General features: G+C 60.7%; 119 protein-coding genes and 2 tRNA genes (2 of these 121 only partly in view). 62 read left to right on the top strand and 59 right to left on the bottom strand.

All coding sequences use genetic code 11. The annotated features are described in order from the left end of the window. The 8 genes from EFD55_RS08005 to EFD55_RS07975 all read left to right on the top strand — a co-directional run. Window positions 1-150: the 3' end of a hypothetical protein gene (locus tag EFD55_RS08005; RefSeq protein ID WP_125844077.1), read on the top strand. Its footprint begins 153 nt before the window's first position; the window shows 150 of its 303 coding nt (coding positions 154-303); the start codon falls outside the window, past its left edge; its stop codon occupies window positions 148-150. Window positions 151-295: 145 nt separating this feature from the next. Further along, complete coding sequence (locus tag EFD55_RS08000) at window positions 296-559, top strand: DUF1488 family protein (protein ID WP_125844075.1); 264 nt, start codon at window positions 296-298, stop codon at window positions 557-559. Window positions 560-640: 81 nt separating this feature from the next. Beyond that, window positions 641-865 (top strand): hypothetical protein, encoded by a 225-nt coding sequence (locus EFD55_RS07995; protein ID WP_245438246.1) that lies wholly within the window; start codon window positions 641-643, stop codon window positions 863-865. Window positions 866-1,022: 157 nt separating this feature from the next. Then, entirely contained in the window at window positions 1,023-1,169 is a 147-nt protein-coding gene (locus EFD55_RS33080) for a hypothetical protein (RefSeq protein ID WP_164737530.1), read from the top strand. A 93-nt stretch (window positions 1,170-1,262) separates the two neighbouring features. Beyond that, window positions 1,263-1,706 (top strand): pyridoxamine 5'-phosphate oxidase family protein, encoded by a 444-nt coding sequence (locus tag EFD55_RS07990; RefSeq protein WP_125844073.1) that lies wholly within the window; start codon window positions 1,263-1,265, stop codon window positions 1,704-1,706. Between the two features lie 217 nt (window positions 1,707-1,923). Next, a complete protein-coding gene (locus EFD55_RS07985; protein WP_125844071.1) occupies window positions 1,924-2,160 on the top strand; it encodes a hypothetical protein in 237 nt (78 codons plus the stop codon). 139 nt (window positions 2,161-2,299) lie between these two features. Continuing rightward, window positions 2,300-2,482: a DUF3606 domain-containing protein gene (locus EFD55_RS07980; RefSeq protein WP_125844069.1), complete on the top strand. Its 183-nt coding sequence runs from the start codon at window positions 2,300-2,302 to the stop codon at window positions 2,480-2,482. 270 nt (window positions 2,483-2,752) lie between these two features. Beyond that, window positions 2,753-2,953, top strand: coding sequence for a hypothetical protein (locus EFD55_RS07975; RefSeq protein ID WP_125844067.1), 201 nt, complete (start codon window positions 2,753-2,755; stop codon window positions 2,951-2,953). 139 nt (window positions 2,954-3,092) lie between these two features. On the opposite strand, the gene EFD55_RS07970 is transcribed toward EFD55_RS07975, so the two are convergent. From EFD55_RS07970 to EFD55_RS07960, 3 genes are all read right to left on the bottom strand, one after another. Next, a complete protein-coding gene (locus tag EFD55_RS07970) occupies window positions 3,093-3,278 on the bottom strand; it encodes a hypothetical protein (protein WP_075225273.1) in 186 nt (61 codons plus the stop codon). 149 nt (window positions 3,279-3,427) lie between these two features. Beyond that, window positions 3,428-4,459 (bottom strand): agmatinase, encoded by a 1,032-nt coding sequence (gene speB, locus EFD55_RS07965; protein WP_125844065.1) that lies wholly within the window; start codon window positions 4,457-4,459, stop codon window positions 3,428-3,430. Window positions 4,460-4,514: 55 nt separating this feature from the next. Next, window positions 4,515-4,847, bottom strand: coding sequence for an MBL fold metallo-hydrolase (locus tag EFD55_RS07960; RefSeq protein ID WP_245438417.1), 333 nt, complete (start codon window positions 4,845-4,847; stop codon window positions 4,515-4,517). Window positions 4,848-4,948: 101 nt separating this feature from the next. Here EFD55_RS07960 and EFD55_RS34270 point away from each other — a divergent pair, with 101 nt between their 5' ends. Continuing rightward, window positions 4,949-5,131 carry a LamG-like jellyroll fold domain-containing protein gene (locus tag EFD55_RS34270; protein WP_125844063.1) on the top strand — a complete coding sequence of 61 codons (183 nt, stop codon included), beginning with the start codon at window positions 4,949-4,951 and terminating at the stop codon, window positions 5,129-5,131. Between the two features lie 112 nt (window positions 5,132-5,243). On the opposite strand, the gene EFD55_RS07950 is transcribed toward EFD55_RS34270, so the two are convergent. From EFD55_RS07950 to EFD55_RS07935, 3 genes are all read right to left on the bottom strand, one after another. Next, the gene (locus EFD55_RS07950; protein ID WP_183736680.1) at window positions 5,244-5,921 is read right to left on the bottom strand and encodes a methyltransferase family protein; all 678 of its coding nucleotides are present in this window, start codon (window positions 5,919-5,921) and stop codon (window positions 5,244-5,246) included. A 127-nt stretch (window positions 5,922-6,048) separates the two neighbouring features. Beyond that, window positions 6,049-6,582: a hypothetical protein gene (locus EFD55_RS07945; protein WP_125844061.1), complete on the bottom strand. Its 534-nt coding sequence runs from the start codon at window positions 6,580-6,582 to the stop codon at window positions 6,049-6,051. 1,395 nt (window positions 6,583-7,977) lie between these two features. Next, the gene (locus EFD55_RS07935; RefSeq protein ID WP_125844060.1) at window positions 7,978-8,202 is read right to left on the bottom strand and encodes a hypothetical protein; all 225 of its coding nucleotides are present in this window, start codon (window positions 8,200-8,202) and stop codon (window positions 7,978-7,980) included. Between the two features lie 74 nt (window positions 8,203-8,276). On the opposite strand from EFD55_RS07935, the gene EFD55_RS34090 reads away from it, so the two are divergent. From EFD55_RS34090 to EFD55_RS07915, 4 genes are all read left to right on the top strand, one after another. Next, window positions 8,277-8,837: an AAA family ATPase gene (locus EFD55_RS34090; protein ID WP_125844058.1), complete on the top strand. Its 561-nt coding sequence runs from the start codon at window positions 8,277-8,279 to the stop codon at window positions 8,835-8,837. 22 nt (window positions 8,838-8,859) lie between these two features. Then, a complete protein-coding gene (locus EFD55_RS34085) occupies window positions 8,860-9,303 on the top strand; it encodes an AAA family ATPase (protein WP_281039981.1) in 444 nt (147 codons plus the stop codon). After that, entirely contained in the window at window positions 9,279-9,563 is a 285-nt protein-coding gene (locus tag EFD55_RS07920; protein WP_125844054.1) for a hypothetical protein, read from the top strand. The genes EFD55_RS34085 and EFD55_RS07920 overlap by 25 nt, the downstream gene beginning before the upstream one ends. Before the next feature lie 1,236 nt (window positions 9,564-10,799). Beyond that, window positions 10,800-10,949 (top strand): hypothetical protein, encoded by a 150-nt coding sequence (locus tag EFD55_RS07915; protein WP_376774090.1) that lies wholly within the window; start codon window positions 10,800-10,802, stop codon window positions 10,947-10,949. Between the two features lie 84 nt (window positions 10,950-11,033). Here the strand turns inward: EFD55_RS07915 and EFD55_RS07910 are convergent. Further along, window positions 11,034-11,110 (bottom strand) — tRNA-Pro (locus tag EFD55_RS07910). 263 nt (window positions 11,111-11,373) lie between these two features. On the opposite strand from EFD55_RS07910, the gene EFD55_RS07905 reads away from it, so the two are divergent. Further along, entirely contained in the window at window positions 11,374-11,781 is a 408-nt protein-coding gene (locus tag EFD55_RS07905) for a hypothetical protein (protein ID WP_125844114.1), read from the top strand. Window positions 11,782-12,180: 399 nt separating this feature from the next. Here EFD55_RS07905 and EFD55_RS07900 read toward each other — a convergent pair whose 3' ends face one another. The 3 genes from EFD55_RS07900 to EFD55_RS07890 form a co-directional block, all read right to left on the bottom strand. Then, entirely contained in the window at window positions 12,181-15,576 is a 3,396-nt protein-coding gene (locus tag EFD55_RS07900; protein ID WP_125844052.1) for an acyl-[ACP]--phospholipid O-acyltransferase, read from the bottom strand. 93 nt (window positions 15,577-15,669) lie between these two features. Beyond that, complete coding sequence (locus EFD55_RS07895) at window positions 15,670-15,951, bottom strand: YiaA/YiaB family inner membrane protein (protein WP_125844050.1); 282 nt, start codon at window positions 15,949-15,951, stop codon at window positions 15,670-15,672. Between the two features lie 48 nt (window positions 15,952-15,999). Beyond that, the gene (locus EFD55_RS07890) at window positions 16,000-16,686 is read right to left on the bottom strand and encodes a PspA/IM30 family protein (RefSeq protein WP_125844048.1); all 687 of its coding nucleotides are present in this window, start codon (window positions 16,684-16,686) and stop codon (window positions 16,000-16,002) included. A gap of 111 nt (window positions 16,687-16,797) precedes the next feature. On the opposite strand from EFD55_RS07890, the gene EFD55_RS07885 reads away from it, so the two are divergent. From EFD55_RS07885 to EFD55_RS07865, 5 genes are all read left to right on the top strand, one after another. Beyond that, window positions 16,798-17,403: a TetR/AcrR family transcriptional regulator gene (locus EFD55_RS07885; protein ID WP_125844112.1), complete on the top strand. Its 606-nt coding sequence runs from the start codon at window positions 16,798-16,800 to the stop codon at window positions 17,401-17,403. Between the two features lie 130 nt (window positions 17,404-17,533). Continuing rightward, the gene (locus EFD55_RS07880; RefSeq protein WP_125844046.1) at window positions 17,534-18,331 is read left to right on the top strand and encodes an SDR family NAD(P)-dependent oxidoreductase; all 798 of its coding nucleotides are present in this window, start codon (window positions 17,534-17,536) and stop codon (window positions 18,329-18,331) included. A 309-nt stretch (window positions 18,332-18,640) separates the two neighbouring features. Further along, window positions 18,641-20,200, top strand: coding sequence for a site-specific integrase (locus EFD55_RS07875; protein WP_167493243.1), 1,560 nt, complete (start codon window positions 18,641-18,643; stop codon window positions 20,198-20,200). A gap of 1,382 nt (window positions 20,201-21,582) precedes the next feature. Beyond that, window positions 21,583-22,227 carry a MarR family transcriptional regulator gene (locus EFD55_RS07870; protein ID WP_125844043.1) on the top strand — a complete coding sequence of 215 codons (645 nt, stop codon included), beginning with the start codon at window positions 21,583-21,585 and terminating at the stop codon, window positions 22,225-22,227. 738 nt (window positions 22,228-22,965) lie between these two features. Further along, window positions 22,966-23,592 (top strand): recombinase family protein, encoded by a 627-nt coding sequence (locus tag EFD55_RS07865; protein ID WP_125844042.1) that lies wholly within the window; start codon window positions 22,966-22,968, stop codon window positions 23,590-23,592. A gap of 132 nt (window positions 23,593-23,724) precedes the next feature. Here EFD55_RS07865 and EFD55_RS07860 read toward each other — a convergent pair whose 3' ends face one another. From EFD55_RS07860 to EFD55_RS07830, 7 genes are all read right to left on the bottom strand, one after another. Continuing rightward, entirely contained in the window at window positions 23,725-24,309 is a 585-nt protein-coding gene (locus tag EFD55_RS07860; protein WP_125844041.1) for a DUF6650 family protein, read from the bottom strand. Between the two features lie 276 nt (window positions 24,310-24,585). Beyond that, window positions 24,586-27,777 carry a type I restriction endonuclease subunit R gene (locus EFD55_RS07855; protein ID WP_125844040.1) on the bottom strand — a complete coding sequence of 1,064 codons (3,192 nt, stop codon included), beginning with the start codon at window positions 27,775-27,777 and terminating at the stop codon, window positions 24,586-24,588. Further along, window positions 27,777-28,208: a hypothetical protein gene (locus EFD55_RS07850; RefSeq protein WP_125844039.1), complete on the bottom strand. Its 432-nt coding sequence runs from the start codon at window positions 28,206-28,208 to the stop codon at window positions 27,777-27,779. The genes EFD55_RS07855 and EFD55_RS07850 overlap by 1 nt, the downstream gene beginning before the upstream one ends. Continuing rightward, window positions 28,205-28,594: a hypothetical protein gene (locus EFD55_RS07845; protein WP_125844038.1), complete on the bottom strand. Its 390-nt coding sequence runs from the start codon at window positions 28,592-28,594 to the stop codon at window positions 28,205-28,207. Before EFD55_RS07845 ends, EFD55_RS07850 begins: the two co-directional genes overlap by 4 nt. Further along, window positions 28,591-29,901: a restriction endonuclease subunit S gene (locus tag EFD55_RS07840; RefSeq protein ID WP_125844037.1), complete on the bottom strand. Its 1,311-nt coding sequence runs from the start codon at window positions 29,899-29,901 to the stop codon at window positions 28,591-28,593. The genes EFD55_RS07845 and EFD55_RS07840 overlap by 4 nt, the downstream gene beginning before the upstream one ends. Continuing rightward, window positions 29,898-31,454, bottom strand: a complete 1,557-nt coding sequence (locus tag EFD55_RS07835) for a class I SAM-dependent DNA methyltransferase (RefSeq protein ID WP_125844036.1) — start codon at window positions 31,452-31,454, stop codon at window positions 29,898-29,900. Before EFD55_RS07835 ends, EFD55_RS07840 begins: the two co-directional genes overlap by 4 nt. A 163-nt stretch (window positions 31,455-31,617) precedes the next feature. Then, window positions 31,618-31,692 (bottom strand) — tRNA-Gln (locus EFD55_RS07830). Window positions 31,693-31,854: 162 nt separating this feature from the next. Between EFD55_RS07830 and EFD55_RS07825 the strand changes: the two genes are divergently transcribed. From EFD55_RS07825 to EFD55_RS07815, 3 genes are read left to right on the top strand one after another with little or no spacing between them, the layout of a single operon-like run. Beyond that, window positions 31,855-32,772, top strand: coding sequence for an MBL fold metallo-hydrolase (locus EFD55_RS07825; protein ID WP_125844035.1), 918 nt, complete (start codon window positions 31,855-31,857; stop codon window positions 32,770-32,772). A gap of 2 nt (window positions 32,773-32,774) precedes the next feature. Continuing rightward, a complete protein-coding gene (locus tag EFD55_RS07820) occupies window positions 32,775-33,227 on the top strand; it encodes a thiol-disulfide oxidoreductase DCC family protein (RefSeq protein WP_125844034.1) in 453 nt (150 codons plus the stop codon). Beyond that, the gene (locus EFD55_RS07815; RefSeq protein WP_125844033.1) at window positions 33,224-34,948 is read left to right on the top strand and encodes a saccharopine dehydrogenase family protein; all 1,725 of its coding nucleotides are present in this window, start codon (window positions 33,224-33,226) and stop codon (window positions 34,946-34,948) included. The genes EFD55_RS07820 and EFD55_RS07815 overlap by 4 nt, the downstream gene beginning before the upstream one ends. Window positions 34,949-35,308: 360 nt before the next feature. Here the strand turns inward: EFD55_RS07815 and EFD55_RS07805 are convergent, their stop codons facing one another. Next, entirely contained in the window at window positions 35,309-36,220 is a 912-nt protein-coding gene (locus tag EFD55_RS07805; RefSeq protein WP_125844031.1) for a DUF1499 domain-containing protein, read from the bottom strand. A 218-nt stretch (window positions 36,221-36,438) separates the two neighbouring features. Between EFD55_RS07805 and EFD55_RS07800 the strand changes: the two genes are divergently transcribed. Beyond that, window positions 36,439-36,828 carry a hypothetical protein gene (locus tag EFD55_RS07800; protein WP_125844030.1) on the top strand — a complete coding sequence of 130 codons (390 nt, stop codon included), beginning with the start codon at window positions 36,439-36,441 and terminating at the stop codon, window positions 36,826-36,828. Window positions 36,829-36,950: 122 nt separating this feature from the next. Here EFD55_RS07800 and EFD55_RS07795 read toward each other — a convergent pair whose 3' ends face one another. Continuing rightward, window positions 36,951-37,334 carry a phosphotransferase gene (locus tag EFD55_RS07795; RefSeq protein ID WP_167493242.1) on the bottom strand — a complete coding sequence of 128 codons (384 nt, stop codon included), beginning with the start codon at window positions 37,332-37,334 and terminating at the stop codon, window positions 36,951-36,953. A 22-nt stretch (window positions 37,335-37,356) separates the two neighbouring features. Between EFD55_RS07795 and EFD55_RS33075 the strand changes: the two genes are divergently transcribed. After that, window positions 37,357-37,497 carry a hypothetical protein gene (locus tag EFD55_RS33075; protein WP_164737532.1) on the top strand — a complete coding sequence of 47 codons (141 nt, stop codon included), beginning with the start codon at window positions 37,357-37,359 and terminating at the stop codon, window positions 37,495-37,497. Window positions 37,498-37,682: 185 nt separating this feature from the next. Here EFD55_RS33075 and EFD55_RS07790 read toward each other — a convergent pair whose 3' ends face one another. Then, window positions 37,683-37,928 (bottom strand): hypothetical protein, encoded by a 246-nt coding sequence (locus EFD55_RS07790; RefSeq protein ID WP_125844028.1) that lies wholly within the window; start codon window positions 37,926-37,928, stop codon window positions 37,683-37,685. 104 nt (window positions 37,929-38,032) lie between these two features. On the opposite strand from EFD55_RS07790, the gene EFD55_RS07785 reads away from it, so the two are divergent. Together EFD55_RS07785 and EFD55_RS07780 are read left to right on the top strand one after the other, a co-directional pair. Continuing rightward, window positions 38,033-38,230, top strand: a complete 198-nt coding sequence (locus tag EFD55_RS07785) for a hypothetical protein (protein WP_125844027.1) — start codon at window positions 38,033-38,035, stop codon at window positions 38,228-38,230. A gap of 257 nt (window positions 38,231-38,487) precedes the next feature. Further along, on the top strand, window positions 38,488-38,769 hold the full coding sequence (locus tag EFD55_RS07780; protein WP_125844026.1) for a hypothetical protein: 282 nt from the start codon (window positions 38,488-38,490) through the stop codon (window positions 38,767-38,769). Between the two features lie 49 nt (window positions 38,770-38,818). On the opposite strand, the gene ppdK is transcribed toward EFD55_RS07780, so the two are convergent. The 7 genes from ppdK to EFD55_RS07745 all read right to left on the bottom strand — a co-directional run bounded on the left by ppdK (window position 38,819) and on the right by EFD55_RS07745 (window position 51,197). Continuing rightward, entirely contained in the window at window positions 38,819-41,485 is a 2,667-nt protein-coding gene (ppdK, locus tag EFD55_RS07775; protein WP_125844025.1) for a pyruvate, phosphate dikinase, read from the bottom strand. Between the two features lie 587 nt (window positions 41,486-42,072). Beyond that, the gene (locus tag EFD55_RS07770; protein ID WP_125844024.1) at window positions 42,073-45,534 is read right to left on the bottom strand and encodes a chromosome segregation SMC family protein; all 3,462 of its coding nucleotides are present in this window, start codon (window positions 45,532-45,534) and stop codon (window positions 42,073-42,075) included. Window positions 45,535-45,630: 96 nt separating this feature from the next. Further along, a complete protein-coding gene (locus tag EFD55_RS07765) occupies window positions 45,631-46,401 on the bottom strand; it encodes a DsbA family protein (RefSeq protein ID WP_376774089.1) in 771 nt (256 codons plus the stop codon). A 328-nt stretch (window positions 46,402-46,729) separates the two neighbouring features. Then, window positions 46,730-47,731: a substrate-binding domain-containing protein gene (locus EFD55_RS07760; protein ID WP_125844022.1), complete on the bottom strand. Its 1,002-nt coding sequence runs from the start codon at window positions 47,729-47,731 to the stop codon at window positions 46,730-46,732. Window positions 47,732-47,757: 26 nt separating this feature from the next. Further along, window positions 47,758-48,690, bottom strand: a complete 933-nt coding sequence (locus EFD55_RS07755) for an ABC transporter permease (RefSeq protein WP_125844021.1) — start codon at window positions 48,688-48,690, stop codon at window positions 47,758-47,760. Between the two features lie 13 nt (window positions 48,691-48,703). After that, window positions 48,704-50,191, bottom strand: a complete 1,488-nt coding sequence (locus EFD55_RS07750; protein ID WP_125844020.1) for a sugar ABC transporter ATP-binding protein — start codon at window positions 50,189-50,191, stop codon at window positions 48,704-48,706. Window position 50,192: 1 nt separating this feature from the next. Further along, the gene (locus tag EFD55_RS07745) at window positions 50,193-51,197 is read right to left on the bottom strand and encodes a LacI family DNA-binding transcriptional regulator (protein WP_125844019.1); all 1,005 of its coding nucleotides are present in this window, start codon (window positions 51,195-51,197) and stop codon (window positions 50,193-50,195) included. 240 nt (window positions 51,198-51,437) lie between these two features. Here EFD55_RS07745 and EFD55_RS07740 point away from each other — a divergent pair, with 240 nt between their 5' ends. Continuing rightward, complete coding sequence (locus tag EFD55_RS07740; protein WP_125844018.1) at window positions 51,438-51,881, top strand: RbsD/FucU family protein; 444 nt, start codon at window positions 51,438-51,440, stop codon at window positions 51,879-51,881. A gap of 15 nt (window positions 51,882-51,896) precedes the next feature. Here the strand turns inward: EFD55_RS07740 and EFD55_RS07735 are convergent, their stop codons facing one another. Continuing rightward, window positions 51,897-52,391, bottom strand: coding sequence for a DUF721 domain-containing protein (locus EFD55_RS07735; RefSeq protein WP_125844017.1), 495 nt, complete (start codon window positions 52,389-52,391; stop codon window positions 51,897-51,899). A gap of 96 nt (window positions 52,392-52,487) precedes the next feature. Here EFD55_RS07735 and mutY point away from each other — a divergent pair, with 96 nt between their 5' ends. Genes mutY through EFD55_RS07720 form a run of 3 tightly spaced genes read left to right on the top strand, consistent with a single transcriptional unit; the run spans window position 52,488 to window position 54,567 of the window. Beyond that, window positions 52,488-53,579, top strand: a complete 1,092-nt coding sequence (gene mutY, locus EFD55_RS07730) for an A/G-specific adenine glycosylase (RefSeq protein WP_125844016.1) — start codon at window positions 52,488-52,490, stop codon at window positions 53,577-53,579. A gap of 2 nt (window positions 53,580-53,581) precedes the next feature. Continuing rightward, window positions 53,582-54,196, top strand: a complete 615-nt coding sequence (locus EFD55_RS07725; protein ID WP_125844015.1) for an HAD family hydrolase — start codon at window positions 53,582-53,584, stop codon at window positions 54,194-54,196. 5 nt (window positions 54,197-54,201) lie between these two features. Next, the gene (locus EFD55_RS07720; protein ID WP_125844014.1) at window positions 54,202-54,567 is read left to right on the top strand and encodes a nuclear transport factor 2 family protein; all 366 of its coding nucleotides are present in this window, start codon (window positions 54,202-54,204) and stop codon (window positions 54,565-54,567) included. A gap of 112 nt (window positions 54,568-54,679) precedes the next feature. Here the strand turns inward: EFD55_RS07720 and EFD55_RS07715 are convergent, their stop codons facing one another. From EFD55_RS07715 to EFD55_RS07705, 3 genes are all read right to left on the bottom strand, one after another. Next, window positions 54,680-55,822, bottom strand: a complete 1,143-nt coding sequence (locus EFD55_RS07715; RefSeq protein WP_125844013.1) for a site-specific DNA-methyltransferase — start codon at window positions 55,820-55,822, stop codon at window positions 54,680-54,682. A 120-nt stretch (window positions 55,823-55,942) separates the two neighbouring features. Further along, a complete protein-coding gene (locus EFD55_RS07710) occupies window positions 55,943-56,293 on the bottom strand; it encodes an antibiotic biosynthesis monooxygenase family protein (RefSeq protein WP_125844012.1) in 351 nt (116 codons plus the stop codon). Beyond that, window positions 56,290-56,619 (bottom strand): NIPSNAP family protein, encoded by a 330-nt coding sequence (locus EFD55_RS07705; protein ID WP_125844011.1) that lies wholly within the window; start codon window positions 56,617-56,619, stop codon window positions 56,290-56,292. Before EFD55_RS07705 ends, EFD55_RS07710 begins: the two co-directional genes overlap by 4 nt. 70 nt (window positions 56,620-56,689) lie before the next feature. On the opposite strand from EFD55_RS07705, the gene EFD55_RS07700 reads away from it, so the two are divergent. Beyond that, entirely contained in the window at window positions 56,690-57,376 is a 687-nt protein-coding gene (locus EFD55_RS07700; protein WP_125844010.1) for an ArsR/SmtB family transcription factor, read from the top strand. A 118-nt stretch (window positions 57,377-57,494) separates the two neighbouring features. On the opposite strand, the gene EFD55_RS07695 is transcribed toward EFD55_RS07700, so the two are convergent. Then, a complete protein-coding gene (locus EFD55_RS07695) occupies window positions 57,495-57,707 on the bottom strand; it encodes a hypothetical protein (RefSeq protein ID WP_125844009.1) in 213 nt (70 codons plus the stop codon). Window positions 57,708-57,994: 287 nt separating this feature from the next. Between EFD55_RS07695 and EFD55_RS07690 the strand changes: the two genes are divergently transcribed. Together EFD55_RS07690 and EFD55_RS07685 are read left to right on the top strand one after the other, a co-directional pair. Continuing rightward, window positions 57,995-59,827: a methyl-accepting chemotaxis protein gene (locus EFD55_RS07690; protein ID WP_125844008.1), complete on the top strand. Its 1,833-nt coding sequence runs from the start codon at window positions 57,995-57,997 to the stop codon at window positions 59,825-59,827. A gap of 154 nt (window positions 59,828-59,981) precedes the next feature. Further along, on the top strand, window positions 59,982-60,671 hold the full coding sequence (locus tag EFD55_RS07685; protein ID WP_125844007.1) for an HAD family hydrolase: 690 nt from the start codon (window positions 59,982-59,984) through the stop codon (window positions 60,669-60,671). A 105-nt stretch (window positions 60,672-60,776) separates the two neighbouring features. Here EFD55_RS07685 and EFD55_RS07680 read toward each other — a convergent pair whose 3' ends face one another. Beyond that, on the bottom strand, window positions 60,777-61,526 hold the full coding sequence (locus tag EFD55_RS07680; protein ID WP_125844006.1) for an MBL fold metallo-hydrolase: 750 nt from the start codon (window positions 61,524-61,526) through the stop codon (window positions 60,777-60,779). A gap of 167 nt (window positions 61,527-61,693) precedes the next feature. After that, entirely contained in the window at window positions 61,694-62,338 is a 645-nt protein-coding gene (locus EFD55_RS07675) for a hypothetical protein (RefSeq protein ID WP_125844111.1), read from the bottom strand. Between the two features lie 71 nt (window positions 62,339-62,409). Between EFD55_RS07675 and EFD55_RS33070 the strand changes: the two genes are divergently transcribed. The 7 genes from EFD55_RS33070 (at window position 62,410) to EFD55_RS07645 (ending at window position 69,847) form a co-directional block, all read left to right on the top strand. Further along, window positions 62,410-62,604 (top strand): hypothetical protein, encoded by a 195-nt coding sequence (locus tag EFD55_RS33070; protein ID WP_164737534.1) that lies wholly within the window; start codon window positions 62,410-62,412, stop codon window positions 62,602-62,604. Then, window positions 62,601-64,025, top strand: coding sequence for a threonine synthase (gene thrC, locus EFD55_RS07670; RefSeq protein WP_125844005.1), 1,425 nt, complete (start codon window positions 62,601-62,603; stop codon window positions 64,023-64,025). The genes EFD55_RS33070 and thrC overlap by 4 nt, the downstream gene beginning before the upstream one ends. A 3-nt stretch (window positions 64,026-64,028) precedes the next feature. Further along, on the top strand, window positions 64,029-65,324 hold the full coding sequence (locus tag EFD55_RS07665; protein ID WP_125844004.1) for a M16 family metallopeptidase: 1,296 nt from the start codon (window positions 64,029-64,031) through the stop codon (window positions 65,322-65,324). Window positions 65,325-65,353: 29 nt separating this feature from the next. Continuing rightward, window positions 65,354-65,968: a GNAT family N-acetyltransferase gene (locus EFD55_RS07660; protein WP_125844003.1), complete on the top strand. Its 615-nt coding sequence runs from the start codon at window positions 65,354-65,356 to the stop codon at window positions 65,966-65,968. Continuing rightward, on the top strand, window positions 65,965-68,877 hold the full coding sequence (locus EFD55_RS07655; RefSeq protein ID WP_125844002.1) for a sensor domain-containing phosphodiesterase: 2,913 nt from the start codon (window positions 65,965-65,967) through the stop codon (window positions 68,875-68,877). Before EFD55_RS07660 ends, EFD55_RS07655 begins: the two co-directional genes overlap by 4 nt. Window positions 68,878-69,000: 123 nt before the next feature. Further along, the gene (locus EFD55_RS07650) at window positions 69,001-69,426 is read left to right on the top strand and encodes a hypothetical protein (protein ID WP_125844001.1); all 426 of its coding nucleotides are present in this window, start codon (window positions 69,001-69,003) and stop codon (window positions 69,424-69,426) included. A 112-nt stretch (window positions 69,427-69,538) separates the two neighbouring features. Beyond that, window positions 69,539-69,847 (top strand): Dabb family protein, encoded by a 309-nt coding sequence (locus tag EFD55_RS07645; protein WP_125844109.1) that lies wholly within the window; start codon window positions 69,539-69,541, stop codon window positions 69,845-69,847. A 37-nt stretch (window positions 69,848-69,884) separates the two neighbouring features. On the opposite strand, the gene EFD55_RS07640 is transcribed toward EFD55_RS07645, so the two are convergent. The 6 genes from EFD55_RS07640 to EFD55_RS07620 all read right to left on the bottom strand — a co-directional run bounded on the left by EFD55_RS07640 (window position 69,885) and on the right by EFD55_RS07620 (window position 74,233). Next, window positions 69,885-70,784 carry a metal ABC transporter substrate-binding protein gene (locus EFD55_RS07640; protein WP_125844000.1) on the bottom strand — a complete coding sequence of 300 codons (900 nt, stop codon included), beginning with the start codon at window positions 70,782-70,784 and terminating at the stop codon, window positions 69,885-69,887. Between the two features lie 16 nt (window positions 70,785-70,800). Further along, window positions 70,801-71,673 carry a metal ABC transporter permease gene (locus EFD55_RS07635; RefSeq protein WP_125843999.1) on the bottom strand — a complete coding sequence of 291 codons (873 nt, stop codon included), beginning with the start codon at window positions 71,671-71,673 and terminating at the stop codon, window positions 70,801-70,803. Then, on the bottom strand, window positions 71,670-72,419 hold the full coding sequence (locus EFD55_RS07630; protein ID WP_125843998.1) for a metal ABC transporter ATP-binding protein: 750 nt from the start codon (window positions 72,417-72,419) through the stop codon (window positions 71,670-71,672). Before EFD55_RS07630 ends, EFD55_RS07635 begins: the two co-directional genes overlap by 4 nt. Further along, on the bottom strand, window positions 72,416-72,544 hold the full coding sequence (locus tag EFD55_RS34080) for a hypothetical protein (protein ID WP_281039980.1): 129 nt from the start codon (window positions 72,542-72,544) through the stop codon (window positions 72,416-72,418). Before EFD55_RS34080 ends, EFD55_RS07630 begins: the two co-directional genes overlap by 4 nt. A gap of 270 nt (window positions 72,545-72,814) precedes the next feature. After that, entirely contained in the window at window positions 72,815-73,300 is a 486-nt protein-coding gene (locus EFD55_RS07625; protein WP_125843997.1) for a peroxiredoxin, read from the bottom strand. 93 nt (window positions 73,301-73,393) lie between these two features. Then, window positions 73,394-74,233, bottom strand: a complete 840-nt coding sequence (locus EFD55_RS07620) for a protein-disulfide reductase DsbD domain-containing protein (protein WP_125843996.1) — start codon at window positions 74,231-74,233, stop codon at window positions 73,394-73,396. A gap of 141 nt (window positions 74,234-74,374) precedes the next feature. Here EFD55_RS07620 and EFD55_RS07615 point away from each other — a divergent pair, with 141 nt between their 5' ends. The 4 genes from EFD55_RS07615 to EFD55_RS07600 all read left to right on the top strand — a co-directional run bounded on the left by EFD55_RS07615 (window position 74,375) and on the right by EFD55_RS07600 (window position 77,140). Next, entirely contained in the window at window positions 74,375-74,980 is a 606-nt protein-coding gene (locus EFD55_RS07615; RefSeq protein ID WP_125843995.1) for a YqgE/AlgH family protein, read from the top strand. An 86-nt stretch (window positions 74,981-75,066) separates the two neighbouring features. Continuing rightward, a complete protein-coding gene (locus tag EFD55_RS07610; RefSeq protein ID WP_125843994.1) occupies window positions 75,067-75,258 on the top strand; it encodes a CsbD family protein in 192 nt (63 codons plus the stop codon). A gap of 95 nt (window positions 75,259-75,353) precedes the next feature. Further along, the gene (locus EFD55_RS07605) at window positions 75,354-76,433 is read left to right on the top strand and encodes a zinc-binding metallopeptidase family protein (protein ID WP_125843993.1); all 1,080 of its coding nucleotides are present in this window, start codon (window positions 75,354-75,356) and stop codon (window positions 76,431-76,433) included. Between the two features lie 188 nt (window positions 76,434-76,621). After that, window positions 76,622-77,140, top strand: coding sequence for an NUDIX hydrolase (locus EFD55_RS07600; protein WP_125843992.1), 519 nt, complete (start codon window positions 76,622-76,624; stop codon window positions 77,138-77,140). Here EFD55_RS07600 and EFD55_RS07595 read toward each other — a convergent pair. The 6 genes from EFD55_RS07595 to EFD55_RS07570 form a co-directional block, all read right to left on the bottom strand. Then, window positions 77,129-77,473, bottom strand: coding sequence for a hypothetical protein (locus EFD55_RS07595; RefSeq protein ID WP_125843991.1), 345 nt, complete (start codon window positions 77,471-77,473; stop codon window positions 77,129-77,131). The genes EFD55_RS07600 and EFD55_RS07595 overlap by 12 nt on opposite strands. A gap of 31 nt (window positions 77,474-77,504) precedes the next feature. Continuing rightward, window positions 77,505-77,960 (bottom strand): ribonuclease HI, encoded by a 456-nt coding sequence (rnhA, locus tag EFD55_RS07590; protein ID WP_017959271.1) that lies wholly within the window; start codon window positions 77,958-77,960, stop codon window positions 77,505-77,507. Beyond that, entirely contained in the window at window positions 77,957-78,922 is a 966-nt protein-coding gene (locus tag EFD55_RS07585) for a homoserine kinase (RefSeq protein WP_125843990.1), read from the bottom strand. Before EFD55_RS07585 ends, rnhA begins: the two co-directional genes overlap by 4 nt. Before the next feature lie 75 nt (window positions 78,923-78,997). After that, window positions 78,998-79,999 carry a 4-hydroxy-3-methylbut-2-enyl diphosphate reductase gene (gene ispH, locus EFD55_RS07580; RefSeq protein WP_125843989.1) on the bottom strand — a complete coding sequence of 334 codons (1,002 nt, stop codon included), beginning with the start codon at window positions 79,997-79,999 and terminating at the stop codon, window positions 78,998-79,000. A 63-nt stretch (window positions 80,000-80,062) separates the two neighbouring features. Then, window positions 80,063-80,818: an SURF1 family protein gene (locus tag EFD55_RS07575; protein ID WP_125843988.1), complete on the bottom strand. Its 756-nt coding sequence runs from the start codon at window positions 80,816-80,818 to the stop codon at window positions 80,063-80,065. Then, complete coding sequence (locus EFD55_RS07570) at window positions 80,811-81,191, bottom strand: DUF983 domain-containing protein (RefSeq protein WP_125843987.1); 381 nt, start codon at window positions 81,189-81,191, stop codon at window positions 80,811-80,813. Before EFD55_RS07570 ends, EFD55_RS07575 begins: the two co-directional genes overlap by 8 nt. Before the next feature lie 246 nt (window positions 81,192-81,437). Here EFD55_RS07570 and EFD55_RS07565 point away from each other — a divergent pair, with 246 nt between their 5' ends. Then, window positions 81,438-82,079, top strand: a complete 642-nt coding sequence (locus EFD55_RS07565; RefSeq protein ID WP_125843986.1) for a chloramphenicol phosphotransferase CPT family protein — start codon at window positions 81,438-81,440, stop codon at window positions 82,077-82,079. Window positions 82,080-82,176: 97 nt separating this feature from the next. On the opposite strand, the gene EFD55_RS07560 is transcribed toward EFD55_RS07565, so the two are convergent. The 6 genes from EFD55_RS07560 to coxB all read right to left on the bottom strand — a co-directional run bounded on the left by EFD55_RS07560 (window position 82,177) and on the right by coxB (window position 87,483). Then, window positions 82,177-83,055, bottom strand: a complete 879-nt coding sequence (locus tag EFD55_RS07560) for a cytochrome c oxidase subunit 3 (protein ID WP_125843985.1) — start codon at window positions 83,053-83,055, stop codon at window positions 82,177-82,179. A gap of 61 nt (window positions 83,056-83,116) precedes the next feature. Beyond that, entirely contained in the window at window positions 83,117-83,725 is a 609-nt protein-coding gene (locus EFD55_RS07555; RefSeq protein WP_125843984.1) for a cytochrome c oxidase assembly protein, read from the bottom strand. Beyond that, window positions 83,722-83,862 carry a cytochrome c oxidase system small membrane protein gene (locus tag EFD55_RS33065; protein ID WP_165504857.1) on the bottom strand — a complete coding sequence of 47 codons (141 nt, stop codon included), beginning with the start codon at window positions 83,860-83,862 and terminating at the stop codon, window positions 83,722-83,724. Before EFD55_RS33065 ends, EFD55_RS07555 begins: the two co-directional genes overlap by 4 nt. Beyond that, the gene (locus tag EFD55_RS07550) at window positions 83,862-84,812 is read right to left on the bottom strand and encodes a heme o synthase (protein WP_125843983.1); all 951 of its coding nucleotides are present in this window, start codon (window positions 84,810-84,812) and stop codon (window positions 83,862-83,864) included. Before EFD55_RS07550 ends, EFD55_RS33065 begins: the two co-directional genes overlap by 1 nt. Window positions 84,813-84,879: 67 nt before the next feature. Beyond that, the gene (ctaD, locus tag EFD55_RS07545) at window positions 84,880-86,580 is read right to left on the bottom strand and encodes a cytochrome c oxidase subunit I (RefSeq protein WP_125843982.1); all 1,701 of its coding nucleotides are present in this window, start codon (window positions 86,578-86,580) and stop codon (window positions 84,880-84,882) included. 18 nt (window positions 86,581-86,598) lie between these two features. Next, window positions 86,599-87,483, bottom strand: coding sequence for a cytochrome c oxidase subunit II (gene coxB, locus EFD55_RS07540; protein WP_125843981.1), 885 nt, complete (start codon window positions 87,481-87,483; stop codon window positions 86,599-86,601). Window positions 87,484-87,799: 316 nt separating this feature from the next. On the opposite strand from coxB, the gene EFD55_RS07535 reads away from it, so the two are divergent. After that, complete coding sequence (locus EFD55_RS07535) at window positions 87,800-88,474, top strand: invasion associated locus B family protein (RefSeq protein ID WP_183736678.1); 675 nt, start codon at window positions 87,800-87,802, stop codon at window positions 88,472-88,474. Between the two features lie 7 nt (window positions 88,475-88,481). On the opposite strand, the gene EFD55_RS07530 is transcribed toward EFD55_RS07535, so the two are convergent. Beyond that, on the bottom strand, window positions 88,482-89,033 hold the full coding sequence (locus EFD55_RS07530; RefSeq protein WP_125843979.1) for a hypothetical protein: 552 nt from the start codon (window positions 89,031-89,033) through the stop codon (window positions 88,482-88,484). 218 nt (window positions 89,034-89,251) lie between these two features. On the opposite strand from EFD55_RS07530, the gene tldD reads away from it, so the two are divergent. Both tldD and EFD55_RS07520 read left to right on the top strand, forming a co-directional pair. After that, a complete protein-coding gene (gene tldD, locus EFD55_RS07525) occupies window positions 89,252-90,667 on the top strand; it encodes a metalloprotease TldD (protein ID WP_125843978.1) in 1,416 nt (471 codons plus the stop codon). 15 nt (window positions 90,668-90,682) lie between these two features. Continuing rightward, the gene (locus EFD55_RS07520; RefSeq protein ID WP_125843977.1) at window positions 90,683-91,174 is read left to right on the top strand and encodes a GNAT family N-acetyltransferase; all 492 of its coding nucleotides are present in this window, start codon (window positions 90,683-90,685) and stop codon (window positions 91,172-91,174) included. A 111-nt stretch (window positions 91,175-91,285) separates the two neighbouring features. Here EFD55_RS07520 and EFD55_RS07515 read toward each other — a convergent pair whose 3' ends face one another. Together EFD55_RS07515 and EFD55_RS07510 are read right to left on the bottom strand one after the other, a co-directional pair. Continuing rightward, window positions 91,286-91,603 (bottom strand): nucleoside triphosphate pyrophosphohydrolase family protein, encoded by a 318-nt coding sequence (locus EFD55_RS07515; RefSeq protein ID WP_125843976.1) that lies wholly within the window; start codon window positions 91,601-91,603, stop codon window positions 91,286-91,288. 67 nt (window positions 91,604-91,670) lie between these two features. Next, on the bottom strand, window positions 91,671-92,975 hold the full coding sequence (locus EFD55_RS07510; protein WP_125843975.1) for a D-alanyl-D-alanine carboxypeptidase family protein: 1,305 nt from the start codon (window positions 92,973-92,975) through the stop codon (window positions 91,671-91,673). A gap of 221 nt (window positions 92,976-93,196) precedes the next feature. Between EFD55_RS07510 and EFD55_RS07505 the strand changes: the two genes are divergently transcribed. Continuing rightward, window positions 93,197-94,234 carry a polysaccharide deacetylase family protein gene (locus EFD55_RS07505; protein ID WP_125843974.1) on the top strand — a complete coding sequence of 346 codons (1,038 nt, stop codon included), beginning with the start codon at window positions 93,197-93,199 and terminating at the stop codon, window positions 94,232-94,234. 3 nt (window positions 94,235-94,237) lie between these two features. Here the strand turns inward: EFD55_RS07505 and pdxH are convergent, their stop codons facing one another. Next, window positions 94,238-94,858 (bottom strand): pyridoxamine 5'-phosphate oxidase, encoded by a 621-nt coding sequence (gene pdxH / locus EFD55_RS07500; RefSeq protein ID WP_125843973.1) that lies wholly within the window; start codon window positions 94,856-94,858, stop codon window positions 94,238-94,240. A gap of 65 nt (window positions 94,859-94,923) precedes the next feature. Between pdxH and EFD55_RS07495 the strand changes: the two genes are divergently transcribed. The 4 genes from EFD55_RS07495 (at window position 94,924) to EFD55_RS07480 (ending at window position 98,403) form a co-directional block, all read left to right on the top strand. Beyond that, window positions 94,924-95,382: an RT0821/Lpp0805 family surface protein gene (locus EFD55_RS07495; protein WP_125843972.1), complete on the top strand. Its 459-nt coding sequence runs from the start codon at window positions 94,924-94,926 to the stop codon at window positions 95,380-95,382. Between the two features lie 286 nt (window positions 95,383-95,668). After that, the gene (locus tag EFD55_RS07490) at window positions 95,669-96,847 is read left to right on the top strand and encodes a DnaJ C-terminal domain-containing protein (protein ID WP_125843971.1); all 1,179 of its coding nucleotides are present in this window, start codon (window positions 95,669-95,671) and stop codon (window positions 96,845-96,847) included. Between the two features lie 121 nt (window positions 96,848-96,968). Beyond that, window positions 96,969-97,787 carry an enoyl-ACP reductase FabI gene (gene fabI, locus EFD55_RS07485; RefSeq protein WP_125843970.1) on the top strand — a complete coding sequence of 273 codons (819 nt, stop codon included), beginning with the start codon at window positions 96,969-96,971 and terminating at the stop codon, window positions 97,785-97,787. A gap of 25 nt (window positions 97,788-97,812) precedes the next feature. Then, window positions 97,813-98,403: a histidine phosphatase family protein gene (locus EFD55_RS07480; protein WP_125843969.1), complete on the top strand. Its 591-nt coding sequence runs from the start codon at window positions 97,813-97,815 to the stop codon at window positions 98,401-98,403. 74 nt (window positions 98,404-98,477) lie between these two features. On the opposite strand, the gene EFD55_RS07475 is transcribed toward EFD55_RS07480, so the two are convergent. Next, window positions 98,478-98,738, bottom strand: coding sequence for a DUF1344 domain-containing protein (locus tag EFD55_RS07475; RefSeq protein ID WP_018449305.1), 261 nt, complete (start codon window positions 98,736-98,738; stop codon window positions 98,478-98,480). Window positions 98,739-98,986: 248 nt separating this feature from the next. Between EFD55_RS07475 and EFD55_RS07470 the strand changes: the two genes are divergently transcribed. The 3 genes from EFD55_RS07470 to ribB all read left to right on the top strand — a co-directional run bounded on the left by EFD55_RS07470 (window position 98,987) and on the right by ribB (window position 104,573). Next, window positions 98,987-102,154, top strand: coding sequence for a bifunctional diguanylate cyclase/phosphodiesterase (locus EFD55_RS07470; RefSeq protein WP_125843968.1), 3,168 nt, complete (start codon window positions 98,987-98,989; stop codon window positions 102,152-102,154). 208 nt (window positions 102,155-102,362) lie between these two features. Beyond that, complete coding sequence (aroC, locus tag EFD55_RS07465; protein WP_125843967.1) at window positions 102,363-103,460, top strand: chorismate synthase; 1,098 nt, start codon at window positions 102,363-102,365, stop codon at window positions 103,458-103,460. A gap of 9 nt (window positions 103,461-103,469) precedes the next feature. Further along, the gene (gene ribB, locus EFD55_RS07460) at window positions 103,470-104,573 is read left to right on the top strand and encodes a 3,4-dihydroxy-2-butanone-4-phosphate synthase (protein WP_125843966.1); all 1,104 of its coding nucleotides are present in this window, start codon (window positions 103,470-103,472) and stop codon (window positions 104,571-104,573) included. A gap of 151 nt (window positions 104,574-104,724) precedes the next feature. Here the strand turns inward: ribB and EFD55_RS07455 are convergent, their stop codons facing one another. Continuing rightward, complete coding sequence (locus EFD55_RS07455; RefSeq protein WP_125843965.1) at window positions 104,725-105,915, bottom strand: winged helix-turn-helix domain-containing protein; 1,191 nt, start codon at window positions 105,913-105,915, stop codon at window positions 104,725-104,727. Between the two features lie 117 nt (window positions 105,916-106,032). Between EFD55_RS07455 and EFD55_RS07450 the strand changes: the two genes are divergently transcribed. From EFD55_RS07450 to EFD55_RS07440, 3 genes are read left to right on the top strand one after another with little or no spacing between them, the layout of a single operon-like run. Next, on the top strand, window positions 106,033-106,707 hold the full coding sequence (locus tag EFD55_RS07450) for an energy-coupling factor ABC transporter ATP-binding protein (RefSeq protein ID WP_125843964.1): 675 nt from the start codon (window positions 106,033-106,035) through the stop codon (window positions 106,705-106,707). Further along, the gene (locus EFD55_RS07445; protein WP_125843963.1) at window positions 106,707-107,315 is read left to right on the top strand and encodes an energy-coupling factor transporter transmembrane component T family protein; all 609 of its coding nucleotides are present in this window, start codon (window positions 106,707-106,709) and stop codon (window positions 107,313-107,315) included. The genes EFD55_RS07450 and EFD55_RS07445 overlap by 1 nt, the downstream gene beginning before the upstream one ends. A 24-nt stretch (window positions 107,316-107,339) precedes the next feature. Further along, on the top strand, window positions 107,340-107,903 hold the full coding sequence (locus EFD55_RS07440; protein ID WP_125843962.1) for a biotin transporter BioY: 564 nt from the start codon (window positions 107,340-107,342) through the stop codon (window positions 107,901-107,903). On the opposite strand, the gene EFD55_RS07435 is transcribed toward EFD55_RS07440, so the two are convergent. Further along, entirely contained in the window at window positions 107,900-108,301 is a 402-nt protein-coding gene (locus EFD55_RS07435) for an acyl-CoA thioesterase (RefSeq protein WP_125844107.1), read from the bottom strand. The genes EFD55_RS07440 and EFD55_RS07435 overlap by 4 nt on opposite strands. A gap of 288 nt (window positions 108,302-108,589) precedes the next feature. Between EFD55_RS07435 and EFD55_RS07430 the strand changes: the two genes are divergently transcribed. The 3 genes from EFD55_RS07430 to EFD55_RS07420 form a co-directional block, all read left to right on the top strand. Further along, a complete protein-coding gene (locus EFD55_RS07430; RefSeq protein ID WP_125843961.1) occupies window positions 108,590-109,525 on the top strand; it encodes a histone deacetylase family protein in 936 nt (311 codons plus the stop codon). A gap of 2 nt (window positions 109,526-109,527) precedes the next feature. After that, window positions 109,528-109,779 carry an exodeoxyribonuclease VII small subunit gene (locus tag EFD55_RS07425; RefSeq protein ID WP_003545921.1) on the top strand — a complete coding sequence of 84 codons (252 nt, stop codon included), beginning with the start codon at window positions 109,528-109,530 and terminating at the stop codon, window positions 109,777-109,779. Between the two features lie 89 nt (window positions 109,780-109,868). Continuing rightward, window positions 109,869-110,450, top strand: partial view of an SDR family NAD(P)-dependent oxidoreductase gene (locus EFD55_RS07420; RefSeq protein WP_125843960.1) — the 5' portion only. 186 nt of this gene lie beyond the right edge of the window; only the first 582 of its 768 coding nucleotides appear in the window; it begins with the start codon at window positions 109,869-109,871; its stop codon lies beyond the right edge, outside the window.

The following is a 110,450-nucleotide window of genomic DNA, read 5'->3' as shown; positions in this document are numbered from 1 at the left end:
GAGATAAACAAAGTTCTCCGTGATATGACGGACGAAATTTCTCGTGCAGACCCTCTCTATTCCGATGAGATTATCACAGGCACGGTGCGCTTGATCAAGACATCTCAAGCTTTGCTTCATGACCGGGTCATCGTGCAGACTATCCATTGAGCCCCCTGCGGCGGTCGTCGGGACGAGCCGGCAGGCTGATCGCCGCATATCTGGCATCAAGCTGCTCATTCCCTCGTGCATGCAAATTCGTCGCCGGGTGCGAAGTTCCGCGCATCGGCTGGCGCCAGTTCCAAGGACAACCGCAATGGCACTTATTTTTCCCAACAGAAGCCGCAGTTTCGACGAAGCGAGAAAAGGTGTCCGCTTCACCGGATATGACGGCATGTTCGAAGTCAGGTTTCTGGTCGAAGAAGCCGCTCTCGGGGGCGCGCTCACTCGGAATTCTTCCGAAGCCGCCTATCTCAATGCTTTTGATGCCGCGCGCGCTTCCATTCTGGAGACTGCATCGAGAGTCTATCAACATCGACGCGGAAACAACTTCACGCTCAAAGCTGAAGATTTTCGCTGATCGCCGGACAGCGCATCGAGCAGGCAGGCTGGTAATCGCCGTCGTCCCGATGGCGCCGGCATGACAAGAGGACCAAAGCATATGGTTTTAACGCGATATCGTCCGAAAGACCTGAAGCTCGCACGTCGCCATATCGTGAAGGCTGCTCGCCGCATCGCCAAGCAGGAAACCATTGTCAAGAAACTATCTCTCAAAGGCAGTTCCGCGGGGTTGGCCTACGAGCTATTGGGCAGGCTTTACGACAATCAACGACAGCAACTCGACCGCCTGAAACTGATCGAAGCGATGGTTGAGGTGAAAGCATAACCCTGTGTGCACTTTGCCGGGCTTGCAATCGTGTCGCGTTTCGGCACGGCTTGTACCCGAGATGGCGAGAGCCCATATTTGCTATGGTGGCAGTTTGCGAACGGGCGCTGCTTCCAGGGGTGGTCAGAGTTCCCCAGCCCTAACAAAGGAGGGCATCATGTCTTCCACGACAAGCATCCATTCCTGGAAAGACCTGGCTCGGCATATCAGCCGGTTCAAGTATATTGAATTTCTGGTGAAATCGACGCCGGCAATCTGCCTGGGCTTTATCGTCTATATCGTCTTCAAGGACGTCTTTTGGTAGGCGCGGCAAGGCTGTTGCGGCGGGCGAAGAAGCGTCTTTGCTGCCGGCGAATGAAGGGTCCGTAACCCCGCCTACCGGAATTGGACAACGCAAATGCAACTGCGAGAAATGGGTGAACAAGACTGCCTTGCCTTTCTGGCAGGCCATACCCGTGGCCACCTGGCATGCCTGGGCGAAAAATATCCCTATATCGTTCCTATCCACTATGCCTATGAAAAAGCTCGTCTTTTGATGTTTTCTATGCCGGGTCTGAAGATTGACCGGCTCCGGGCCAATTCACCGGCATGTGTCCAGGTTGAAGAATTCGGCGAAAACCGAACGTGGAAGAGCGTGCTTGTTCAGGGCACTTATGATGAGCTGACCGATACGCCGGCCCGGCATGACGAACGCATCCACGCCTGGTCTCTTCTGCAAAAGCAACCGTTCTGGTGGGAACCCGGATCGCTTGTCTTGAACTCGGAGAGCGAAGACAGCCCTGCCCCGCCCATATTCTTCGCTATTTCGATTAACGTGGTATCGGGACGGCAAGTGGTTTAAGGTGCGAACCTTCAGACTTGCCGCACCTTCATGACAGACCCGTCAGTGCGGCGTTTGCTGCACGATGTATGGAACTCCAGACAAACACCTCCAGCTAAGCGCTGTCCGATACCAGCCTTCCCATAGGGGCGCGGATTGCTTGATGCACCTCACCGCGACGCGACCCGCTGAACCAGCATCGCGTTCAATGGCACGCGACCACCCACAGGGAAGAACGATGACAAACGCACCTGAGAATGAAGCCCTTTTCAACATCACCGGGCACTTCGTGCAAGAATTGAAGACCGTCCTCGAAAGCGAGAGGATTCTCGAAGGCACCGACTACGAAAACAGCGCCTTCGATGAAAAACGAAGAGTGGAAGGACTTCACCTGTTGCGCTTCCACAAGACCGCCACGGCGGCCCAGGCGACGCAGATCTGGGAAAAACATACGACAGGCAGATCCCATCGCTGATACGGAACGACGTCAATTCTTCGGCTGATATCGACCTAAGATTGCCGGTTCTCCGATCCTCGGTCGCCACGCAAATGGGTGTTGACCCGTGCTGAAATTGCGCGGCGTCCCGCTCAGCATTTCCATGAAAGGAAAAATCATGACCAGTGAGAAAACCAACAAGGTCCAGCCCCCCAAAGCTGCCGTGATTGAAGCACCCTACGAGGTCATCTACTTCGCGAAAAAACACCGGATTTCCCAAGAGGATGCCAGAGGCATCATCGAAAAATACGGCGCCAATCGCAAAGAGGCAGACAAGGCCGGCCGCCGCATCAGCGTCTAAAGGCGGAATGGCGACTGCGGAGTGGAACCGCAGCCGCCATCCGGTTGCGTCGATATCAGACGCTTGGAAACACAATCATCGGGCGAATTAACCCTACTGGCTTACCTTAACATCAGCATCCGCTTGAATACAGACTGTCCTGTGCCATCGTGTCTTTACGACAACGCGTCCGATCCCGCAGGCAGCGCTTACCGGGACCATAGCCTACCTTCCCCCGAAAGGCCGGCTTCACGCATAGGGGCTCAAACACCATCAAACGGAGGGTATGCCATGAACAACGTATTGGAATTTCGGGCAAAATGCCCGCATGTCGAAACCCTCTCGGATTGCCGGGAAGCGCTTGAATCGGCCGTGATGAAGGTCGTCGCCGACGCCGTCAGCAAGGGATATTCGCCTGCGGAAGCGGCGATGGTCGTTGCCGATATCGCCGACGATTACATTCTGATGCTGTCGCGGAAACTCCAGCATTGATACACTTTCGGGCTCGCGCCCATGGGCGGCGCGGGCCGTTGCGTGTGTAGGTCGGCGCGGAGCGCTGCGCCCGCCCCCCGGCAATAGAACACGCACTGTTTCGCTCAATGCGTCATATCGAATCGAGACGCTTCCTGGCCTAACGCCATTTTGGCTGCCCCGGCGGAGCATTGGCCTGGATTTCATGGAGCGGCGCCCGGGACCCGAGGAGTTTCTTCAGCTTCTTTTCCTCTGCCGGGCCGATCCCGAACTTGCGGCAATGTTCCGCAACATCGTGCTCTCGCGGGCCGGGAATGCGAACTTGGCGGTTGTTCATGGTCTTCATGTCTGCTTCCTCCTGAAGGAAGAACCAGCAAGCTGCCGATTTGTTCGTTAGATGCACCTAAAATTCAATGCATGCTCATTCCAGTTCGGCTAGCGAGAAAACCGCCAGCCTGCCCGTAGCGCCGCCGCAGGTGGCTCCAGATTGTCTGTTCAACCCGTCATCAGGCAGAGTATGGTGAACAGGACCTGAGCCGCGATGTGAGCAGTGTTCGTTGTCGAGTCGTATTGTGGCGCTACCTCGACCACATCACCGCCTACGATGTTCAACCCACGCATCCCCCTGAGAAACTCCAAGACCTCGCGTGGCGTAAGTCCTCCGACCTCGGGCGTACCGGTCCCAGGGGCAAAACCCGGATCAACACTGTCGATATCGAATGACACGTAGGTAGGGCCGCTTCCAACGACGGCTCGCGCTTTTTCAATCAGCGCTGCGATGCCGATGTGGGGAACCTCCTCGGCATGGATAACCGTCATGCCGCTCTCGTATGAAAACTCCCAAAGATATTCGGCACCGCCGCGAATGCCGATCTGGATCGTGCGTTCGGGATCAAGCACGCCGTCCAAGACGGCCAGCCTGAATGGTCCGCCATGTTGAAACTTGGCCCCCTCATATGGTCCTGCCGTATCACAATGGGCATCGATGTGGATCATCCCAACCGGTTCTTGCGCTCCAACTGCTTTTAGAATCGAAGAGGTTATCGAATGATCGCCGCCCACCGACAGCGGGCGAACGCCTGCGTTCACAAGCTTCTTATAGAAGCTAAAAATATCCGCGTGGCAGAGGTCGAGGTCGTAACGGCTCTGCATCGGCACATCACCGATATCCGCGACCTTTGCAGTCGATAGCGGAGACGATTTCAGCACATGGTCGTAAGGTCCTATCCGCTCGATATTTCGGACAGCCCGAGGGCCGAACCTGCTGCCATTTCTGTTGGTGACGCCAAGGTCCATCGGGACGCCGAGCAGGGCAATATCCAAACCGCCAAAATCGGCAGTGTCCTGCAGATCGGGACGGCACGGTGCGCCGACAAGCGTTGGTATTCCGGCGAAAGGCCACTTCCGTCTATCACCACTGGTGAACTGCGCCTTCGCGACACGAGCGAAGTTTTCGTCAAAAATGTCGCCACCGGAAGCATTCGCGTACTTTTCGCGGAGGGCGTTCAGTTTAGCCAAATCTGTCATTGCAACGTCCTTTGGTAAAATTCTTTGTTGGTTCACGATAAGCTGCGATGGAAAGCTAGACCGGTCGGTCGAGATAGGTCGTGGCGACGTCGTGCATTCGCTCCTGCGACATAGGGTTCCCGTGGCCGCCGTAAACGATTGACACTTCAGTGTCCTTCAATCGCGACATTGTATTGCGATAAACTTCCTTGTCGCAACCGGAGAGATCGTCCACCAGACCACCGTCGTAAATGGCGTCCCCGGAGAAAAGACCGACAGTCCGTGTGTCGAAGAGGGCGATCGATCCGGGCGAGTGACCGGGAAGATGCAGCACTGTGAAGCCGACCCCTCCGATGTCGATAGTTGATCCCTCGCGAACCACTTCAGTCAGAGGTGCGGGCGCTTGCATAGTCGGCTTGGTTCCAGCCCGCGGAGGACCTTTACCCGATGAACTTTCGCCGGCTGGCCTTCGGACGACCTGAATTCTGAGACTCTCGGGAGACATGGCCAATGACAACAGGTCAGTGGTATCACGTCGCTGTTGATCACGACGCGACCGGAAAGGTCCGCGTGTACATCGACGGTGTGATGAGGGCGAGCTCCACGCCAGCAAACTCCGCGATCGGCGACTATGCCGGCGCTCTAGGCATCGGAGCTCAGAACTCAGGTGGTACGGTCGACATGAACGGTTAGCTTGATGAACTCCGCATTACCAAGGGTGCAGCCCGCTACGCCACGGACACCAGCTTCAGCGTGCCAACCGCTGCTTTTCCGCGCTCCTGACCGACGGTTATGTCATGATCCATCATCCAGTGGCCGTGGCGCGTTTGCCGCGCCTGGGGAAAAACGGAATCACCCTGGGGACGCGCTCGGCATAGGACCGGTAGTCTGGAAATGCCGCCCGGAGCACCGTCTCTTCGTTACTCATCCGGCGAAGTTGCAGGCACCAGTGCACGAGTCCGAGAAACACCGTCCACGGAGAAAAGCTGAATAGAATCATTCCGACAACGAATATCTCCTCGGTCAGATAGAGCGGGTGCCGGACGATCGAATATGGCCCCGTTGTGACCAGAGCTCTTGCACCCGGTGCTATGCTGAAACTGCGGCCGAGGATCGCAAGCATATATGCCGATGAAATGCAGCCAATGATCATCAAAACCATTGCGGCAACGCGCACAGTATCTGGCAACACCATTGGCGGAGGAAGGAAGGCGATCAGTAGGAAGAGGAAGCTGCCTGCCATCGCCGTCAGGTATGGTTCAACGCCGCGCGCAGACCGCACTTGGGGCATTCTTGTTAGGGTTACGACACACATCATGCCGACAAATAAGATCGCAGCGATCTCAGCTATTAGGAATACGACGCCCGGATAGTCGTCGGCCGTCATCGTCCGTCCGATCTTAGTCCACACAACTAGTATTGAGTAGGAGCAGATGCCAATCCGGCCGATGACATCTGCAATAATCAAGTGTCGATTGCTCATTGGTACCCCCGCGTTGCTTGAAGGCATCTTCGCACGGTTGCGGAAAATGGCAATCGCAACCGGTTAAATTGGTGAATACCAACTATTGGGGATGTGACTTACACCGATGCGCCGCCATCGGCGTCTGTCAATGCAACGAAACGCGATGCGCCAGCAGCTGATCAATGCTGGCCCGGATGCGGATGCGGCGGATGATCTCGGCGTGAGTGAAAAGGCAGGCGAGGGCAGCCACGATGATCAACACGGTTCCGAGCAGCGCTGTAGGCAACGGCAGTGACCAGTCGACATAGCCGGGGAGTGACGCCCCGCTGCGACCTGCTGCGGCTGTGCTTGCAGCAGCATTGGCAAGCACCAGCCCGAGCAGCGCAACATGAGCATGAACGAAGCGTGCCCTAAGAAACCGTTTCGGATGAAAAGTAAGATAGACGCCGAAAATCGCCATCAATGCAAACGCAGCGAGAAGTTCCCACGCCCCCATCCCCGCCACGCTAAGTAACATGAGGGGTAGGCGCAACACAGGCAGCAACGTCAGGTACAGCGCCCAAGCAAACGGGCGTGATGGATACACTGCAAGGAGTAGCATGCTGGCGGCAAATACCGCACCAATCGCATAGACCAAAGCAGGTCCGAGACGAACAAAAGTCAGAACCAAGACACGCATTCGCTTTCCTCCTTCGGCAGGCCTCGTGGTTCAGGGCAGAATATTCGCAAATGCGTGGGCAGGGCTTACCGCTCGACCGGGGCCGCATGAATGACTCCGGCTGCGGAGATTTGCAACCTTTCACATCACTTATCTATCCTTGAACGAGGCGATTTCATGAATATCGACGACCTGAAGCGGTTTGCCCCGGCGCTCGTGTGCAGGGACATGTCCGTTCGCTCGGGGCGGCCGCATGGGCAGCCAATGGCGGAACGCCACTGAAAGCCAAGATCAAACGCACGGCGCTGTAGATTTTGGCGATCCAAAGCCGGCATGGGGCCAATGATGCCCGGTCGCCCACTTTCAACTCATGGGCCTTGTGGCGACGATGTTACGCCGTACGTTCTGCGCCACGCGCGCGACCTGGCTTGCTCAAGCCGGCGTCGAAGCCGAGCAGGCAGCGGCATCATTGGGCATGACGGCCGAGGAGTTCGAACGGACCACGCACACGCCAGCCCAGGCTTTCAGCAGCAGGCAGCGAACGCATTTTAACCGGTCCACAGGGCAATCGGTCCGCTGCATGAAATGGCAAGTATCTGAGAATTCGAGGTTTCGGGGAAATGATGAACCTTTTCAAGGGTTCAGACCGGTCGGAGTGGAGTGATTCGAACACTCGACCCCCACGTCCCGAACAACAACGTTTGCGCCAAAAATCCCAGAAATGCTGGCTTTCGCGCTGACTTTTGTGCCGTCGAAACGCACTCTTTTACGCTCTATCATTGCCAATCATTGCCGTAAGTTGGCGCGCCACGATCATACTGCAGCCCAGCAGTCAATCCGGATTCGACAAAAACTTGCCGGATCGCGAGACACTGAAGACAAATGAACATTCACCACCTGCCGGTCTACCGGCGGGCGTTTTGCCATGGAAGGAGAACAAACTGCAGATCCTAGATTTTGAAACGTCCGGAGGCTTCGCCGGAGACAGTGCTCGCGTGCTCGCCAGATTTAGCGTGCAGGTCACCGACGACATACGCCTGTGCAATCTCAGGCTGGTCGACACTCCGAAGGGGCGCAGGACATTCTTTCCCGGCGTCAGCGGGCGGAAGGTCCGTCACGACGTCGACGTCGCTTTCTCGCCAGATCACCGCAGCAGCATCCGCATTTTTCGAGGGGCACGAGATCGCCGATGACCGCACAAACGCAGCCTAAGCCGACGCCTGCCACGGATAGCCGCGAAGCACTGATTTTCGGTATTTATGATCGGCTCGTCGACCACGGCCACTGCGTCGCAGATGTGGTCCTGGCCCCGGCCAAAGCGGACGGAGGGCCCGATGGGAGAACACCGGGCCAGCAAATGTTTCCAGCTTGCCGGCCGACGAATGGCCGCAAGGTGAGGAAGCCGGGAAGAGAGCCTCAGTCATTGTTGATCACATCGATGGGTGCGATCCCAAAACATCCATGCTGGTATTTCTTCGCGAGAACGGAGAGCCTTCCGTCATCCAAATTGCCGGACCCGAGCACGATGCGGATATCGCAATGCGCATCATCGGGCGGGATATTGGTGCGAAGCCGCCGGAGACTCTGCCGACGCGCCCCTGTCAGAATCGCTGGCGAAGCTTCGGGAAGAGCTTTTTCCACCTAAGCCGGATCCCATCGCGGCAAACGATAATACGCCAACTGCTCAGCACGACTTCACCGCTCGCCTCGAGCGCTTGCAACGCCAGTTCGGCGGATCGATCATGTCCGGAGAACTTTACGGTGCAAAGGTCGGCGACGAGCGCGGGCGTATCTATTTCACTCCCGATGGCAGCGCCAGGCTCCATAGCCACCGCGGCGTATTCGAGATCGTCGAAGACAAGCCCATCGAGGCCACCGCGTTCAGCCTGGGCGATCCTTCCGACATTCCGGAGCGTGAGTGGCTTTACGGCAGGCACTATATTCGACGCTATGCCACGGCGTCCGCTGGCCCTGGCGGCGGCGGCAAGACCGCGCACTCGATTTCCGAAGCCCTATCGATGGTGACTGGCCGCCCGCTGCTTGAGCCCGACGGCGGTTTGATCAAGCCCTTGCGCGTGTGGTGGGTGGATGCCGAGGATCCAATTGACGAAATCAATCGCCGTTTCCACGGCGCCGCAAAGCACTTCCAGGTGACGAACGAGCAGATCGGCGGCCGGCTTTTTACGGATTCGGGACGTGATCAGGCATTCGTCATCGCTCGACAGGATGGCCGAGACCTGAAGATCGTGGCCATTCGTCGAAGACATAGTCTCTGAGATCGGTCGACGTGAAATCGACGTGGTAATCATCGATCCGTTTGTTTCAACGCATGAGGCACGGGAAAATGCTAACGGCGCCATGCAGCGTGTTGCAGCCGCCTGGGTACGTGTCGCCGACGAGGCCAACTGCTGTGTCGAGCTCGTGCACCACGTTTCGAAGAATCAGGGTGAAGTCACCGCGGATAGCGCTCGAGGGGGTGGTGCGTTCAAGGACAAGGTGCGCAGCATGCGCGTCTTCAATGTGATGACGCACGCCGAGGCAGAGAAAGCTGGCGTCGAGGATCCACGCGGCTATTTCCGTGTCGATCATGGGAAGGTCAACATGATCGCATCCGGCCGGTCTCAGTGGCGGCGCTTTGTTTCCGTGCCGCTGAATAATGGCCGAGGTCTGGTGAAGACTGGCGACGAGTCGGCGTGGTCGAGGCCTCGGCGGACGTCTTGGCTGATCGGGCAGCCGAGGTGAGCCAGGCCGCGGTCGCGGACGTTCCGGCAGAGGTGCTAGCGGGCCTGAAGGTGCGGCTCACCAGCATCGATTACAAGGCAGACCAGCGCGCCGAACACTGGGCCGGAAATCTACTGATCGAGACGGGAGTTGCCAAAGACAAGGATCAGGCGAAAGCAATGCCTGCCGCCTGGATTGAAGCGGGCGAGCTTGAAATAGTGCGCATGAAAGACGCCAGCCGGCACGAAGCGGACTTCATAAAACCCGTTGCGGGGGTCTAATTTTAACCCCCGCAAAAGGACTTCCGCACCCCAGCAAAACAGTGCGGCGGCGGGGGTGTATTCCTATGATGGAATACCCCCGCACGCTGTGTCTGTTAAGAAAATAGACCCCCGCAAAGCATTACCCCGCATCTGTGTCTGCCAGTTAGTGTGTAGGGATGCTGATGGTCTCCGCCAAAGGAACATCTGCCGATCTTGACGTCGCTGGGCCGTGCCACGGCGATAAACGTCCGCCGCGCTCAGTTAGCCGGAGCGCTCGTCAACCCAGTGATGCGCGCCCCGCAGACCGCCGTTTAATACCAGCGTCCCCGGCCGTACAAGCCGCCGCCGCCTAGCAAAAGAAGTACCACGACGATGATGAGAAGTGTTGTGAGATCCATGCGCGTTCTCCTCGGAGTACCATCACCATCTCGTTCGCGCCCGACGGGCGTTGCTCATGGCGGGAGTCCTTGGCTTATAACGGCAATGACCGGTGGTTGGTTCCATTCGATGGCCCTACCCGGCAGGCATTCGCGCCGGCGCGCGCTATTAATAGCTTCTCCACAGCATGTCAACAACAGTCTAACAAAAATTGGAATTTTTTTCTGAGCCGGACGAGACCGACATCGCCAAATACCCTTAGAAATCGGGTCTTGCATTGGAATAATATTTCGCTGGTGAATCGGCGCTCGGGTCACGGTACCCCTCGGAGGGGGTGCCCCGATCTCTTCCGGCGCGCACCCAAGGACCGGCCGCCTCCCCGAGCGTTATCGCAAATACAGGTATTTGCCTCGCGCGCGATCGCGCATAGCGCACGCGTGAGAAAACATTCAGCTTTTTCGGCCTCGGCAGGGATCTCATTCGCAACAAAAAACCTTCCTGCTTTCGCAAGAGGGCCTTCTGTCTCAGTTAGGAGAAGAACCCAAGGATTGAGGCCCAGCTGATTTTCACAGCGAAGCACAACCGGAAAGTCTTTTCCGACTGATTGGCCTCGATAAGGAAGAGAGCGTTCATGACGCCTCCTTTCATATCGTCGTGCGTGGTCTTTGGTATCCCCCCTTGCACCGTTGGACCAATGTCGATGACTATTTCCCCGTTTAAAACAGCTGGGCAGTGGTCATCGTCACGCGGCTGTTCCTTGTCGCGAACTGAAGTGGTCCGAAGCGCGCCTTCAGGAACCTCGTCGACGAGATCTTAGGGGAAGATGCGAAAGGCGTCGTCAGGCACACGCTGCGGCACACCGCGGCTACTTGGCTGATGCAGGCCGCAGCCGACAAGTGGGAGACTTCCGGCTATTTGGGCATGACGCTTGAGACCCTGGAAAAGACCTACGGCCACCACCATCCCGATCATCAAGCAAATGTCGGTGCAGCATTCACCACCGGCCGCGCTGGGAGGAAGAAGTGACCATTCATTGCCGTAATCGTTGCCGTGGTCTTTGGGGCAGCAATGCCAGGAAATGAAAAACCCCGCCGGAGCGGGGTTTCTAGCTGGTCGGAGTGGAGTGATTCGAACACTCGACCCCCACGTCCCGAACGTGGTGCGCTACCAGACTGCGCTACACTCCGTGACCAGCGGCGCTTCTATAGAACAGCCTATCTGGTTGCACAAGCACCAAATTCCAAAATTCGGGCGGAATTTTTGACAGTGGCGTGACAGGCCCCGGACGGCAGTTGCTGCTGCAAAAAGACACACTCGAAGCAAATCGAACGGAAGTGTCAAAGGGGCAATTTTCTTTTGCAGGGTTCCGCGCTAAAGGGCTCGACGGGATAGGCGAAACCGCCGTGAGGGCGGCTTCGCAGCCAATGCGCTTGAGATCAGGGACCACATGATGAAACTCCGCACCATGACCGCGGCCGGGCTTGCAATTGCGCTTGCCGGATGCACGACCATTCCTTCCGCCGGCAATCCGATCGAGGCCCGCTGGGTCGGCAAATCGGCCGGCATCTTCTTTGCCGCTTACGGGCCGCCGATCAGCGACCGCGAAGAAGGCTCGGGCACCGTCTATACCTGGCGCGGCGGCTACAAGACTGTGCGCATTCCGGCGAAATATGCCGAAGGCGCCGACGGCAAGCGCGGCAAGCAGATCGCGTCCGCCCGCACCTCCTATCTGCGCTGCCAGGCCGAAATCACCACCAGCTCCGACTACACGATCCGCGACATCCGCACCGTCGCCGACATCCCGGGCGTGGACGGTCCGTCCTATTGCGCGGAATTCCTGGCGCCGGAACAGAAGTAACGGACGGTTTGTCCGAAACGATGAAGCAGGCGGTCGGGTGCCGCATGTTTGTTGGCGGACTTCGCTCCTTACTCGGTGTCATCCTGGGCCTGTACCGAGCATCTGCTGCACTGGCTGCAGATGCTCGGGATGAGGCTTGCCATCAGGTTTGCGCCAAGGCGTCTCTCTCGTCTCGCCTACCTCTCCTCCGTCATTCCTGTGCTTGTCACAGGAATCCAGTGCGCCCAAGTCCTTGGGCGCAGGAGAATCTGCTTCACCGTATGAGAGTCATTCACCGCGCAGACGCGCGGTGGCTGGATTCCTGTAACGGGCACAGGAATGACGGGGATTGAGGCGACGCTTTCACCAGACCTCGCGCCGCCCCGGCCGGGTGAAGGCCGCAGTTGATGCCCCCAACCCTTACGCCGCCTGCTCCCCCTGAGCCGCACTCTCTGCCAGCTTGCGCGCCGCAACGAAATCCACCTTGCCAGAACCCAGCACCGGCACCGTGCCGATATTGACCTCGGCCGGTACCATCATGTCCATGGCGCCCTTCGATTTGGCGAAGGCGAGGAATTCGGCGCGGGTGGCGGTGGGGGCATCGGTCAGGAGCACCAGGCGCTCGCCCTTCTTGGCGTCGGGCAGCGAGGAGACGACCGAGAGAGCGCCCGGCCAGAGTTCGGCGGCCAGCGTCTCGACGGCGGCGAGCGAGATCATTTCGCCGCCGATCTTGGCGAAGCGTTTGGCACGGCCGCGGATCTTGACGAAACCGTCCTCGTCGATGGTGACGATGTCGCCGGTGTCGTGCCAGCCGTCGACGAGCGGCTCGAGGACGCCGGGCTTTTCGGCACGGAGATAGCCTGCCATGACGTTGGCACCGCGCACATGCAGCCTTCCGCCCTCATCGATACCAGGCACCGGTTCGAGCTTCCATTCCATGCCCGGCAGGATTTTGCCGACCGTGCCCGACTTGTTGTACATCGGCGTATTGATCGAAATCACCGGCGCGGTCTCGGTGACGCCGTAGCCTTCCAAAATGCGCAGGCCGAATTTTTCCATATAGGTCTGGCGGGTCGAGGCCTTCACCGGCTCGGCGCCCGAGAAGATGTAGCGGATCGAGCGGAAGTCGTAAGGATGCGCCGTCCTGGAGTAACCATTGAGGAAGGTCTCGGTGCCGAAGATGATCGTGGCATTCGAGACATAGATCAGTTCCGGTACGATGCGGTAGTGCAGCGGCGAAGGATAGAAATAGACCGGCACGCCCGAAATCAGCGGCAGCACGGTGCCGGCCGTCAGCCCGAAGGAATGGAACACGGGCAGGATGTTGAACACCTTGTCGCCGCTGTGAAAATCGATGCGGGCGGCGGCCTGGGCGGCGTTCGACAGAATGTTGCGGTGGGTGAGCACCACGCCCTTCGGCGTGCCCTCTGAGCCCGAGGTGAAGAGAATGACGGCCGGATCATCCGGCTGGCGTTTGACCAGCGGCCGCGCCTTCCTGAGATAACCCAGGATCTTGTCCTTGAGTGAGATTTCGGCCCTGAGATCGTCGAGCCAGACGATCTTCACCTGCTTTTCCATCTCCTCGATGACGGGCCCGAGCTTGGCCTGGGTGACGAAGGCGCGGGAGGTCAGCACATGTTTGACTTCGGCGGCCTTGCAGGCGGAGAGGATATTGGCGGCACCTGCAGTGAAGTTCAGCATCGCCGGCACTTTGCCCGCCGTCATCACGCCGAGAAGGGTGGCGGCCGCACCATTGGCATTCGGCAGCATGATACCGAGGTTGGTTTCCGGGAAGCGGGCGCGGAATTTTGCGCCGAGCACGGCGGCTCCCGTCAGCAGCTTTCCGTAGGTGAGCTTGCCGGTGACCGGATCTTCGACGGCGAGCTTGCCCATGCCGAATTCGTGGCCTGCCTCGACGACGCGATCGAGAACGGTGGAGGAGGTATCCGCAGTCCGGAACATCAGGTCTGACATGACCTGATAGAGCGCAGCCCCCGCCGCCGTGCGGCGTTTGCGGCCCTTCAGCTCCGGCGGCACTTCGAGCTTCACTGGCTCGAGAATGGTGACCTTGACCTTGGGGAACAGCCGGCGGCGGATCTTGCCGTTATCGAGATAGGAGAGATAGCTCTTCTCCAACCCGTCGATCCGGACCGGCACGACCATCGAGCCCGTCTTGTCGGCAACCATGGCGGCACCGTCATAGACCTTCATCAAGGTGCCGGTCACCGTCAGGCGGCCTTCGGGGAAGATGCCGATCGGGCTGCCATCCTGCACCACCTTGATCAGCGAACGCGTCGCCATCGGCTTTGTGGGGTCGAGCGGCAGGAATTTGCACATCTTCAGGAAGGGGCGCACCCACCAGGCCTGGGCGATCTTGTAATCGACGGCAAAGACCGGCTCTTCCTCGGTGATGGCGAGCGCGAGCGCGCCATCGAGCAGGCTGACATGGTTCAACGCAATGATCGGCGCCCGGCCGGCCTTCTTAATATTCTCAAGCCCCTCGACCTCCAGCCGCATGAAGGCGCGGAACAGGATCGAGATGAAATCGCGGAAGGGATTGGTGGGCAGCGTCTTCAGCATCAGCCAGGCGACGGCGAAATTGATGATGCCGAGGCCGATCAGGATCTGTGGGATGGAGGCGCCGAGCGCTTGGACGGCGGCAACGAGGCCGAGACCGACGGTGATGAACAGGGCGGAGAGAACATTGGCGGCACCGATGACGCGGGCGCGGCGGTCCTCATGCGCCCAGGTCTGGAGGGCTGCGAAAGTGGGCACGGCGATGAAGGCGCCCGAGATCGCCATGCCGGCGAGATCGATGGCGACACGGATGGTATTCTGACCGGCGAAGAAACCGGCAATCGTCGTCGCATGGCTTGCCGATGCCAAGCCCCAGAGGTTCCAGGCGAGATCAAGACTGAAGAGGCCGAGCAACGCCGTGCCGACAGGGGCCGGCAACAGTACGATGCGGCCGGATGACATCCAGGCGGCAATGGCCGAGCCGACGGCAACCGCGATGGCGAAGACGGTGAGATAGGCCGGCACGACGAGCTCGGAGCCGCCGAGCAGTTCGGTGACCATGGTCGGCAGAATGGAGAGGACGAAAGCGCCGACCAGCCAGAACCAGCAATTCATCAGCGCCGAGCGCCACAGGCGCTTGTCGGCGCGGATTTCCATGACCAGGGTGTAGCTGGAGCGGATGACATTCCGGTCGATTTCCAGATCCGGCGCCTTGGAGCCGGTCGCCGGGATCATGCGGGCCGAAAGCCAGCAGAGCACCGAAAGCCCCATCATCATGGTGCCGAAGATCAGCACATTTTCGCCGCCGGAAAAGGCGAATGCCGCGATGATCGTGCCGCCAAGGATGGCGATGAAGGTGCCGCCTTCGATCCAGGCATTGGCCTTCGGCAGGTCGCGGCGTTCGAGATGATCCGGCAGGATGCCGTATTTGATCGGCCCGAACAGCGCCGAGATGGTGCCGAAGCCGAACAGCGCCGCCATCAGGATGAAGATCGAGGAGAAGGCCAGGCCGACGACGGCTAGGCCGGCGATGGCGATCTCGCAGCGTTTCAGCAGCTCGGCGATTTTGGCCTTGTCGTGCTTGTCGGCGAGTTCGCCGCCGAGCGCAGACAGCAGCAGGAAGGGCACGATGAGGATGACGCCGGCAAGCGTCACCAGGGCGGCGCCCTCGCTCGCAGACATCTTGAAGAGAATGAGGAACACCAGGGTGTTCTTGAGGAAATTGTCGTTGAAGGCCGTCAGGAACTGGGTCCAGAACAGCGGCGCGAATTTCCTCGATGTCATCAGATTGTGTTGCACGGGCTCGTCCCTCTTTCGACTGACAGAGAAGGCCACAGAGTTGTTACGCAAAAGTTGAATGCGATAACAACTCTGCGCTGTGGTTAAGGAAGATCAATCTGCATCGTTACGATTGAACTTGACCAGGAGTTTCTCGGTGCGGGCATCTTCCACCTTGCGGATCAGCTTCTCGGATTCGGCATTGTCGCGCAGCGTCTTGGTGATGTTCACCGTGGTCTGCACCAGCATCAGAATGCCCATGGCGAGATAGCCTTTGCCCCAGAGATCGAGCGGCATCATATAGAGGCCAAGCGCCAGCATGAAGGCGGCCGCGCCGAAGGAGATGTAGGAGAAGCTGACCCAGCTTGCGGAATGTTTCTGGAAACTGTCGTTCATATCAGTGGTCCCTATGGTTCGATGGATGAATGGTCGATGGATGCAATTTCAAGCGGCGGGCGTGATGCGGCTCTTCAGCCGCGCCAGCACATCATCGGCGGATGAGCGCAGCGGCGCGCCGAAGCCGGCATTGGCAAGCTTTTCGATAATGCCGGCCGGTCGGATGGCGCCTTCCATGTCTTTCAGGGCTGCGGCCGTCAGTTCATTCTGGCTCTGGCGCAGGCGAAGGCGCGCCAAGGTCTCCTCGGCATCGTCGAGCGTCGCAAAGCCTGGACCGGCGACGGCGACATCGAGCTTCTGCGCCTCCTCAGTCGCGCGAGCGAGCCGCTCGCCGCGCTGCAGCTCCTGCAGCCGCGCCTCGGACGCGCGGACGATGCCCTTCAGCTTGTCGATCGCCTGGGTGAACTGCGCCTGCGCCTTTTCAGATGCATCCCGCTCGGCTTCGAGAAAGGCGATCGCCTCGGCCGCCTCGCGGGCCAGGCCCTCATTGCCCTTCGCAAGCGCTGCGGTGGCGCGGGTCTCCAAATCGGCGATGCGGGTGACGATCGCCCCGTGCTGCACCTTTTCCTGTTCGTTCTGGGCGATGGCGACCGCGACGCTGCGGCGGGCCGACTGGATCGATTGGGCGGCATCGCGGATCTGCTGGGCAAGCAGCGGCACGGCGTTGCGATCGGCGAAGGCCTGTTCGGCATCATGCGCCCTGCCCCGCAACAAAATGGAAATCAGTTTGAACATTTCCTTCCTCCGGTTTATGAACGTTGTTCACGAGATGACTTATGCCAGAATCATGAACGTCGTTCAAGATAATTTTTGAACGACGTTCAGAAAATCGAAGTGGAATGGTTAATGGCCGGCAGACGAGAAGAAAAACGCGAAGACCTGAAGGCCCGGCTGATCGAGGCCGCCCGCGAGCGGATCGCCAGAGACGGGCTGGCAAATCTCAGAGCCCGCGACATCACCCAGGACGCCGGCTGCGCGCTGGGCGGCCTCTACACGGTCTTTTCAGACCTTTCCGAGCTCGTAATCCACGTCAACTCCGCAACGCTGAAGGCGCTGGAGGCAAAGCTGACGCTTGATAAAACCAAAGACAGACCGCCGACCGACCGGCTGCGCAACCTGGCGCAGGGATACCTAAGCTTCGCCGTCGAACACCGAAACCTCTGGAAGGCCTTGTTCGACCACGCCCCACCCGAAACCAGCCCGACCCCGCAATGGCATCTCGACGAACACCTCTTCCTGATGGACGTGATCGCCGAACCGCTGGCCGAACTCCAGCCGGGTATGTCTGCGGAGGACAGGGCTATTCGGGCGCGCACGCTTTTTGGCGCGGTGCATGGGGTGATCAGCATAAGTTTGGAGGGGCGCTTTGTGGGATTGCCGCTGGAGAGGTTGGCAAGGGAGGTGGATGAGTTGGTGCAGACGATTGCGGCGGGGGCGGAGCGGAGAAGGTGATGGGGCGTTGGGGGGATGGCGCTGGCATTTTCGCCGAAGCTCCACCCCACACTCCGTCATCCTCGGGCTTGACCCGAGGACCCATGGCCAAGCACTCTATGCCCTCCACGCCAGCGCGAATGGAGACCCCATGAGCCGTATATTCATCACCGGTTCCACCGATGGCCTCGGTCTTGCCGCAGCACGCACCCTCATGAAGGAGGGCCACGACGTCGTGCTGCACGCCCGCTCCAGGGAGCGCGCCTCCGCCCTCGCCGAGATTTCGCCCACCGCCCTCGGCATCGTCATCGGCGATCTCGCCAGCGCCACGGAAACGCGATCGATCGCCAATCACGTCAACGCCATCGGGCGCATGGACGCCGTCATCCACAATGCCGGCGTCTACCTTGAGCGCAGCCGGGGCGAAACGCCGGAAGGCCACGCAAAGACCCTGGCGGTGAATGTACTTGCCCCCTATCTGCTCACCGCCTGGATCGCGCGTCCCGACCGCCTGGTCTATCTCAGCAGCGGCATGCACCGCAGCGGCGGCAGCGCCCTTGACGATATCGACTGGAAGAAGCGGCCGTGGAACGCCAGCCAGGCCTATTCGGAAAGCAAGCTCTACATCGCCACCCTCGCCGCCGCCATCGCCCGCCATTGGCCGGATGTTCTCAGCAACGCCGTGGACCCCGGCTGGGTGCCGACGAAGATGGGCGGCGCCGGTGCGCCCGATGACCTCGAAATGGGGCACCTCACCCAGACATGGCTCGCGGCAAGCGATGCCGAACTCACCAAAGTCAGCGGCCAGTATTGGTACCATCGACATCAGCGCGAGGCTTCGCCTGAGGTTACCGACACTGGGTTTCAGGATGAGTTGATAGAGAAGCTCGCCGAGTTAACGGGCATTCGTTTGTTTGCGGAGCGCCGGCAAAGCGCAAGACCAGGCTAGCGGGCGTTGCCGCCTTCCCGTCTAATGTTTGTCAGCAGGCGTTCCTTGAGCAATCGCGCAGCCTGCGTGAGGCTCCGGCTCATTGTCGACCGAGAAGCCAATAAGCTCACCGCTCGAATCGGAAAATCCCTGTGGGTTGCAATCTGGCGTAGGGATATTCAGGGTAACAGTTTAAGCCGCAATCGCTGGCTGGGGCGCCAGGAGCCCCACCAATTTCTGGATAACTGTCAGAAATTATTATTATTGTTGACCTATTTCGATGCCGTGAGCTACTAACGTGTACTACTGATGTGTACTACCGGAGTGCAAATGGCAGATACTCGATACCTGAAACAGCGACGGCAGGGCTGGTACTTCGCGATGAAGGTTCCCGCTGATCTCATCGACAAAATGGGCAGGTCGGACATCGTTAAATCGCTGCGCACCCGTGATCTTACTCAGGCGCAGAGAGATCGATGGCCCCAGGTCGTAAGCTGGAATACCCAGTTTGAAGTCCTCCGTGGCACGCGTACATGGACGCCTGCCGAGATCGAGGAGAAGGCACAGGGGGAATACCAAGACACCCTAAAGATGCTTGCCGAGTACAATGAGAGCGGGGATAACGTCGACATCTTCGCTGAGCTTGAGGCCGAGAAGTTGGAGGGAGGGAACCTATCTGATCTCGACCATGCCCTCGTTTCGGCCCGTATTGCAGGGGCAGCCGGACGCAGAGCAGCGATGGACGGGAGAACCTTTGCCCTACCAGCCGCCTTCGGACGTAACGGCATCGACATGGAAACCCTCCAGCCGGTGACCGCTAAGAGGCGAAAAACTGGAGAAGCGTTCGCCGACGCAGCCCGCCGCTATATCGAGGAAATCCAACGCGACGCATCCGCGAAGCTCACAGAGCAAACACGGGGCCAGTACGAAGCGGTGTATCGTTTGTTCGACCAGTGGGCCGGTATGCCGAGCCTGGATGAGGTTGATCGCAAGCAAGCGGCGGAGTTTCTCGACAAGATCGCCACGTTTGACCCTCACTGGGGGCGAAGCCCGCACACTAAGCAGCGGACATTCAGCGAAATCATCAGAGATTTTGGCAATCACAAGATCGGCCTCAGTAACAGGACGATCAATCGATATGCCACGGCCCTGTCCATGGTTTGGCAGTGGGCTAAGCGACGGGGACTATTGACGCGCGAAAACCCGTGGGAGGATCAATACCGCAAAATCGGGGAAAAACGGAAGACGCAGAAACTGCCGTACACCATCGATGAATTGAAGGTACTCCTCGCCACACAGCCGGAGGTCCGCCCCGAGCAACAAAGCCATCCCAACACGCTCGCGTGGCTTTGCCACATCTCTGCTTACAGCGGCATGCGGTTGAACGAGATGTGTGACCGCAAGGTGGCTGATATCAAGCAAGAGGACGGCATCTGGTACTTCGACATCACCAATGCCAAGTCGGAGGCGGGTGATCGGAAGGTTCCCATTCATAGCCGTCTTATTGCTGCTGGCTTGCTCGAGTTCATCCGCCATCACCAAAGCGAATGGCTTTTTCCCGCGTTGAAACCGGGCGGCCCTGACGGCAAGCGATCATGGTACATCTCGAAACGCTTTACCGAACACAGGAGAGCCCTAAAAATAACGCGGCCTGACGAGCGAACCGGCAAAGACCGGGTTGACTTCCATTCGTTTCGACGCAGTGCAATCAAAGTTCTTGAGCGGGCGAGACTTCCTCAAACCGAGGCCGCGCAGGTTGTCGGTCATGATCGGGAGGGCATAACGTTCGGCACGTACAATCCGGAGGGGTTGGATATTCAAGCGCTGCAACAGGTTGTCGAGGCGATCCGATATCAAGGGATTGAGCGCGAACTTGGGGTTGCGGCATGAGCGCATTCGATCTCGCCGGTAAGAAGCCGCCAAGCGCGCCCTGAAGTCGCGGCACATGGCCTTGATCTCGGCAACACCGTCTGGCACCAATGTCGTCCTTTTAATCCACGGATGATGAACATCACATGCCCTATTGTGACCAATGCGGAGGAGAGATCATCATACGTCGGATGGGTGGCAGGGCGATCCCAATTCACTTGAACGGAAGCTGCTCCACCTCCCCCTCGTCTGCCCGCCCGGGCTACAAGAACTACTCCAGCGACAGTTACTGCCGTCTCACGAATTGCCCTCGCTGCGGAGACCGAGTGCTTTTCATTCGCCACAACGGCGGAAGTGTGTGGATTGACCCCCCTCCAGGCCCGCCTTGGCCGAGACACGAAAAATGCTTTCCCCGCGAAAGCGGCGCGGGGCCGAGCATCGTTGCGGATACTTATCTCAACGGAACATCTGCTTCGGGAAAAGCCATAGCAGTGGTAACCAGAGCGGAGGTTCACTTAAAAGAAACGCATACCATCCTGCACCTTCAGTACGACGATGGTTCTGGAGTTACCGTCTGGGTCAGAGGCGTCGCTGAACTGCAAGGTGAGCTGGTTATCTGCGACCACGAGAGACACGAGTTGAGATTTTGGAAGAGCCGATCTCAGGTATACGAGATCATTTGAGCAGGTTTATTTTGGCCCGCGTATCTATGGGGCCGCTCTCCCCCTTAGATTGCATTTGGGGATACCCATAGGCCCGCGCACAGAAGCAGCACCGCAAAAGCTGCTTGATTCCTCAATTCTCAAGTGAGCCGTACACACTCCAAACCAAAGGCTCCGCGCACGCCTCACAGGAGCCTTAGAACGAGCTTCAGCCATTTCCAGAGCGAGTGCAGCCTGAAGCCAGAAAACGCGCCAGTGGACACCTCCGAGTCGAGCATCGCCTGTCAATTATCACCCACTTTAGGAGAGAAGCTGGCAGTACTGGTTGATCTACATTCGATTAACACACGCCCTTGGATTACCACTCCCTTAAGGAAAGGCGGAATGTGGGCGATTGAATTCACCGCGACAGCACAATTATTAATTGCCACCACCATACGGATAACTACCCACTTATGAAGAACCACGCGCCCCCAACCGCTTAGCGGAAGGGTTGCGACCCGACAGGTTCTACCGCTCTTTCTTCCCTGCCTTGCCCTCGGTGATCTCAGCGATTGCCGACGGCATTTCCATGAGGGGGGTTGAAATTATCCCCAATGACAGCGCCCTCTCTGCGCACCGCTTACAAAGCGTCGTTGGTCCTCGCTCATCTGGAAAAGACAGAAGCGCCAACACCGGAGTAACTCTCGGCTGCTGGCGTTCTCTCCCAGACCAACCTCATCCAGAATGCAAGAGACAAGAATGACCAATTATCGCGACTGGCTGGAAGGCCATAAGCAAGCCTCACGTAGCCGTGGAGGTCGCTCGATCAATCCACCCAGCAGGGTCGACGAAGGCTATTTCGTCCGTGCAGAGCGGGAAGGTTGGAGCCACATCAAGAACTACAGCGGCTGGAAGCGCAGTGAAATCGCCAACCCGATCACGGGGGAGATCGCCACCAACTGCCTCACGATTACCAAGCTTGCTGAGCAGCTCAACACGACATCACCCACGGTCATCGACCAGATGGAAATGCTGCGATGGGTAGACCGTGTCCTGTCGGTGGAGAGTGTCCCGATGATCTGTGCCCCTGATCTACGGAAGCCACGATACTCTCGTCGGCCCCAAGCCACACGCCTGGCTATCGAGGAAGGCTACTGCATCCCGATCACTGTGAGCCGCTCTGTCGAATTTGAGGAGCGGCGTATTGGTATGATCCTGATTACGCCTGACGGACAGAGGCTGCTTTCCACGAAGCTCGGCCACGTCCCTCGTGAAGGCAAGGCCCGAGACATTGTCAAGCACTTCCTCGGAGAAGGCCGCACGCAGGCGGCGATCGTCGAGCTGACTGGCTACTCGCAGCAATCCGTGAGCTACCATGTCAGGCGGCTCCAATCGGCTGCTTAAAGACATTAGAAATCGCTAAGACAAAGAAATGGCAAATATGCATAATTAAGAGCATAAACGAGCCAAGGCAAAGTGTTGGTGGTGACGACCCAGGATCATCGTCATCATCGATCCACCTCCACCCCTCGTCAGGAAGACCAAGTATGGAGATTGAATAAAGGCTGACCGAGGTCCTTCTAATGTAATCAGGTTATCTCAGGTGGTCTTTGCGATGGATGGAGGTGATTAGAGATCTCATCCACCAACACCCAAACCCTGAGGTGACCTATAAGGAACGCATCGACTTTCCCGGCAATCATCCGCGCAGTCCATTCATGCGCGCTCAAATCTGAGCGGTATGTCGTTCGTTTTCGCGTGTTGTGGTTACCCGACCCTTTTGTCGCATTGTCTTGGTGACGAGGGGCTTGGTTGTCATCAGCCACTCCCAGAAATATCCGGGAGAAAAATTTCTGAGGACAGATCAGATATAAGCCTTCCGGCCCGTCCCCCCGTACCCTGCGCCGGTCAGAAATAGCGGCATGAAGTGCCAGCTTGCGCAGACTTGTGCTGCCCGTACCTCTCCCGCCGGCACTGCGCCACCTGCTGGTGTCGAGAGGCCAGCGCAGTATTCCAGCAAGCCGGTGTCATTCGGGTACACAGCAGACGAACCACCCAAATCGTGGTTCGATAAATGTCTCTTGACAATTCAAATCGAACCTTTGATAAGCGAACCACATTAAACGAACCGAGGTGGTTCCAATGCATGTCCGCGCTTACCTTCGTGCCAGCACCAAAGACCAAGATGCCAACCGTGCCAGAGACGACCTATTCAGGTTCACTGAGGAGCGTGGGCTGAAGATCGCTGCCAGCTACGTGGAGAACGAAAGCGGTGCCTCCCTGAAGCGTCCTGAACTATTCCGCCTTCTGAATGACTGCCACCCCGGCGATGTCCTTCTAGTGGAGCAGGTTGATCGTCTTAGTCGCTTGAACGCTGAGGATTGGGAGCGCCTTAAAACCGAAATACAGAATCGCAGAGTGAAGGTGGTTGCACTCGACCTTCCCACCTCTTGGATGATGGCCACGGCTGGCAAGGATGATATCCAGAGCCGAATGCTCGATGCCATCAACGGAATGATGCTCGACATGCTGGCAGCCATTGCCCGCAAAGACTATGAGGACCGCAGACGGCGGCAGGCCCAAGGCATTGCTAAGGCGAAGGCTGACGGAGCCTATAAGGGCCGCCCTGAGGACGAGCAGCGTAACGCTGGCATCGTCAAGATGCTTGAGAGCGGCATGAGCTGGAACACTATTGTTGCTGCCACGAGCTGCTCACGATCAACGCTGGCTCGACTGGCCAAACGTGTCTCGGGGAAGACCGCGTCCTAATTCTCGGGCATTCGTTTCTCCTTCCCTGATTATGTGTTTTCGCCGAACCGTCGTTCCTGTCAGTCTCACTGAAAATGAGCTGCGGAGGAACAACGAGATGCTGCCCGGCTTGCTGAAAGCCATAAGCAGCAGTTAGGCTTCATGATCGAGTGCTTCGACATGAGGAGGATTGTAAGCTTCAATTTGCCATGCGCCACGATAGTTTGAAATGAGTCCATCAGCAGGCAACTCCATACCGCCTATCGCGGCCACCTGCCCTAAGCACCTGCTCAGATGTCCCCTAAGGACTTCCAGCCCATCAAAGTAAGCCTGTCTCGTATCGGGAGGCCGGTAAAACTCCTGATCCCCCAAGCTGTCCTGTTCTTTTCCTGCTGCCTTGAGGCGTTGCTCAAAGGTAAGGAACTGTCGAATACCCAAGGACATCGCATCCAGCAGCAGAAACAGTGGCCCATCCTGTAGGTCCGAGAGATCGACCTGCTTATCAACCAACGTTCTGCGAATTTCTTGAAGCGACGCCAGGGCATGGTCGATGCAATTGTCGCAGCATTCCCACGCGGAAAGAACACGGCGGTCCTTTAGCCGTATGACGATCTCCCTTGCTACCTGCTTCTCCTTGTCCTTGGGACTAACATCGAAACTCACGAACGGAAGGTTGAGAGTAACGTTGCCCACTCGACCGCTCACTTGTCGCCGAGCGCGAGCGAGAAGATCGCTCATGTCAAACTTGAATGGGATAGCCCCTGTCCTCATTTCTGCGTCTCTCGTTTGTGTCGAATAATATGGAGCTGGAGATCGTGCATCAATGCAAGTCTCCTGCCAGTCGTTTGGTATTTCAGTGAAGCTTTGAAACTGCGGCGGAGATTATAGCGGGACCAGCAAGTAAGAAGCTAAGTTATTGAAATAACTTGCATCTATATGGTGCCTTGACCCCGGTATAGGCACCAGTCTGGTCGGCGCCGAGACCGTAAGATCAGCTACTCTAAGCCACGCGCCTCAATGGACAACGACCTCCCTCAGCAGCACCTCGGCTTGCGCAAGCACGGTCTGTACCGCCTCCTGCTCCAGATCGGGCGGATAGCCGAACTTCTTGAGGATGCGCTTCACCAGCACGCGCATCTTGGCTCTGGCGCTCGCTTTGTGCTGCCAGTCGACAGTTACCGACTTGCGCATTTGCTCCACGAGTTCATGGGCGATGACCCGAAGCTGTTCGCTCCCCATGACCTGGATGGCGCTATCGTTGACCGCAAGTGCGTCATAGAAGGCGATCTCCTCCTCCGAGAGGCCAAGTTCCTCACCTCTCGCCGCCGCTGCCTGCATCTCCTTGGCAAGCGCGATCAGTTCTTGGATCATCTCAACGGTAGAGATTGCATTGGCATGGTAGCGAGCCACCGCATCCTCCAGCCGCGTGGAGAATGCCTTAGACTGGACGACGTTGGATTTCGAACGGCTCTTGATCTCGCCATTCAGCAGCTTCTTCAGCGCCTCGAGAGCGAGGTTCTTCTTCTCCATTTTCTGGATATCCGCGAGGAACTCATCCGAAAGGACGGAGATGTCCGGCGACTCCAGCCCCGCAGCCTTAAGGATATCGACGATCTCGGCATTGGCGACAGCCTGATTGAGCAATTGCTCGACGGCGAGCGACTTGGCCTTGTCCGACATCTTGCCGGTGGCGGTGGTCTTGACGAGCGCGGCCCGCACCGCCTGGAAGAAGCCCACCTCGTCTCGGATTTCCGCTGCGGCATCGCTTGCGGACGCCAGCGCATAGGCCTTGCTCAGTTCCAGCACCGCGTCCTGGTAGCGGCGGTGCGCCTTCTTCTTTGCCTCCGTACCCTCGACCCTCGCGGCCTCCTTCCCCTGCCACTTCAGTACCCAGTCGATGCCATCGGCCAGAGCCTTCAAGCGCTGCTGCGGAGCACCCTCGATGCCGAGGCTGTAGTCGTGGCCGTTGAACATCGCACGCACGATCTCGTATTTTTCAAGAAGAACGGCAACCGCTTCGTCCTCGTCGATCCCGGTCTTATCGCGGTCGGACTGGGAATACTGCGCCAGCGCCTTCTTCAGGTTCTGCGCAATGCCGATATAATCGACGATCAGCCCACCCGGCTTGTCCTTGAAGACGCGGTTGACGCGGGCAATCGCCTGCATCAGGCCATGGCCATGCATGGGCTTGTCCACGTACATGGTGTGCATGCAGGGTGCATCGAAGCCAGTCAGCCACATGTCGCGCACAATCACCAGCTTCAACGGATCATCGAGCTTCCGGGCACGTTTGGCGAGATCGTCGCGCCGTTTCTTGTTGCCGATGTGCGGTTGCCATTCGAGAGGGTCGGAGGCCGAGCCGGTCATCACGATCTTGATCGCGCCCTTGTCGTCATCGTCGGAATGCCATTCAGGCCGGATTGCAATGATCTCGCTGTAGAGGTCGACGCAAATGCGGCGGCTCATGCAGACCGCCATCGCCTTGCCATCCATGCCCTCGATGCGGTGCTCAAGGTGAACGACGAGATCGGCCGCGATCTGGGAGAGCCGCTTCTTTGAACCGACCAGCCGCTCGACGGTCGTCCACTTGGCCTTCTGCTTCTCTTGCTCGCTCAACGTCTCGTCTTCGAGGATCGCCTCAATCTCGGCATCGATCTTCGGCTTCTCGTCCTCGTTCAGCTCGATGCGGGCCAACCGGCTCTCGTAGTAGATCGGAACCGTCGCCTTGTCCTCGACCGCCCGGCTGATGTCGTAGATATCGATGTACTCGCCGAAGATCGCAGGCGTGTTCACGTCCTCCGCCTCAATCGGCGTTCCGGTGAAGCCAATGAAGGAGGCGTTCGGCAGCGCCTCGCGGATATAGTGGGCGTAGCCGTAGCGCCGCTTGCCGGTGTCCTTGTCCAGCTTGGCGTCGAACCCGTACTGGCTGCGGTGGGCCTCGTCTGCCATGACGATCACGTTGCGGCGATCCGTCAGCATGGGGAAGCGCTCCTCACCAGCCTCGGGCGTGAACTTCTGAACGGTCGTGAAAATCACCCCACCCGATGCCCGGTTCAAAAGCCGCCGCAGATCGTCCCGACTGTTAGCCTGCTCCGGCGTCTGACGGATCAAATCCTTGCACAGGCTGAAGGTGCCAAAGAGTTGGTCGTCGAGGTCGTTGCGGTCGGTCAGCACGATGAGGGTCGGGTTCTCAAGCTCCCGCGAGCGGACGATCAACCCACCGAGGAAGGCCATCAGGAAGCTCTTGCCTGAGCCTTGGGTATGCCAGATCACGCCAATCTTGCGGTTACCGTCCGGCTTTGCCGCCTCGATGGCACTGACGATCGCCTTACGGGCGCCGTGAAACTGGTGATAGCCGCCGATAATCTTGAAGGCGCCCGCCCCCTGATCCCCGAACACAATGAAGTCGCGGATAAGCGCCAGGAACCGCTCCTTGTCGAACACGCCCCGCAGTAGCGTGTCCATCTCGTAAGGACCATGTGGTGTGAAGTCGCCAGCCGCGCCCGTCACCGAGCGCCAGGGCATGAAGCGCTCCTCGTCCGCCGTCAGCGAGCCGATGCGGGCGAGCATACCATCGGAGGCGATCAACACGGCATTGGTGCGGAAGAGCGAGGGAACTTGGGCCTTGTAGGTCTGAAGCTGCTGGAAAGCGTGGTCGATGGTCGCCGCCTCGCTCCCTGCGTTCTTCAGTTCGATGATGCCGAGTGGCAGACCGTTGACGAAGACCATGACGTCGGGTCGGCGGGTGTACTTGCCCTCGACGACGGTGAACTGGTTGGTCACGAGCCAGTCGTTGTTCTCCGGGGTATCGAAGTCGATCAGCCAGACCTTATCGCCTTTGACTTCGCCATCGCCGATGCCGAACTCGACATCGACGCCTTCGGCAATCAGCTTGTGAATGCGCCGGTTTTCCTCCACCAGCGAGGGCGTCTCGGTCACCAGCAATTGTCGGACGGCCTGCTCGCGGGCGTCTGCCGGGATTGTCGGGTTCAGCCGCTCGGCAGCAACCATTAACCGCTCTGCCAGCAGTACATCGCCATAGGCCTCGCGGGCGGGCGCACTGCCATCGGGAGAGATTACCGCTGCATTCTCGTAGGTGTAGCCCAGATCGCGGAAGGTGCCGATCACCGCCTCTTCGACAAGGCCTTCGTTGAAGCCACTTTTGCTGTGTTCGGAAGCTGACTGCGTATAGGGGGCGTCGTCCATCACCAGATCTCAAAACGTTCAAGGTTGCGCTCACCCGCTCGCTGCAGAAGCGCGGATCGAAACTCTTCTTTGATCACACCGGCATCGCGAGGGGCGGTGATCAGGTCGTCCACATCAACAATTGCGGCTAGCCAAAGGGCCTCAAACTCTGCTGCTGTCAGTCGCTCGACTTCTTTCTGAAGCAGGGCATCCAGAATGCTGTCCAAAGGCTCGTCGTCGTCGAAGTGCGGCCCGCTTTGCGCATCGTGGCAAAGCTCATCCCAAAGGCTCTTGTGCTCGTAGTCGTCACCAAAGACGCCAGAAGCATGCCGACGCTGGAGGGCATGGATGATCCGACCTGCCGCACGCTGATTGTATTCTGCGGCGAGACGAAACAGGGCGGACTGCACCGCATCCTCGAGATCACAGCGAGTGCTGGAGGCCGCCATCATCTTGCGCCCTTCACTGCATCCAGGATGGCATCCAGATTTCCAATTGTCTTCGGAATGAAGCGCCACGCATCCCCGCGATGCAGTCGATCCATCGTCTTCAGCGCAGAGTGGCGGCCATATTTGCGGGGCTCGCTGTAGGTCTCGGTTCCCGGCCGACCCTCCCCACCGAGCACCCGTGCTGCCAAACCATCGATTGCCCTCGCCTCACACCAGAGCTGCAGGTTGCTGCCCTTTACGATGATCACGATCTCGACGCCACCGAGCGCAGGATTGGGCATGATATAGCGGCGGGCGTGGACGTTCTGATGACTGGACCGGTGGACCGCAGCCTCCTTGTCCAATCTCGCGGTTGCTTGTTTCTTGATCAGTTCTGCCTGCGGTGTCACTGCGCCGCTTCCAGTTGTTCTTCAGCTTCCTGAAGCCGGACATCCATGGACAGCAACTTAGGAAGGAGGAGATCGCGGGTGGCAGCGAGGGTTCGGCTTTCGTGAATGTTGGCGACAATCTTCTCCAGCAATGGGTCTACGATTGAACCATAGGAATCTTTCACCGCCCTGTCAGAGATAGCCACCTCGTAGCGTTTCATGTTGGCCCAACTTGTCCGGGGCATCTTAGTGCCTGTCGAGCCTTGGTCAGTAAACGCAACGAACTCTTCGGTGGAAACTAACGCGGCCACGAGAGCTCGATCTACCTTGGACTGTGCGTCCAGGACTACGATATCTGTTGAACAGACCCCATCGACCGGTGCCACTCCGACCTTGTGGAAGTAGGGGCGTAGCTTGCCAAACAGGACCTGTCCTTTCTCGAACCTGGCCTTTGTTGAGGACACCTTAGATGCAGCCTCCCATTCGGCTAGCGCGATGCACTTTCTGGGCATGTGCTCAAGTCCGATGTATGGCATCTCGGGGTCGATGTTCGATGGGTCTATTGTGGTGCCAGCAGTCTTCGCCAAATCCCCAAGCGCCCCAGCCATCCACCCCTCCGGCAGTCCATTGTCCCCGAGCCCCGCCGGGAAGAGATCGGCGAGTTGCTGAGCCTGATCGGCACCGATGACGAGGCCGCCCATGATCTCGGCGGGATCGGATGCACCCTCGATCTTGCGGCGGGTCGGACCGAAATCGACGAACCAGTCACGAAAGATCGCCTGTGCCATCGCCTCCAGCGTCTCGTTGTTCCGCCGGTCCAGTTCGATTTTCTGCGAAAGCTCGAGGTAATAGTCCCCAATAAAAACCTGCTGCCGCCTCTCTGGCAACGGTATTCTCAGCTTGTCAAAGTCGCCTTTTTTGAAGTGGGGGATGAGAGAGCCAACGTGCATATTTGCAATGTCACGTTGCACGGCTTCCGACCGCAGCGCCGCAAATAAGTATGGTGGGTATACTTTTTGACTGTCGGCTCTCACGGCAACCATGTCTTGGGCAATGCAAAAGCCGACCGGCGAAGGGACCAAACAAACCTGCCCCGGGGAACCTTTCGTCACAAAGATGAGGTCGCCAGCGAGTGGATGCCCGCGAAACCACGTCTGACGGACCTCTTCCGACACGTACCTAACTTTTTCGAAGACCGGATAGAGGGTCGTATTTTTTACGCAGTTAGTCGCAATCAGCGGTAAACCAGCGTTGGTGGTGGGGCAAGTCTTGCCCCGGTTGTCCACTATCTTCGCCAGTAGATCAGTGAATGGAACGGCGGTGATCATTGGAAGTCCACCATGTCAAGCAGCTTGACTATTCGATCTTCCAGCACTCGTCCCTCAGCAAACTGGGCCGCCAGCGTCTCCTTCAGGCCCTCGAACTTCTCCGCAAACGATGTCCCATCGTCCTCGGCATCGGCAGCGCCAACATAGCGCCCTGGCGTCAGCACATGACCATGTGAACGCACCTCTTCCAAGGTCGCCGCCTTATAGAAGCCCGGCTCGTCCTGATAGTCTGCCCAGCCGTTCTTCGCCCGTGTTTCGGGCTTGGCCCGCCAGCGGTGGTAGGCGCCAGCGATCTTCTCGATGTCCTCCACGGTGAACTCGCGGCGAACACGATCCACCATGAAGCCGAGCTTGCGGGCATCGATGAATAGGATTTCGCCGCGCCGGTCGCGGTGCCCATTCGCACTCTTGTCGCGGGCCAGTATCCAGAGGCAGGCGGGTATTGGGGTCGAGAAGAAGAGCTGCCCCGGCAGGGCCACCATGCAGTCCACCTGATCGGCCTCAATCATCGCCTTGCGGATATCGCCCTCGCCCGATTGCTGAGAAGACATCGAGCCGTTGGCGAGTACCACGCCCGCCGTGCCGCGAGGGGCGAGATGGTGAAGGATGTGCTGCAGCCAGCCAAAGTTGGCATTGCCCTTCGGAGGCGTGCCGAACTTCCATCGGGCATCGTCCGCCAGCCGGTCACCGCCCCAGTCGGAAATATTGAACGGCGGATTGGCCAGGATGAAGTCGGCCTTCAGGTCCTGGAACTCGTCGCGATGAAAACTGCCTTCGTTGTTCCAGCGGATGTCAGTATCGATCCCCTGCACCGCAAGGTTCATCTTCGCAAGCCGCCATGTCGTGTGGTTGATCTCCTGCCCATAGACAGCGATATCGTTGCGTCTGCCGCCATGCTCCTCGATGAACTTCTCCGACTGCACGAACATACCGCCCGAGCCGCAGCAGGGGTCATAGACACGGCCCTTGTATGGTTCCAGTATCTCGACCAGCGTGCGCACCACCGACCGTGGCGTGAAGAACTCTCCACCGCGCTTTCCCTCAGAACTGGCGAAGCCAGAAAGGAAGTATTCGTAGGCGCGGCCCAACAGGTCCTTCGCCTTGTCGTTGCTGTCATGCATGCCGATGTTGGAGAAGAGGTCAATCAGTTCGCCCAGCATCGTCTTGTTCAGCGTGGGGCGGGCGTAGTTCTTCGGCAGCACGCCCTTCAGCCCCTCGTTCGAGGGCGCCTTCTCGATCGCCTCCATCGCCTCGTCGATCAACTTGCCGATCTCAGGGCGCTTCGCGTTTGCCTGCAGGAAGCTCCAGCGGGCCTCCTTCGGCACCCAGAAGACGTTCTCGGCGAGGTACTCCTCCGGGTCTTCAGCGTCCGCATATTCATCCGCTTCAAGCGTGGCATGAAGCCCTTCGAAAGCATCGGAGATGTATTTAAGGAAGATGAGGCCGAGGGCCACGTGCTTGTATTCTGAGGGTTCGAGATTGCCCCGGAGCTTGTCCGCCGCTTTAAACAGCTCAGCCGTGAAGCTGAGGTCACCATTCACTTCTTTTGCCACGCATGCGCTCCCAAATCAGTTGGAGCGACGATAGCAGCGAGGCAGACTGTGTAAAAGATAAAAAGGCAATCCCCAGTAGTCCACCCGAAGTGTACTACTGGCGCGTACTACCGGTGACGATCAATGCAGTCTAAACCATTGATTTTCATGGATTTCGATGAGATGGCTGGGGCGCCTGGATTCGAACCAGGGGATGGCGGTACCAAAAACCGCTGCCTTACCGCTTGGCTACGCCCCACCAGAGCTTGAGCGGAAACCGCTTGCTCAAATCGACGCCTGATTAGCAAAGCTCTCCGTCTGTCACAATGACTAAGTTTATCCTACGGCAGATTTATGCGCTGCGCGGTGCCGTAGGTCGTGCTAGGAATGGGCGACGTCATCGGTCTGAGATCATTCCTTCATGGACAGTCCCGCATTCGACCTCGCTTTCGAGCCGGCCTATGGGCAAGCCGTGCCGGTTACCTCAGGGGTCGAGCGGGTGACGGTGAACAATCCGGGGCCTTTCACCTTTTTCGGCACCAACAGCTATATCGTCGGCTCCTCCTCCGTCGCGGTCATCGATCCCGGGCCAGAGGACGAGGCGCACTTTCAGGCGCTGATGGCAGCCCTTGGCGGACGCGAGGTGACGCATATCTTCGTCAGCCACACGCATCGCGACCACTCGCCGCTTGCCCGGCGGATGCAGGCGGCGACTGGTGCGGTGACTGTGGGGCAAGGGCCGCACCGGCCGGCGCGGCCGCTGCGGGAGGGCGAGGTCAATCCCTTTTCCGAAAGTTCGGATATGGAATTCGTGCCCGACATCGCGATCGGTGACGGTGAGACCCTATCGGGCGATGGCTGGGCGCTGACGGCGGTGCTGACGCCGGGGCATACGGCCAATCACGCCGCCTTTGCGCTCGAAGGGCGCGATCTCCTCTTTTCCGGCGATCACGTTATGGCCTGGTCGACCTCGATTGTGGCGCCCCCGGATGGTTCGATGGCGGATTACATTGTTTCGCTCGACCGGCTGATCGAGCGGGAGGACCGCCTATTGCTTCCCGGCCATGGCGGGCCGGTGACAAAGCCGGCCGGATTCCTGCGGGCGCTGAAGGCGCACCGGCTGAAGCGCGAGCAGGCGGTACTGGAGCGTGTGCGGGCCGGCGATGGGCGGATTGCCGAGATGGTGAAGGTGATCTATCGCGATACCGATCCGAAGCTGCATGGGGCGGCGGCGCTTTCCGTGCTCGCCCATATTGAGGACCTGTTGGAGCGGGGCGAGATTGCGGCGGATGGGCCGCCTTCGCTTGCCGCCCTCTACCGGCCGGTGACAGGGAGATAAGGATGGCGCCTCGAGCCGATTACAGCTATCGCGACGATCCTGATGTGCCCGCCTTTGCCGATGACCGGCCGCTCATCGTCTTCGATGGCGAATGCGTGTTCTGCTCCGGCTGGGTGAAATTCGCGCTGAAGCATGACAAGCGGCAGCAATACCGCTTCCTCGCGGCGCAGACGCCGCTCGGCGAGGCGCTCTACCGGCATTACGGGCTCCACGCGCGCGACTACGAGACCAATATCCTGATCGAAAACGGCCGCGCCTTCTTCAAGTCCGACGGCTCGATCCGCATGGTGGCGGGCCTCGGCTTTCCCTATTCGCTGGTCAAGCTTTTCCGGCTGCTGCCACGGCGGGTGGCCGATGCGCTCTATGAATTCATCGCCCGCAACAGGCTGAAGATTGCCGGCCGGCAGAGCTGCATGGTGCCGTCGCCGGAGCAGCGGCGCCGCTTCATCGCATGAGCGGCGACCGGTTTTCGCTGCTCATCATCGGCGGCTACGGCACTTTTGGCGGGCGGCTTGCCCGGCTGCTTGGCGATGAACCGCGGCTCAGGCTGCTAGTTGCGGGGCGCTCGCTTGAAAAGGCTGACGATTTCGTTGCAGATCTCCGGACGCCGAAAGATGGAGCTGAGGGCCTGGGAAGCAACAATCTCGGCGCGATGGTGCAGGCAGTGGCCTTCGATCGCGACGGCGATCTCATCGAACAACTGACGCGGCTGAGGCCGGATCTCGTCGTCGATGCATCGGGGCCGTTTCAGACCTTCGGGAAGGATGCCTATAAGGTGGTCGAGGCCTGCATCGGCCTCGGCATCGATTATGCCGATATCGCCGACAGTACCGGCTTCGTCGCCGGCATCGGTGGGCTCGATGCTAGCGCCAAGGCCAAGGGCACCTTCGCGCTCTCGGGGCTCAGCAGCCTGCCCGCCCTCTCCTTCGCAGCACTCGATGCGATGGCGCCGCATTTCTCCCGGATCGACAATGTCGCGGCCGGCATTGCCCCCTCGCCGCATGTGCGGATCGGGCTCAATGTTGTGAGGGCAATCGCCACCTATGCCGGCAAGCCGGTGGCGGTGCTGCGAAATGGGCGGCCGGCCTCCGGACGCGGGCTGATCGATGCGATGCGGGTGACGGTGGCGCCGCCGGGGGTTACGCCGCTGCGCAGCCGGAAATTCCTGCTGGTCGATGCGCCTGACCTGGCTCTGCTGCCGCAAAACCTTGCCGATCTCAAATCCAGTTTCACCGGTGTCGGCACGGAACCACAGCCGCTGCAGCGGCTGCTCAGCCTTGCGGCAAGGCTCGTCCGCTTCCGGCTCCTGCCGTCGCTGCTGCCGCTTTCGCGGCTGCTACAGCGTGCCAGCCATAGCTTCGCGATCGGCGAACATCGCGGCGGCATGTTCGTCCGCGTCGGCGGCCTCGATCACGAGGGAAGACGGCTGACATCAGGCTGGCATCTGATTGCCGAAGGTGATGACGGGCCGTTCATTCCCGTCATCGGCGTAGAGGCGCTGGTGCGCCGGCTGCTAACCGGCGTGCAGCCGGAGAATGGCGCGCGGCCGGCGGCGGGGGAATTGCAGCTTGCGGATTTCGAGGCGGCTTTCCGGCGTTTTTCGATCACGTCAGGCATCAGGATGGAATGCGAGGAGGCTCGCCTGCCGCTCTACCGGCAGATCCTCGGCACCGCCTGGGAGCGGCTGCCGCCTGCTATCGCCGCAATGCATGCGGGCGGCGCGCGCGTTGCCTCCGGCCGGGCGCAGGTCGAGCGCGGCGGCGGGCTTCTGGCCGGGATCGTCGCGCGTGTCATCGGCTTTCCCCCGGCGGGCGAGGATGTGCCGGTCACGGTGCGTTTCGCTATCGATGGAAACAAGGAGATCTGGACCCGGGATTTCGGCGGCAAGCCCTTCCGCAGCTGGCAAGTCGAGGGGCAGGACCGCGACCGGCATCTGCTCACCGAGGTTTTCGGGCCGTTCCGGGTGCTGATGGCACTGACGCCGGATGGGCAGAGGCTGCGGCTCGTCGTGCGGGGATGGCGGTTTTTAGGGATTCCGCTACCGATGTTTCTGGCACCGGGTGGGGATACCTATGAGGAGGAGCGGGATGGGCGGTTCTGCTTTCATGTCGAGATCGGCGGGCGACTGACGGGGTTGGTGGTGCGGTATACGGGGTGGTTGGTGGTGGAGGGGTGAAGGGACTGCGGTGATGACCGTCGGTTCGCTCGGATAGTTGCGCTCTCACTCTAACCCTCTCCCCGCTCGCGGGGCGAGGGGACGTGCCCTGCGAGAGGCTGCGCGGAATGGAGAGGGCGCGGCATCCCCCTTCGCCCCGCGTGCGGGGAGAAGGTGCCGGCAGGCGGATGAGGGGCAAGTCTCGACGAGTTCCTCGGCCGGGGACCTCGCTTTCCATAGCAGCCCCCTCTCCGCCGTTGAAACGGTATAAGGTGGTCGAGTTTGCCGCACCGTATCCCGGCCCTTCGCTTTGGCTCAGGGCGTTCGCCGCTGCAATCGATTCACTGGATCGATTGCTGCCGCCTTTGGCGGCACCGCGGCTCACCCACCCGCAATTCCCAAGAGTTCGGCATCCAGCGCTTTCAGATAATCGTCGGCGATTTCGGCGCTGAAGCCGAGGTCGTGCTGGCCGTAGCGGGAGGCGACGCGGATGTCGACGAAGGTGGTTTCGGCCTCTTCGCGCAGGCGGATGAGAATATCGAAGCGCAGGCCGAGGATCAGCGTGCGGGTGGTGCCCTGCAGCGTTACGCCATTGGCGCCGCGGATGAGCTTGGCGACATCATCGTCATAAGGGCGCGGCGTTGGCACAGGGATGATATCGGGCGCATCGGCCACGGCATCGTCGCCCGGCTGCGGCGGCTTGACCGGCTTGTCTTCGGGCTCGCGGCCCGGCTCGGTGTCGCCGCTGCTCCTCGTGATCGTAATGCCGCTCTGCTTGGCGACCTTGCGCACTGCTTCCAGCACGCGGTCGAGCGCACCCTCATAACGCCGGCCGGTCAGCTCGGGATAGGCAACCATCTGCTTTTCGCGATCCTCAGGCGTCACCTGCACGTTGCGCTTCAGCCAGATCTGGTCTGACTTGGGCGGCGAAAGCCAGTCCGGGGCGGAGACTGGATCGGTGGAGACGTCGTAGATCGCAGGCAGGGTGAGATAGTGCTCGGTAGCAAAGGCGCCGAGCGCCAGCGGAAAGGCGGCATAGATCAGCGCGGCCAGCGCCGCCAGTCCGCCTTCGGCGCCTGTCATCCAGAGGCTGCGCAGCCCGACCGCCGCCAGCAGGGCAGCGAGAAGCGCGCAGCCGGCAGCCGCAATCAGCAGCAGCACCAGATAGGGTGTGGCGAGCCCGCCGAAGCGGTGGGCGATCATCACCGCCAGCGCCAGAACCAGGGAAAACGCCCCGAGCAGCCGCGAAAAGCGGGCGGCGCTGGAAACGGGACGGTCGAAGCGGATGGCCATCAAACTTACCGGTTGCTCGTCAGCGCCCGCGTCGTCAACCACGCAAATCGCTATCACCCTGTTTAGTGCAAGATTCGTCTAAATTGAAACTCTTGTCTGAAGCAATGCGTTGGAATCCACGACGAAGAGGAACGCCACTTCATAAGACCTTGCTGATATGCCAAAAAAAGGTCATTCTGGCGCGGTTTCATCTCCGACATAGAGACAGGAGAGACGGGATGATTTCACCCGACATAGCAGCAAGGCCGCAGGCGTCTGCGCTTGGCGTAATCGACCAGTCCGAACCGATGCTGCCGATGGAGCTGCTCGAGCTCGAACTTTCGCTCGAAGGTTACGCGGGCGGCGATGCCGGTTTCTGCGAGGCGGTGCGCCGGGCAGCGGAACGCTCCGGCGGCGAACTGCTGTTCGACCTGCCGGCCGCCGGCCTCGTCCAGGATTGCCGCCGCATCGCCGTGCTGCGCATTCCGGCTGGCGCCCAGGAGATGCGCGTCGTGCTGGCGCTGCTTGACGATAACGGCACTGAAATCCGCATGCAGGCGCCCGATGAAGAAACCGCGCCCCTGGTGCGTTTTGCCGATGCCTTCATCGAATTGCTGGAGCGGATCTGAGATTTGAGGATGGGCGGCCCCTGAAACGGCAGGTGCAGTTCCTGTTTTCGCTTCTCATTGTGGAGCGGACAAGATCCTCATCGCCAGTTGGCCGCACGATAGAAAGGCGCGCCGCATTCCCGCTAAACAGCCAGTTCTCTGAGCGTCCAGATTCTCGCAGCCTGCGCCCATTCCGCCATAGCATTGTTGGCAGCACGCCTTCCTTGCTGGATAATGATGGTCTGGCGAACCAACATCGCCTCAACAATTGCCGAGCATTCCAACTCCCCGTATGCGTTTGCAAACAACGCTAGCCGTCGAACCTGCTCACGCGGTGAAATTTCCTCGTCGCCAATTTGCAACCAAAGCCATGCGGCATATCCCAGGTCGTACACGCGACGGCCGAAGGAGGCTGCATCAAAATCAATTATGGCGACCGGGATTTGCTGCCGGAACACGAAGTTGCAGGGCGAAAGATCATTGTGGTAGACCACCTCAAACCCAGCTTCGTGTACCTGTGCGCTCAACAATCCTTCCGAAGCGTCGTGAATGATAGGTCAGATCAGTTGGCACATCTCCTTCAACAAATTCGAATACATCACGACCGAGCTCGTCCATGCCGAAGCTGCGAGGTACAGCGTGAAATCCCACCCGCTGGAAATGCGTCAGAAGGAGCCGCACGAACTCTGAATTTATGTGCCTGGATCGATGAACTCTGTTGCCCCTTTGAACTACCTCAGGATTGGTTCGACCACCCACGAGGGGAACGTCCGTTAGCTTGCTCATGCGTCTACCTAACAATGCCGGGATGGGAGATCTGACATCTCACTGAAAATGTCGGCTTGGCACTTTTAATCGCAACGTCCGCTTTTCCGCTACCGGCGCTCGGCCGCGGCTTCCGCGACGCTGCGGAAGGGGAACTTGCGCCCGCACTCGCACTTGATCATGAAATTTTCCTGGTGATTGGCGGGCCGCTGCACGCCAAAGCCGCGCGGCAGCTGATCGACCTTGAAATCCGGGTGCTTGCGCTTGGGATCATCCACTTCCGAGGCTTCGGCAAAGCCCTCATTGCCGCATTGCGGACAGCTCAGTTTTTTCGAAAATCGATCGCGAATGGCCATGCTCGTTCCAGTTTTTTGCAAGACTTCCTCATACAGAGGAATGCCCTGCGACGGAAGTGGAACCAAGTGCTGGCGATGCCGTTCCTTTTTCAAAGGAGGCGATCATGCCCAGCAGAGACCCAATGCCGATCCCGAATGCCGATACGCCACGCGGCCCGACGCCGACACCCGGTATTCCCGATCGCGTCCAGGAAAAACCGCCACTGACGCCGGCGCAGGATCCGGCCGATACGAAGAACCCGGAGGATCCGCCGCTTGATCCGGCGCTGCTGCCGATTGGAGATCCGGCCGGGGCGGCGTAGGACGTCATCGCCCGCTTGGGCAACAACTGCCCCTCACCCTAACCTACCGGGGTCGAGCCGTCCTTCGGACCCCGTCCCGAGAGCGCAGATGGGATCGGAGGGGTCGCGGCATATCCCCTTCTCCCCGCGGGCGGGGAGAAGGTGGCGGCAGCCGGATGAGGGGCAGGTCTCGCGGCGATCTCCTAGGCCAAGGGTGGCTTGACGGCCTCACCCGAATGGACTTTGCTCGGAGCGAGCCTGCCTCAAGGAATGAACCAATGCGCTATCCTCTTCTCATCACCGTCATGACCACCATCATCGCCGGGCTCTCCGCCTGCCAGACGATGACGCCGGAGGAGCGGCGGGCGGCGGATGAGCAGCGCTGCTTGAGTTACGGCTTCCGGCGCGGCACGGATGGCTTTGCCACCTGCCTGCAGCGCATCGATCTCGACAGGCGGGCCGAATCGCGAGCGCAGAGCGCGGAGCTGATGGACAGCATGGCCTGGGATCTCAACAATGGTCCGTACGTCTATCGCGATCGCTGGCGGTATCATCACTGAATGCCGCAGCCGTCTTCTGGGCTCCCCGTCAAAGACCCCGCCGGCGTTTTTAAAGACCGCCTGAGATAACTGCCTGCGCCGCCGCGAGCCTGGCGATCGGCACGCGGAACGGCGAGCAGGAGACATAATCGAGCCCGATCTTCTCGCAGAAGCGGATCGAGGCCGGGTCGCCGCCATGTTCGCCGCAGATGCCGAGCTTCATGTCGTTGCGGGTGCGCCGGCCGCGTTCTGCGGCGATGCTGATCAATTCGCCGACACCGTCGAAATCGAGCGAGATGAAGGGATCGTGCTCAATAATGCCCTTGCGCTGATAGGTGGGGATGAAGGCGGAAGCATCGTCGCGCGAGATGCCGAAGGTGGTCTGCGTCAAGTCGTTGGTGCCGAAGGAGAAGAATTCGGCGGCTTCGGCAATCACATGGGCGCGCAGGGCGGCACGCGGCAGCTCGATCATGGTGCCGACGAGATAATCGATCTTCATACCGGCCTCGCTCATGACATTGCCGGCAACGGCGTCGATGCGCGCCTTGACGTAATCGAGTTCGGAGCGGAGGCCAACGAGCGGCACCATGATCTCCGGCACGACCGCCGCCCCTGTCTCCTGCGCTGCGGCCACCGCCGCCTCGAAGATGGCGCGGGCCTGCATCTCGACGATCTCAGGGTAGGAGATCGCCAGACGACAGCCGCGATGGCCGAGCATGGGGTTGAACTCATGCAGCGCATCGACGCGCTGGCGAAGCACTGTCGCCTCCATGCCCATGGCAAAAGCGACTTCGGCGACCTCGTCGTCGGTCTTCGGCAGGAATTCGTGCAGCGGCGGATCGAGCAGGCGGATCGTCACCGGCAGGCCGTGCATGACGGTGAAGAGGCCGGTGAAATCGAGCCGCTGCATCGGCAGCAGCTTGTCGAGCGCCACCCGCCTGCCCTTCTCGTCCTCGGCAAGGATCATCTCGCGCATGACATGGATGCGCTCGCCCTCGAAGAACATGTGCTCGGTGCGGCAAAGGCCAATGCCCTCGGCGCCGAAGGAACGCGCAGCGCGCGCATCGGCCGGCGTGTCGGCGTTGGTGCGCACCGTCATGCGCCGGGCGCGATCGGCCCAACCCATGATGCGGCCGAAATCACCCGACAATTCCGGCTGGATCATCGGCACCTCGCCCTTCAGCACCTGACCGGCCGAACCGTCGATGGTGATGATATCGCCCTTCTTGAGGGTAACGCCGACGCCAAGCAGCCGCTCGTTGCGTTGATCGATGCGCATGGTGCCGGCGCCGACGACGCAGGGGATGCCCATGCCGCGGGCGACGACCGCCGCATGGCTGGTCATGCCGCCGCGCGTCGTCAGAATGCCTTCGGCGGCATGCATGCCGTGAATATCCTCGGGGCTGGTCTCGACCCTGAGCAGGATGACCTTGCGGCCTTCGGCTTCCGCCTCGACGGCCTCTTCTGCGGTGAAGACGATGGCGCCGGTCGCGGCGCCCGGCGAAGCCGGGAGCCCGGTGCCGATCACCTGGCGGGTGACGCGCGGATCGATCGTCGGATGCAACAGCTGGTCGAGGCTCGATGGCTCGATGCGCAGCACTGCCTCGTCCTCGGTGATCACTCCCTCATCGACCATGTCGACGGCGATCTTCATCGCCGCCCGGGTGGAGCGCTTGCCCGAACGGGTCTGCAGCATCCACAGCCTGCCGCGCTCGATGGTGAATTCGATATCCTGCATGTCGCGGTAATGGATCTCGAGCTCGGTGCAGATGCGAAGAAGCTCGTGGAACGCCTCCGGCATTAGCTTTTCCATCGAAGGCTTTTCGGAGCCGGAGGAAATCCGCCCCTCCTCGGTGATGCTTTGTGGCGTTCGGATGCCGGCCACAACATCCTCGCCCTGGGCATTGACGAGGAATTCGCCGTAAAGCGCCTTCTCGCCGGTCGAGGGGTTGCGAGTGAAGGCGACGCCGGTCGCCGAGGCATTGCCGAGATTGCCGAAAACCATGGCCTGAATGTTGACCGCCGTACCCCATCCCTCCGGAATATTGTGAAGCTGTCGGTAGGTAACGGCGCGCGCGCTCATCCAGCTGGAAAAGACGGCGCCGACGGCGCCCCAGAGCTGAACTTCGGGATCCTGCGGGAACTCCTGATTCAGCTCCTCCTCGATCAGGCGCTTGTAGAGAAAGACGATATGCTGCCATTCGGAGGCGCTAAGATCGGTATCGAATTCGTGGCCCAGCTTGGCCTTCTCGTCTTCCAGTATCTCCTCGAAGGCGTCGTTGCCGAGACCCATGACGACATCGGCATACATCTGGATGAAGCGGCGGTAGCTGTCCCAGGCAAAGCGCGCATCGCCGGCATCATGGCCCAGCGCCTGCACCGTCTCGTCGTTGAGGCCGAGATTGAGCACCGTATCCATCATGCCAGGCATGGAGACCCGGGCACCGGAGCGCACCGAGAGCAGCAGCGGCTGGCTGACGGAACCGAAATGTCGGCCGGTGATCGCCTCGATCGCCGAAATGCCGGAGCGCACCTGCGCCTTCAGCCCATCTTCGATATGGCGGCCGTTCTTGTAATAGGTATGGCAGGCATCGCTGACGATCGTCAGCCCCGGCGGCACCGGAAGCCCCAGGCTGCACATTTCAGCGAGATTAGCGCCCTTGCCCCCCAAAATCTCCTGATCGCGCGCCCGGCCCTCAGCCTGCCCGTCGCCAAACGTATAGACCCACTTGGTCATCTTCCCCCCAACACCAAATCGGGGATTAGCTTAATCCCTTGGTGTTGAAATGAAAATCGACAAATGCGGCAAAATGTTGCGCCGCACAATAAATCTCAGTGCGACCGGCCGTCGAAACGATTGAAACATCGCAAGGCATAAAAAAAGCTTTGCGGGACTGCAACAATGTCCCGCAAAGCCTTGTTTCCGTCCGGCCAGGAAAACCGGACGGGGGGTCCCTCAACACCTCAGCATTCCGGCACTTGCCCTCTGCCCGGAACACCGCATCGCCAATTCGATATGCGCACCGCTGACTGCCCGCTTTTCAGCAAAAATATCAGGTTGCGTTGAAACAACTTCTAATGCAAGTCATCGCAAAGAGCATCACCCAAATGGGGTACAGGCCGTCCAAGAGCCGACCTTTTTTGGTGTTTATTGCCAGTCTTTTGATTTTCCGCAATTTCCGGACGCAAGACCGCTCGCCAGCTTCGCTGAAATTGCTCCGTCCTTTGATTTTACGCAATTCCCGGAAAACCGCCATGGGCTTGCACTATTTTCTTCACGCAACCCTAGGACGCTGCCTCACCAGCCACTTTGCCGGAATTGCTTCAGGCAATTTCGCGCAGGCGCTCGGCCGTCTGGAGATCGACCGAGACGAGCTGGGAGACGCCTTGCTCGGCCATGGTGACACCGAAGAGGCGGTTCATGCGGGCCATGGTGATCGGATTGTGGGTGATGATGACGAAACGGGTTTCGGTGGATGCCGCCATCTCGTCCATCAGATTGCAGTAGCGCTCGACATTGTGGTCGTCGAGCGGCGCGTCCACTTCGTCGAGCACGCAGATCGGCGCCGGATTGGTGAGGAAGACGGCGAAGATCAGCGCCATTGCCGTCAACGCCTGTTCGCCGCCGGATAGCAGTGTCATGGTCTGCGGCTTCTTGCCCGGCGGGCGGGCGAGGATTTCCAGGCCGGCTTCCAATGGATCGTCGGATTCGATCAGCTGAAGCTCGGCCGTGCCGCCGCCGAAAAGATGGGTGAACAGCCGCTGGAACTGGGCGTTGACGATGTCGAAGGCGGCGATTAGGCGTTCGCGGCCCTCGCGGTTGAGGCTCTGGATGGCGCCGCGCAGCTTGCGGATCGCGTCGATGACGTCATCGCGCTCCTTGATCAGCGCCTCGAGCTTCTCGCTCAGCTCCTTCTGTTCCTCGTCGGCGCGCAGGTTGACGGCGCCGAGCCGCTCGCGCTCGATCCTCAGACGCTCCAGTTCGCGCTCGACTTCGCGCGGATCGGGAAGAGCCTGCATGGTCGGGCGACCGGTCAGCTGCAGCGCTTCGTGCGGCGCGACGTTCAGGACTTCACGGATGCGGCCTTCGCTTTCCTGGCGCTTCTCACGGGCGGAGACAAGGCGCTCCTCGGCGCGGCCACGGCGTTCCCGGCATTCGGCAAGTTCCGACAGCGCCGTTGTCGCCTTGTGGTCGGCTTCGCGCTGGATGCGTTCGGCCTCAGCCAGGAGATCGCTGGCATGGCGGCGCGCCTCCTCGGCCTTCTGCAATTCATTGAGCAGGGCACGGCGCTTGTCGTCGAATTCATCCGGCGCCATTTCGAGCTCAGCGGCCTCGTCGCGCGCCTCCTCCTCGCGCTCGCGGAGCGTCGCGACATGATCTTCGCCGCTTGCCGCCCGCTGGCGCCAAGTCTCGCGCTCCTGCGCGATCGCAACGATGCGCCGCTGCCGGGCCTCGTTTTCCCTGGCCAGGCTTTCATGGCGCGCCCGGCTTTCGGCGAGCGCGCCGCGATCGGTCGCAACTTCCGCCTGCTGGAAACGGAGCCGCTCGTCGATTGCGGTGAGATCAGGCGCGTCCTCGAGCTCTATGCGGGCATTCTCTTCTTGGACGGCGATTTCCTCCAGCTGCGCGCGCAGCTGGCTGGCCGCTTCGCTCACGATATCGCGGCGGCGGATCAGCTCGCCGGAGGCACGCTCGGCAGCGAGAAGCACCTCGCGCGCTTCGGCGAGATGACGAGCCGACAGGCGGCTCATATCGCGCGCCTCGGCAAGCCGTCGCTCCTCGGCGCCGATCGCTTCGGCGGCGGCTGCCTGCCGCTCCTCGGCTTCAGCGAAAACGTCGCGGGCGAGGATAGTTTCACCTTCGAGCTCGGCCAGTCGGTTCTTCTGGGCAAGGCGCAAGGCCGCGGCACTCGGCGCGTCGGCGCCGGTGACATGGCCGTCCCAGCGATAGACGACGCCCTCTTTCGTCACCAGCCGCTGGCCGGGCTTCAGCGCTACCATCAGTCGTGCTGCATCGCCCTCGGCGACCAGGCCGATCTGGCGCAGGCGACGAGTCAGTGCGGCGGGGGCGCGGACATGATCAAGCAGCGGCGCAGCACCGGACGGCAATGTCGGATCGGCGGCGCCATCGCCATTGTCCGACCAATAGGCCGGTGCCTCGGCATCGAGCGGCGATTCCAGATCGTCGCCAAGCGCGGCACCGAGCGCGGTTTCAAAGCCGCGATCGACCTTCAGCTCGTCGGCAACCGGTGGAAATTTTCCGGCCGCGGCACCGGCTGCGAGCATGCGGGAAATGGTGCGAGCCTCCGTCTCCAGCGCATTCAGCGCGGAACGGGCCTGATCGACAGGCGCACGCGACAGCGCCTCGGTCTGGCGGGCTGCAGTCAGCGCCTGTTCGACTGCCTGGACGGCGGCCTCGGCGTCGGCAAGCGCGATCTCGCCGGCCTCGACCACGGCGCGTTTCTCGTCGGGATCGGGCAGGCCGGCGATCTTCTCACCGATGGCCGATAGCTCGTGGTTGGCCTCGTCCATCTGGCGCTCGAGGCGCATCCGGCGATCAGTGAGATCGCGGATGGCGCGCTCCAGCTGGTTGCGGCCGGCAGCCGCCTCGGCACGCTCGGCCGTCAATGCAGTAAAGATGCGCTCGCTGTCGGCAAGTTTGGCCGCCGCGCCCTCGAAGGCCTCGCGGGTTTCCTCGGCATAACGGCCGGAATCGGCGAGGATTTCCGAAATCTCGGCTTCTTCTGCGTCGAGCCTTGCAAGGATGACCGCATTGTCGGCCACCAGCCGTTCCTCACGGCGAATATCCTCCGCAAGCTGAGCAAGGCGGCGGGTCAGCTCGTCGCGGCGGCGCAGGATGCGGCCGGCATCTTCCTCCAGCTGGCTTCTGGCGATCTGCAGGCGCTGCAGAGCGGCGGCGGCACGCGCCTCGCCTTCGCGCAGTTCCGGCAGCTTCAGGCTGGCGATGCCCTGGTTCTTGGCCGCCTCCATCTGCAGCTGCGCCTTTTCGGCGACGATGACGGTCGCCTGGTTGAGCGCGCTGTCGGCCTCGGCCTCGGCTTCCTTGGCCTGCACCCAGCGGATATGCAGCAGCATGGCCTCGCGGGCGCGGATATCGGCAGACAGCGTCTTGAAGCGGTTTGCCTGCCGGGCCTGCCGCTTCAGGCTCTCGATCTGGCTTTCGAGCTGCGAGGTGACGTCGTCGAGACGTTCCAGATTGCCTTCGGCGGCACGCAGCCGCAGTTCGGCCTCGTGGCGGCGCGAATGCAGGCCTGAAATGCCGGCCGCCTCTTCTAGCAGCTGACGGCGGGCCTGCGGCTTTGCCTGAATGAGCTCACCGATGCGGCCCTGCCCGACCATGGAGGGCGAACGCGCGCCGGTGGAGGCGTCGGCAAAGAGCAGTTGCACATCCTTGGCGCGGCTTTCCTTGCCGTTGATGCGATAGAGAGAGCCCTGCTCGCGCTCGATGCGGCGGGTAACCTGGATCTCATCGCTGTCATTGAAGGCCGCAGGCGCGGTGCGCTCGCCATTGTCGAGATAGAGCGCCACTTCGGCGGTGTTTCGCGCCGGGCGGTTTCCCGAGCCCGAGAAGATCACGTCGTCCATGCCGGAGGCGCGCATATTCTTGTAGGAATTCTCGCCCATCACCCAGCGCAGCGCTTCGACGAGGTTGGACTTGCCGCAGCCGTTCGGCCCGACGACGCCGGTCAGCCCCCGCTCGATGATGAATTCCGTCGGCTCGACGAAGGATTTGAAGCCGACCAGGCGCAGCTTGTTGAACTTCATGCAGAAGCTCCGCAGCGCTCTGCGGGCTTGTCACGCAGCCACAAAAAAACGGGCGCACGGCTTTCACCGTCGCCCGTCATTTCGAAACGGTCCGGTTCAGAGCAGGCTGTCGATGAGCGCCGACATGGTTTCAACCGGCATGTCTCCAGAGTAGCGCTTGCCATTGATGAGGAAAGTCGGCGTGGCGTTGACGCCGAAATCCTTGGAACCTCTTTCCCGCGTGGCGTTCACTTCATCCAGAAGCTTCTGGTTCGTCAAGCATTTCGTGAAGCTATCCTCAGTAAATCCGGCAAGCTTCGACATCTGCAGCAGTGCGGCCCGGCCATCGTCGGCGGCAGCCCAGACCTGCTGCTGCTTGAAGAGCATGGAGACCATCGGGAAATACTGTTCCGGCGTGCTCAACTGCTCCGGATTGGAAGCGCTGCAGCGGGCAAGCATGAAGGCGGCGGCGGCGCGCGGATCGAAGGGGAATTCCCGGATGATGAACTGCACCTTGCCGCTGTCGACATACTTCTGCTTGATGGCGTCGAAGGTAGTGTTGTGGAAATGAGCGCAATGCGGGCAGGTCATCGACATGTATTCGACGATCTTGACCGGGGCGTCAGCCTTGCCGAGCGCCATTTCCGGCAGCGCGCCGGGCTTCAGCACCTCAGCCATGTCGACATCGCCATCGGGCTTCGGGATTTCGGTCGAAGACGTCGCCGCCGTCTGGATGGTGTCGACATTGGTGCCGTCAGCCATGGTCTTGCCGGAGGACGAAGCATCGGCAGCGTCCCTGCTGTCGTTGCAGGCGACAAGCGCTGCGGCAGCTGCGGCGATGGCGATACCACCGAGAAGGCGGCGTTTCGTCAGTTGCATTTCGGACATCTGCATGGGTTCCCCATAACTAATGAGAGTGACGGCATGACTGTGCGATATAACGGCTTGCGGCCACTCACAAGCCACGCTTCGCCAACTTCCTTCAAAGAATTGTGACCGTGGGAAGACGACTGACCAAAAATTGCAGGATTGGAGGTTTTGCCGATTTCACCGGCAGACATCGCGGCCGCTGGGGTACGTGGAGAAAAGCCGATCAGGCAGGCTGTGTGGAGTCTTGGGTTTCAGGCGGTCGGGGAACGATCGACGGCCTGATCTTTGTATCTCGAACCAAAGTCCGGCGCTTCTGTTGTCGCGCCGGACTTCGAAGTCTACCTGATCATTTGCATTCGGGGTCGTCGCCGAAGCCCTTGCAGAAGAACTCGGCGGCATTTTCCTTGGTGATCATCTTCGACGCGATCTCGATTTCCATCGAGCCGTCGTCCTTCTTCGTCAAGGTTCCGAGCTTTTCCAGCGCTGCCGTGTCGTTGGTGGCAAGCGCGTGCGCGGCAATGACGCCTTCAGGCGCGACGGTGGAATAGGTGAAGGTCGCGGTCAGATCGCCCTTGGCAACGGCACGGATGGCGGCATTCTCGCCGTCGATGCCGATGATGAGGATGCCTTCCTTGTCACGGCCGGCAGCCTGGATCGCCCGCAGCGCACCAAACGCCATATTGTCGTTATGGGCATAAACGGCCTGGATTTGCCCGGCCGGGAAACGCTGAAGCGTGTCTTCCATGAACTTCAACGCCTTTTCCTGGTCCCAGTCGGCGTGGGTTTCGGCGATCACCTTTATCTCGGTGCCGGCGATGGCTTCGGCAAAACCTTCATGGCGCTCAACCGCGGGAGCGACAGCCGGGTCGCCCTTGATCTCGACGACATTGCCCTTGCCTTTCAGCGCCTCGGCGATGTACTTGCCGGCCAGCGTACCGATGGGTTTGTTGTGCGGGCCGACATGCAGCGTAACCGGAATATCGAGACTGCGCTCGAGCGTGATTACCGGAATGCCGGCGGCCAGCACCTGCTTGACGGTCGGAGCGATCGCGGCGCCATCCTGAGCCGAGATCATCAGAACCTTCATGCCTTGTACCATCAGGCTTTCGACATCCGAAATCTGCTTTGCTGACTTGCCTTCCGCGTTGGTGACGATCAGATCGACATCCTTGAAGTGCTCCGCGGCATAGGCTTGGTTGCGTTTGGTCATCGTGTTGCGATGGGCCGAGTTCGAACTCGCCTGCGAGAAGCCGATGACGATCTTGTCCGCGCTGAAGGCGGGAGCCGCCGTCAGGACGGTGGCGAGCCCGGCGGAGATAATGAGCATGCGTCTAGTCATGTTGAGCATTTTAAGTCCTCCCTCTGTTGAACACGCTATTTGCGTGGTTTTCTTCCGGCTTCGAGCAGCACGGCAAGAACGATGATCCCGCCCTTCACCACCTGTTGAGAGAATGGTGAAACGCCTGCGAGATTGAGAATGTTTGCGATGATGGCCAGCACCATGGCGCCCCCCATCGTGCCGAGAACCGTGCCTTCGCCGCCGAACAGCGACGTGCCGCCGATGACCGCGATCGTGATCGCTTCCAGTTCGAGGCCGAGGCCGGAGTTCGGGTCGCCGACGGAAAGGCGGGACAGGAAAATCAGGCCGGAAAGTGCTGCCAACACGCCACAAATGATGTAGACGCTGAAGATGACGAGCGGCACATTGATACCGGAGAGCCTGGCTGCCTCCTCATTGCTGCCGACCGCATAGATGGCGCGGCCGAACGGCGTGAAGCTGAGCACGACGGCCGCGATGATGCAGACGATCGCGAAGACGTAGATCGGTGTCGGCACACCCAGCATGTAACCGCCGCCGAGCAAGAAGAAGCTTTCGGCGAGCTTGCCGGGATTGACGGTCCCACCATCGGCGATCATCAGCGCGAATCCGCGCACCATCACCATGCAGCCGAGCGTCATGATGAAGGCCGGAATACGGAAATAGGAAACGCCGAAGCCGTTGACGCAGCCGACGAGGGCGCCAATGGAGAGACAGATCAACACCATCAGGGGGATGGGCACGCCCTGTTCCATCAGGACCGCGCCGGTGACGCCGACCAGCGCGACGATCGAGCCCACCGAAAGATCGATCCCTTTGGTCAGGATCACGAATGTCATGCCGATGCCGAGGATCCCATAGAGCGCGACCTGCCTCAGGACGTTCAGGACATTGATGGGATTGAGAAAATGAGGAGAGATCAGCGAGGCGGCGATGATCAGTACGATCAGAGCACCGGCAAGACCCGTTCCTCGCGGAAGATTTTTCATGGTAGTCCCCTCATTAATGTAGTGCCGCGAAGTGCATGACTTGTTCTTCGGTTGCGGTGCGTGCGTCGAGTTCCGCCGTGACTTCGCCCTCTCTCAAAACGTAGAGCCGGTCGCACAGGCCGAGGATTTCCGGCAATTCGGAAGAGGCGATGACGATCGCCAGTCCGCGGGCTTCCGCCAGTTCGACCAGCAGGTCGTAGATCTCGCGCTTGGCCCCGACATCGACACCGCGTGTCGGCTCGTCGGCCAGCAGGATCTCGCACCCGGCGCTGACGAGCCTCGCCAGCACACATTTCTGCTGATTGCCGCCCGAAAGGTTCTGCGTCGCCGCTGCGGCGTTCGGCGTCCTGATCCGCAGCCGCTCGATCAGACCGCTCACTATCTTGCGTTCGCGGCGAAGGGACAGAAGCCCGAAACGGACGATCTGCGCGAGGCTGGCCGACATGATGTTGAAGCCGACGCTCTGAATCAGGAAGAGGCCCTCTGTCTTGCGGTCTTCCGGCACGAGACCGAGCCCCTTGGTGATACCGGCGCGCGGCGAACCGATGCTCGCCATCGCGCCGTTGATGCTGACCTCGCCGGCACCACGCGGGTCAGCGCCGTAGATGGCGCGCAGAAGCTCCGTGCGGCCAGCGCCTGCCAGCCCGAAAAGACCGACGATCTCGCCCTTTCGAACATGGATGCTGACGTTTTTGAGCAGCGCTGGCGTCGAGATACCCTTGGCGGACAGGGCTTCCTCGCCGATCCGGGGTGCGCGCTTGGGAAAGACGTCGCCCACTTCCCTTCCCACCATGCTGCGAATGAGGTCGTTCGTCGTCAGGCCATTGGAGGGTCCGTTGTGGATGACCGTGCCGTCGCGCAGAATGGTGACCGTGTCGCTCAGTTCGAAAACTTCGCGCAGGCGATGCGAAATATAGACGAAGGCAACGCCGCTCTCGCGCGCCAGTTGCCGGACGACCCGGAACAGCTGGTCGATCTCTGCCTGCGCCAACACAGCCGACGGTTCGTCGAGAACGATGATTTTCGCATCGCGCGCCAGCGCCTTGGCAATCTCCACCATCTGGCGCTTGGCAACGGAGAGTGTTCCGATCCGAGCGGTTGGATCGACATCGAAACCGAGCCGGTCGACAACCTCGATGGTCCGGCGCTTTGCTTCGCCCCAGTCGATCAGGGCACCTTTGCGTGGCAACCTCCCCATCAGAACGTTTTCAGCGACGGTCAGGTGCGGCGCCTGCGCCAGTTCCTGATAGATGACCGCGACGCCGCGCGCGATCATCCCGGCCGGCGTCGGATCGAGAACCTGTTCGCCAAAAAGCTCGATGCGCCCCTCGTCGGCCGAATAGGCGCCTGAAAGGATCTTCATCAACGTCGATTTTCCGGCTCCGTTCTCCCCCACCAACGCCCTGATTTCTCCGGGCTGCAGAGAAAACGACACGCCCTTGAGCGCGCGCACGCCCGGAAATGATTTGGTGATCCCCGCGAGAGCCAGTGCCGACGTCATTTCAATGCCCTCCGCAGCCGCAAGAGCGGCGAATTACCAGTTTTGCCGGCAGGCGGACCTGCCGCGCATTCGCGGTGCTCGATTTGATCCGCCTGGACAGCATTTCCGCAGCCTGCATGCCGATCATCTCGCTCGGCTGCGCCATGACGGTCAGCCGCGGCTCGAAGCAGTCGGCCCAGTCGAAATCGTCAAAGCCGATCAGCGCCAGATCCTCGGAGATGCGCAATCCAAGGTCGCGGACCGCGCGCATGACGCCGATGGTGGCCAGATTGTTGCCCGAGGCAATCGCCGTCGGTCGGTCCGACCGACTTAAGATCTCAAGCGCCGATTGGCGGGCATCCGCGCTGTTCGCATTGCCTTCACTCATCAAACTGCGATCGATCTCGAGCCCGTGCTTGCGCATGGCGCCGACATATCCGCGTACGCGTTCGATCGTGGAGCGCAGCCCCGGCTCACCGGCGATGAGGCCGATGCGGCGATGACCGTGGCCCGCAAGGTGGTCGATCAGCGTTTCCATCGCTGCCTCGTTGTCCAGGCAGACCCCGTCCGCATCCTCGACCGTCAGACGGTCGACGAGCACGAAGGGCATGCGAGACGATTTGAGATAGTCGATGGCGCGGTTTTCCGGATCACTGGACGGAGCCAGAATCACCCCATCCACACGCCGCTGGACCAGTTCGCGGACCAGCTTCAGCTCGGTCGCCGGATCGTTCTGCGTATCGCAGAGAAAAACGAGCTGCCCGATGGCGGCGCAGGCCCGTTCGATAGAGGAGACGATGTCGTTGAAATAGTAGTTGGTGCTGATCGAAATCGCGATCCCCACGGCATCGGTCGAGGATCGCACCAGTGAGCGGGCCACGGCGTTCGGCACGAATCCGAGATTTTTGATCGCCTCTTTGACGAGCGCTGCCGTCGCCTCGTTCACATGCCGCGTGCCGTTGATGACGTGCGAAACGGTGGAGACCGACACGCCGGCGGCGCGTGCGACGTCAGTGATTGTCGCCATGATTGCAGACCTCCCTCATCACGCCTGATGCGCAGCTTCAGACTGTCGCCCCGGCGTCTTCCCCCAATCAAAATCGGAATGTTCAACCGATCCCAAACAAGCCGCAGCCCGTGGCTCGCTTGCTGTCCATTTCATCCTCCAATGAAACGGCAATAGGCAGCGTATGGTCATCGAAACGTTTGCGCAAGCGTTTTCTTCGCCGATTTATGGTGATATACGAGTCCAAAGGGAGGAACGAACATGGCATTGAAAAATATTCCCGGGATTCTTTGCCCAGATCTTTTGTGGATATTGAGCGCGATGGGCCATGGCGACGAGATCGCCATCGTCGACAAGAATTTCTCGGCCTGCCGCGTGTCGAAAAAGACCGTCAGCGGCAAACTTGTGTCGATGAATGCGGCCAGCGCCACAGACGCTATAGAAGCGATCCTGGCGGTCATGCCACTTGATCACTTCGTCGAGCAGCCGCTCATGCATATGGAGGATCCGGATCAGGCCGGGATATTGCTACCGGTTCATGCGGATGTGGAATTGCTTTGCTCGACGGCGGAAAAGCGCCGCATCAGGAGCAAGCCCATCGAGCGTTTCGCCTACTATCCGATGGCTGAATCCTGCTTTGCGGTAGTTCAAGCAGGGGAGATACGGCCCTATGGCAACTTCATCTTGAAGAAAGGCGTCGTTTAGCGGCGGTCCTGAACATCAGCGTTGATTTCCACGCTTGCCCATCACCGCGGTTCCTAAACGCTGGATTGCCTGGCGCAGTTTGTCGCCCTCGATGCCTTCCATCATGCCTTCGAGCTTGCGGGCGGCCTCGCCCTTCAGCGGCGCGGGAGCACGGGAGCGTCGCACGGCCTGGGAGACCGGCTTCTGGACGATTCGGATCTGGTGGACGGCGGCAAAGCCGAAGAAGCTGTTGATGCGCTGAATCAGTTCGCCCTGGGCATGGGTGAGGAAGAGCGCGCGCGCGCCTTCGCAGGCAATGGTCAGCACGCCCGGGCGGAAACTACCCTCATCGCCGCCGCGTGCCCAGGCGATCTTTTCGGGCCGGGTGCAATCGGCGAAATCCTCGCCGGCGATTTCGCTCCATGAGCCGAGCAGCGCGGTGTTGATGCCGGCGCGCCTGGCAAGGACAGGATCGATGAGCCGGTTCGCCAGCTCGGAAATCTGCTTCACATCTTTGCGTGGATAACTCATCGAAAACCTTGGGCGCCGCCGCGAATTGGCGCGGCCGACTTGATCGCGCGGCATTGCTTCGCCAAGTATAGAGCCTTCCCCCCATCGCGGCAAATCATGACGATCACCACACTCGACACGCCTTCAGCAACGCCCCTTCTCGACTGGTACGATCGCCACCACCGCGACCTGCCCTGGCGTGTGACGCCGGGCATGGCAGCGCGCGGCGTCAAGGCCGATCCCTATCACATCTGGCTTTCGGAAGTGATGCTGCAACAGACGACGGTGCAGGCGGTCAAACCTTATTTCGCGCGTTTTCTTGAGCGCTGGCCCGAGGTGACCGATCTTGCCGCGGCCGAGAACGACGCTGTTATGGCCGCCTGGGCAGGCCTTGGCTATTATGCGCGGGCCCGCAACCTGAAGAAATGCGCCGAAGCGGTGGCGAAAGAGCATGGCGGCATCTTTCCCGACACTGAAGAAGGCCTCAGATCCCTGCCCGGCATCGGCGACTATACGGCCGCCGCCGTCGCCGCCATCGCCTTCAACCGGCAGGCGGCTGTCATGGACGGCAATGTCGAGCGGGTGATTTCCAGGCTTTACGCGATCGCGACCCCACTTCCGGCCGCCAAACCGATGATGAAGGAGAAGGTGGCGCTCATGACGCCGGCCGCGCGGCCCGGCGATTTCGCCCAGGCGATGATGGATCTCGGTGCCACGATCTGCACACCGAAGCGGCCGGCCTGTTCGCTCTGTCCGTTCCGGGATGCCTGCAAGGCGCTCAAGCTTTCCGATCCCGAGTTCTTTCCGGTCAAGGCGGCAAAGAAGGAGAAGCCGGTGCGCTATGGGGCAGCTTTCATCGCGGTGACCGATGATGGCGAGATCCTGTTGCGGCAGCGCGTCGCGAGCGGCCTGCTCGGCGGCATGACCGAGGTGCCGACGACGGCGTGGACGGCGCGCACCGACGGCGAAACCTCGGCTGAAGCCGCTCCCTTCGATGCCGCCTGGCAGGCTTGCGGCACCGTCATCCATGTCTTCACCCATTTCGAGCTCAGGCTTTCGATCTGGCGCGCGGCGATCGCCGCCAAGGTCGGCACGAATGACGGATGGTGGGAACCGGTTACAAATCTTGAAGCGCAGGCCTTGCCGACCGTCATGAAAAAAGCGATCGCAACGGCTATTCCTCTCGCGTTCAAAACATCCAAAGGATGACCATGACGACCGACATACAGCATATCGTTTTTGATATCGGCAAAGTCCTTATTCATTACGATCCGCATCTTCCCTTCACCCGCCTCATCCCTGATGAGACCGAGCGCAATTGGTTCTTCGCCAACATCTGCACCCACGACTGGAACATCGAGCAGGACCGCGGCCGCACCTGGGCGGAGGCCGAAGCGCTGCTGATCGAAGCGCACCCTGCCCGCGAAGAGCATATCCGCGCCTTCCGCAAATATTGGCACGAGATGGTGCCGCATGCCTATGAGGACAGCGTTGCCATCATGGAAAGGCTGATCGCCGAGGGCCGCGACGTGACGATGCTTACCAACTTCGCCTCCGATACTTTCCGCGAGGCGCAGCAACGCTTTCCCTTCCTGACCAAGCCGCGCGGCGTCACCGTTTCCGGCGATGTCGGCCTGATCAAGCCGGATATCGCGATCTACGAGACGCATACGAAAACATTCGGCCTCGATCCGGCCGCGACGATCTTCATCGATGACGCACCGGCCAATGTCGAAGGCGCCAAGGCTGCCGGCTGGAATGCGGTGCTGTTTTCGGGCGCGGAGAAGCTGCGCAGCGATCTCACGGCTTACGGATTGAAGGTCTGAGACCCATGGCTTTCGACCCCGCTGAAGAAATCGAACGCTTTCATGCCGCGATCAACGCCCTCGATTTTCCCGCGATCGAGGCCTATTTCGCCGAGGACGCGACCTACGTCTCGAACGGCGTCGGCAGCCTTGCCGGCCGCGACGAAATCATGGCCGCCTTCCGGAAATATTTCGACGACTATCCCGATCAGACTGCGGAAAATTCGTTGGTGGAAAGGCTGACGGCCCAATCCGGCCGCGCGGTCTGGTCGCTTCGCGCCACCCACAGCCAGACCGGCAAGCCGCTGATCCGCGAAGGCGAGGAGACGATCACCTTCAATGCGGAAGGCCGCATCACACGGGTCGACGTTACCGACTATCAGGACTTTTGAAACAGGGTTTCTGAATAGAGGACGCCCGGAGCTCGAACTCCGGGCGCCTTGGCCTTCTCCCGCAACTGGAGGGAAATCGGAAGAAGGTATTTCGATCTGTCAGAGGCGCTGCTCACTCCACCTTTGCCAGATCACTGCGGATGACGGACCTGAGATCGTCGATCGGGCGCAGGGACTGCCCGTCTTCGAAGTGCCAGAAAGTCCATCCGTTGCATGCATCGAGGCCCTGCACCTTGGCGCCGAGACGATGAATGGAGCCGGCCTCGCCGCCTGACGCTACTGTGCCGTCGGCGCGCACGATGGCGCTATAGCGGCGCTTGGCGTCGGTCAGAACCTGGCCGGGCTTGATCAGACCACTTTCGACAAGCACGTTGAAGGCGACGCGGACTTCGGCCTTCTTGCCGGTCATGACGGTCAGTTCCGCCTTGCCGAGCGGCTCGACGGCGGCGATGCGGGCCGAGGCCGCATCGATATAATCCTGCTCGCGCTCGATGCCGACGAAGTGACGGCCGAGACGCTTGGCGACGGCGCCCGTCGTTCCCGAGCCGAAGAATGGGTCGAGCACAATATCGCCGGGTTTCGTCGAGGCCATGATGACGCGGGCAAGCAGCGCTTCCGGCTTCTGCGTCGGATGCACCTTCTTGCCGTCCTCGCCCTTCAGCCGCTCACCGCCGCTGCAGATCGGGAAGAGCCAGTCGGAGCGCATCTGCACGTCGTCATTGGCGGCCTTCATCGCATCGTAATTGAAGGTATAACCCTTCGCCTTGGCGTTGGGGCTTGCCCAGATCATCGTCTCATGGGCGTTCTGGAAGCGGCGCCCCTTGAAATTCGGCATCGGATTGGTCTTGCGCCAGATGATGTCGTTGAGGATCCAGAAATTCAGATCCTGCAGCGTGGCGCCGACGCGGAAGATATTGTGGTAGGAGCCGATCACCCAGATCGAACCGGTCGGCTTCAGGACACGACGGCAGGCCAGCAGCCAGGCGCGGGTGAAGGCATCATAAGCCTCGAAGGATGCGAACTGGTCCCATTCGTCGTCGACGGCATCGACCAGCGACTGATCCGGGCGATGCAGCGTTCCGCCGAGCTGGAGGTTATACGGCGGATCGGCAAAGATGACATCGACGGAGTGGCTGGGCAAAGCTTCAAGGGCGCTGACGCAATCGCCCTTGATGATGGTGTCAACCCAGGAGCCCGGCCGGGAATCCGACTTGACGGAAGCCTTGAGGTCGGCAAGCGGAAAAACTGATGCCATTCTGATACTCACTCATACGCTCTACGCTTAACTGTCCGTTATGGTTACGCAACTTAGTTACCAAAGCCTGAAGCGGTGGCCGATTTCGGGAATTTATTCGGTCACCGCTGCCAGAAAACATCAGGCCGCATCGTGAACCTTGCGGCTGTCCGCCGGCGCTTCCTCTCGCTCGAACATGCCGTAATCGCGGACGACACTGGCGATCCGCAGGCGATAATCGGCGAAGATGCCGCCGCGTCCGGCCTGTTGCGCTGCCCGATGGGCCTGCCGGTTTCGCCATACCTTGACGGCATCCTCGTCACGGAAGAAGGAAAGTGACAGAAGCTTGCCGCGGTTCGTCAGGCTTTCAAAACGCTCGATCGAAATGAAGCCGTCGATCTTTTCGAGCTCGGCGCGCAACTCGCCGGCGAGATCCAAATATTTGTGACGTTCTCCCACAGAGGGAACGACTTCGAAGATGACGGCGATCATGGCAACACCAGCTTTGCGTGAGGGGCGGAGACGTTTTTGAGAAAGAAGCGATCCTCCTTTAGGATGAAACGCTCGCGCCTGGCGAATTCGTAATTCTCTCGGCCGAGCGGGTCGGAAGCCAGCCGGGCGCGATAGGCCTCGTAGCTGGCGAGGCTTTCGATAGTGTAGACGCCGTAGGCGGTCGTTGCCGATCCCTCATGCGGGCCAAAATAGCCGATCAGGTCCGCGCCGTTTTGCGGAATCGCCTGGCCCCAGTTGCGGGCATATTCGGCGAAAGCCTCTTTCTTGAAGGGATCGATCTCATAGCGGATGAAGCAGGTAATCATGGTGTTCTCCTTTACTGCCCACCCGTTTTCGCACATTGCCCGACGGCGATGCTTCGGTTACGATCGAACTATGAAGGAAGGTCCTGACATTGCGCAGATCGGCGCGCTCATCGGCGATCCCGCCCGCGCCAACATGCTGGCGGCACTCACCGGCGGCCGGGCGCTGACGGCGACCGAGCTTGCCGGCGTCGGCGGCATCACCGTGCAGACGGCAAGCACCCATCTTGCCAAGCTGGAAGCCGGCGGGCTGCTTACCCAGCGCAAGCAGGGACGGCATCGTTATTTCACGCTCGCCGACGAGGCCGTCGCCCGGCTGATCGAAAGCATGATGGGCTTTGCCGCCGGGCGCGGGCATTTGCGCCACCGGCCGGGACCGAAGGAGCCGGCGCTGCGCAAGGCGCGCATCTGCTACGATCACCTTGCCGGCGATTACGGCGTACGCATGCTCGACAGCCTGATTGCCTCCGGCTCTATCGAGGCGGTCGGCGAAGGCCTGGCGCTGACGGAAAAGGGCGAGAGCGATCTCAAATGCATCGGCATCGACGTCGGCACGCTCCGTTCGTCGCGGCGGCCGCTCTGCCGCTCCTGTCTCGACTGGAGCGAAAGGCGAGCGCATCTTGCCGGCAGTCTCGGCAAGGCTTTGCTATCAAACTTCCTCGACAAAGGCTGGGCGCGGCGCACGGCCGAAAGCCGCTCCGTCATCTTCTCGCCGGAAGGCGACCGGCAGTTTTTGAGGCTTTTTCCGGTCGACGCGTAGGTTATTGCGGGGATGTCGCGCCGTCGTGGACGAAGGCGCATTTCCCCGTCTCGGTAACAGGCGCACCTGCTGCCAGACCGCGTTCTATCGGCGCTCGCGAGCTATCGGCGGCTTGCCTCTAGCAGCCTTTCTTCCTCATCTTCCGTTCGATCTTGGCTCTCTTGTCGGGCCCATCCCCGGCATGCTTTCCGCCGGTCAGCCCATGATCCATCATCGCCTGCAACTGCGCACAGCTTCGGTGGTGGTTGCCCTTGGCGATGACGTCGGTGGATGTGAAGGTAAACAACAGTACTACGGCCGCCGCCGGTCGGACAACAGCTGAAAGCCCCATGGTCCCTCTCCTTGAGCACATGAATGCTACGCCCGAGACCATGAAGCAGCAATGTGCCTCGACGATGCGCCGGCACTCATCGCGCAAGTCTATCATTCTATCGGCATCGATGTCGGGGACTAAATCGTCGCACCGGCATCCGCGAGCCACAAAGAGCTCAACCTTTCATCGAAAATGAAAAATCCACCACAACCTTTTGTTTTCGTGCCACTAAGCGACATGGCACTGAGAAATAATTAAGCATGTTTCGATACTCTCAAGTTCTAAATTAACGTGAGAGTCCCGCTATGGCGTCGATCCAGCATAAAATCATCTTTGCAAGCATCGCGATTTTCGGCTTGGCAGCCGGCGCCACAGGCGTCGGCATCTGGTCCGCGGCCGCCCTCTCCGCAAACAGCGCCGATGTCGCCCAGTCAGCGCAAATTCTGCGCAACCATATGCAGGCAGATATGATGCATGACGCGCTGCGCGCCGACGTGCTCGCTTCAATGCTGTCCTCCAATCCGGCGGCAGGTATAGAAGCTGCAGCGGTGAAGGCGGATCTGGTGGAGCACGAGGCGTCGTTCCGGGAGATGATTGACGCCAACAAGGCCCTGGCCACAGACGAAAAGACCAAGGCGATCCTTGCCAACGTCGAACGTCCGCTCATTGTCTATATTGAAAGCGCCACGAAGATTGTCGATCTCGCCAGCAAGGATCCATCGGCGGCTTTGAAGGCGTTGCCCGAATTCATGCAGCAGTTCTCCGTCTTGGAAACGGCTATGGAACAGGCCGGGGATCAGATCACGGCTGCGTCGGACGAGATTTCCAAACGCAGCACTGAAATCAAAGCTTCGGTCGATATCATTCTGAAAGCACTTCTGGCCTTGGCCGCGATCTTCGCCATCGGTCTTTATTTCTTGACCCGTAAGACAGTAACCAAGCCCATCCTTGTGCTTTCAAACGACATGCAACGGCTTGCCGGCGGTGACACCGCGATTGCCTGCACAGGGATTGGCCGCACCGATGAAATCGGAACGATGGCATCGGCTGTCGAAATCTTCCGCCAGGCGGCGATTGCCAACAAGCAGCTTGAGCAAGACGCCGAGGCAGCCCGATTGCAGGGCGAAGCCGAGCGGGTCACGGCCCGCAAGCAGGCTGACGACAATGCCACCGAACGGTTACGGGCGGCGACATCAGGCCTCGCCGCCGGCCTGAAGCGGCTTGCATCAGGCGATCTCGCATTCCAGATCGAAGAACCCTTCGCGCCCGATTTCGAGGGCCTCCGGCATGATTTCAACATGTCGATCAGGCAGCTCGATCAGACGCTCGGCGCTATCGCCACCGCCATTGCCGCGATCGAAGAAGGCACCAGGGAAATCGCGTCCGGCGCCGGCGATCTGTCAAAGCGCACCGAACAGCAAGCAGCCTCGCTCGAAGAAACCGCCGCAGCGCTTGACCAGATCACCGCCAATGTGTCGAACTCCAGCAAGCGGACTGATGAGGCCCGAACGGAGGCGACCGACGCCAATCGCAATGCCGCCAAGTCTGCCGAGGTTGTCTCGCATGCCGAAGAAGCCATGCGCCGCATCGAGAGTTCGTCCCAGCAGATCTCCAGCATTATCGGCGTGATCGATGAGATCGCGTTCCAGACCAATCTGCTCGCGCTGAACGCCGGCGTCGAAGCCGCTCGCGCCGGAGAGGCGGGCAAGGGCTTTGCCGTGGTCGCCCAGGAAGTACGCGAACTTGCCCAGCGATCGGCTCAGGCGGCCAAGGAAATTAAAGGCCACATCCAGAAATCGTCGCAGGAAGTGGAAAGTGGCGTCAAGCTGGTCCTCGATACGAGCGAGGTCCTGAACGCGATCAGCGAACAGATCGCCCGCATCAATCAGCACATAGATGCAATCGCCATCTCGGCGCGGGAACAGTCGACCGGGCTTGCCGAAGTCAATTCCGCCGTCAACTCCATGGACCAGGTGACCCAGCAGAATGCGGCAATGGTCGAGCAGTCGACCGCGGCGTCCGTCAGTCTCGCCCAGGAGGCTGCCACGCTTCGTGAACTCGTCTCTCGGTTCAAGCTCGGCGCGGCGCCTTCAACCCACTCTGCGGCGGCACGACGGAACGGGCGGATGGCGGCCTGACGGCTTCTCCAACGACAAGATCAGTGGATCCGGTCTGCAGCCCATCGTAGGCCGCATCGCAGCCATGCTTGAGATCAGGTTGAGCTTTGGGCGGCCATCGTGTAAAGCCGCAGCATTCCCGGACAAGACCAGACTCCCAGCAAGGCGTGAACACATGAACGGCTTCGACCTCATCATCTTCGACTGCGACGGCGTTCTCGTCGATTCCGAAATCATCGCCGCGGAAGTCGAATCCGCGCTTCTGACGGAAGCCGGATATCCGATCGGCGTCGAAGAAATGGGTGAGCGTTTTGCCGGCATGACATGGCGCAACATCCTGCTCCAGATCGAGCGCGAGGCGAGCATCCCGCTTTCGGCGTCGCTGCTGGATAAGTCCGAAAAGCTGCTCGACGCCAGGCTGGCAAGCGACGTCAAAGGCATACCGGGCGTCGAATTCGCAGTCTCCCGGCTGCCAATGAAGCGCTGCATCTGCTCGAATTCGAGCACGAAACGGCTCGAGATGATGCTGACCAAGGTGGGCTTGAAGCCGCTGTTTGCGCCCAACATCTTCTCCGCCAAGGATCTCGGCCCCGACCGCGCCAAGCCGAAGCCCGACATCTTCCTGCATGGAGCGAGCCAGATGGGTGTGGCGCCTGACAAGACTATCGTGGTCGAGGATTCCGTGCACGGCGTGCATGCGGCGCGCGCCGCCGGCATGCGTGTCATCGGCTTCACCGGCGCCTCGCACAGCTACCCCGCCCATGCCGACAAATTGACGGATGCCGGCGCCGAAACGGTCATCTCGCGCATGAACGACCTGCCTGGCGTCGTCGCCGCGCTGGCGGCCTGGGAACAGGTTTTCTAAAGAAACTTGCGCTGAGCCTGCCGTCGTCAATGTCACGAATTACGGACATCAGGCCGTCGAGCCCTTGACCCCGTAAGTTATGCGTCTGAGCCGCGGAAAGCCGCTTCACCCGACCGCCAGCACTTCCCCATCGGCGGGTATCAGCAATCGGGAAGCAGGAATGCCCCGCGCCTCCGCCGCGCCACGCAAATCCTCACGGCCAATCGTTGCGTGATCGAGCGCTTCCATGTGGGTTGATATAACGAGGCTGGATGCGGCGATTTCGCAAACCGCGATCGTTTCCTCGGCATCCATGACAATGAGGTCGCCGTTCCACAACGCGCCGCAGGAATGGGTGATGATGATATCGGGACTCGTCGCGCGGATGACATCGGCAACCGGCGGATAGAGCACGGTGTCGCCAGCCCAGTAGATCGAAGGTTCGCCCGCTGCCTCAAGGCTGAAACCCATGACCGAGCCCATATCGTCGAGAACAGGACCAAGCCCGTGGCTGCCTTCGCGGCGCGTGAGCGTCAGACCTTCCCACATCATACTATCGATCAAGGGCCTAACCTCGGTGAACCCTGCGCCGCGAATTTGCGCTTCGTCGCCGGGCTGGCAGATAATCGGCAGGTGCTTCGGCACGAGCTCCATCGCCACCTCGTCGAAATGATCCTCGTGCAGGTGCGAAACGATCACCAGTTCGACGCCGGCGAGGATTTCATCGATGCCAAGGGGAAGCTCCACCAATGGGTTCGGCGAGCGTCCGGCAAAAGAAGGCTGGCTGTGCTTCGGAGCGAAATAAGGATCGACCAGCAGCGTGCGGCCGGCGTAGTCGAGCTTCAAGGTCGCATTTCGGATCAACTGAAGCTTCATTAGATTCTCCTGCGGCACTGTCCTGAGATGATCGTCGAGGGTCTAACATCACTCATCCGCGGTCCCAATCAAGAACCTGCCCGCGCGATCGAATGGTTCGACTGTCGCGCAGGCAATCTGAGAGAGGTCTCCGTATTTTAACGTGCAGAGATCGAAGCCGCGTTGCTCTAGCTGCTTTTCTTGCTCTTTGCAGGCTGAGTGTCGAAGCCAATATTGACACGCACCAGTGAGCCGGAGCCGACGGGCATCTTGATGCCGTCCTTGCGGAAGATCACCTGCGCACTCGTGGCGCCCTGCGGGATCTCGGTCGGGAATTTGGTGACTTCGGAATAAAGCACGTTGTCGCCGTCGACGACGGAGATGCGGATCGGCAGGGTCACCGAACCAGGCGCCCCGGCCGGGCCGGTGATGAGGCGCAGCTGGGCGACGACCGTCATCGTTAGGTTCGTGTCATTCAGCGTGCACTGGCGGGTGTAATCGCCGAAGGAAGCCTGGAAGACGATCTGCTGCGGATCATCCTTCTTGCCCTTGGCGTAGGTGCGGAAGATCGCATCCTGGTCGCGCATGAAAATCTGCGGGCAGGCGCCCTGGACGACGGGAGCGACGGTGCCCTGCGCGGTCGTGGCCGTGCCGATCGAAGGATTGTTCGAGGATGGATTGGCGGGCGCGAGCGGCATGATCTGGGCGGTGCCGTTCGGCTGCGTCGGCGCCGCCGACTTGCTGTCGCCGCCGATACCGAGCGAATTGCAACTAGAGAGCAGGGCAAGAAAAGATGCGGAAACGATGAGACGCGAGACCTTGCCGAGCACCATATTCCATCCCTTGTGCAAGCGTTTCTTGGAGGCCCATGTCTTTTTCACAGGGCCTTTCATGACGGTTTGCGATGGTCTATATCAGCGGCGCAAAGAAAAATCGATTGGGTAAGCACCGTTTTGATGCACTTTTCGACGCCGGACGCGGGCAACTTCAACAGGATACCCGCGATGCGCGCCTCAAAGGCGGCCTCTTCCCCGTTTCCGGCAGAACCCGGCCATGGTCGCGCCGAGCCGAACTTCCTCCAGCGATAAATCAAGGATGACGAACGTGGACTATATCTCGACCCGCGGCGAGGCCCCTTCCCTCGGCTTTTGCGACGCCCTGCTGACAGGGCTTGCGCGCGACGGCGGGCTCTACGTTCCCAGGAAATGGCCGAGCTTTTCCAAGAAGGAAATCCGCAGCCTGAGGGGCAAGACCTATCAGGAGATCGCCTTCAGCATCCTGTCGCCCTTCACCAATGGCGAGATCCCCGACGAGACTTTCCGCGCGATGATCGACGAGGCCTACGGCACCTTCCGTCATCCGGCGATCGCGCCGCTCGTCCAGACCGGGCCGAACAGCTTCGTGATGGAGCTCTTTCACGGCACGACGCTCGCCTTCAAGGACGTAGCGATGCAGCTGCTCGCACGGCTGATGGATTATGCGCTGGAAAAGCGCGGCGAGCGGGCGACGATCGTCGGCGCCACCTCGGGCGATACCGGCGGGGCGGCGATCGACGCATTCGCCGGGCGTGAGCGCACCGACATCTTCATTCTTTTCCCGCACGGCAAGGTCTCGCCGGTGCAGCAGCGGCAGATGACGACCTCAACGTCGGCGAATGTGCATGCGCTTGCCGTCGAGGGTAATTTCGACGACTGCCAGAACCTCGTCAAGGCGATGTTCAACGACGCAGCCTTCCGCGACAAGGTTCGCCTATCAGGTGTCAACTCGATCAACTGGGCGCGCATCATGGCCCAGATCGTCTATTATTTCACGGCGGCGGTCGCGCTCGGCGGACCGGACCGGAAGATCTCGTTCACCGTGCCCACAGGCAATTTCGGCGACATCTTCGCCGGCTACTGCGCCAAGCGCATGGGCCTGCCTATCGACCGGCTTGTGATCGCCACCAACGAGAACGACATCCTGACGCGGACGCTGAAGACCGGGCGCTACGACATGAAGGCGGTCAAGGCGACGAGTTCGCCTTCGATGGATATTCAGATCTCGTCGAACTTCGAACGCCTGCTTTTCGAAGCCTATGACCGCGACGCCTCGAAGGTACGCGCTGCGATGGAAAGCCTCAAGCAATCGGGCGGTTTCGAGATTGCGTCGGAAGCGCTGAAGGCGATTCGCCGCGACTTCCGCGCCGGGCGCGCCAGCGAAAAACAGGTGGCCGAGACGATCCGCAAGACCCATGCCGAGACCGGCTATCTCCTTGATCCGCATTCGGCGATCGGCGTCTTCGTCGCGGCCAAGAAAGAGAAACCGAATACGCCGATGGTGACGCTTTCGACCGCACATCCGGCGAAATTCCCCGTCGCCGTAAAATCCGCTTGCGGTATTGACCCGGCGCTTCCGACGTGGCTTGCTGATCTGATGGACAGGGAGGAGCGCTTCCAGATCGTCAAACCGGAGCTTAAAGCCGTAGAAACCTTTATCGGCAAGCATGCCCGCGGCGAGACGGCGGCAGGCGCAGAAAGATAGCCAATGACAGTTGAGTGCACCCGGCAGAAATCCGGGCTGACAGTAGTCACCGAGACCATGCCGCACCTTGAAAGCGTCGCGCTTGGAGTCTGGATCAAATCAGGGTCGCGTAACGAGACCGCAGACGAGCACGGCATCGCCCACCTGCTCGAACACATGGCCTTCAAGGGTACGGCGCGTCGCACGGCCCGCCAGATCGCCGAGGAGATCGAAGATGTGGGCGGCGAAGTCAATGCCGCAACTTCGACCGAGACGACGTCCTATTACGCCCGTGTGCTGAAGGACCACGTACCGCTCGCCGTCGACATCCTTGCCGATATCCTGACGGAATCGGCCTTCGAGGAGGACGAGCTGGAGCGCGAGAAACAGGTCATTCTGCAGGAGATCAACGCCGCCAACGACACACCCGACGACGTGGTGTTCGACCGGTTCTCCGAGGTTGCCTACCGCGACCAGACGCTCGGAAGGCCGATTCTCGGCACGCCGGAAACCGTCGTCTCCTTCACGCCGCAGCAAATCCGCACCTATCTCGGCCGCAACTACACGACCGACCGCATGTTCGTGGTTGCGACCGGCGCCGTCGAGCACGAAGAATTCCTGCGCATGGTCGAGGATCGTTTCGCGAGCCTGCCGACCCAGCCGTCGGCCCCGCCTGTCATGGAAGCGGCGCGTTATATCGGCGGCAGCGTGCGCGAACCGCGCGACCTGATGGATGCGCAGATCCTGCTCGGCTTCGAGGGCAAGCCCTACCATGCCCGCGATTTCTACTGCTCGCAGATCCTCGCCAATATCCTCGGTGGCGGCATGTCCTCGCGGCTCTTCCAGGAAGTGCGCGAGTTCCGCGGCCTCTGTTATTCCGTCTATGCCTTCCACTGGGGCTTTTCCGACACCGGCATTTTCGGCATCCATGCCGCGACCGGCGGCGAAAACCTGCCGGAGCTGGTGCCTGTCATCATTGACGAGCTGCACAAATCCGCCGATGCGATCCACCAGAAGGAAATCGAGCGTGCCCGCGCCCAGATCCGCGCCCAGCTGCTGATGGGCCAGGAGAGCCCGGCCGCCCGCGCCGGCCAGATCGCCCGGCAGATGATGCTCTACGGCCGGCCGATCTCCAATCCGGAGATGATGGAGCGCCTGGAAGGCATTACCATCGAGCGGCTGACCGACCTCGCCGGCCGGCTGTTCTATGACACCGTGCCGACGCTTTCGGCGATCGGGCCGTTGGAGCAGCTCGCGCCGATGGAAGACATCACCGCCTCGCTTTCCGTCCCGGCGTCGAAGACGCTGCAGGCAAGCTGAGCTGACGTTCGTCCTGCCGGGAGCAATCGATGGCAAAATCCGTTTTTCGGTTTCTGTCGCGGCAGCCGGAAGCGGTGGAGCTGGAGAACGACAGATATCTCCTGCGCCTGCCGCGCTACCAGGATTTCAACCAGTGGCACCGGCTGCGCGCCGAAAGCCGCAAGTTCCTGGAACCCTGGGAGCCGACCTGGCGGCGCGACGAGCTGACGGAAGGCGCCTATCGCGCCCGCGTGATCCGCGGAAAGCAGGAATATGCCTCGGGCCAGGCGGTCCCGCTGTTCATTTTCCTGAAGGGCGACATGACGCTCGTCGGCGGCATCACCATCGGCTACATCAGAAGGGGCGCGGCACAAAGCTGCATGATCGGCTACTGGATGGGTGAGCGCCACGCCGGCCAGGGGCATATGTTCGCAGCCCTTCAAATGGTTATTCCTTACATCTTCTCCGGGCTTGAGTTGCACCGTATCGAAGCAGCCTGTATTCCAGATAACGCGCGCAGCATCCGCCTGCTTGAAAAGGCCGGGTTTCAGCAGGAAGGCTATCTGCGTGGATATTTGAAGATCAACGGTCAGTGGCATGACCATGTGATGTTTTCACGTCTCGCCACCGATACGGATAAAGGCAGGAAAACCGACAGCCGATGACCAGAGACCGCATGCTGCCCAAGTCACCGTCCGGACGAGTGATCGCGGTGATCGCAGCCCTTTTCCTGGCAGCCTTCGCCTTGATGGCGAGCGTTGCCCAGGCGGCCGAACCGGTGAAGATTTCCCGCGACGATACCGCGCTCGATCTGACGGCAACCACCGAAATCTATGCCAATCAGGGCGAGGCCTTCCAGGTTTCGACGGCCGCCGGCGCCGACGGCATCCGCCGCCGCATCGAGGTCAGGGCAAGCTCGGAGAACCATCAGGGCGACTGGGCTGTCTTCGCGCTCGCCAACGTCTCGGAAGAACAGCTCGAGCGCGTGATCGTCGCCCCGCATTTCCGCCTCGTCAATTCAAAGCTCTTCTGGCCGGATCTCGGCTCGCAACGCATCATCGCGATCACGCCGAGCGAAGGTTTCGCTCTCGACAGGCAGCCGAGCGACGAGGCCGACGTCTTCCGCATCACGCTGAACCCCGGCGCCGTCATCACCTTCGTCGCCGAACTGTCGACCCCGGAGCTGCCGCAGATCTATCTCTGGGAACCGGACGCCTACAAGGACACGATCAACGCGTTCACGCTCTATCGCGGCATCGTGCTCGGCATTGCCGGCCTGCTCGCCGTGTTCCTGACGATCCTCTTCGTCGTCAAGGGCACCTCGATGCTGCCGGCGACGGCAGCGCTCGCCTGGGCGGTGCTCGGCTATATCTGCGTCGACTTCGGCTTTCTCGGCAAGCTCATCAGCGTCGCTTCCGCCGACCAGCGAATATGGCGCGCCTGCGCGGAGGTGGCGCTGGCATCGAGTTTCGTCATCTTCCTCTTCACCTATCTGAACCTCAACCGCTGGCATGCGCATCTCGGTTACGCCACACTCGCCTGGGTGCTCGGCCTTGCCCTGCTCTTCGGCGTCGCAATCTACGATCCATCGATTGCGGCCGGCATCGCCAGGCTTTCCTTCGCGCTGACGGCGGCGACCGGCCTGCTGCTCATCATCTATCTCGGCTTCAACCGCTACGACCGCGCCATTCTGCTCGTGCCCGCATGGGCGCTGACGCTCGTCTGGCTGTTCGGCGCGTGGCTGACGGTCACCGGGCGGCTCGACAACGACATCATCCAGCCCGCACTCGGCGGCGGTCTCGTCCTCATCGTGCTTTTGATCGGCTTCACCGTCATGCAGCACGCTTTTGCCGGCGGCGCCTTCCAGCAGGGACTGTTTTCCGATCTCGAACGGCAGTCGCTGGCGCTCACCGGCTCCGGCGACATGGTATGGGACTGGGACGTGGCACGCGACCGCGTCGTCACCATTCCCGACGTCTCGACCAAGCTCGGCCTTTCCCCCGGCACCATGCATGGCGCAGCACGCAACTGGCTGCCGCGGCTGCACCCCGACGACCGCGACCGGTTCCGCGCCACACTCGACGTGCTGCTCGAACACCGGCGCGGGCGGCTGAACCACGAGTTCCGCATCCGCGCCGAGGACGGGCATTTCCACTGGCTGCTGATCCGCGCCCGGCCGGTGCTTGGCTCGAACGGCGAGATCATCCGCTGCGTCGGCACGATCGTCGATGTGACCGAGCAGAAGAATTCCGTCGAGCGGCTTCTTCACGATGCGCTGCACGACAATCTGACGGGACTTCCGAACCGGCAGGTCTTTCTCGACCGCCTGCAATCCGTGCTGGCTCTGGCGCCGGGCGGCGACACGCTGCGGCCGACCGTGATGGTGATCGACATCGACCGCTACAAGCTGGTCAACGATTCGCTGGGCGTCGCTGCCGGCGACAACATCCTCATCGCACTGACGCGGCGCCTGCGCCGGCTCTTGAAGCCGCAGGACACGCTGGCGCGGCTTGCCGGCGACCAGTTCGGCCTCATCCTCGTTTCCGAGCACAATCCGACCAAGGTCGCCGATTTTGCCGATGCGATCAGCAAGGCGATCATGGTGCCGATCAACTTCGCCAACCGCGAGATCATCCTGACGGCTTCGGTCGGCCTCGCCTCCTGGGTGGACCGGCAGGAGAGCGCCACCGGACTGCTCAGCGACGCCGAGCTTGCCATGTACCGGGCAAAACGGGCCGGCGGCAACCGCGTCGAACCATTTCAGCCGGCTTTCCGCGAATTCGGCACCGACCGGCTGCAACTCGAAACGGATCTGCGCCGCGCCATCGAGCGGAAGGAACTGTCGATGGTCTACCAGCCGATCGCGCGGCTGGAAGATGTCGAGATCGCCGGTTTCGAGGCGCTGATGCGCTGGGAGCATCCCAAGCGCGGCAATATCCCGCCGTCCGAATTCATTCCGATTGCGGAGGCCTCCGATATCATCGGCCCGCTCGGCATGTTCGCGCTGGAACAGGCGACCAACGATCTGATGAGCTGGCAGCAGCAGACCGGCGAACTGCCGATCTTCGTGTCGATCAATCTGTCCAGCGTGCAGCTGCTCAACAACGAGCTCTACGACGACGTGCGCTCGGTTCTCGCCAAGACGCATTGCGAGCCCTCGCGCCTCAAGCTTGAACTGACGGAATCCATGGTGATGGAAAATCCGGAACAGGCCCGCCTCGTCCTGCAGAAGCTGAAGGAAGCCGGCATCGGGCTCGCGCTCGACGATTTCGGCACCGGATATTCGTCACTTGCCTATCTCACGCGCTTCCCCTTCGACACGATCAAACTCGATAAGGCGCTGGTGCGCGACAGCAGCGACAAGAAGGCGACCGTGCTCAAGTCCGTGATCGCAATGGCACGTGAGCTGGAGATGAAGGTGGTGGCGGAGGGGATCGAATCCAACGAGGATGCGATCGAGCTCGCCAAGATGGGGTGCAGCTACGGACAGAGCTATCTTTTCGGACCGCCGATGCCTTCCGAATCGGTCCTGCGCCTGCTTCGGGACCGGTTTCCGTTGACCAAACGCGCCTGAGCGACCCGGCCGATCCTATCGGCTTCCAGCGCGCGCCGGGGGCGCGCCGCTTCCTCTTTGTGGATAGCCATTGACCAAGGGCCTACGATGTGCGCCTCTTCTCCACTGCATAAGGAGAATTTGATGCTCAAGTTTTTGCTCGCCCTCGCGATCGGCGTTTTCAGCGTCTCGCCGCTTCAAGCCGGTGACATCATCCCCGTCACCAAGAGCTGTCCATCGGGGGAAAGTCAGCCGAACTGCGAGCGTTGGGCAAAGGATTTCAAGACTGCCGTTGAACTGGCCTATAAAGGCGACAACGGTGCGCAGCGGACCGTCGCCTTTTGCCTGTCTACGGGTTGTCATGGCGCCGTAACCATTGACCAGGTCGCATCATGCAGCTGGCATCTCGTCATCGCCAATTCCGGTTCTACAACCGTGCTCGACGGTTCCAACACCAGGAACACCTGCCGGCCGATGACGGCACCCCAGAAGGACGAAGCCCGCGCGCTGGCGAGCGGCCTCGTCCAGAAGATATACAAGCGCCCGCTGGTCAAGACAGACCAGATGTAGCCTGGCCGATCCAGGCCGGCTCCCGGCGCGACGCAACGTTTGCGTGAAATAATCTCATTGCCCTTGCCGCTTTCGCCGCTATTCTCCTCCCAAGAAAATCGGGAGGACCATGATGATCCTGCACTGCGTATTCCTGCGGCTGAAAACCGCGATGACGGCCGACGACAAGCAGTCGTTGTTTGCGGCGATCGTCGCCCTGAAACAGGTCATTCCCGGCATACTAGATATCAAATACGGGCCGAACGTTTCGCCCGAGGGTCTGCATGGTGGCTTCGTCGACGGTTTTGCCGTGACCTTCGAAAGCGCCGAGGCTCGGGATGCCTATCTCATCCATCCCGAGCATGTGGCTGTGGGCGAGCGCATCGTCTCGTCGACGGATGGAGGCCTTGCCGGCATCCTGGTCTTCGACCTCAATCTGTAGAGCGACCGCAGGCTCAGCCTGCAGCCACCCGAGATTCTCAGCTCGATTTCGCCATGGCGGCGGCGAGCTGGTCGACATTGTATTTGAACATCTTCTCATAGGTCGGCGCCGGTCCCTTGGCGTCGGACAGGGATTCGACATAGAGCTCGCCGCCGGGCTCGGCACCGGTTGCCTTGGCGACCTGCTTGACCAGGCGCGGATCGTTGGAATTCTCGAAGAAATAGGCCTTTACGCGCTCGCTCTTGATCTGTTCGATTAGCTTGGCGACGTCGGCTGCGGATGCTTCGCTTTCGGTCGACAAACCAAGAGGCGCGAGGAAGCTGACTTTATATTCGCGTCCGAAATAACCGAAGGCATCGTGGCTGGTCAGCACCTTGCGGCGATCATCGGCTATCTTGTCGAATTTCGAATGGGCGTAGGCGTCCAGCTCATCCAACGTCCTAGCGTATTTCTCGGCATTGGCCTTGAAGGCACTCGCATCGGCTGGATCGGCTGACGACAGCGCCTTTTCGATATTGGCGACCCAGATCTTGACGTTGACGGGGCTGTTCCAGACATGTGGATCGGTAATCTCTGCGCCATCCTCTTCCATGGTGCGGGTATTGATGCCTTCAGAGACGGTGACCGGTTTGCCCTTATAGCCCGAGGCGGTGATCAGCCGGTCCATCCAGCCTTCCAGCCCCTCGCCGCTGACGAAGGTGACTTGAGCAGCGTTCAAATTCTTCGCATCGGCCGGCGACGGCTCGAATTCATGGGGATCGCCGTTCGGCCCGACGAGGCTCTTCACATCAACGTGGTCGCCGCCGACCTGTTTGATGACATCGGCAAGCACGGTGAAGGACGCCACGACCTTCAGCGTTTCGGCGGAGGCGGGCATGGCCGACAGCGCCACCAAAGCGGGGATTGCTGCGGAGAGAAGCAGTCTGTGCGGGTTCATCGAAGTCTCCTTGGGATCAGCCCTTCAAATGCGGGCGGGGAAAGAAGCGCCGGGCCAAGCCGGAGGGCGCAAAAAGGATCGAAAAGGCGTAGAGGATCGCCGCCGTCATGATGATCGTCGGGCCGGAGGCGAGTTCGAGATGGTAGGAGGCGATCAGGCCGAGATAGCCGGATGCAGCGGCGCTGCCGGCCGCAATCACGATCATGGACGGAAGGTTGCGTGACCAGAGCTGGGCGACGGCCGCCGGCAGCATCATCAGGCCGACCGCCATCAGCGTGCCGAGCGCCTGAAAGCTTGCGACGAGGTTCAGCACCACGAGCAGCAGGAAGAGCACGTGATAGACCGGCCCGCGCCCGCCGACGGCGCGCAGGAAACCCGGGTCGAAACATTCGGCCACCAGCGGCCGGTAGATGAAAGCGAGTACGATAAGGGTCAGCGAAGTGATCGCGCCGATCAGATAGAGCGCCGGCGCATCGATCGCCAGGATGGTTCCGAAGAGCACATGCAACAGATCGATATTCGAGCCGCGCAGCGAGACGATCAGCACGCCTAGCGCCAGCGAAGCGAGATAGAAGCTGGCAAAGCTCGCATCCTCCTGCAGCACGGTCATCCGGCTGACGGCGCCGGAAAGCAGCGCCACCGATAGCCCGGCAATCAGGCCGCCAAGGCCCATCGCCGTCAGCGACAGCGAGCCGGCGATGAGGTAACCGATCGCCGCGCCCGGCAGCACGGCATGGCTCATGGCATCACCCATCAGGCTCATGCGCCGCAGCATCAGGAAGACGCCGATCGGACCGGAGCCGAGCCCGAGGCAGAGACAGGCGACGAGGGCGCGGCGCATGAAGCCGAAATCGGCAAAGGGCGCGAGGAAGAGATCGTAAGCCGTCATGCCGCCGGCGCCTCTTCAGGCTTGCAGGCCTCGGCATCCTCATCCCAGCGCTCGGCCATGGCGCGCGCCTTCATGAGATTGGCCGACGACATGACCTCGGCGGTTGCGCCCCAGCCGACCAATTCGCGGGCGAGCAGCAAGGTTTGCGGGAAATGTGCGCGAACGAGCTCGAAATCGTGCAGCACTGAGATGACCGTGCGGCCCTCGCCGTGCCAGCGGATGACGATATCGATAAGGTCCTTGGTCGTGCGGGCGTCGATCGCCGTAAACGGCTCGTCGAGCAGGATGACGCCCGCATCCTGCAACAGCAGCCGAGCGAAGAGCACGCGCTGGAACTGGCCGGCCGAGAGTGAGCCGATATGGCGCCGGCCGAAGCCTTCGAGGCCGACGGCAGCAAGCGCCTCGCCTGCCCTTTTCACGTCGGCGGCGGCGATACGACCGAAGGCGCCTGCACTCTTCCAGGCGCCGAGCATGACGGTGTCGATGACCGAAATCGGAAAGCGGCGATCGATGTCAGCCGCCTGCGGGAGATAACCAAACTCCGCCCGCCCCAGCCGATGCTCGACCTTGCCTTCGGCCGGGCGAAGCTCACCCATGATCGCCTTCAGCAGCGTCGACTTGCCCGCTCCATTCGGCCCGGCGATCGCCGTCAGGCTGCCTGAGGCGAAGGCGCCGGAGACATGGTGGACGGCGGGGTGCCTGTTATAGGCAATCGAGAGATTATCGAGACGGATCAGCGGCGTCATGGCAGCAGAACCGCCCAGTGAATGGCCAGCCAGAGGACGGCAAGGACCAACGCCGTGCCGATCACCCTTGAAAAAGCCGACTGTCCCAGCAGGCTGACGGAGGGGCGGTCGGGGCTCGGGGGCATGGCGTATCCTACAATGTAATAACATTACGGTTATGTTATAGCAATTGCGGCGAGATTGAGGCGAGGATTGAAGCTATTCACTCAATTGAAAAAGGCGACCGAACGGCCGCCCTTCATGTGTCGCGATGTCTGTGTGATGTTTTGGACGTTGCGACCGCTCGACCCCTCGTTGGCGCGGCCCCCCATCCGCCTGGCGGGCACCTCTGCCTGGGTCGAGACGAGTGGCTCGACCCCGGTTGGGTTAGGTGAGGGCAATTGTTGTTCGAAAGATCAGAGCTGTTCCAGCATCGCGGCAGCACCCGAGACCGTTGCCTGGCCGGGGCTTTCCTCGACGTTGAGGGCCTTGACGACGCCGTCTTCCACCAGCATCGAATAGCGCTTGGAGCGGAGGCCGAGGCCGCCGGCGGAGAGGTCGGCATCCAGGCCGACGGCCTTGGTAAAGCCGGCATCCCAGTCCGCGAGGAAGTGGATCTTGCCGAACCCGCCTGATGATTGCGCCCAGGCGCCCATGACGTGCCAGTCGTTGACTGCGATAACGGCAATGTTGTCGACGCCTTTGCCGAGAATGGTGTCGCGATTTTCGAGATAGCCCGGCAGGTGGTTCAGCGAGCAGGTGGGCGTAAAGGCGCCCGGCACGGCAAAGAGCACCACGCGCTTGCCGGCGAAGAGCTGATCGGTGGTAATTTCAACAGGGCCGTCGGCCGTCTTTTCCTTGAAGGTGGCGGCAGGAAGCTTGTCGCCGATCGCGATGGTCATGGTTCTCTCCTTGGCTTTTGGCTTGCGGACGGCACCGCATGGGTCTGGCTTGGCGGCGAGCCCCGCGGGATCGCAGGCGACTATAAGACCCGGTCATTCAAAGGCAAGAGTCGTCTCCATCGCCTTATTGCCATCGATGACCAGCACGCCCCAGCGCTTGCCGTGGATATCGTAATTCTGAGGCAGTTTGCCGATCGATATATCAGTCTTGAATGTGACGCCGTCGCGCCCGCCGCCGATCTGCTTCGTGAAAGCATAACCGCTCGGGCCGGTGACGATGATATCGGGAACATTCTTCGCCTCGCCCGGAAAAACGAGCGTCAGCGACAACACCTTCATGTCGGGTGACATCGCATGGTCCGTGACGGCGAAATCCGTCGATGGTGGCTTCGGCAACGTCGCATCGGCCGCCTGAAGGATCGCCTCCTCCTGCGGGCGCGACTGGATGGCGGGGCCGAGTTTCAGCTGAAAATTCGCCTGGAAGGGAATGCAGATATCCCTGCAGATGCCGATAAAGGCGGCGGCATCGATCTTGACCGGAGCCTTGCCTGCCGCACTCAGCGACAGCGGCAGCGTGACCGGCGCGTCATAGGCGATATCCTCGATCGCGCCGTTGAAAAAGTGTTTCGGGACGGGATAACCCATAGCATCAAGCGTGACGCCACTACCCGGCGCGATGGTAACCTGGGGCGGAATGCCATTGCCGCCGGGCTCTTTCCAATAGGTGATCCAACCGGGTTTCGGCTCGATCTGCAGAGCGGCGCGGATTTTGCCGCCGGCGTCGGCCGGCAAGGCCACAAGGCGCATGCGGCCGCCCTCGTTTTCCGCCCAGGCGCTCATTTCCGCATGAGCCCGATGAAAGGCGACGAGTACGGCGGCCACCGAAATGGCCGCAATTAAAAAGCGGCGCGGAGCCACAGAAATAATCATCATGGAACAACGGTTTACCGAAAGTGGCGTTTGGCCGCCAGAAGCTACGGCGATTTAAATCTTCATTTTCAGTTGATTGATGTGTGACATTGGCCCATGTTTCTTTTGTCGAGGCCTTGGTGCGGTCTGGCAGCAGGAGGAACGATGTCCTTATCGACGCTGAAGAACAGACGGGAACGTGGCTTCTTCGATGGCCAGTTCCTCATCGCCATGCCGGGTATGGAAGATCGCAACTTCGCACGCACGGTGATTTACATCTGCGCTCATTCGGATGCCGGCGCCATGGGCTTCGTCATCAACCGGCCGCAGAGCCTCACCTTCACCGATGTGCTGCTGCATCTCGACATGATCAAGCAGGAAGATTCCATCGTGCTGCCGAAGCGCGCGCGGGAATTTCCGATCCAGACCGGCGGCCCCGTGGAAAGCGGCCGCGGTTTCGTGCTGCATTCAGACGATTATGCCAGCGACTCCTCGATCCCCGTCAGCGACGATATCTGCCTGACGGCGACGCTCGACATCGTGCGCGCCATCTCCAAGGGCAATGGCCCGACGCGCGCGACGATGCTGCTCGGTTATTCCTCCTGGGCAGCAGGCCAACTGGAAAACGAGGTCGTCAACAATGGCTGGCTCACCTGCCCGGCCAATGAGGAACTGATCTTCGACCGCAGCCTCGACGACAAATACGAACGGGCGCTCGCCGGCATGGGCGTGACCGCTGCCATGCTTTCGGCAGAGGCCGGCCACGCCTGAGGGCGGCTGGAACGAATAGTCTCGACTGACGTTCTCTCTTGGCAAACAGGGACAAAGGTCCCGCGCCGACGAAGGAGACATCAGACATGGGTAGCACCAGCGACAAGATTTCAGGCAAGGCGAACGAAATCGCCGGCAAGACCAAGCAGGCTGTCGGCAAGGCGGCCAACGATCGCGACCTGCAGGCCAAGGGCGCCGTCCAGGAAGCAAAAGGCAAGGGACAAGTCGCAGCCGGCAAGGTCAAGGACAAGCTCAAGGGCGCCATCGACCGGCTCTGAGAAAGAAGCTCATTCTTTATGACCTATGCCTGCCGCGCCTTGCGCGGCGGGCATTTTTAATCCGCCGTCCTCATGCTTTGCAGAAGGCAGACACGATGAAGCTTTTCGCCTGCGACAATTGCGATCAGGTCGTCCACTTCGACAATCGTCAATGCGTGCGCTGCAACCATCGCCTCGGTTTCCTGCCCGGCGACCTCGCCATGCATGCGCTGGAGCCGCGCGACGAGACGATGTGGCAGCTCGTCTCCGATCCCGACCGCGAAGTGCGCTTCTGCGCCAATGCCGGCCTCGACATCTGCAACTGGCTGGTGGATGGCGGCGGTGAGAGCGAATTCTGCGTGGCGTGCCGCCATAACCGGCTGGTGCCGAACACCAACACCCAGGACGGCATCGATCGCTGGCGGCGCATCAGCCAGGCGCAGCGGCATCTGTTCTATTCTCTCCTACGCTGGAAACTGCCGCATCCGGATCGGGCGCAAGACCCGCAGGGCGGCCTCGTCTTCGATTTCCTCGAGGATTCGATAGAGAGCAACGGCTATATCGTTCCTGCCATGACCGGCCACGAGGAAGGCCTGATCACCATCCGCGCCGCCGAGGCCGACGACGCGACCCGCGAGCAGGCCCGCACCCTAATGAACGAGCCCTATCGCACGCTGCTCGGCCATTTCCGGCATGAGGCCGGCCATTTCATCTGGAACAAGCTGGTGCGCGACCGCAATGCCCTTCAGGAATTTCGCGCCATCTTCGGCGACGAACGGCAGGACTATGCAGCAGCTCTGGAAAGAAACTATGCCGGCGGGGCGCCCGAGAACTGGCAGGACAATTTCATCAGCGCCTATGCGGCATCGCACCCCTGGGAGGATTTCGCGGAATGTTTCGCGCATTACCTCCATATCGTCGACACACTCGAGACGGCGCGCGCCTTCGGCATCGCGATCGATCCGAGCGGCCATGAGGAAATATCAGGCGAGGTGGATTTCATCCCCTACAGGGCAAGAAGCGCCGAACAGCTGGTCAGCGCCTGGGTGCCGCTCAGCCTCGCGATCAACGCCATCCAACGCAGCATGGGACAGCCGGACTCCTACCCCTTCGTGCTGTCCTCGCCCGTCGTGGCAAAGCTTGAATATCTGCACCGGCTGATCCAAGGCGCTGCGGCGCGGCAACAGGTAGGCTGAGTTGCTGGAAGCGTGAGGTATCGAATTCGTGGATGCGGCGCGGCGACGCCAGACCCGGCGGCTTGGCCTCACTACGCTGAAGCGAGCCATATCCCTTCCCGTGACCGACATAGGAATGCGACGGGAAGTACTCGACAATCCGGCAGTCGACTCCGTAGGTTTGCGAGAGTTATGGAGGATGCAGAGATATGGACGATGCCGGGCGAACTATGATCGTGCTCGATGCCAGCGATTCCCGCTTTCAATTGCGTGCCGGCGCCTTGATCCGCTCGAATGGCCACATCCTCATTCACCGCGCCCTTGGCGATACGTTCTGGGTCTTGCCCGGCGGAAGGGTGGAATTTCACGAAGCGAGTGCCGAAACGCTTGCACGCGAGATAGAAGAGGAGATCGGCTGTCAGGCTACAATCGGGCCGCTGCGCTTCATCATCGAGAATTTTTTCGCATTGGCGGATCGAAGGGTGCATGAAGTCGGCTTCTACTATGAGGCGGAGCTTTCAGGCGCCCTGCCCTTCCATGAGACCGATATTATCCACCGTGTCCGCGACGGTACCGCCGATCTGGAATTTCGCTGGGCTTTCCCAAGCCGGTCTGTCCTCGATCGGTTCGATCTGCAGCCGATGCCGCTGCGTGACCTCATCGAGAGGATGCCCGACGGCGTCCAACATCTGGTGCACCGCGCTCCTTCAAGCGCACTAAGGGTGTGATCCGCTCTGTTCAACCCAGTATTTTATCATCATCATCGCTGCTGCCTTGCTGAGTAACAGATCGCGCTCGTCGGCCAAATCTTGTTCGAAGCGCTCGCCGAGCTTTTCATAGACATCGAAAAGAAGCTCAGCCTCATCGTGCCGACGATATCTGCCCTCCATGCGAACGATCGTTGACCTCAACTCGGCTATGGTCGGGATAGACGCCACACTGACCTCCTGAACAAAATGATCCCAAGCCTGAGAAAAAATATGCGCGCAGTTTAGACGTAACAAGGGTCGGGTCGCTCCACGCATAGCCAGGCGCACGTCCGATAAGTCAAAAATCTGCATGGAAACATTGTCCACATTCAACGGTGCTGACTTAAAACGAAACCGCCTTGCCCTTCTTGAAGGGCTCCATGCCCCGGCGGGCGAGTTCGTCGGCGCGTTCGTTTTCCGGGTGGCCGGCGTGACCCTTGACCCAGTGCAGCGTCACCTTGTGGCGGTCACGGGCCGCCTCCAGCGCCTGCCAGAGCTCGGCATTCTTCACCGGCTTCTTGTCAGCGGTCTTCCAGCCGTTTTTTTTCCAGCCGAAAATCCACTTGGATATACCGTCCTTGACGTAGGCGCTGTCGGTATAGAGATCGACCTCGCAGGGTGTCTTCAGCGCCGACAAGGCTGAGATCGCCGCCAGCAGCTCCATGCGATTGTTGGTCGTATCCGCCTCGCCGCCGCAAAGCTCCTTTTCGACGTCGCCGTAACGCAGCACCGCGCCCCAGCCGCCGGGGCCGGGGTTGCCGGAGCATGCGCCGTCGGTGAAGATATCGACGTGTTTCATAGGCTTAATCCATATTCGGCCGGCGAGCTGATCTGGCGGTGGAACCGCAGTTTGCGGAGATATTCGAGCGGGTCCTTCTTGGTGACCATGGCGCCCTCAGGCGTGGTCAACCAGTCATAGAGCCGGGTCAGGAAGAAACGCAGCGCGGACCCACGCGACAGCACCGGCAAGGCAGCGATCTCGGGATCGCTCAACGGCCTGACGCTCTGGTAACCCTCGAGCATCGCCGTGCCCTTGGTGATGTTGTAGGCGCCGTCCTTCTCGAAGCACCAGGCGTTCAGGCAGATCGAGACGTCATAGGCGAGCAGGTCGTTGCAGGCGAAATAGAAGTCGATCAGGCCCGAGAGTTCGTCGCCGAGGAAGAAGACGTTGTCGGGGAAAAGATCGGCATGGATGACGCCGGCGGGCAGGCTTTTCGGCCAGTAAGCCGCGAGGAAATTCAGGTCGCTGCGGACCTCGTTCTGCAGGCCGCGCTCGACCTCGTCGGCGCGATCCTCGGATTTTTCCCAGAGCGCCCGCCAGCCGTCGATCGAGAGCGCATTCGGCCTCTTCAGTTCGAAGCCCTCGCCTGCCACATGCATCGCGGCCAGCGCCCGGCCGACCTCGCGGCAATGCTTCGCCTCCGGCTTTCTCAACCACATGCCTTCGAGGAAGGAGATCAGCGCGGCCGGGCGGCCGGAGAGCGAGCCGAGCAGCGCGCCGTCCCTGCGCGGTAGCGGCAGCGGGCAGGAAAGACCGCGGGCGGAAAGATGCTGCATCAGGCCGAGGAAGAAGGGCAGATCGCTCTTTTCCACGCGCTTTTCATAGAGCGTCAGGATCAGCGGGTCTTTCGAAGTGTGGAGCAGGAAGTTGGAGTTTTCGACGCCTTCGGCGATACCCTTGTAGGACAGCAGTGTGCCCGCATCATATTCCGTCAAAAACCATTTCAGATCGTCTTCCGCGATATCGGTATAGACTGCCACGTGGGGGTCTCGCCTTCGTGCATTGTTGATACTGGATGTGCCGGACCGGACGTCCGGGCTGGGATAAGGTCCGGCTTACCCATTGACGAAGGCCATGTCGGCCGTCGTCAGTTCGATACTGCGCAGCTCGCGGTTGACGAGGAAATGCTCGTTTTCCTGGACCGTTTCGGCAAGTTCGACACGGGCGTCGAAGCGGGCGCGGAAAGCCTCGATGATTTCGTTGACGATGACCTCAGGCGCGGAGGCGCCGGCAGAAAGGCCGAGCGTCGAAATTGCGCCGATCTCGTCCCAGTCGAGCTCGGCGGCGCGCTGCACGAGGATCGATTTCTTCGCCCCTGCCCTGAGAGCCACTTCGACCAGGCGTTTGGAATTGGAGGAATTCGGCGCGCCGACGATGATGAAAAGATCGCAGCCGGGGGCCGCCTGCTTCACTACTTCCTGGCGGTTGGTCGTCGCATAGCAGATCGAATCCGCCGCCGGCGCCGTCAGGTTCGGGAAGCGTTCGTGCAGGCGGGTGATGACGCCGGCCGTATCGTCGACCGAAAGCGTCGTCTGGGTGACGTAGCCGAGATTGTCGGGATCAGCAGGCGCATAGGCATCTGCATCCTCGATGGTCTCGATCAGCGAAACGGAACCCTCAGGCAGCTGCCCCATCGTGCCGATCACCTCGGGATGGCCGGCATGGCCGATGAGGATGACGTGGCGGCCGAGGCGGTTGTGACGCATCGCCTGCTTGTGGACCTTGGAGACCAGCGGGCAGGTGGCGTCGAGATAGAAGAGATTGCGGCTCGCCGCATCCTCCGGCACGGATTTCGGCACGCCATGGGCGGAGAAGACCACCGGCTGGACGCGATGCTCGGCCGGGATCTCGTCCAGCTCCTCGACGAAGACGGCGCCCTTGGCCTCCAGCCCCTCGACGACATAACGATTGTGGACGATCTCGTGGCGCACATAGACCGGGGCGCCATAGGATTTCAGCGCCAGCACGACGATCTGGATGGCACGGTCGACGCCGGCGCAGAAGCCGCGCGGGCCACAGAGCCTGATCGTCAAAGGAGGTTTCGCCGCAATATTCATGTCTGGTCCGGGTTGAGAGATTTATGGACCTCTAGCCCAATATAAGTGAGAATTGAAGCAATACTATTGCGCAGCCGCCTTGGCTCCCTTGCGGAACCAGGAGAGCGCCACCACGACGATGAGCACGGCGGCAAGTCCGTACCAGGTGAAAGCGTATTGCAGGTGGTCGTTCGGCAGATCCACCTGGGTGACGCCGCCGATCGGCAAGCCGGCCGGATTGGGGGTGGAATCGGCGTCGACGAAAAAGGGAATGACGCGGGCCTTGTCCAGCCCGACGCTCTCCGCCATGACGTCGAGATCCTTCCAGTAGAAGATGTTTTTGACAACATCGTTGTCGGGCACCACCCAGGAAGGTTTGCCGGGAAGCTTGCTGCGCGCCAGGCCGGTGACGGTCTGCTGATCCGTCAACTGGCCCTGCATGCGCATTTCGGGCTCTTTGTTCTCATAGGGAACAAAGCCGCGATTGACGAAGAGCGTGCGCCCGTCGGCAAGCTCCAGCGGGGTGTACACGTAAAAACCCGTCTGGCCGCGCCAGGTGGCGAAGAAGTGCCGCTCCTCATTGTTGATGTAAAGGCCGGTCGCGGTGACCTTGCGATATTCGATGTCGCCACCTGTCGCTGCCATCGCCTCGATATCCGCCAGTGGCACGGGGCTTGCTGCCTGCCGCGCGGCGATATCGGCGAGCAGGCCTTCCTTCCAGTAGAGGCGCTGCACCTGCCAAGTGCCGAGCGAGATCAGGATCGCCAGTGCGATCAGCACGAGGATGCCGGTGAAGACAGGCAGCCGGCGGCGCGGCGCGGCATGTTCGATATCAGTCACTCAGACGTCCTTCGCGGGCACTATGACGGTATTGCATGGCGATCAGGATGCCCTTGAACCAGCGTAGCGTCATCAGCGACAGGATGATCGTCAAAGGACCGAAGAGCAGAATATGCACCCAGATCGGCGGCCCGTAATTCACCTGTAGCCACAGCACCATGCCGATAATGATGAAGCCGACGATGAGAATGACGAAAACGGCGGGGCCGTCACCGGAATCGGCGAAGGCATAATCCAGACCGCACGAGGCGCAGCGCGGCTTCAGCCCTAGCAGGCCGTCGAAAAGCTTGCCCTGGCCGCAGCGCGGGCAGCAGCCCTTGATGCCGGTCTTTACCGGATCCACAGGCGGGAAATGGGCGCTGTCCTCGTTCATAGCATTCCTTCTGGCCATTCTTTCCGGCAGCTTGGCGGCCACAGCTTTTTCGATGCTGCCTTAACTCTCCCATAAATTATTCGCAGGACGAAGGGAAATGCCTGCGCGATTTCGCCGCTGCATAATTCCCTAAATCAGAAACGATTTAGGGAATTATGCAGCAATTCAAGGTGTTACAGCGTCCTTTGTGCGTCTGAAAGACGCACGGCGCTGTAGTGATTCGCGCCAAACAGAAGAAGAAGACTGATGACGAGAGATAGCCATTCCGCACAGATCATTATCCTGAACGGCGCGCCGCGGAGCGGTAAATCAAGCATCGTGCGTGCAGTACAGGAACACTTCGAAGGGCCGTGGATCAACCTCGGCGTCGACGGCTACAATGCCATGACACCGAAGCGCTACCTGCCCGGCATCGGCCTTCGCCCAGGCGGCGAGCGGCCGGAACTCGAGGAACTGGTGCCGTTCCTCTATGCCGCCCTTTACGAATCGATCGCCATCCATGCCGGGTTCGGCCTCAACGTCGTCGCCGATCTCGGCCATCACGACAGCAATTCCAGGCCGCTCGGCATTCTTGCCGATTGCGCCCGGCGACTGGAAGATTTTCCGGTGCTGTTCGTCGGCGTGCGCTGTCCGATCGAGACGATCATGCGGCGGCGCGAAATTGCCCAAGAAGGGCGCGAGACGCTTTATCTCAACGCCACGGAGGAAGTGCCCGTTCCAGAACCGGTACAACGCTGGCAGGACGAAGTGCATCGGCCTGGCATCTACGATATGGAGGTCGATACCTCGGTGCTGACACCGCTCGAATGCGCCGAGGCGATCCGCCATCAGTTGGATCTCGGTATTCCCGAGCCTTCGGCCTTCGAACGGATCGCCGGTATGCGCTGAGCCGATAACCTGACAGCCGTAGCACCAGGCCAAGTAAACGACACTCGGCAACAAAAAGGCGGGCACCATTCCCGCCTTTTCTCAAATTTCGTTCCGATCAGCCTGCGGCTAGCGGAGCGCCCCAGCCGCCCCAGACGTAGATGCAGAAGAACAGGAACAGCCAGACGACGTCGACGAAGTGCCAGTACCAGGCAGCTGCTTCGAAGCCGAAATGCTGCTTCGGGGTGAAATCACCACGCAGAGCGCGGATCAGGCAAACAGCCAAGAAAATCGTGCCGACGAGAACGTGGAAACCGTGGAAACCGGTCGCCATGAAGAAGGTCGCGCCATAGATCGAATTCTTGAAGGCGAAGGGCGCGTGGGCATATTCGTAAGCCTGCACGGAGGAGAACAAGATGCCCAGCAGCACCGTCAGCGTCAGGCCCTGGATCAGGCCCTTGCGGTCGTTGTGCAGCAGCGCATGGTGCGCCCAGGTGACCGTCGTGCCAGAGAGCAGCAGGATGACGGTGTTGTAGATCGGCAGATGCCAGGGATCGAGAACTTCGATGCCCTTCGGCGGCCAGGTGCCGCCGGTATAGAGCATGCGGGCAGCCTGAATCGCTTCGTTCGGATAGAGGCTGGCGTCGAAATAGGCCCAGAACCAGGCGACGAAGAACATCACTTCCGAAGCGATGAACATGATCATGCCGTAGCGCAGGTGAAGCGACACGACGCGGGTATGGGCGCCCTCATGGGCTTCCTTCACCGTATCGGCCCACCAGCCGTACATGACGTAGAGAACCAGCACCAGGCCGATGTAGAAGAGCCAGGGATTGGCGAGTTCCATTCCCGCGAGCTTGAACGAGCCGGCGCTGAGATAGCGCATATAGCAGACGCCGCCAATCGCCATGATGAAGGCGCCAAGCGAGGCGAGAATCGGCCACGGGCTCGGATCTATGATGTGGTAGTCGTGGTTCTTCTGATGAGCATCGGCCATGTAGCTATCCCCGGATGTCTTCCTTCACTCCGTTCCCGGCATAACCGGAAACGAGCCTTGATCAAAGTTTCTTTTCAATCTTCACCGCACCACCCTCATTCGAAGCCACCGGCTTCGGTCCCTCTTTCGGGTAGAACGTATATGACAGCGTGACCGTGTGGATATCCTTCGATTCCACGGCCTTGACGATCTCCGGATCGATGTAGAACACCACCGGCATTTCGAGCTTTTCGCCCGGCTTCAGGTCCGTTTCCGTAAAGCAGAAACATTGCACCTTGTTGAAATAAACGCCCGCTTCGCCCGGGGTGACGTTGAAAACCGCCTGGCCGCGCTGGGTTTCGTTCGAACGGTTCTCGGCGATGAAATTGACCTTTATGGTCTCGCCGATCTTCGGATTGACTTCGCGTTCGACCGGCTTGAATTCCCATTGCAGGCCGGGAGCGACATTGGCGTCGAAGGTGACGCGCATCGTGCGGTCGAGCACGACGCTCGATACCTGATCGACGCGCTGCGTCGTACCGTTATAGCCCGTCACCTGGCAGAAGATTCGGTAGAGCGGCACGGCGGCATAGCTCATCGCCCCCATGCCGAAGACGAAACTCAGGCACATCATAACGACAGCGCCGTTGTTGCGGCCCTGCTTCTTCGGCGCGCCGGCGTTTTCGCTCATCCAGCCACGCCCCCACTGAACTTCACGATGGTGATCGCGTAGAAGAGGATGACGAGGCCGGCAAGCACCAGTCCGAGGGCGACGTTGCGGTTGCGGCGCGATTTGCGCTGCGATTCCGTGAGCTTGACCAATTCCATCAGAGCCAACCTCCAGCGTGTGAGGCGAGCATCGAGGCCAGCCGGTCGAACATCAAGGCGGAGAACACGGCGAAGAGATAGAAGATCGAGAAGCCGAAGAGCTTCTTCGCCGGGATCATCTTCAGATCGCCGTCGGGCATGCGCCAGACGGCGATGGAACAGTAAATGAAGACCGCGCCGAGGACGGCGGCGACAAGGCCATAGCCGAAGCTCGCAAAACCGAGGAAGAACGGCAACACCGCGCAGATGGCGGTCAGCACCGCATAGGCAACGATCTGATGCTTTGTCACGCGCTCGCCGGCGACGTTCGGCAGCATCGGCACGCCGACAGCCTCGTAATCGCGCATCTTGAAGAGCGCGAGCGCCCAGAAATGCGCCGGGGTCCACAGGAAGATGATGAAGAAGAGAACGGTGCTCTCAATCGTCACCGAATTCGTGACGCAGGCCCAGCCGATCATCGGCGGAAAGGCGCCGGCGGCACCACCGATGACGATATTCTGCGGCGTCGAGCGCTTCAGCCACATGGTGTAGACGACGGCATAGAAGAAGATGGTGAAGGCGAGAATGGCCGCCGAGAGCCAATTGACGGCAAGGCCGAGAATGACGACAGAAAAGCCTGAAAGCACGAGGCCGAAAGCCAGCGCTTCGGACGGCGCGATGCGGCCGGCCGGGATCGGGCGCTTGGCCGTGCGGCTCATGACGGCGTCGATATCGGCATCGTACCACATGTTAAGCGCGCCGGAGGCACCCGCGCCGACGGCGATGCAAAGGATGGCGATCAGGCCGAGGACGGGATTGATGTGACCCGGCGCCAGCACGAGGCCGGCAAAAGCGGTGAAGACCACGAGCGACATGACCCGCGGCTTCAAAAGCTCGAAATAATCGCGCGCACTTGCTTCCGACATTTCGCCGTCCTCCGCAAGCGCCTCGTGATTGTCGATAACCGTCATCATTCCGTCCTGAATGTCTCAATGTCAGGACGCCGTATTGAATGCGGCGTCCCGATGCTTGCGCGTATTACTTGATGCGCGGAAGCTGTTCCCACTGGTGGTAGGGCGGCGGCGAAGGCAGCTGCCATTCGAGCGTCGTTGCACCCTCACCCCACGGATTGTCGCCGGCGACGCGCTTCCTGGCGAAGGCTTCGAAGACGCCGTAGAGGAAGATCAGCACACCGAAGGCCGAGATGTAGGAACCGACGGAGGAAACATAGTTCCAGCCGGCAAAGGCATCCGGATAGTCGATGTAGCGGCGCGGCATGCCGGCGAGGCCAAGGAAGTGCTGCGGGAAGAACACCAGGTTGACGCCGATGAACATGATCCAGAAATGCAGCTTGCCGACGAACTCGTTGTACATGTAGCCGGTCATCTTCGGGAACCAGTAGTACCAGCCGGCGAAGATCGCGAAGACGGCGCCGAGCGACAGAACGTAGTGGAAGTGAGCCACGACGTAATAGGTGTCATGCAGCGAGCGGTCGAGACCGGCATTGGCGAGCTGGACGCCGGTGACGCCGCCGACCGTGAACAGGAAGATGAAGCCGATCGCCCAGAGCATCGGCGTGCGGAACGAGATCGACCCGCCCCACATCGTCGCGATCCAGGAGAAGATCTTCACGCCTGTCGGAACAGCGATGACCATCGTCGCGAAGACGAAGTAGCGCTGCGCGTCGAGCGACAGGCCGACCGTGTACATATGGTGCGCCCAGACGACGAAGCCGACAGCACCGATCGCGACCATGGCATAGGCCATGCCGAGATAGCCAAAGATCGGCTTCTTCGAGAAGGTCGAGATGATGTGGCTGATCATGCCGAAGCCCGGCAGGATGAGGATGTAGACCTCGGGGTGACCGAAGAACCAGAACAGGTGCTGGTACAGGATCGGATCGCCGCCGCCTTCCGGCGAGAAGAAGGACGTACCGAAGTTACGGTCGGTGAGCAACATGGTGATGCCGCCTGCCAGAACCGGCAGCGACAGCAGCAGCAGGAAGGCGGTGATCAGCACGGACCAGGCAAACAGCGGCATCTTGTGCAGCGTCATGCCCGGGGCGCGCATGTTGAGGATTGTCGTAATGAAGTTGATCGCACCGAGGATCGACGACGCACCGGCAATGTGGAGCGCGAAGATCGCAAGGTCGACTGCCGGGCCGGGCGTGCCGCTGGTGGCGAGCGGCGGATACATCGTCCAGCCGCCGCCTGCACCATAGGCGCCTGCCGGACCTTCGACGAACATCGACAGCAGCAGGAGAGCAAAGGCAGGCACGATCAGCCAGAAGGAGATGTTGTTCAGGCGCGGGAAGGCCATGTCGGGCGCGCCGATCATGATCGGCACCATCCAGTTGGCGAAGCCACCGATCATCGCCGGCATGACCATGAAGAAGATCATGATCAGCGCATGCGCTGTCGTGAACATGTTGAACATCTGCTTGGCGCCGTCGATCGCGGCATCGCCCTCATAGCCATAAACCATCGAGGCGAGGCCGTGGAAGATCTGGATGCCCGGCTCCTGCAACTCCATGCGCATGGCGACGGAAAGCGCGCCGCCGATGATGCCGGCAATGATCGCGAATATCAGATAGAGCGTGCCGATGTCCTTGTGGTTCGTCGAGAACAGCCAGCGATTGGCGAAGCTCGGCTTGTGCGAGTGATCATGGTGATCATCATGCGCGTGATCGTGGTGGGCGTGATCATGAGAATGATCGTCGTGAGCGGAAGGTCCAGCCATTGTCCCGGTCCCCTTTAATTACTGTGCTTCGGCAACGTCGACGGTCTTTGCGGGACCATCGGTTGCGGCCATGAGTGTCTTGTAGGCGCCGGGCAGGTCGCTGGCGGCCGTGGTCAGCCACTGCTTGTACTTGTCCTCGGAGACGACGCGGATGGCGATCGGCATGAACGCATGGTCCTTGCCGCAGAGCTCGGAACACTGGCCGTAGAACAGGCCCTCGCGCTCGGCCCGGAACCAGGTTTCGTTCAAGCGGCCCGGCACGGCATCGATCTTGACGCCGAAGGACGGCATGGCGAAGGCATGGATGACGTCGGTCGGTGCTGACGTGACGAGAACGCGCACAGTCTTGTTGACCGGCAGGACCAGTTCGTTGTCGACGGCGAGAAGACGCGGGTAGATCGACTTGTCTTCCTTGCCGGCGGCGGCGCGGTCCTGGTCCTTCAGGAGGTAGGAATCGAAAGCGAGCGGGCTATCGCCCGAACCCTCGTATTCATAGTTCCACTGCCACTGGGTGGCGGTCGCCTTGATCGTCACATCGGGGTTTTCGGGCAGCGTCAACTGCGCCGTCAGAAGATTAAACGAGGGAATTGCGAGAAGAAGAAGCACCAAGACCGGCCCCACGGTCCAGAAGACCTCGATCAGCGTGTTGTGGCTCGTCCTCGACGGAACCGGGTTCGCGCTGGCGCGGAACTTGACGCAGACGACAACAAGCAGGATCAGAACGAAGAGCGTAATCGGAACGATAAACCAAAGAGTATATTGTTCGAACCAATGAATTTCCCGCATGATCGGCGTCGCCGCCGGCTGCAACGTCGCCTGCCACGGCATCGGCTGGTCGGCATATGTGCCGGAAGCAAAAAGCAGACAGACCAGCGCGGTCAGAGCTGCATAAGCCTTCTTCATCACCTTATTATCTCCCTCGAGCGCTTGACCTGCAAAATCGAACGCAGAATCCTTGCCATCTTCAGCGCTTCAAACCACAGTTTGGCATTTGCCGCAACAGGCCAGAGCAATTGTCTATGCGGCATTTTTGCTCAAAGTGTAGGCAGGCCAGAACGGCAAAACATCCCAAGTTTTTCATCAGCATATGAAAAATCAGCTTTCCGGCCAATCCGAGTGCTGCACATTCTTTCCGAAAGGTCCAATTTCCGCCGCAGTCCCCCGGTTTTCACGGGGTGGGGCTTTTCATTTTTGGTGGGCAGCTTCAACAATAGCCGCAATGATTCGATATCCAGAGGTTTCCATGGGTTTCCGTTCCCTCGCGCAGTCGCTTCTCGTGACTGCCAGCATCGCGGCCGCAGCGACGACGCCCGTTTTCGCACAGCAACCCACGCCGTCACAGGCCAAGCCGCCCGCTTCCGCGCCGGCTCCGGCTCCCGCCCAGCAACATCCGACGCCGATCAATCCGAGTCCGGCCAGCCCGAATATCGAACAGGTGACACCCGGCCAGACGCAACCGCAGGCGCCCGGCACGGTGAAATCCAACCACGGCGCATGGTCGGTCGTCTGCGACAAGCCGGCGGGTGCCTCCACCGAACAATGCGCGCTGATGCAGAACGTCATCGCCGAGGATCGGCCGGAGGTCGGCCTTTCCGTCGTCGTCTTGAAGACGGCCGACCGCAAGTCGAAGATCCTGCGCGTGCTGGCCCCCCTCGGCGTGCTCCTGCCGAACGGGCTCGGGCTCAATGTCGACGGCAAGGATATCGGCCGCGCCTATTTCGTGCGCTGCTTCGCCGACGGCTGCTATGCCGAAGTCGTGCTCGAGGACGAACTGCTGAAGACCTTCCGCAGCGGCGCCCAGGCGACCTTCATCGTCTTCCAGACGCCGGAAGAAGGCATCGGCATCCCCGTCGACCTCAAGGGCTTCGCCGAAGGCTTCGACGCACTGCCGTGAGGTGGGGCTAATTCGATTCAGCAAAGCTACAGACGTATTCGCTGCGATCGCCCCGGTCGAATATGTACCCGGGCATCTCGTCTACATCGCCGGTACGCGGGCTGCTGGGGGAATATATTTCCAGCCTCTTGCCAGTTTGCTTTTCGATTTCGCCCCTGACAGCAACCGCTGGCTTTCTAAAGAGGATCGAATACGATGCGGATGAATCGCATCCTCCGTTCAAATACCCCGAGACCGGCACCTCGAATCCGAAATATTGATTTCCGAAAAAACTTCCTTCCGTCTTCAGCCTAAGCTGATCAAGCGCCGCACCGCCTTTGCACTGTCCCTTCAAAACCACATCTGCGGAAGCGATGTTGTTTTTAACTGTCTCTTCGATTTCGGCATTCGGAAAACCCATCACAACCAGTTTCCCCTCGTCGAAACTGAAGAATATATTCCCCGTCTGCGACAGACAGTCCTCGGGGTCGGGGAAGACTTTTTCAAGCCAGTTATCTGCAGTCAGACCAACGACTGGAAATAGCAAAGCCAGAGCGGCTCCGCAGAAAATTCGCCTCATAAATCCTAACAAGGATTGCCCCCGAACAAATCACTATATGCCATCGCCAAGAAGAATACGGAATGCAAATCAGGCCAAGTTCCCCGTGACGGGCATCCCATTCCTGCATAGGTTATCCGCCCGCGCAAAGGATAATTCTCTGGCAGGCCTTCACTCTCCCTTAAATCAGACCCTATTTAAGGGTAGCCATGAATTTTGATACTCAGCCGGAGAAAACCATGACCACCGATCTCCTGACGCTTTTCGATGCCGACGAAGCCACGATGCGCGGCCTCGTCGCCGAGGCGCTTTCCGGCGCCGATGACGGCGAGCTGTTCATCGAGCATGCTCAGGCAGAAGCACTGACCTTCGACAATGGCCGGCTGAAGGGCGGCAGCTTCAACACCGAACAGGGTTTCGGCTTGCGCGCGGTTGCCGGCGAAGCTGTCGGTTATGCGCATGCGGGCGATCTTTCCGTCTCGGCGCTGAAGCGGGCGGCGGATGCGGTCGGCGCGGTGACCCGCGGCTATTCCGGCACCTATGCCGCCGCCCCGCAAGGCACCAACAAGAAGTTCTACGGCGACCAGAACCCGATCGGCCAGCCGAGCTTCGAGGAGAAGGTCAAGGTCCTGCAGGACATCGACGCCTATCTTCGAGGCAAGGATGACAAGGTGCGCCAGGTAACGGCTTCGGTCGCGGCGAGCTGGCAGGTCGTCGATATCCTGCGGGCCGACGGGCACCGCGTTCGCGACATAAGGCCGATGACACGCATCAACATTTCGGTCGTGGTTGGCGAAGGCGAGCGGCAGGAGAGCGGCTCCTACGGCAGTGGCGGGCGCATCGGCTTCGGCGATTTCATCGCCGAAGGCAGCTGGCAGTACGGCGCCGACGAGGCGTTGCGCCAGGCGCTCGTCAACCTCGAAGCGATCGATGCGCCGGCAGGCACGATGGACGTGGTTCTCGGCTCCGGCTGGCCAGGCGTGATGCTGCACGAGGCAGTCGGTCACGGGCTGGAAGGCGATTTCAACCGCAAAAAGACGTCGGCCTTTGCCGGCCTTCTCGGCCAGATGGTGGCCGCTCCTGGTGTTACCGTCGTCGACGACGGCACGATCGACAACCGTCGCGGCTCGATCACCATCGACGACGAAGGCACGCCGTCGGGCTATAACGTATTGATCGAGAACGGCAAGCTCGTCGGCTATATGCAGGATCGACAGAATGCCCGGCTGATGGGCATGGCGCCGACCGGCAACGGCCGCCGCCAGGGCTATGCGCATGTGCCGATGCCGCGCATGACCAACACCTATATGCTCGGTGGCGACAAGACGCCTGAGGAAATCATCGCCTCGGTGAAGAAGGGCATTTATGCCGTCTCCTTCGGCGGCGGCCAGGTCGACATCACCTCCGGCAAGTTCGTCTTCGGCTGCACCGAAGCCTATCTCATCGAGAACGGCAAAGTCGGCGCGCCGATCAAGGGCGCGATGCTGATCGGCAACGGGCCGGATGCGATGAAGCGGGTGTCGATGATCGGCAACGACATGAAACTCGACACCGGCATCGGCAATTGCGGCAAGGCCGGCCAATGGGTGCCGGTCGGCGTCGGCCAGCCGCATCTGCGCATGGATCAGGTGACGGTCGGCGGCACGCAGACCTGAGGCGGGAGGAGCCTGATGGCGGACATCGAAATCAGACCCTTTGCCGTTGATGACGCGGATGCCGTGCTGTCGGTGATCCTGCCGATCCAGCGCGAGGAGTTCGGCATCGATATCACCGCCGATGCGCAGCCGGATCTGAGGGTCATCCCGGATTTCTATCAGTCCGGCAAAGGTCAGTTCTGGGTCGCCGTCAAGGACGGCGCCGTCGTCGGCACGGTCGGGCTCAAGGACATCGGCAACAGTCAGGCGGCGCTGCGCAAGATGTTCGTCTCAGCCGAAGTTCGCGGCCGCGAGCACGGGGTGGCGGCGCGGCTTCTCGATCGCTTGTTCACCCATGCCAGGGACGCCGGCCTCACCGACATTTTTCTCGGCACAACCGACAAGTTCGTCGCCGCGCATCGCTTCTACGAGAAGAACGGCTTTACCGAGATCGCCAAGAGCGCCTTGCCCCGCTCTTTCCCGCTGATGGCGGTGGACAGCAAGTTCTACCGGTATAAGGTCGGCTGACTCGAAGCTCTGAAAACGCCTCGAATATAGCCGCGCGATCCACATTGTCGTGTTGCATCGCTATCGACGGCTATTCGCCTTCAAAAGCGCGGGCACTTTTACTCTTTACGCTCAATTTCCGACGTCTGCGCCGGGCTGAAACAGCCACTTCCGCTCGATTGCGGCGGCAAGGTCGATGTCGTTGCGGCGCGCGAACAGCAGGAGGTGGCCGAGAACGTCGGCGGTCTCGTCGGCGAGGTCGCGCTGCATGTCTTCGGCTGAGCGGCCCTTCGCACGGCCGCGGCCGGTCAGCCGGTTCCATGCCTGCGTCAGCTCGCCCATTTCCTCCTGCAGTTTCAGGAGAAACCAGTCTGCGTCGCGCTCGATACCGTTGGCGGCGACATGCACAGAGGATGATTTTTCGAACTGATCGGCGAGACGGCGCAACATGGATGTTCTCCTTTTGTTTGTGAAGGAGAACGCTGATTCCCGATGATTGTCCAGAGCGCGGCGGCGGTCAGCCGTGGTCCGGCAGCAGCATGCAATCGTAAGACCGCTGCTTCAACGCATCGCAGGCCGACTCCGCAGCGTCCTTGCTGGCGAAGCCGACGAAGCGGGCGCGGTAGATCTTGTTTGCCCCCTGCCCGACCGCCTCGGTATAGGGCGAGGCGGAAACGAGCGGTGCGCCTCCTTCCGACTGCGCCTGGGCGAGAAGCGCGCGCGCCGCATCGGCGCTCGGCGCGGCCGAAATCTGGATCTGCCAGTTTCCATCAGCCTTCTCTGCCGAAGTCTTCGGCGCCTTGCCGGCCGCCAGGATCTCGTCCATTGCGGCGGGACGGTCCAGCGGTACGACGGCATCGTCGGCATAGGCCAGGCTGTTTGCCGCCAGGCTCTTGGGGGCGAGGTTCTTCGGCTCGGCCTTGCCGGCCGAGCGCGGTGCGTTCAGCGGCACCGGAGCATCGGCGGCGGACGCGACTTCAACGGATTCCTTGGCGCCGACGCTCGCCATCAGCCCGGCGACGCCGGAAGACGAAGCGCGGCCGAGATAACGGTCGAGCAATGCCGCCATCTTGTCGTCGCGGCTGCGGGCAGTACGGCCACCGAGCACGACGCCGACCACCCGGCGGTTGCCATCCTTCACGGCACTGACGAGATTGAAGCCGGATGCATTGGTGTAACCCGTCTTTATGCCGTCCATGCCCTGGTAGCGGTACATGAGATTGTTGTGACCGCGCACGATGCGGCCACGGAAATTGAAGCTTGCCACCGAAAACAGCCGGTATTCGTTCGGATAGTTCTTCATCAGGGCGATGGCGAGCGTCGACATGTCGCGCGCCGTGGTGACTTGGCTGCTGTCCGGCAGACCTGATGCGTTGACGAAGACGGTGCGGCTCATGCCGAGCTGGCGGGCCTTTGCCGTCATCATCCGGGCAAAGCCGCTTTCCGAGCCGCCGAGCTTCTCAGCCATGGCGGAGGCGGCATCGTTGGCGGATTTGACGATCATGCCATAGACCGCTTCACGCACGGTGATCGTGCCGCCCGCCTTGACGCCAAGCTTGGTCGGCGGCCGCGCGGCGGCGTATTTCGACACCGCGATCGGCGTATCCCAAGCGATCTTGCCACGCTTCAAGGCCTCGAAAGTGAGATAGATCGTCATCATCTTCGTCAGTGACGCCGGATGGTTCAGCGTATCGGCGTTTTCGGCGGCGAGAACCTTGCCGGTGCGGGCATCAAGAACCAGTGAAGCGCTGCCGGCAAGCGCAGCAAGAGGCGCCGAAACGGCAAGCGTCACGGTCAAAACAGCCGCCAAAAGCTTTCTCATGCACTTCCCCTTGATGCTCCGGCTCCCGACACGGCCGGCATTTGTCCCGTAATGTGACAGAAGCCGCAAGTTTGGCGCGACTTTGAGGCAACGCCTACCATTTTTCTAGTCTTTTCATCGTCTTGGTTAACCGGACATAAAAAGACCTGTGCAGCTCCGGGATTCAGCAAGGCTTAAGGCGAGCCTGCTAACTTCCGGCGAACGCAGGGGACGAACGCCGCATGACGGGACAATGGAAGCGACTGGCAAAACGCGCGGCGATCGGCGCCGGGCTGGAAGCCTCCTGGCTGCTCGCCTCTGCCGGCCTGATGCGAGCTGCGCGTGGGCGCGGCGTCGTCTTCACGCTGCATCATGTCCGCCCGCACGTGCCCCAGGCCTTCGAGCCGAATGCGCATCTTGAAATCACCCCCCGCTTTCTCGACACTGCGCTGCAGCGCTTGACGCGGGAGGGCTATCGCTTCGTACCGCTCGATGCGGTGCCGGCGCTGCTGGCGGAACCTGAAGACGGGCGACCGTTCGCGGCCTTCACGCTCGACGACGGTTACCTCAACAATCTGGAGCATGCGCTGCCGGTCTTCGAGCGGCACCGGGCGCCATTCACGGTGTTCGTCACCAAGGGTTTTGCCGAGGCCTCGCACAGCATCTGGTGGGAGACGCTCGCCGTGCTGCTGCGCCAGATGCGAGAAATCCGCTTCGATTTCGGCCGCGGCATGGAGCGGCTGGCGCTCGACAGCCCGCGGCAGCAATGGGATGCCTTCGACCGATTCGCCGCTTACATCCACCGCTCCGACGAGGCCTATGCCGTCACCGCCATCGATACGCTGGCGCGGGAAACCGGCATCGAGCCGACGGATATCGTGCGAGATCTGGCGATGAGGCCCGACGAATTGCAATGGCTCGCCAGACGTCCGCTCGCAGCGCTCGGCGCCCATACGATCAGCCATCGCGCGCTTGCCCGCCTGCCGGAAGCCGAAGCGCGAATCGAGATGCAGGTTTCGGCGGATTATGTTGAGGCGCTGACGGGCATCCGTCCCGCTACGATCGCCTATCCCTACGGTACACCGGATGCCGCGACTGGCCGCGAGGCGCGCATATCAGGCAAACTCGGCTTTGCTGTCGCGGTTACCACGCAACCCGGATTGCCGGCGGCGGGCAGAACCGCCTATCTGCCGCGCATTTCGCTCAATGGCTTCTATCAGAAGCGACGTTACGTTTCCGCACTCGCCTCCGGCATACCGCTGAAGCTCATGGGCCGTTAACCTTCAGGGATACATTCGCACTTTTGTCCATTCACCTTCCGGCGAGGGCCGGCGAAATTCGATGCGGTCGTGCAGGCGGAATTTCTGATCCTTCCAGAATTCGATCGAGGTCGGGCGAATGCGGAAGCCGGACCAGTGGGCGGGGCGCGGAATGTCGCCGATGGCATAACGAGCAGTATATTCAGCCACGGCCTTTTCCAGTGCGAAACGGCTTTCGAGCGGACGCGACTGCTTGGAGGCCCAGGCGCCGATGCGGCTGCCGCGCGCACGCGTCTTGAAATAAGCATCCGCTTCGGCATCGCTCACGATCTCGACGGGACCGCGCAGCCGCACCTGGCGGCGCAGGCTTTTCCAATGAAAGCACATGGCCGCTTTTTTCTGCCCCAAGATTTCGCGACCTTTATGACTCTCGAAATTGGTGTAGAAGACGAATCCGTCGTCATCGAATCCTTTCAGGAGAACCATGCGGACATTGGGAAGACCATCCTCGTCGACGGTTGCGAGAGCCACAGCATTCGGGTCGTTTGGTTCGGAAGCCTCCGCTTCCCTGAGCCATTCAGCAAAAAGCTTGAAGGGTTCGCCGCTTTCGGTAAAGTCACCGCTTGTTAACTCGTTTGCCGACATATTAGCTCAAATGCCCCGGATTATTCAAAACTCGCCCAGCTTTTGATAACTGGACAGGATGCAGGGTGGAAGTCATAGCAAAGTCAAATCGCCATACAAAGGGCCTGCGGCAACGCAGCAGTTCGTTCTTCGTCATGGCCGTCGCGATGCTGTCGCTTTCCGGTTGCGTTGGCACCGGCATGGATTTTCTGAGCGAGGCCAAAGTGGACCGGTCGGTGGCAACCGGCACCGTGCCGCAGACACCGCCGAGCACGGACACGCTCTCCGACGAGATGACCGTGCGCAACGCCGTGACCTCGGCCGACGTGCAAAGGCTCGAAGGCCAGCCGCTTCCCTGGGCGAACGCATCGACGGGCAGCGCCGGTGTCATCGAGACGATCGTCGAGAACAATGAAGCAGGCCAGGTCTGCCGCCAGTTCCGCACGACACGGCATTCCTATGTCGGCATCGCCAAATTCTACGGCAAGACGTGCCTCGTCGGCGGCGGCAACTGGCAGCTCTTGAGTTTCCAGCCGGAAAGTTAATTCCAGCCGGAAAGCTAATTTCGACGGGAAAGCTGATCGGGCCGGCCGACAGGTTAATATCCGGCCCTGTTCGGGCGAATGCTTAGCAAAGAGCTAACCATTTACGACAAAACACCCCACATCTCTCCACAGAAATAAGAAGTGATTAGCAACTCGGCCGCACGATCAGTGTCGAGAGTGGCTCTTCCTGCCTTTGCGGCGGGTGGCGCCGCGCAAGTGATATTTGGAGTTTCGGGATGCCGGGCAAGGATAAGGCTTCCCGCATCGCAACACCGGCGGTTTTGACATGCGCGATCCTTACAAAATTCTAGGCGTCAAGCGCGACGCGGCGGCAGACGAGATCAAGGCGGCCTGGCGCAACATGGCCAAGGCAGCCCATCCCGACCACAATCAGGGCGACCCGACGGCGACGGCCCGGTTCGCCGAGATCGGCCGCGCCTATGAAACGCTGAAGGACCCCCGCAAACGCAGCCTGTTCGACAACGCCGTGCGGATGGCGGAAGCCAAGAAACAGGAACAGACGATCATGCAGCAGCGGCAGGCTGCGCGCGAGGCGGCGATACGCGCCAAGGCGGCGCAGGCCAATGCCGAGCGCGTGATGGAAGAGTTGGCGCGAGCCGCCCAGAAGGCGGCCGCCGAAGGCTCCAAGCAACAGGCAGGTACAGGCGAAGCAGCCGACGAGATAGTCGATCGCATCTTCGGCGCTCAGGCCCGCGCTGCGGCAGGCGGCCAGGCGCAGCCCCGCGCCCGGCAGGCGCAAACCCAACAGACACAGAACCAGCAGACGCAGGCCGAAGCCGGCAAGCGCATGGATGGCGAGGCCGCTGAGGCCGATATCAAGGGCGAGGAAGAGCCCGGCGAGAGCGCGGCGAATGCCGGCGCCAACCTTTCGCTGCCGCTTAGCATCCTGACGTCGCTGGTCCGCCGTTTCACCGGCGCCAAGGATACGGGCCTGGAAAAAGCCCCAGATGAGGTGACGACGGCGACGGTCACGATCGACGACGTATTGAAGAGCGGCTGGATCACAACGTCACTGCCGGAGGGCCGCGAAATCGGCTTTGCGTTGCCGGCAGGCACGACGGATGGTCACGAAGTGCGGCTCAAGGGACAGGGCTTCAAGCTGCCGGGCATGCAGCGCGGCGACGCAGTGGTCAATATCCGCATCGCGCCCGATCCGCGCTTCACAGTCGACGGTTTCGATCTGCACGCCGTGCTGCCGCTCAGCATCGAAAATGCGGTGCTCGGCACCGAGGCCCGCATCGACGGACCGAACGGGCCGCTGAACGTTACCATTCCCGCATGGTCCGGCTCGGACAAGACCATCCGGATTCCCGGCCAGGGACTGCCCCGCGAAGAAGGTGGAAGAGGCGATCTCGTGGCCGAATTGCGCATTATGTTGTGGGAAAAACCCGACGATAAGGTCACCGATCTCATGAGAAGCATGCGCGAAGGCCTGTTCTTGTGAAATTTTCATGACATTCGCACCCTTTGTTACGATCCCTAACAGTTGATGATCCAGGCCAAGCTTGAACCGATTAACGGCCTATGCCATAGGCAGGATCAATCAGATTCCTAGGGAGCGAAATATGGCTCAAGCATCCGGCCTCATGGCAGGCAAACGCGGCGTCATCATGGGTGTCGCCAACAATCGTTCGATTGCGTGGGGTATTGCCAAGGCCATTCATGCGCAGGGCGGAGAAGTTGCATTCACCTACCAGGGCGATGCACTGAAGAAGCGCGTCGAGCCGCTCGCCGCCGAAATCGGCGCGACGCTCGTCGGCCACTGCGATGTCAGCGACGAAGCCACGATCGATGCCGTTTTCGAGAATGTCGAAAAGCTCTGGGGCAAGATCGATTTCATCGTGCACGCGATCGGTTTTTCCGACAAGGACGAACTGACCGGCCGGTATGTCGACACGACACCCGATAATTTCACCAAGACGATGCAGATCTCCGTCTATTCGTTCACTTCGGTCGCTCGCCGCGCCGAGAAGCTGATGACGGAAGGCGGCTCGATGCTCACCCTCACCTATTACGGTGCGGAAAAGGTGATGCCGAACTACAACGTCATGGGCGTCGCCAAGGCCGCGCTCGAAGCGAGCGTCAAGTATCTCGCCGTCGACCTCGGGCCGAAGAACATCCGCGTCAACGCCGTGTCGGCCGGTCCGATCAAGACGCTTGCCGCCTCGGGCATCGGCGATTTCCGCTATATTCTGAAGTGGAACGAATACAACGCACCACTGCGCCGTACCGTTACCATCGAGGAAGTCGGCGATGTCGGCCTCTATCTGCTGTCCGATCTCTCGCGCTCCGTCACCGGCGAAGTGCATCATGCCGACAGCGGTTACCATGTCATCGGCATGAAGGCTGTCGACGCGCCTGATATTTCCGTCATCAAGGACTGACCACTCCATAAACGGAGCCGAGACCGTGCTTATCTACGTGATCAGACACGGCCAGACCGACTGGAACGCTGAGCGTCGCCTGCAGGGTCAGAAAGATATCCCGATGAACGCGACGGGCCTGGAACAGGCCCGTCGCAACGGCCTCGCACTCCTGGACATTCTCGGCGAGAAGATTGACGAATTCGATTTCGTCGCAAGCCCGCTCAAGCGGACACGGGCGACCATGGAGATCATCCGCACCGCAATGGGCCTGCCGCCGCTTGCCTACCGCACCGATCCCCGGCTGGTGGAAATATCCTTCGGCGACTGGGAGGGCTCGACCCTCAAGGAACTGAAGGCGACACAGCGCGAGCGGGTGGCGGAGCGCAACGCCTCGAAATGGGATTTCATTCCGCCCGGCGACGACGCTGAAAGCTATGAAATCCTCTCCTGGCGCACGGGCTCATGGCTCGCCTCCGTCGATCGACCGACGGTCTGCGTGACGCATGGCGGCGTCATCCGCACGCTTTTCCAGGCGATATCAGATCTGCCGAAGAGCAGCGCCGCGGAAGGCGAAATCCCGCAGGACCGCATTGTCAGGATCGAAACCGCCGAGCGGACGATCGTCTGGCTGTAAGCACCCGGGGACAGAACAAAAGAAAGTGCGTCGCATGATCCTGTTCGAGCGCGACGCGCTTCAATCAGGCCCGCCTACTTGACGATATCGAGATCGTTGATGACGCGCTTTCCATCGACCTCGGTATAGAAGACGATTACCTTCACGCCGGCTTCGAGGCCGTCGAAATTGAATTCTTCGGGCGCCTGGTAGGTCTTGCCGTCATCGAGCGTCAGCACGAGATTTGTTGTGTCGACCTTCTTGATCGTCGCCTCGACATCGGCGCTCTCGGCAAAACCGCTCATCGGCGACAGGAAGCTTGCTGTTGCCAAGAGCGTGGCGACGACGAAACGCATGGCGACAATCCTTTTGAAACGCTGCACGATCTGCACGGAAAAATGACTGGCCACAGATAAGCTCCTGAATATGGCGAAAATTGCCCGTAAGAATGGCTTTTCCCGCCCAATTGATGAATAGGATTTTAAACATAATCAAGATGCCGCGGTAACCCTGCCTCTCCCGCCTCACGACTTTTCGACATCCATCGGGCAATCGTAAATTAACCCCTGCGCCCTACAGTCGCTTCGAACATGAGGGTTTAATTTTGCTATCCAGGCTTAGCGACAGCAAGCAGTTGCGGCGCGTGTTGAAGAATACCCGCGTTTCGTTTCTGGTTTCATCGCTTGTTGCCCTCGTCGTCATCATGATCGGCGTCGGACTCGACCGCGCCAATACTGCGTCTTATGTGCGCGAACTTCATATCCGCACCGAAAACGAGACGAATCTCATCCGCGCCCGCGTCATGGCGCAGATCAACATGGACCTCAGCATCGTCCGCGATCTTTCGAACCTGATCTCCGTCAGCAGCGCTGCAAACAGCGAGGAGATGGAGCGCCAGATCAACTGGCTGCTGATCCAGAACCCGCCTTTTATTCATATCGCCGTCGCCCCTGACTTCATCGTCAGCGGCATCTACCCGCCACAATCCGACAATGGGATCGGCCGGGACGTGCGCGAGGCTCTCTTCTTGCGCCAGGCGATCACGCGCGCGGCCGGCGACCAGTCGGCGCGCTTCTATGGCCCTATCAAGACGGACGGACGGAACACCTTTGCCATCTTCTTCCCGGTTTTCGCCAAGGAGAACGGCCAGCGGCGCATCTGGGGGGCGGTCGAGGTCGTCATCGATCAGGACATGTTCTACGAGGCGACAGGACTGAAGCCCGCCCATGACCGCGAGAACCGGGAACGCTACTCGCATCTCGACCATCTTTCGATTGCCATCAGGGATATGGCTTCGCCTGCCGCCGCGTCGGCGCCTTTCTTCGGTTCGCCCGATATTTACGACAAGGATCCGGTGCACCGGGAAATCGGCTTTGCCGGCGGCAGATGGGAGATTTCCGTCGTCCCGAAAAACGGCTGGGAGGCAATACCCGAAAACCGCACTGAGCTGCGCCTGATCATCGCCGCCGCCAGCTGCATCATCATCATTCCGATCTTCTTCGCCACACTCCTGCTCGGCGAGCGCAACCGCAACATCAGCGAACTGGTGGCGCGCGAGGCGAAACTGCTGGAACTGTCGCAGCGCCTCAATTTGGCGCTCCAATCCTCAAATATCGGCATCTGGGAGCTGCAGGACCATTCAAGCAGCGTGCTCTGGGACGCGCGCGCCGCAGCCTTGCACGGCAAGCCGGCGACGGAAGGAAGCTGGCCGCTCGACGAATGGCTGGCGGCAATCCTGCCCGAGGACCGTGAAATCGCCGAAGTGCATTTCTTCAGCTGCAGCATCGCCGGTGCTGCCTGCACGGGACAATACCGCATCATGCTTGCCCACGGCGGCATTCGCTACCTGCGCTCGGCCGGCGCCTTCTATACGGATGCCGGCGGCACCGGCAAAACGATCGGCATCGTCTGGGACGTAACCGCCGATGCGGAGACTACCGACACGCTGCGCAAGGCCAAGGATACGAGCGAGGTCAAGAATGCCGAGCTCGAGCTGGCGCTGGAAGAACTCTCGAGCCGCGAAGGGCAGCTCGCCGAGCTTTCGAGCCGGCTCGACCTTGCGCTCAATTCCTATCAATGCGGCATATGGGAGGCGCGACCCGGCCGAGGCGGCTCGATCTGGAACGAGCGGATGCACGAGCTCTACGGCCTCCCGCCCCGCAACGGTTTCATGACCGAGGAAACCTGGCTGAGCCGCATCCACCCGGAGGACCGCAGCCTAGCGCTCGAAAGCGCCCGTTACTTCAAGCAAAGCGGCGATACCCATACTCTCGTCTGCCGCGTGATCGCCGATGACGGTTCGGTGCGCTATGTGCGCTCGGTCGGCAAGGTCCACCAGACGGCGAGCGGCGAGATGAAGATCATGGGCATCGCCTTCGACGCCACTGAAGACGTGCTGATGACGATCCGGCTGAAGGCGGCCAAGGACGAGGCGGTCGCCAAGAACATCGAGCTCGAGCTTGCCAAGAACAGGATCGAGCACAATTCGCTGCATGATCCGCTGACCGCGCTCGCCAATCGCCGCAAGCTCGACATCGCACTGGCGAACCTGACCCATGACGGTCGCGGGCAGCGGCAGAAATTTGCGATCCTGCACATCGATCTCGATCGCTTCAAAGAAATCAACGACACGCTCGGCCATGCCGCCGGTGATGCGATGCTGGTGCATGCCTCCAAGGTGCTCGCCAAGAACGTTCGCGGTAGCGACGTCGTCGCGCGCATCGGCGGGGACGAATTCGTCATCCTCGCCTTCGACGTCGGCGACAGGGATATGGCCGAGCTCTCGACGCGGATCATCGAAGAGATGCGCCTGCCGATCGACTTCCAGGGTTTTTCCTGCCGCTGCGGCGTGTCGATCGGCGTGGCGCTCGCCAACGGCATTCATGTCGATGCGCGCAAGGTGCTGATCAATGCCGATATCGCGCTCTACCGCGCAAAGAGCCTTGGCCGGAACCGCTTCGAATTCTTCAATCACAATCTCCAGGCCGACATCGTCAACACCAAGCGTACGGCCGACGAGATCCTCGCCGGCATCGAAAATGGCGAATTCACCGCCTGGTATCAGCCGCAATTCTCAGCCCGCACGATGGAATTGACCGGTGTGGAGGCGCTGGTACGCTGGGTGCATCCGTCCAAGGGGCTGCTTTCGCCCGACAAGTTCCTGCGCATCGCCGGCGAGATCAATGTCGTACAGACCCTCGACCGGATCGTCCTCGAAACGGCGCTGCACGACAAGATGCGCTGGGCGGCGCGTGGCATCGCTGTTCCCAAGGTTTCCGTCAACGTTTCGGCACGGCGGCTGCATGACGGCAGCCTGCTGGAATCGCTCGCCGGCCTGCATATTCGTCCGGGCGAACTCTCTTTCGAACTGGTGGAATCGATTTTTCTCGACGAGAGCGAGGATGTCGTCTCGCACAACCTCGAGCGCATCAAGGCGCTTGGCATCGATATCGAGATCGACGATTTCGGCACCGGCCATACGTCGATCGTCAGCCTGCTGAAGCTGAAACCCAAGCGGCTGAAGATCGATCGTCAGCTGGTGCAGCCCATCATCGCATCCTCACAGGAGCGCGCGCTGGTCAGCTCGATCATCGAGATCGCCCGCTCGCTCGGCGTGGAGACAGTGGCTGAAGGGGTGGAGACCGCAGCCCATGCGGAACTGCTGCGCGATCTCGGCTGCGACATCCTGCAGGGCTATGCCTTCTCGCGGCCGCTCTCCTTCGACGATTTCACCGCGGAAGCGACCGGAACGGGGTGGCGGGTGGCCTCATGATCGCCGCCGGCCGGCCGGTCTCCCCGCTCGCGGAAAGAGCTGGGGTCGTTCATCGTTCACAAAAGACGGAAACAGCATTTCCGCCGCTGCCGGTTTGACGCAAAGAAAGGCTTTTGCCTCGACGGTTTTTTGGCCTATGAGTGTCGCGCCTTTTCAAGCAATGGCGCGGCCGGCGGCGACCGGCCCTGGGGCGCCACCGTGGGAACACATGTCGCACAATACATTCGGTCACCTCTTCCGCGTAACCACCTGGGGCGAAAGCCATGGTCCGGCACTCGGCTGCGTCATCGACGGCTGCCCTCCCGGGCTGCGCTTCAAGCTCGAGGACCTGCAGGTCTGGCTCGACAAGCGTAAGCCGGGACAATCCCGCTTCGTGACACAGCGGCGCGAGGACGATCTCGTCAAGGTGCTGTCCGGCGTGATGCTGGACGCCGATGGCGAGACGATGACCACCACCGGCACGCCGATCTCCATGCTGATCGAAAACACCGACCAGCGCTCCAAGGATTACGGCGAAATCGCCAGGCAATACCGCCCCGGCCATGCCGACTATACCTATGACCTCAAATACGGCATTCGCGATTATCGCGGCGGCGGCCGCTCTTCGGCGCGCGAGACCGCAGCGCGGGTCGCGGCCGGCGGCATCGCCCGCCTCGTCGTGCCGGGTGTTACCGTGCGCGGCGCGCTGGTGCAGATCGGCAAGCACAAGATCGACCGCCGCAACTGGGACTGGGACCAGGTCGGGCAAAACCCGTTCTTCTCGCCCGACGCCGCGATCGTGCCGGTCTGGGAGGAGTATCTCGACGGCATCCGCAAGAACGGCTCCTCCATCGGCGCGGTCGTCGAAGTGATCGCCGAGGGCGTGCCGGCCGGCCTCGGCGCGCCGATCTATGCCAAGCTCGATCAGGACATCGCCTCGCTGCTGATGTCGATCAACGCCGTCAAGGGTGTGGAGATCGGCAATGGTTTTGCCGCCGCCGAAACTTCAGGCGAAGACAATGCCGACGAGATGCGCATGGGCAATGACGGCACGCCGATCTTCCTTTCCAACAATGCCGGCGGTATTCTCGGCGGCATCTCCACCGGGCAGCCGATCGTGGCGCGTTTCGCCGTCAAGCCGACGTCCTCCATCCTGACCGAGCGCCAGTCGATCGATGCCGATGGCAAGAATGTCGAAGTCCGAACCAAGGGCCGGCACGACCCCTGCGTCGGCATCCGCGCCGTGCCGATCGGCGAGGCGATGGTCGCCTGCGCTATCGCCGACCATTATCTTCGCGACCGCGGCCAGACCGGCCGTCTGAAATAGGAGTGCCCTATGTCTTATGACCAGAAGCGCGTCGTCGACGCCATCCGGGCCTTCGAGGCCGGCGAGATCGTCGTCGTCATGGACGACAACGACCGCGAGAACGAAGGCGACCTGATCGTCGCCGCCGTGCACGCCACGCCAGAGAAAATGGCCTTCATCGTGCGTCATACTTCGGGCATCGTCTGCGCGCCAATGCCGAAGGAAGAGGCCAGGCGCCTCAACCTCAACGCCATGGTGGCGGAAAACGATTCCGCCCATACGACGGCTTTCACCGTCTCGGTCGATTTCAAGCACGGCACGACGACCGGCATTTCCGCTGACGACCGGACGATGACGGTGCGCAACCTCGCCAATCCGAATGTTGGTCCCGCCGATTTCGTCCGCCCCGGGCATATCTTCCCGCTGGTTTCCCGCGAAGGCGGCGTGCTGATGCGCTCCGGCCATACCGAGGCGGCCGTCGACCTCTGCAAGCTTGCCGGCCTGCCGCCGATCGGCGTCATCTGCGAGCTCGTCAATGATGACGGCACCGTCACGCGCGGCCCGCAGGTGGTCGATTTCGCCGAACAGCACGGGCTGAAGCTCGTGTCCGTCGCCGATCTCATCGCCTATCGCCAGCGCAAGGAAACGCTGATCGAACTCGGCACGAGCTTCGACATCGAAACGCCGTTCGGCAAAGCCAAGGCGCACACCTATTCCCTGCCCTGGGACCCTATGCAGCACCTCGCCGTCGTCTTCGGCGACATCCGCGACGGCGTCGACATCCCTGTCCGACTGCATCCCGAGAATGTCGCCGAGGATCTTTTCGGCAAGAAGAGCCCGGTCGATTTTTACATGAAGAAGATCGCCGAAATCGGCCGCGGCGTCATCGTCTATCTGCGCGAGGGCTCCGTCGGGGTCGGCCACTACGATAACGGCCGCAAGGCCCGCAGCCAGGGCCGCGAGGCACATGCCGAAGCCCAGACCCGTGACAATGAATGGCTGGAAATCGGTCTCGGCGCGCAGATCCTCAAGGATCTCGGCGTCAGCTCGATCACGCTGCTGACCAGCCGCGAGCGACACTATGTCGGCCTGGAAGGTTTCGGCATCAAGATCAGCAAGACGGAGATCTGCTAGAAAAAGACCCCTCCCCAACCTCTCCCCACAAGGGGGAGGGATTTTGGTGTGGTATCCGTCGAATTTCATTCCCGACGACGCGGCATTGGCGACGTATTTTGATGGCAGGACGCCGCCACGGGTTAGTCCCTCCCCCTTGTGGGGAGGGGTTTTACCCTCTCCATCCGTCGAGCAAGACAACTTTCTCCACACCCGCAAACCGCGCGACCCGATCCAGCTCCGCTTCCAGCCTCTCGAGCCGTCCAGCCGACGGCTTCACGCCCGGTTCCAGCCAGAGCCGCTTGACATCGAGCGTCGATTTCTTCCGATCCGCCTTCATGTCGATGCGGCCAATCAGTTTATCGCCTTCGAGCAGCGGGAAGACGTAGTAGCCGTATTCGCGCTTCGGCTCGGGGACGAAAATCTCGATGCGATAGAAAAAGCCGAAGAGGCGTTCAGTGCGGTTGCGGTCGCGGATCATCGGGTCGAAGGGGCTGAGCACGCGGATGCGCGGCGGAGCGCCGGGGTAGCTGTCGAGTGTCGAGAGGAAATCGGCAAAAGCCCAGGAGGGGCGCGCCTTGCCTCCGAGTGCCGGTTCGATCATCACCTCGATCAGTTCGTCGCGACGGGCTGCGACCCAGACCTTGGCTTCGTCAGGCGAAACCAAGTTCCAGAAGGCGGCGATTTCACCGTGGGTCGCGAAACCGAGGCGGGTGAGAGCGCTGCGGCAAGCCCAATCGACGAATTCCTCGCGGCTCACCTCCGGCTCGCGGAATTCGTCCGGTATGACCCGCTCCGTGAGATCGTAGATCTTCTGGAAGTTCGAGCGGCCGGCGATGGCGATCTTGCCGGTGTGCCAGAAATATTCGAGCGCCGTCTTGTTCGGATGCCAATTCCACCAGCCGCCGGAGACGTGGCCGTCGGCCTTGACGTCGCGCGCCAGCATCGCGCCGTCGCGCTGCACCCGCTCATAGGTCTCCTCGAACGCCGCCTCGAAGCCCTCGCCGCGCCATTTGCGCCAGCGTTCGATGATCACCTTCTCCTGATGGCGGAACTTGTGTTTCCAATAGACGAAGAAGGCGCTCGGCAGGATGGACGCGTCATGCGTCCAGTGTTCGAACAACACCCCGTCCTTTTCGAGCAGCGTGGTCAGATGCTCGCGTCTGTAGGTCTGATTGCGGGAAAACAGGATCTGATGATGCGCCCGCTCCACCGTCTGGATGCTGTCCACCTGAACGAACCCGAGATCATGGATGAGCTGCAGCAGCCCGGCCTTGGTCAAGGCGCGGTTTGGTGGAGCGCTGAGCCCCTGCTTGGCAAGAAAGACACGGCGGGCGTCGGAATTGGAAAGCAGATTCGTCATGGCTACATCATAATCCGGAAAATCTTCCTAGCCACCCGATATCGACAGCGAGTTTTGCTCTTTCATCATGCTCGATTACCCGTATAGAAGCAGAATTATCTGGATGCGAGGCTTGGTTTGGATATTCGTTTCGAAGGCGCCGGGGTCAGTTTCGGAGCGCGGGTAGCGCTGGAACCGCTGACACTCGGCATCAGCGGCAAACGCATCGGCGTCATCGGGCTGAACGGCTCGGGCAAAACCACTTTCGCGCGCCTCATCAACGGGCTGACCAAGCCGTCGGTCGGTCGCGTCACAGTCAACGGCCGCGACATGGCCGACGAGAAGGCGGCGGCGCCCGATGTCGGCTTCATCTTCCAGTCGCCGCAGAACCAGATCATCCTGCCGATCGTCAGGGACGACATCGCCTTCGGACTAAAGCGGCGCGGCTTCACCAAGGCGGAGATCGAGGCGAAGGTCGATGGCGTGCTTGCCCGTTTCGGCGCGCAGGCGCTGGCCGATCGCCGGGCGCACGAGCTTTCCGGCGGCGAACTGCAGGTGGCGGCCCTCTGCTCGGTGCTTGCGACGGGGCCGAGCATTCTTATCCTTGACGAACCCACCAACCAGCTAGACCTCAAGAACCGGGCGCTGGTCGAGAAGATCATCACCGGGCTCGAGGAAAGCGCCATCGTCATCACGCACGATCTGGACCTGGTCGCCGATTTCGAGCGGGTGCTGCTGTTTCATGAAGGGCGGCTTGCCGCGGATGCGCCAGCAGCCGAAGCGATCGCCTGCTACAGGGAGATCGCCGCCTGATGCAGTCGCTCTATGTCGAAGGCAACAGTGCGATGCACCGGCTTTCGCCGCGGGTAAAGCTGCTGTCGCTCGCGATCTTCAGCATCGTGCTGTTCATCAGCAAGGACATCACCCTGCTTTCGGCCGCCGTGCTGCTGGCGGCGATCGTCTGCCGCACGGTCGGCATGCCCGTGGTGGAAGCGTTGAGACGACTGCGGCCGATCTTCCTGACGATCGTCATCGTGGCGCTCTTCAACCTCATCTTCAACCCCTGGCACGACGCACTGGTGACCCTGCTGCGGCTGACGGCACTGATGCTGCTGGCCGCCGCCGTGACGGCGACGACGACCATTGCGCAGTTCATCGACGAGGTGACGGCGCTTGCCCGCCCGCTGGAACGCACCGGCTGGGTGCAGGCCGACGATATCGGTCTCGCCATCGGGCTCGTCCTGCGCTTCGTGCCGGAAATTCTCGGCCGGTATCAGGCAATCCGCGAGGCACATGAGGCGCGCGGCCTGAAGGTCCGGCCGACAACGCTGCTTGCACCGCTGATCATCCTGACGCTCAGGGATGCGGATAATGTCGCAGCGGCGATTGACGCGCGCGGCATTCGGCGGCATGTGAGTTAACCATTAAAAATTACGGAGTTCATGATGAGCACCCGCGACCTCGTTCTTACCGCCCTCTTTGCCGCGATCATCGTGGCGCTCGGCCTGCTGCCGCCGATCACGCTTGGCTTCATCCCGGTGCCGATCACCGCCCAGTCACTCGGCGTGATGATGGCCGGCGTGGTCCTCGGCGCCCGGCGCGGCGCGATCGCTGTATTGATCGTGCTGCTGCTGGTCGCTTTCGGGTATCCGGTTCTCTCCGGCGGCCGCGGCGGGCTTGCCATCTTCGCCTCGCCATCGGCCGGCTTCCTCGTAGGCTGGATCTTCGGCGCCTTCGTCACCGGCTATCTGAGCGAACGGCTTGTCAATGAGCAGCAATCCGGCCTGGTGCAGACAGTAAGCTTCTTCCTCGCCGCCATGGTCGGCGGCATCGTCGTGCTTTACGCCTTCGGCATCACCTATCTGGCGACCGCCGGCGGCATGGGCTTCCCGAAAGCCTTCGTCGGCTCGATGGTCTATCTCCCCGGCGACGTGACCAAAGCTGTCGTCGCCGCTCTCCTCGGCCGCGCCGTCATGGTCGGCTACCCGCTGCTGCCGGCGCGCGCCTAATCCAAAAACCGATAAAGCCAGTCGCGCGTCTCCTCCGGCAGTGAGGCCGGCGACTGGTCTTCGCGGGCGCGGGCCTGCCAGATGATTTCCACCTCGGCGGCGCGCTCTTCCCCTGTCTCGATGGAAATCAGGAAGCCGATGGAACGCACGCCGATCTTGTCGACGGCGGCGGTGAAGGTGGCCGGTTCGTCAAAGTGCAGCGGTCGGTGGAGAAGGCAGGAGACTTTGCTGGCTATGTAGAGCGGTTCGTCCTTCACGTCGGGGCGTGACGACCAGAAGCTTGAAAGAGCGGACTCTGCATAAGAGATATAGGATGCCAGAAACATCTGGCCGTTCATATCGACATCGCGAAACGGCACGTGTATTTCCGCCACACCAGGGCGTTTCGACTTACTCATCAACAAAACTGCCTTACAATATTCCCCAAGCCCGACATTACTGCATAAATCTTCAAACCGGAAATGATTTAAGGACGAAATCATACAGTAGTTCAAAGCGTTACAGCATAGTTTACGCAGCTGTATGAAGATGAGGCGCTGCCATGATGCTGTTTTCGAGACAGATGTACCGAAGAAGGTTTCGCGATACCCCGAGCTGCGAAGGCGCGACAAGAGCGCTTGTTGAAATTGCCCGGCGATGCCCCATCTGCTGTGGAACATGACATAAGCGACCGATAGAGTGTCTCCATGAGCACCCGTCTTTATGAACATCCGATCTTCCTGGAACACGTGACGCCCGCCGGCCATCCGGAGCGGTCGGACAGGATCCGCGCCATCAACATGGCGCTAGAACACCCAAATTTCGAGCGGCTGGAGCGCAGGCAGGCTCCGCAGGCGAACGAGGATGCGGTGCTGCTTGCGCACCCCGAGGAACATCTGACCGCGGTCATGCGGGAGATTCCCGAGGAAGAGGGTGAGATCAACCAGCTCGAAGCCGACACCTATGCCAGTCAAAAGAGCCTGCAGGCGGCGCTGACCGGCATCGGCGGGGCGATGGCCGCGGTGGACGACGTCTTTACCGGTCGGGCCGATAATGTCTTTGTCGCCGCCCGCCCGCCGGGGCACCATGCCGAGAAGACGACGGCGATGGGCTTCTGCTTCTTCAACAATGCAGCGATCGCCGCCCGCCACGCGCAGAAGGCGCACGGCGCCGAGCGCGTCGCCATCGTCGACTGGGACGTGCACCACGGCAACGGCACGCAGGATATCTTCTGGGACGATGCCTCGGTGCTGTTCTGCTCGACGCATCAGATGCCGCTCTATCCCGGCAGCGGGGCCAAGGACGAGAAGGGCAAGCACAACACCATCGTCAATGCGCCGCTTTCGCCGAACGTTGGCAGCGACCATTTCCGCGAGGCGTTCAAGTCACGCGTGCTGCCCGCTGTCGCCGATTTCCGGCCGGATCTCATCATCATTTCGGCCGGCTTCGACGCGCATCACCGCGATCCCCTGGCGCAGATCAACCTGACGGGCGAGGACTTCGACTGGGCGACCGGACGCATCCTCGAACTGGCCGACAGATACGCGAAGAACCGGGTCGTAAGCCTGCTCGAAGGCGGTTATGATCTCGAAGGCCTCGCCGAATCGGCGGGCATGCATATTCTGAGAATGATGAAGGGTTGAGAATGACTGACAGCGCCAAGCCTGAGGTATCAGGCCTTTCCTTCGAAAAGGCGGTTGCCGAACTCGAAAGCATCGTCGCCCGGCTGGAACGCGGCGATGTGGCGCTTGATGAATCCATCGAGATCTATGAGCGCGGCGAAGCGCTCAAGAAACATTGCGAGACCCTGCTTTCGGCCGCTGAAAACCGCATCGAGAAGATCCGCCTCGACCGCGCCGGCAAGCCGCAGGGCGTCGAGCCGCTGGACGGCGCCTGAGGCGCAGCAAAACTCCCTTTGACAGCGCTTGGCGATCGGCTTCAGACCGCTCTATGATCCCCCTGCGAAAACAATGAGGGGACAATGGAATGACGGACAGGTTGAAGGGCAAGGTCGCCATCATCTCAGGCGGCGCGACCGGCATGGGTTGTGCCGCCTCGAAGCTTTTTGCTGCGGAAGGCGCGCGCGTTGCGATCATCGACCGCAATGGCCAGGCGGCTGATGAGACCGTCAAGGCGATCCGTGATGCCGGCGGTGAGGCCGATTGCTGGACGGCCGACGTTTCGGACGAAGCCGCCGTCAATGCCGCCGTTGCAGGTGTGGAAGAACGCTACGGCGCGGTCACGGTGCTTTTCAATCATGCCGGCACGATCGTCATCAAACCCTTCCTGGAAACGACGCTTCAGGAATGGGACTGGCTTCACGCCGTCAATGTGCGCTCGATGTTCCTGATGACGAAGGCCGTGCTGCCGAAGATGATTGCCGCGGGCGGCGGCTCGATCGTCTGCACCTCGTCCATCTCCGCGGTCGCCGCCACGCCGATGGAGGTGCTTTACGACACGACCAAGGGCGCGGTGCACATGTTTGCCCGCGCCATCGCCGTCGAATTCCGCGACCGCAACATACGCTGCAACGCCGTTTGCCCCGGCTTTATCCGCACGCCGCACGGT

It is taken from the genome of Rhizobium pisi (genome assembly GCF_003938655.1).
GTDB lineage: Bacteria > Pseudomonadota > Alphaproteobacteria > Rhizobiales > Rhizobiaceae > Rhizobium > Rhizobium pisi.
The sequence above is the reverse complement of the archived record's forward strand: the minus strand, read 5'-3'. Positions and strand labels throughout refer to the sequence as shown.

Bases quoted from the DNA above. Each gene is read 5' to 3' on its own strand.
- EFD55_RS08000 (WP_125844075.1), top strand. From the start codon at position 296: ATGGCACTTATTTTTCCCAACAGAAGCCGCAGTTTCGACGAAGCGAGA.
- EFD55_RS07995 (WP_245438246.1), top strand. From the start codon at position 641: ATGGTTTTAACGCGATATCGTCCGAAAGACCTGAAGCTCGCACGTCGC.
- EFD55_RS33080 (WP_164737530.1), top strand. From the start codon at position 1,023: ATGTCTTCCACGACAAGCATCCATTCCTGGAAAGACCTGGCTCGGCAT.
- EFD55_RS07990 (WP_125844073.1), top strand. From the start codon at position 1,263: ATGCAACTGCGAGAAATGGGTGAACAAGACTGCCTTGCCTTTCTGGCA.
- EFD55_RS07985 (WP_125844071.1), top strand. From the start codon at position 1,924: ATGACAAACGCACCTGAGAATGAAGCCCTTTTCAACATCACCGGGCAC.
- EFD55_RS07980 (WP_125844069.1), top strand. From the start codon at position 2,300: ATGACCAGTGAGAAAACCAACAAGGTCCAGCCCCCCAAAGCTGCCGTG.
- EFD55_RS07975 (WP_125844067.1), top strand. From the start codon at position 2,753: ATGAACAACGTATTGGAATTTCGGGCAAAATGCCCGCATGTCGAAACC.
- EFD55_RS07970 (WP_075225273.1), bottom strand. From the start codon at position 3,278: ATGAAGACCATGAACAACCGCCAAGTTCGCATTCCCGGCCCGCGAGAG.
- speB (WP_125844065.1), bottom strand. From the start codon at position 4,459: ATGACAGATTTGGCTAAACTGAACGCCCTCCGCGAAAAGTACGCGAAT.
- EFD55_RS07960 (WP_245438417.1), bottom strand. From the start codon at position 4,847: ATGCAAGCGCCCGCACCTCTGACTGAAGTGGTTCGCGAGGGATCAACT.
- EFD55_RS34270 (WP_125844063.1), top strand. From the start codon at position 4,949: ATGACAACAGGTCAGTGGTATCACGTCGCTGTTGATCACGACGCGACC.
- EFD55_RS07950 (WP_183736680.1), bottom strand. From the start codon at position 5,921: ATGAGCAATCGACACTTGATTATTGCAGATGTCATCGGCCGGATTGGC.
- EFD55_RS07945 (WP_125844061.1), bottom strand. From the start codon at position 6,582: ATGCGTGTCTTGGTTCTGACTTTTGTTCGTCTCGGACCTGCTTTGGTC.
- EFD55_RS07915 (WP_376774090.1), top strand. From the start codon at position 10,800: ATGCAGGCCGCAGCCGACAAGTGGGAGACTTCCGGCTATTTGGGCATG.
- EFD55_RS07905 (WP_125844114.1), top strand. From the start codon at position 11,374: ATGAAACTCCGCACCATGACCGCGGCCGGGCTTGCAATTGCGCTTGCC.
- EFD55_RS07895 (WP_125844050.1), bottom strand. From the start codon at position 15,951: ATGAACGACAGTTTCCAGAAACATTCCGCAAGCTGGGTCAGCTTCTCC.
- EFD55_RS07890 (WP_125844048.1), bottom strand. From the start codon at position 16,686: ATGTTCAAACTGATTTCCATTTTGTTGCGGGGCAGGGCGCATGATGCC.
- EFD55_RS07885 (WP_125844112.1), top strand. From the start codon at position 16,798: ATGGCCGGCAGACGAGAAGAAAAACGCGAAGACCTGAAGGCCCGGCTG.
- EFD55_RS07880 (WP_125844046.1), top strand. From the start codon at position 17,534: ATGAGCCGTATATTCATCACCGGTTCCACCGATGGCCTCGGTCTTGCC.
- EFD55_RS07875 (WP_167493243.1), top strand. From the start codon at position 18,641: ATGGCAGATACTCGATACCTGAAACAGCGACGGCAGGGCTGGTACTTC.
- EFD55_RS07870 (WP_125844043.1), top strand. From the start codon at position 21,583: ATGACCAATTATCGCGACTGGCTGGAAGGCCATAAGCAAGCCTCACGT.
- EFD55_RS07865 (WP_125844042.1), top strand. From the start codon at position 22,966: ATGCATGTCCGCGCTTACCTTCGTGCCAGCACCAAAGACCAAGATGCC.
- EFD55_RS07860 (WP_125844041.1), bottom strand. From the start codon at position 24,309: ATGAGCGATCTTCTCGCTCGCGCTCGGCGACAAGTGAGCGGTCGAGTG.
- EFD55_RS07855 (WP_125844040.1), bottom strand. From the start codon at position 27,777: ATGGACGACGCCCCCTATACGCAGTCAGCTTCCGAACACAGCAAAAGT.
- EFD55_RS07850 (WP_125844039.1), bottom strand. From the start codon at position 28,208: ATGATGGCGGCCTCCAGCACTCGCTGTGATCTCGAGGATGCGGTGCAG.
- EFD55_RS07840 (WP_125844037.1), bottom strand. From the start codon at position 29,901: ATGATCACCGCCGTTCCATTCACTGATCTACTGGCGAAGATAGTGGAC.
- EFD55_RS07825 (WP_125844035.1), top strand. From the start codon at position 31,855: ATGGACAGTCCCGCATTCGACCTCGCTTTCGAGCCGGCCTATGGGCAA.
- EFD55_RS07820 (WP_125844034.1), top strand. From the start codon at position 32,775: ATGGCGCCTCGAGCCGATTACAGCTATCGCGACGATCCTGATGTGCCC.
- EFD55_RS07815 (WP_125844033.1), top strand. From the start codon at position 33,224: ATGAGCGGCGACCGGTTTTCGCTGCTCATCATCGGCGGCTACGGCACT.
- EFD55_RS07805 (WP_125844031.1), bottom strand. From the start codon at position 36,220: ATGGCCATCCGCTTCGACCGTCCCGTTTCCAGCGCCGCCCGCTTTTCG.
- EFD55_RS07800 (WP_125844030.1), top strand. From the start codon at position 36,439: ATGATTTCACCCGACATAGCAGCAAGGCCGCAGGCGTCTGCGCTTGGC.
- EFD55_RS33075 (WP_164737532.1), top strand. From the start codon at position 37,357: ATGATAGGTCAGATCAGTTGGCACATCTCCTTCAACAAATTCGAATAC.
- EFD55_RS07790 (WP_125844028.1), bottom strand. From the start codon at position 37,928: ATGGCCATTCGCGATCGATTTTCGAAAAAACTGAGCTGTCCGCAATGC.
- EFD55_RS07785 (WP_125844027.1), top strand. From the start codon at position 38,033: ATGCCCAGCAGAGACCCAATGCCGATCCCGAATGCCGATACGCCACGC.
- EFD55_RS07780 (WP_125844026.1), top strand. From the start codon at position 38,488: ATGCGCTATCCTCTTCTCATCACCGTCATGACCACCATCATCGCCGGG.
- ppdK (WP_125844025.1), bottom strand. From the start codon at position 41,485: ATGACCAAGTGGGTCTATACGTTTGGCGACGGGCAGGCTGAGGGCCGG.
- EFD55_RS07770 (WP_125844024.1), bottom strand. From the start codon at position 45,534: ATGAAGTTCAACAAGCTGCGCCTGGTCGGCTTCAAATCCTTCGTCGAG.
- EFD55_RS07765 (WP_376774089.1), bottom strand. From the start codon at position 46,401: ATGTCCGAAATGCAACTGACGAAACGCCGCCTTCTCGGTGGTATCGCC.
- EFD55_RS07760 (WP_125844022.1), bottom strand. From the start codon at position 47,731: ATGCTCAACATGACTAGACGCATGCTCATTATCTCCGCCGGGCTCGCC.
- EFD55_RS07755 (WP_125844021.1), bottom strand. From the start codon at position 48,690: ATGAAAAATCTTCCGCGAGGAACGGGTCTTGCCGGTGCTCTGATCGTA.
- EFD55_RS07750 (WP_125844020.1), bottom strand. From the start codon at position 50,191: ATGACGTCGGCACTGGCTCTCGCGGGGATCACCAAATCATTTCCGGGC.
- EFD55_RS07745 (WP_125844019.1), bottom strand. From the start codon at position 51,197: ATGGCGACAATCACTGACGTCGCACGCGCCGCCGGCGTGTCGGTCTCC.
- EFD55_RS07740 (WP_125844018.1), top strand. From the start codon at position 51,438: ATGGCATTGAAAAATATTCCCGGGATTCTTTGCCCAGATCTTTTGTGG.
- EFD55_RS07735 (WP_125844017.1), bottom strand. From the start codon at position 52,391: ATGAGTTATCCACGCAAAGATGTGAAGCAGATTTCCGAGCTGGCGAAC.
- mutY (WP_125844016.1), top strand. From the start codon at position 52,488: ATGACGATCACCACACTCGACACGCCTTCAGCAACGCCCCTTCTCGAC.
- EFD55_RS07725 (WP_125844015.1), top strand. From the start codon at position 53,582: ATGACGACCGACATACAGCATATCGTTTTTGATATCGGCAAAGTCCTT.
- EFD55_RS07720 (WP_125844014.1), top strand. From the start codon at position 54,202: ATGGCTTTCGACCCCGCTGAAGAAATCGAACGCTTTCATGCCGCGATC.
- EFD55_RS07715 (WP_125844013.1), bottom strand. From the start codon at position 55,822: ATGGCATCAGTTTTTCCGCTTGCCGACCTCAAGGCTTCCGTCAAGTCG.
- EFD55_RS07710 (WP_125844012.1), bottom strand. From the start codon at position 56,293: ATGATCGCCGTCATCTTCGAAGTCGTTCCCTCTGTGGGAGAACGTCAC.
- EFD55_RS07705 (WP_125844011.1), bottom strand. From the start codon at position 56,619: ATGATTACCTGCTTCATCCGCTATGAGATCGATCCCTTCAAGAAAGAG.
- EFD55_RS07700 (WP_125844010.1), top strand. From the start codon at position 56,690: ATGAAGGAAGGTCCTGACATTGCGCAGATCGGCGCGCTCATCGGCGAT.
- EFD55_RS07695 (WP_125844009.1), bottom strand. From the start codon at position 57,707: ATGGGGCTTTCAGCTGTTGTCCGACCGGCGGCGGCCGTAGTACTGTTG.
- EFD55_RS07690 (WP_125844008.1), top strand. From the start codon at position 57,995: ATGGCGTCGATCCAGCATAAAATCATCTTTGCAAGCATCGCGATTTTC.
- EFD55_RS07685 (WP_125844007.1), top strand. From the start codon at position 59,982: ATGAACGGCTTCGACCTCATCATCTTCGACTGCGACGGCGTTCTCGTC.
- EFD55_RS07680 (WP_125844006.1), bottom strand. From the start codon at position 61,526: ATGAAGCTTCAGTTGATCCGAAATGCGACCTTGAAGCTCGACTACGCC.
- EFD55_RS07675 (WP_125844111.1), bottom strand. From the start codon at position 62,338: ATGGTGCTCGGCAAGGTCTCGCGTCTCATCGTTTCCGCATCTTTTCTT.
- EFD55_RS33070 (WP_164737534.1), top strand. From the start codon at position 62,410: ATGGTCTATATCAGCGGCGCAAAGAAAAATCGATTGGGTAAGCACCGT.
- thrC (WP_125844005.1), top strand. From the start codon at position 62,601: ATGACGAACGTGGACTATATCTCGACCCGCGGCGAGGCCCCTTCCCTC.
- EFD55_RS07665 (WP_125844004.1), top strand. From the start codon at position 64,029: ATGACAGTTGAGTGCACCCGGCAGAAATCCGGGCTGACAGTAGTCACC.
- EFD55_RS07660 (WP_125844003.1), top strand. From the start codon at position 65,354: ATGGCAAAATCCGTTTTTCGGTTTCTGTCGCGGCAGCCGGAAGCGGTG.
- EFD55_RS07655 (WP_125844002.1), top strand. From the start codon at position 65,965: ATGACCAGAGACCGCATGCTGCCCAAGTCACCGTCCGGACGAGTGATC.
- EFD55_RS07650 (WP_125844001.1), top strand. From the start codon at position 69,001: ATGCTCAAGTTTTTGCTCGCCCTCGCGATCGGCGTTTTCAGCGTCTCG.
- EFD55_RS07645 (WP_125844109.1), top strand. From the start codon at position 69,539: ATGATCCTGCACTGCGTATTCCTGCGGCTGAAAACCGCGATGACGGCC.
- EFD55_RS07640 (WP_125844000.1), bottom strand. From the start codon at position 70,784: ATGAACCCGCACAGACTGCTTCTCTCCGCAGCAATCCCCGCTTTGGTG.
- EFD55_RS07635 (WP_125843999.1), bottom strand. From the start codon at position 71,673: ATGACGGCTTACGATCTCTTCCTCGCGCCCTTTGCCGATTTCGGCTTC.
- EFD55_RS07630 (WP_125843998.1), bottom strand. From the start codon at position 72,419: ATGACGCCGCTGATCCGTCTCGATAATCTCTCGATTGCCTATAACAGG.
- EFD55_RS34080 (WP_281039980.1), bottom strand. From the start codon at position 72,544: ATGCCCCCGAGCCCCGACCGCCCCTCCGTCAGCCTGCTGGGACAGTCG.
- EFD55_RS07625 (WP_125843997.1), bottom strand. From the start codon at position 73,300: ATGACCATCGCGATCGGCGACAAGCTTCCTGCCGCCACCTTCAAGGAA.
- EFD55_RS07620 (WP_125843996.1), bottom strand. From the start codon at position 74,233: ATGATGATTATTTCTGTGGCTCCGCGCCGCTTTTTAATTGCGGCCATT.
- EFD55_RS07615 (WP_125843995.1), top strand. From the start codon at position 74,375: ATGTCCTTATCGACGCTGAAGAACAGACGGGAACGTGGCTTCTTCGAT.
- EFD55_RS07610 (WP_125843994.1), top strand. From the start codon at position 75,067: ATGGGTAGCACCAGCGACAAGATTTCAGGCAAGGCGAACGAAATCGCC.
- EFD55_RS07605 (WP_125843993.1), top strand. From the start codon at position 75,354: ATGAAGCTTTTCGCCTGCGACAATTGCGATCAGGTCGTCCACTTCGAC.
- EFD55_RS07600 (WP_125843992.1), top strand. From the start codon at position 76,622: ATGGACGATGCCGGGCGAACTATGATCGTGCTCGATGCCAGCGATTCC.
- EFD55_RS07595 (WP_125843991.1), bottom strand. From the start codon at position 77,473: ATGCAGATTTTTGACTTATCGGACGTGCGCCTGGCTATGCGTGGAGCG.
- rnhA (WP_017959271.1), bottom strand. From the start codon at position 77,960: ATGAAACACGTCGATATCTTCACCGACGGCGCATGCTCCGGCAACCCC.
- ispH (WP_125843989.1), bottom strand. From the start codon at position 79,999: ATGAATATTGCGGCGAAACCTCCTTTGACGATCAGGCTCTGTGGCCCG.
- EFD55_RS07570 (WP_125843987.1), bottom strand. From the start codon at position 81,191: ATGAACGAGGACAGCGCCCATTTCCCGCCTGTGGATCCGGTAAAGACC.
- EFD55_RS07565 (WP_125843986.1), top strand. From the start codon at position 81,438: ATGACGAGAGATAGCCATTCCGCACAGATCATTATCCTGAACGGCGCG.
- EFD55_RS07560 (WP_125843985.1), bottom strand. From the start codon at position 83,055: ATGGCCGATGCTCATCAGAAGAACCACGACTACCACATCATAGATCCG.
- EFD55_RS07555 (WP_125843984.1), bottom strand. From the start codon at position 83,725: ATGAGCGAAAACGCCGGCGCGCCGAAGAAGCAGGGCCGCAACAACGGC.
- EFD55_RS33065 (WP_165504857.1), bottom strand. From the start codon at position 83,862: ATGGAATTGGTCAAGCTCACGGAATCGCAGCGCAAATCGCGCCGCAAC.
- EFD55_RS07550 (WP_125843983.1), bottom strand. From the start codon at position 84,812: ATGACGGTTATCGACAATCACGAGGCGCTTGCGGAGGACGGCGAAATG.
- ctaD (WP_125843982.1), bottom strand. From the start codon at position 86,580: ATGGCTGGACCTTCCGCTCACGACGATCATTCTCATGATCACGCCCAC.
- coxB (WP_125843981.1), bottom strand. From the start codon at position 87,483: ATGAAGAAGGCTTATGCAGCTCTGACCGCGCTGGTCTGTCTGCTTTTT.
- EFD55_RS07535 (WP_183736678.1), top strand. From the start codon at position 87,800: ATGATTCGATATCCAGAGGTTTCCATGGGTTTCCGTTCCCTCGCGCAG.
- EFD55_RS07530 (WP_125843979.1), bottom strand. From the start codon at position 89,033: ATGAGGCGAATTTTCTGCGGAGCCGCTCTGGCTTTGCTATTTCCAGTC.
- tldD (WP_125843978.1), top strand. From the start codon at position 89,252: ATGACCACCGATCTCCTGACGCTTTTCGATGCCGACGAAGCCACGATG.
- EFD55_RS07520 (WP_125843977.1), top strand. From the start codon at position 90,683: ATGGCGGACATCGAAATCAGACCCTTTGCCGTTGATGACGCGGATGCC.
- EFD55_RS07515 (WP_125843976.1), bottom strand. From the start codon at position 91,603: ATGTTGCGCCGTCTCGCCGATCAGTTCGAAAAATCATCCTCTGTGCAT.
- EFD55_RS07510 (WP_125843975.1), bottom strand. From the start codon at position 92,975: ATGAGAAAGCTTTTGGCGGCTGTTTTGACCGTGACGCTTGCCGTTTCG.
- EFD55_RS07505 (WP_125843974.1), top strand. From the start codon at position 93,197: ATGACGGGACAATGGAAGCGACTGGCAAAACGCGCGGCGATCGGCGCC.
- pdxH (WP_125843973.1), bottom strand. From the start codon at position 94,858: ATGTCGGCAAACGAGTTAACAAGCGGTGACTTTACCGAAAGCGGCGAA.
- EFD55_RS07490 (WP_125843971.1), top strand. From the start codon at position 95,669: ATGCGCGATCCTTACAAAATTCTAGGCGTCAAGCGCGACGCGGCGGCA.
- fabI (WP_125843970.1), top strand. From the start codon at position 96,969: ATGGCTCAAGCATCCGGCCTCATGGCAGGCAAACGCGGCGTCATCATG.
- EFD55_RS07475 (WP_018449305.1), bottom strand. From the start codon at position 98,738: ATGCGTTTCGTCGTCGCCACGCTCTTGGCAACAGCAAGCTTCCTGTCG.
- aroC (WP_125843967.1), top strand. From the start codon at position 102,363: ATGTCGCACAATACATTCGGTCACCTCTTCCGCGTAACCACCTGGGGC.
- ribB (WP_125843966.1), top strand. From the start codon at position 103,470: ATGTCTTATGACCAGAAGCGCGTCGTCGACGCCATCCGGGCCTTCGAG.
- EFD55_RS07455 (WP_125843965.1), bottom strand. From the start codon at position 105,915: ATGACGAATCTGCTTTCCAATTCCGACGCCCGCCGTGTCTTTCTTGCC.
- EFD55_RS07445 (WP_125843963.1), top strand. From the start codon at position 106,707: ATGCAGTCGCTCTATGTCGAAGGCAACAGTGCGATGCACCGGCTTTCG.
- EFD55_RS07440 (WP_125843962.1), top strand. From the start codon at position 107,340: ATGAGCACCCGCGACCTCGTTCTTACCGCCCTCTTTGCCGCGATCATC.
- EFD55_RS07435 (WP_125844107.1), bottom strand. From the start codon at position 108,301: ATGAGTAAGTCGAAACGCCCTGGTGTGGCGGAAATACACGTGCCGTTT.
- EFD55_RS07430 (WP_125843961.1), top strand. From the start codon at position 108,590: ATGAGCACCCGTCTTTATGAACATCCGATCTTCCTGGAACACGTGACG.
- EFD55_RS07425 (WP_003545921.1), top strand. From the start codon at position 109,528: ATGACTGACAGCGCCAAGCCTGAGGTATCAGGCCTTTCCTTCGAAAAG.